The 115,343-nt window shown below is 70.7% G+C and carries 90 protein-coding genes and 1 pseudogene (1 of these 91 running past the window's edge); 34 read left to right on the top strand and 57 right to left on the bottom strand.

Annotated features, from left to right (window positions below):
• The 4 genes from D7X99_RS03885 to D7X99_RS03870 all read right to left on the bottom strand — a co-directional run.
• Positions 1–387, bottom strand: the 5' portion of a protein-coding gene (locus tag D7X99_RS03885; RefSeq protein ID WP_233613080.1) for a double-CXXCG motif protein. It extends 315 nt beyond the left edge of the window; the window shows 387 of its 702 coding nt (coding positions 1–387); its start codon is at positions 385–387; the stop codon falls past the left edge of the window.
• 18 nt (positions 388–405) lie between these two features.
• Positions 406–1,101, bottom strand: coding sequence for a TIGR02269 family lipoprotein (locus D7X99_RS03880; RefSeq protein WP_121776517.1), 696 nt, complete (start codon positions 1,099–1,101; stop codon positions 406–408).
• A gap of 130 nt (positions 1,102–1,231) precedes the next feature.
• Complete coding sequence (locus D7X99_RS03875) at positions 1,232–1,948, bottom strand: double-CXXCG motif protein (RefSeq protein ID WP_121776516.1); 717 nt, start codon at positions 1,946–1,948, stop codon at positions 1,232–1,234.
• Positions 1,949–1,951: 3 nt separating this feature from the next.
• Positions 1,952–2,653: a TIGR02269 family lipoprotein gene (locus D7X99_RS03870; RefSeq protein WP_121776515.1), complete on the bottom strand. Its 702-nt coding sequence runs from the start codon at positions 2,651–2,653 to the stop codon at positions 1,952–1,954.
• A gap of 123 nt (positions 2,654–2,776) precedes the next feature.
• On the opposite strand from D7X99_RS03870, the gene D7X99_RS03865 reads away from it, so the two are divergent.
• The gene (locus D7X99_RS03865; RefSeq protein ID WP_121776514.1) at positions 2,777–3,949 is read left to right on the top strand and encodes a metallophosphoesterase; all 1,173 of its coding nucleotides are present in this window, start codon (positions 2,777–2,779) and stop codon (positions 3,947–3,949) included.
• A 56-nt stretch (positions 3,950–4,005) separates the two neighbouring features.
• Here the strand turns inward: D7X99_RS03865 and D7X99_RS03860 are convergent, their stop codons facing one another.
• The 17 genes from D7X99_RS03860 to D7X99_RS03780 form a co-directional block, all read right to left on the bottom strand.
• Positions 4,006–4,572 (bottom strand): Fic family protein, encoded by a 567-nt coding sequence (locus D7X99_RS03860; RefSeq protein ID WP_199756317.1) that lies wholly within the window; start codon positions 4,570–4,572, stop codon positions 4,006–4,008.
• Positions 4,573–4,656: 84 nt separating this feature from the next.
• Positions 4,657–4,845: a hypothetical protein gene (locus D7X99_RS03855; protein WP_121776512.1), complete on the bottom strand. Its 189-nt coding sequence runs from the start codon at positions 4,843–4,845 to the stop codon at positions 4,657–4,659.
• A gap of 257 nt (positions 4,846–5,102) precedes the next feature.
• Positions 5,103–8,306 (bottom strand): tetratricopeptide repeat protein, encoded by a 3,204-nt coding sequence (locus D7X99_RS03850; RefSeq protein WP_121776511.1) that lies wholly within the window; start codon positions 8,304–8,306, stop codon positions 5,103–5,105.
• A 105-nt stretch (positions 8,307–8,411) separates the two neighbouring features.
• Positions 8,412–9,056 carry a class II aldolase/adducin family protein gene (locus tag D7X99_RS03845; RefSeq protein WP_121776510.1) on the bottom strand — a complete coding sequence of 215 codons (645 nt, stop codon included), beginning with the start codon at positions 9,054–9,056 and terminating at the stop codon, positions 8,412–8,414.
• On the bottom strand, positions 9,053–10,168 hold the full coding sequence (gene mtnA / locus D7X99_RS03840) for an S-methyl-5-thioribose-1-phosphate isomerase (RefSeq protein WP_121776509.1): 1,116 nt from the start codon (positions 10,166–10,168) through the stop codon (positions 9,053–9,055). Before mtnA ends, D7X99_RS03845 begins: the two co-directional genes overlap by 4 nt.
• A gap of 25 nt (positions 10,169–10,193) precedes the next feature.
• Positions 10,194–11,078, bottom strand: a complete 885-nt coding sequence (locus D7X99_RS03835) for an S-methyl-5'-thioadenosine phosphorylase (protein ID WP_120574544.1) — start codon at positions 11,076–11,078, stop codon at positions 10,194–10,196.
• 42 nt (positions 11,079–11,120) lie between these two features.
• On the bottom strand, positions 11,121–11,822 hold the full coding sequence (gene mtnC / locus D7X99_RS03830; protein ID WP_121776508.1) for an acireductone synthase: 702 nt from the start codon (positions 11,820–11,822) through the stop codon (positions 11,121–11,123).
• A complete protein-coding gene (locus D7X99_RS03825) occupies positions 11,819–12,364 on the bottom strand; it encodes an acireductone dioxygenase (RefSeq protein ID WP_120574542.1) in 546 nt (181 codons plus the stop codon). The genes mtnC and D7X99_RS03825 overlap by 4 nt, the downstream gene beginning before the upstream one ends.
• Positions 12,361–12,990 (bottom strand): methylthioribulose 1-phosphate dehydratase, encoded by a 630-nt coding sequence (locus tag D7X99_RS03820; protein WP_120561323.1) that lies wholly within the window; start codon positions 12,988–12,990, stop codon positions 12,361–12,363. Before D7X99_RS03820 ends, D7X99_RS03825 begins: the two co-directional genes overlap by 4 nt.
• Positions 12,991–13,114: 124 nt before the next feature.
• The gene (locus tag D7X99_RS03815) at positions 13,115–13,927 is read right to left on the bottom strand and encodes an alpha/beta hydrolase (protein WP_121776507.1); all 813 of its coding nucleotides are present in this window, start codon (positions 13,925–13,927) and stop codon (positions 13,115–13,117) included.
• 42 nt (positions 13,928–13,969) lie between these two features.
• Positions 13,970–15,208 (bottom strand): DUF1501 domain-containing protein, encoded by a 1,239-nt coding sequence (locus D7X99_RS03810; protein ID WP_121776506.1) that lies wholly within the window; start codon positions 15,206–15,208, stop codon positions 13,970–13,972.
• Positions 15,205–16,824 carry a DUF1800 domain-containing protein gene (locus D7X99_RS03805; protein ID WP_121776505.1) on the bottom strand — a complete coding sequence of 540 codons (1,620 nt, stop codon included), beginning with the start codon at positions 16,822–16,824 and terminating at the stop codon, positions 15,205–15,207. The genes D7X99_RS03810 and D7X99_RS03805 overlap by 4 nt, the downstream gene beginning before the upstream one ends.
• Positions 16,825–16,876: 52 nt before the next feature.
• Complete coding sequence (locus D7X99_RS03800) at positions 16,877–18,112, bottom strand: serine/threonine-protein kinase (RefSeq protein WP_121753426.1); 1,236 nt, start codon at positions 18,110–18,112, stop codon at positions 16,877–16,879.
• 98 nt (positions 18,113–18,210) lie between these two features.
• Positions 18,211–18,828: a D-alanyl-D-alanine dipeptidase gene (gene ddpX / locus D7X99_RS03795; protein WP_121776504.1), complete on the bottom strand. Its 618-nt coding sequence runs from the start codon at positions 18,826–18,828 to the stop codon at positions 18,211–18,213.
• Positions 18,828–19,523 carry a 7-cyano-7-deazaguanine synthase QueC gene (gene queC / locus D7X99_RS03790; RefSeq protein ID WP_120574538.1) on the bottom strand — a complete coding sequence of 232 codons (696 nt, stop codon included), beginning with the start codon at positions 19,521–19,523 and terminating at the stop codon, positions 18,828–18,830. Before queC ends, ddpX begins: the two co-directional genes overlap by 1 nt.
• A gap of 57 nt (positions 19,524–19,580) precedes the next feature.
• A complete protein-coding gene (locus tag D7X99_RS03785) occupies positions 19,581–20,189 on the bottom strand; it encodes a hypothetical protein (RefSeq protein WP_121776503.1) in 609 nt (202 codons plus the stop codon).
• Between the two features lie 13 nt (positions 20,190–20,202).
• Positions 20,203–29,742 carry a flagellar hook-length control protein FliK gene (locus D7X99_RS03780; RefSeq protein ID WP_121776502.1) on the bottom strand — a complete coding sequence of 3,180 codons (9,540 nt, stop codon included), beginning with the start codon at positions 29,740–29,742 and terminating at the stop codon, positions 20,203–20,205.
• Between the two features lie 168 nt (positions 29,743–29,910).
• On the opposite strand from D7X99_RS03780, the gene D7X99_RS03775 reads away from it, so the two are divergent.
• Positions 29,911–32,361: a protein kinase gene (locus tag D7X99_RS03775; RefSeq protein WP_171805185.1), complete on the top strand. Its 2,451-nt coding sequence runs from the start codon at positions 29,911–29,913 to the stop codon at positions 32,359–32,361.
• Positions 32,362–32,481: 120 nt separating this feature from the next.
• Positions 32,482–33,228, top strand: a complete 747-nt coding sequence (bla, locus tag D7X99_RS03770; protein ID WP_121776501.1) for a subclass B1 metallo-beta-lactamase — start codon at positions 32,482–32,484, stop codon at positions 33,226–33,228.
• Between the two features lie 14 nt (positions 33,229–33,242).
• Here the strand turns inward: bla and D7X99_RS03765 are convergent, their stop codons facing one another.
• From D7X99_RS03765 to D7X99_RS03755, 3 genes are all read right to left on the bottom strand, one after another.
• A complete protein-coding gene (locus D7X99_RS03765) occupies positions 33,243–33,647 on the bottom strand; it encodes a hypothetical protein (RefSeq protein WP_233613072.1) in 405 nt (134 codons plus the stop codon).
• A 72-nt stretch (positions 33,648–33,719) separates the two neighbouring features.
• Entirely contained in the window at positions 33,720–34,646 is a 927-nt protein-coding gene (locus tag D7X99_RS03760) for a CHAP domain-containing protein (protein ID WP_233613071.1), read from the bottom strand.
• Positions 34,647–34,679: 33 nt separating this feature from the next.
• Positions 34,680–40,361: a hypothetical protein gene (locus tag D7X99_RS03755; RefSeq protein ID WP_121776500.1), complete on the bottom strand. Its 5,682-nt coding sequence runs from the start codon at positions 40,359–40,361 to the stop codon at positions 34,680–34,682.
• 166 nt (positions 40,362–40,527) lie between these two features.
• Between D7X99_RS03755 and D7X99_RS03750 the strand changes: the two genes are divergently transcribed.
• A complete protein-coding gene (locus tag D7X99_RS03750) occupies positions 40,528–41,028 on the top strand; it encodes a GNAT family N-acetyltransferase (protein WP_121776499.1) in 501 nt (166 codons plus the stop codon).
• A 3-nt stretch (positions 41,029–41,031) separates the two neighbouring features.
• On the opposite strand, the gene D7X99_RS43435 is transcribed toward D7X99_RS03750, so the two are convergent.
• The gene (locus tag D7X99_RS43435; RefSeq protein ID WP_233613070.1) at positions 41,032–41,472 is read right to left on the bottom strand and encodes a hypothetical protein; all 441 of its coding nucleotides are present in this window, start codon (positions 41,470–41,472) and stop codon (positions 41,032–41,034) included.
• A gap of 94 nt (positions 41,473–41,566) precedes the next feature.
• Between D7X99_RS43435 and nth the strand changes: the two genes are divergently transcribed.
• Positions 41,567–42,331 carry an endonuclease III gene (gene nth / locus D7X99_RS03740; protein ID WP_233613069.1) on the top strand — a complete coding sequence of 255 codons (765 nt, stop codon included), beginning with the start codon at positions 41,567–41,569 and terminating at the stop codon, positions 42,329–42,331.
• A 3-nt stretch (positions 42,332–42,334) separates the two neighbouring features.
• Here nth and D7X99_RS03735 read toward each other — a convergent pair whose 3' ends face one another.
• The gene (locus tag D7X99_RS03735; RefSeq protein ID WP_121776498.1) at positions 42,335–43,603 is read right to left on the bottom strand and encodes a phosphatidylserine/phosphatidylglycerophosphate/cardiolipin synthase family protein; all 1,269 of its coding nucleotides are present in this window, start codon (positions 43,601–43,603) and stop codon (positions 42,335–42,337) included.
• 151 nt (positions 43,604–43,754) lie between these two features.
• On the opposite strand from D7X99_RS03735, the gene D7X99_RS03730 reads away from it, so the two are divergent.
• The 5 genes from D7X99_RS03730 (at position 43,755) to D7X99_RS03710 (ending at position 50,864) form a co-directional block, all read left to right on the top strand.
• The gene (locus D7X99_RS03730) at positions 43,755–46,169 is read left to right on the top strand and encodes an acyl-CoA dehydrogenase (RefSeq protein ID WP_121776497.1); all 2,415 of its coding nucleotides are present in this window, start codon (positions 43,755–43,757) and stop codon (positions 46,167–46,169) included.
• Entirely contained in the window at positions 46,166–46,681 is a 516-nt protein-coding gene (locus D7X99_RS03725) for an ester cyclase (RefSeq protein WP_121776496.1), read from the top strand. Before D7X99_RS03730 ends, D7X99_RS03725 begins: the two co-directional genes overlap by 4 nt.
• A gap of 135 nt (positions 46,682–46,816) precedes the next feature.
• Positions 46,817–48,367: an MBL fold metallo-hydrolase gene (locus D7X99_RS03720; RefSeq protein WP_301541090.1), complete on the top strand. Its 1,551-nt coding sequence runs from the start codon at positions 46,817–46,819 to the stop codon at positions 48,365–48,367.
• Positions 48,360–48,809, top strand: a complete 450-nt coding sequence (locus D7X99_RS03715) for a DUF3293 domain-containing protein (protein WP_121776495.1) — start codon at positions 48,360–48,362, stop codon at positions 48,807–48,809. The genes D7X99_RS03720 and D7X99_RS03715 overlap by 8 nt, the downstream gene beginning before the upstream one ends.
• 144 nt (positions 48,810–48,953) lie before the next feature.
• Positions 48,954–50,864, top strand: coding sequence for a bifunctional UDP-sugar hydrolase/5'-nucleotidase (locus D7X99_RS03710; protein ID WP_121776494.1), 1,911 nt, complete (start codon positions 48,954–48,956; stop codon positions 50,862–50,864).
• Positions 50,865–50,867: 3 nt separating this feature from the next.
• Here D7X99_RS03710 and D7X99_RS03705 read toward each other — a convergent pair whose 3' ends face one another.
• Both D7X99_RS03705 and clpP read right to left on the bottom strand, forming a co-directional pair.
• The gene (locus D7X99_RS03705; RefSeq protein WP_233596712.1) at positions 50,868–51,188 is read right to left on the bottom strand and encodes a hypothetical protein; all 321 of its coding nucleotides are present in this window, start codon (positions 51,186–51,188) and stop codon (positions 50,868–50,870) included.
• A 212-nt stretch (positions 51,189–51,400) separates the two neighbouring features.
• Positions 51,401–52,000 (bottom strand): ATP-dependent Clp endopeptidase proteolytic subunit ClpP, encoded by a 600-nt coding sequence (gene clpP, locus D7X99_RS03700; protein WP_014399808.1) that lies wholly within the window; start codon positions 51,998–52,000, stop codon positions 51,401–51,403.
• A gap of 212 nt (positions 52,001–52,212) precedes the next feature.
• On the opposite strand from clpP, the gene D7X99_RS42640 reads away from it, so the two are divergent.
• Positions 52,213–52,389 carry a hypothetical protein gene (locus D7X99_RS42640; protein WP_158626915.1) on the top strand — a complete coding sequence of 59 codons (177 nt, stop codon included), beginning with the start codon at positions 52,213–52,215 and terminating at the stop codon, positions 52,387–52,389.
• A gap of 10 nt (positions 52,390–52,399) precedes the next feature.
• On the opposite strand, the gene fumC is transcribed toward D7X99_RS42640, so the two are convergent.
• Complete coding sequence (gene fumC / locus D7X99_RS03695; protein WP_121776582.1) at positions 52,400–53,797, bottom strand: class II fumarate hydratase; 1,398 nt, start codon at positions 53,795–53,797, stop codon at positions 52,400–52,402.
• 99 nt (positions 53,798–53,896) lie between these two features.
• Here fumC and D7X99_RS03690 point away from each other — a divergent pair, with 99 nt between their 5' ends.
• Positions 53,897–54,376, top strand: coding sequence for an MOSC domain-containing protein (locus D7X99_RS03690; RefSeq protein WP_233613068.1), 480 nt, complete (start codon positions 53,897–53,899; stop codon positions 54,374–54,376).
• Between the two features lie 4 nt (positions 54,377–54,380).
• On the opposite strand, the gene D7X99_RS03685 is transcribed toward D7X99_RS03690, so the two are convergent.
• Positions 54,381–54,923, bottom strand: a complete 543-nt coding sequence (locus D7X99_RS03685; protein ID WP_233596714.1) for a Uma2 family endonuclease — start codon at positions 54,921–54,923, stop codon at positions 54,381–54,383.
• A 144-nt stretch (positions 54,924–55,067) separates the two neighbouring features.
• On the opposite strand from D7X99_RS03685, the gene D7X99_RS42635 reads away from it, so the two are divergent.
• Both D7X99_RS42635 and D7X99_RS42630 read left to right on the top strand, forming a co-directional pair.
• Positions 55,068–55,385, top strand: a complete 318-nt coding sequence (locus tag D7X99_RS42635; RefSeq protein WP_158626914.1) for a hypothetical protein — start codon at positions 55,068–55,070, stop codon at positions 55,383–55,385.
• Positions 55,382–55,618: a HAMP domain-containing protein gene (locus D7X99_RS42630; protein ID WP_158626913.1), complete on the top strand. Its 237-nt coding sequence runs from the start codon at positions 55,382–55,384 to the stop codon at positions 55,616–55,618. The genes D7X99_RS42635 and D7X99_RS42630 overlap by 4 nt, the downstream gene beginning before the upstream one ends.
• A gap of 31 nt (positions 55,619–55,649) precedes the next feature.
• On the opposite strand, the gene D7X99_RS03675 is transcribed toward D7X99_RS42630, so the two are convergent.
• A complete protein-coding gene (locus D7X99_RS03675; protein ID WP_121776492.1) occupies positions 55,650–56,009 on the bottom strand; it encodes a PspC domain-containing protein in 360 nt (119 codons plus the stop codon).
• 275 nt (positions 56,010–56,284) lie between these two features.
• Here D7X99_RS03675 and aceB point away from each other — a divergent pair, with 275 nt between their 5' ends.
• The 3 genes from aceB (at position 56,285) to D7X99_RS03660 (ending at position 59,877) form a co-directional block, all read left to right on the top strand.
• A complete protein-coding gene (gene aceB / locus D7X99_RS03670; RefSeq protein WP_121776491.1) occupies positions 56,285–57,907 on the top strand; it encodes a malate synthase A in 1,623 nt (540 codons plus the stop codon).
• A gap of 62 nt (positions 57,908–57,969) precedes the next feature.
• Positions 57,970–59,256 carry an isocitrate lyase gene (aceA, locus tag D7X99_RS03665; RefSeq protein ID WP_121776490.1) on the top strand — a complete coding sequence of 429 codons (1,287 nt, stop codon included), beginning with the start codon at positions 57,970–57,972 and terminating at the stop codon, positions 59,254–59,256.
• A gap of 213 nt (positions 59,257–59,469) precedes the next feature.
• Complete coding sequence (locus tag D7X99_RS03660; protein ID WP_121776489.1) at positions 59,470–59,877, top strand: hypothetical protein; 408 nt, start codon at positions 59,470–59,472, stop codon at positions 59,875–59,877.
• A 59-nt stretch (positions 59,878–59,936) separates the two neighbouring features.
• On the opposite strand, the gene D7X99_RS03655 is transcribed toward D7X99_RS03660, so the two are convergent.
• From D7X99_RS03655 to D7X99_RS03630, 6 genes are all read right to left on the bottom strand, one after another.
• A complete protein-coding gene (locus D7X99_RS03655) occupies positions 59,937–60,182 on the bottom strand; it encodes a hypothetical protein (RefSeq protein WP_120575298.1) in 246 nt (81 codons plus the stop codon).
• Between the two features lie 82 nt (positions 60,183–60,264).
• Positions 60,265–60,600, bottom strand: a complete 336-nt coding sequence (locus D7X99_RS03650) for a hypothetical protein (protein ID WP_121776488.1) — start codon at positions 60,598–60,600, stop codon at positions 60,265–60,267.
• 26 nt (positions 60,601–60,626) lie between these two features.
• Positions 60,627–61,913 (bottom strand): TIGR04013 family B12-binding domain/radical SAM domain-containing protein, encoded by a 1,287-nt coding sequence (locus D7X99_RS03645; RefSeq protein WP_121776487.1) that lies wholly within the window; start codon positions 61,911–61,913, stop codon positions 60,627–60,629.
• Between the two features lie 28 nt (positions 61,914–61,941).
• The gene (locus D7X99_RS03640) at positions 61,942–62,856 is read right to left on the bottom strand and encodes a type VI immunity family protein (protein ID WP_171805187.1); all 915 of its coding nucleotides are present in this window, start codon (positions 62,854–62,856) and stop codon (positions 61,942–61,944) included.
• Positions 62,853–63,665 carry a hypothetical protein gene (locus D7X99_RS03635; RefSeq protein ID WP_121776486.1) on the bottom strand — a complete coding sequence of 271 codons (813 nt, stop codon included), beginning with the start codon at positions 63,663–63,665 and terminating at the stop codon, positions 62,853–62,855. The genes D7X99_RS03640 and D7X99_RS03635 overlap by 4 nt, the downstream gene beginning before the upstream one ends.
• 88 nt (positions 63,666–63,753) lie before the next feature.
• The gene (locus tag D7X99_RS03630) at positions 63,754–64,800 is read right to left on the bottom strand and encodes a polysaccharide lyase (protein ID WP_121776485.1); all 1,047 of its coding nucleotides are present in this window, start codon (positions 64,798–64,800) and stop codon (positions 63,754–63,756) included.
• A 334-nt stretch (positions 64,801–65,134) separates the two neighbouring features.
• On the opposite strand from D7X99_RS03630, the gene D7X99_RS03625 reads away from it, so the two are divergent.
• The gene (locus D7X99_RS03625) at positions 65,135–66,160 is read left to right on the top strand and encodes an arginine N-succinyltransferase (RefSeq protein ID WP_120575303.1); all 1,026 of its coding nucleotides are present in this window, start codon (positions 65,135–65,137) and stop codon (positions 66,158–66,160) included.
• Here the strand turns inward: D7X99_RS03625 and D7X99_RS03620 are convergent.
• Entirely contained in the window at positions 66,144–67,229 is a 1,086-nt protein-coding gene (locus tag D7X99_RS03620; RefSeq protein WP_121776484.1) for a lasso peptide biosynthesis protein, read from the bottom strand. The two genes, D7X99_RS03625 and D7X99_RS03620, sit on opposite strands and share 17 nt — an antisense overlap.
• Positions 67,230–67,294: 65 nt before the next feature.
• Between D7X99_RS03620 and D7X99_RS03615 the strand changes: the two genes are divergently transcribed.
• Complete coding sequence (locus D7X99_RS03615; protein WP_121776483.1) at positions 67,295–70,444, top strand: ABC transporter substrate-binding protein; 3,150 nt, start codon at positions 67,295–67,297, stop codon at positions 70,442–70,444.
• On the opposite strand, the gene D7X99_RS03610 is transcribed toward D7X99_RS03615, so the two are convergent.
• The 6 genes from D7X99_RS03610 to D7X99_RS03585 all read right to left on the bottom strand — a co-directional run bounded on the left by D7X99_RS03610 (position 70,441) and on the right by D7X99_RS03585 (position 76,084).
• The gene (locus tag D7X99_RS03610) at positions 70,441–72,627 is read right to left on the bottom strand and encodes a hypothetical protein (protein WP_121776482.1); all 2,187 of its coding nucleotides are present in this window, start codon (positions 72,625–72,627) and stop codon (positions 70,441–70,443) included. The genes D7X99_RS03615 and D7X99_RS03610 overlap by 4 nt on opposite strands.
• Positions 72,628–72,720: 93 nt before the next feature.
• On the bottom strand, positions 72,721–73,344 hold the full coding sequence (locus D7X99_RS03605; RefSeq protein ID WP_121776481.1) for a DedA family protein: 624 nt from the start codon (positions 73,342–73,344) through the stop codon (positions 72,721–72,723).
• 118 nt (positions 73,345–73,462) lie between these two features.
• On the bottom strand, positions 73,463–74,533 hold the full coding sequence (locus tag D7X99_RS03600) for a radical SAM protein (protein ID WP_120575308.1): 1,071 nt from the start codon (positions 74,531–74,533) through the stop codon (positions 73,463–73,465).
• The gene (locus D7X99_RS03595) at positions 74,530–74,769 is read right to left on the bottom strand and encodes an anti-sigma factor (RefSeq protein ID WP_014399836.1); all 240 of its coding nucleotides are present in this window, start codon (positions 74,767–74,769) and stop codon (positions 74,530–74,532) included. Before D7X99_RS03595 ends, D7X99_RS03600 begins: the two co-directional genes overlap by 4 nt.
• A 65-nt stretch (positions 74,770–74,834) precedes the next feature.
• Entirely contained in the window at positions 74,835–75,464 is a 630-nt protein-coding gene (locus D7X99_RS03590; protein ID WP_120575309.1) for an RNA polymerase sigma factor, read from the bottom strand.
• A 35-nt stretch (positions 75,465–75,499) separates the two neighbouring features.
• On the bottom strand, positions 75,500–76,084 hold the full coding sequence (locus D7X99_RS03585; RefSeq protein ID WP_121776480.1) for a DNA-3-methyladenine glycosylase: 585 nt from the start codon (positions 76,082–76,084) through the stop codon (positions 75,500–75,502).
• A gap of 145 nt (positions 76,085–76,229) precedes the next feature.
• On the opposite strand from D7X99_RS03585, the gene D7X99_RS03580 reads away from it, so the two are divergent.
• Positions 76,230–77,783 (top strand): 4-alpha-glucanotransferase, encoded by a 1,554-nt coding sequence (locus D7X99_RS03580; protein ID WP_121776579.1) that lies wholly within the window; start codon positions 76,230–76,232, stop codon positions 77,781–77,783.
• Between the two features lie 58 nt (positions 77,784–77,841).
• On the opposite strand, the gene D7X99_RS03575 is transcribed toward D7X99_RS03580, so the two are convergent.
• Positions 77,842–78,153, bottom strand: coding sequence for a hypothetical protein (locus D7X99_RS03575; protein ID WP_121776479.1), 312 nt, complete (start codon positions 78,151–78,153; stop codon positions 77,842–77,844).
• Positions 78,154–78,319: 166 nt separating this feature from the next.
• Here D7X99_RS03575 and D7X99_RS03570 point away from each other — a divergent pair, with 166 nt between their 5' ends.
• From D7X99_RS03570 to D7X99_RS03560, 3 genes are all read left to right on the top strand, one after another.
• Complete coding sequence (locus tag D7X99_RS03570; protein ID WP_233613067.1) at positions 78,320–80,491, top strand: outer membrane protein assembly factor; 2,172 nt, start codon at positions 78,320–78,322, stop codon at positions 80,489–80,491.
• A complete protein-coding gene (locus D7X99_RS03565) occupies positions 80,488–85,227 on the top strand; it encodes a translocation/assembly module TamB (RefSeq protein ID WP_121776478.1) in 4,740 nt (1,579 codons plus the stop codon). Before D7X99_RS03570 ends, D7X99_RS03565 begins: the two co-directional genes overlap by 4 nt.
• Before the next feature lie 152 nt (positions 85,228–85,379).
• A complete protein-coding gene (locus tag D7X99_RS03560) occupies positions 85,380–86,234 on the top strand; it encodes a hypothetical protein (protein WP_121776477.1) in 855 nt (284 codons plus the stop codon).
• 20 nt (positions 86,235–86,254) lie between these two features.
• On the opposite strand, the gene D7X99_RS03555 is transcribed toward D7X99_RS03560, so the two are convergent.
• Positions 86,255–87,301, bottom strand: a complete 1,047-nt coding sequence (locus tag D7X99_RS03555) for a hypothetical protein (protein ID WP_121776476.1) — start codon at positions 87,299–87,301, stop codon at positions 86,255–86,257.
• A gap of 135 nt (positions 87,302–87,436) precedes the next feature.
• Here D7X99_RS03555 and D7X99_RS03550 point away from each other — a divergent pair, with 135 nt between their 5' ends.
• Positions 87,437–88,753, top strand: a complete 1,317-nt coding sequence (locus tag D7X99_RS03550) for a hypothetical protein (RefSeq protein ID WP_233613066.1) — start codon at positions 87,437–87,439, stop codon at positions 88,751–88,753.
• 52 nt (positions 88,754–88,805) lie between these two features.
• On the opposite strand, the gene D7X99_RS03545 is transcribed toward D7X99_RS03550, so the two are convergent.
• Positions 88,806–89,612 (bottom strand): DNA alkylation repair protein, encoded by an 807-nt coding sequence (locus tag D7X99_RS03545; RefSeq protein ID WP_121776474.1) that lies wholly within the window; start codon positions 89,610–89,612, stop codon positions 88,806–88,808.
• A gap of 112 nt (positions 89,613–89,724) precedes the next feature.
• Between D7X99_RS03545 and D7X99_RS03540 the strand changes: the two genes are divergently transcribed.
• From D7X99_RS03540 to D7X99_RS03515, 6 genes are read left to right on the top strand one after another with little or no spacing between them, the layout of a single operon-like run.
• A complete protein-coding gene (locus tag D7X99_RS03540; protein ID WP_121776473.1) occupies positions 89,725–90,924 on the top strand; it encodes a hypothetical protein in 1,200 nt (399 codons plus the stop codon).
• A 42-nt stretch (positions 90,925–90,966) separates the two neighbouring features.
• Positions 90,967–92,037 carry a hypothetical protein gene (locus tag D7X99_RS03535; RefSeq protein WP_121776472.1) on the top strand — a complete coding sequence of 357 codons (1,071 nt, stop codon included), beginning with the start codon at positions 90,967–90,969 and terminating at the stop codon, positions 92,035–92,037.
• A gap of 36 nt (positions 92,038–92,073) precedes the next feature.
• Positions 92,074–93,378, top strand: coding sequence for a hypothetical protein (locus D7X99_RS03530; RefSeq protein WP_121776471.1), 1,305 nt, complete (start codon positions 92,074–92,076; stop codon positions 93,376–93,378).
• 21 nt (positions 93,379–93,399) lie between these two features.
• The gene (locus D7X99_RS03525) at positions 93,400–95,391 is read left to right on the top strand and encodes a hypothetical protein (RefSeq protein ID WP_121776470.1); all 1,992 of its coding nucleotides are present in this window, start codon (positions 93,400–93,402) and stop codon (positions 95,389–95,391) included.
• Between the two features lie 59 nt (positions 95,392–95,450).
• Positions 95,451–96,548 (top strand): hypothetical protein, encoded by a 1,098-nt coding sequence (locus D7X99_RS03520; RefSeq protein WP_121755856.1) that lies wholly within the window; start codon positions 95,451–95,453, stop codon positions 96,546–96,548.
• 16 nt (positions 96,549–96,564) lie between these two features.
• Positions 96,565–97,545 carry a DUF4438 domain-containing protein gene (locus D7X99_RS03515; protein WP_121755857.1) on the top strand — a complete coding sequence of 327 codons (981 nt, stop codon included), beginning with the start codon at positions 96,565–96,567 and terminating at the stop codon, positions 97,543–97,545.
• On the opposite strand, the gene D7X99_RS03510 is transcribed toward D7X99_RS03515, so the two are convergent.
• The 10 genes from D7X99_RS03510 to D7X99_RS03465 all read right to left on the bottom strand — a co-directional run bounded on the left by D7X99_RS03510 (position 97,528) and on the right by D7X99_RS03465 (position 112,592).
• Positions 97,528–97,875, bottom strand: coding sequence for a response regulator transcription factor (locus D7X99_RS03510; RefSeq protein ID WP_233605268.1), 348 nt, complete (start codon positions 97,873–97,875; stop codon positions 97,528–97,530). The genes D7X99_RS03515 and D7X99_RS03510 overlap by 18 nt on opposite strands.
• A gap of 47 nt (positions 97,876–97,922) precedes the next feature.
• A complete protein-coding gene (locus D7X99_RS03505) occupies positions 97,923–98,615 on the bottom strand; it encodes a hypothetical protein (RefSeq protein ID WP_233605269.1) in 693 nt (230 codons plus the stop codon).
• Positions 98,616–100,400: 1,785 nt separating this feature from the next.
• The gene (locus D7X99_RS03500; RefSeq protein ID WP_121776469.1) at positions 100,401–103,142 is read right to left on the bottom strand and encodes a VWA domain-containing protein; all 2,742 of its coding nucleotides are present in this window, start codon (positions 103,140–103,142) and stop codon (positions 100,401–100,403) included.
• Complete coding sequence (locus D7X99_RS03495; RefSeq protein ID WP_121776468.1) at positions 103,139–104,872, bottom strand: BatA and WFA domain-containing protein; 1,734 nt, start codon at positions 104,870–104,872, stop codon at positions 103,139–103,141. The genes D7X99_RS03500 and D7X99_RS03495 overlap by 4 nt, the downstream gene beginning before the upstream one ends.
• Positions 104,869–105,720 carry a DUF58 domain-containing protein gene (locus D7X99_RS03490; RefSeq protein WP_199756316.1) on the bottom strand — a complete coding sequence of 284 codons (852 nt, stop codon included), beginning with the start codon at positions 105,718–105,720 and terminating at the stop codon, positions 104,869–104,871. Before D7X99_RS03490 ends, D7X99_RS03495 begins: the two co-directional genes overlap by 4 nt.
• Before the next feature lie 5 nt (positions 105,721–105,725).
• A complete protein-coding gene (locus tag D7X99_RS03485) occupies positions 105,726–107,252 on the bottom strand; it encodes an ABC transporter permease (RefSeq protein WP_171805511.1) in 1,527 nt (508 codons plus the stop codon).
• Positions 107,249–108,235 carry an ABC transporter ATP-binding protein gene (locus tag D7X99_RS03480; protein ID WP_121776465.1) on the bottom strand — a complete coding sequence of 329 codons (987 nt, stop codon included), beginning with the start codon at positions 108,233–108,235 and terminating at the stop codon, positions 107,249–107,251. The genes D7X99_RS03485 and D7X99_RS03480 overlap by 4 nt, the downstream gene beginning before the upstream one ends.
• Positions 108,232–110,022, bottom strand: coding sequence for a hypothetical protein (locus tag D7X99_RS03475; protein ID WP_121755847.1), 1,791 nt, complete (start codon positions 110,020–110,022; stop codon positions 108,232–108,234). Before D7X99_RS03475 ends, D7X99_RS03480 begins: the two co-directional genes overlap by 4 nt.
• Entirely contained in the window at positions 110,015–111,013 is a 999-nt protein-coding gene (locus D7X99_RS03470; protein ID WP_169832339.1) for a MoxR family ATPase, read from the bottom strand. Before D7X99_RS03470 ends, D7X99_RS03475 begins: the two co-directional genes overlap by 8 nt.
• Before the next feature lie 19 nt (positions 111,014–111,032).
• Complete coding sequence (locus D7X99_RS03465) at positions 111,033–112,592, bottom strand: hypothetical protein (RefSeq protein WP_121776463.1); 1,560 nt, start codon at positions 112,590–112,592, stop codon at positions 111,033–111,035.
• A gap of 158 nt (positions 112,593–112,750) precedes the next feature.
• On the opposite strand from D7X99_RS03465, the gene D7X99_RS03460 reads away from it, so the two are divergent.
• The 4 genes and pseudogenes from D7X99_RS03460 to D7X99_RS03445 all read left to right on the top strand — a co-directional run.
• A complete protein-coding gene (locus D7X99_RS03460; protein WP_121776462.1) occupies positions 112,751–113,743 on the top strand; it encodes an aldo/keto reductase family protein in 993 nt (330 codons plus the stop codon).
• A gap of 215 nt (positions 113,744–113,958) precedes the next feature.
• The gene (locus D7X99_RS03455) at positions 113,959–114,651 is read left to right on the top strand and encodes a MotA/TolQ/ExbB proton channel family protein (RefSeq protein WP_120581012.1); all 693 of its coding nucleotides are present in this window, start codon (positions 113,959–113,961) and stop codon (positions 114,649–114,651) included.
• 3 nt (positions 114,652–114,654) lie between these two features.
• Positions 114,655–115,092: a biopolymer transporter ExbD gene (locus tag D7X99_RS03450; RefSeq protein ID WP_121755850.1), complete on the top strand. Its 438-nt coding sequence runs from the start codon at positions 114,655–114,657 to the stop codon at positions 115,090–115,092.
• 15 nt (positions 115,093–115,107) lie between these two features.
• Positions 115,108–115,343 (top strand): annotated as a pseudogene (locus D7X99_RS03445) (energy transducer TonB); the annotation flags it as partial.

Below are 115,343 nucleotides of genomic sequence, written 5' to 3'. Positions count from 1 at the left end.
GACACCCTGGAGCCCTTCAGCTTTGAGCAATTCAACCGCGTCTTCGCGAAGGAGCATCCGCCACGAAGGGTAGCAAGTCACCGGGCCGAACCTTCCGCGCGCGGTCCCGCTCATGGGACCGAAAGAGGTCCCTCCCTCCAGAGGGATACCTGTCGGAAGAAGGGGCCGCACCAGGGCAACCAGTCGCATGTACTCCGCGAAGCTCGTGGGTCCTCGGACCTCGTCGAATGCGGGCTCAGCGAGGGCCGAAAGGTCCACGGAAGGATATGCCCCCATTCCCACCCAGGTTCCGCAGCGAGGACACTCGACGCCCGGCAGATGCCACCGGTGGCGCGCCCGATACTCTCCGCTCCATTGGCCCGGCTCGTCGAAGCGCAGGCTCTCCACCGAAAAGTAGCGCACGGATCAGTCCTCAACCGGCAGAGGAAGGAGGTCCACCTTCTGCCAGTAGGTCATCGTCAATCCGAAGAGCCCGTACTTCTGGATCATCCACCCAGCGTGCTCGAAGTACGTCGGGCTATCGGCCCGCCTGCCTCGTGTGCTGAGGAACTCGAACCAATCAGCGTTCCAGGGGCCTCCGCGTTCGCCTTTGTGGATCCGGGCATGCACTTCCGCGTCGATCGCTATCACGTATTGGTGGATGTCGATGTCCTTCCGCGCGAAGTCGTCCTTGAACGCCTGCGGGAAGATGTGGTGCCGCTCCTTCGGCCGCTTCGCCCACTCCTGTCGCGCCTTCTCGCGGCGAAGCTCGCTGGGGAGCTTCTCTCGGGGATGCCAGCGGAACACCATGACGGGCACCGCGTCTCGCGGTAGCCCCTGGGCACTTCCCCACGTTCGCTGCGGTCCGCTTCCCGGCGCCACGAAGATGGGCGCCACTGGCGTGGCCCCTCGCGTCCGCACGATGCGCTTTGGTGCCAGGTCCTCGCACCGGAACAGCGAGCAGACGTCGTCCTCGCAGACGTGCGTGAGGCACGGGTCCTCGTCGCTGGCTTCGCACTCCCGCGACTCCTCTGCTCTCGCCCATGCCTCTTGGGGCGAAGATACCGGTGCCGATGCACACCCCGCCAGCAAGACAACCCAAAGCCACAACCACGCGCGCATTCCGCCTCCGGTCCTCGCCCCTCTACTACTTTCGCTCTCACTCGACGCTCTTCAGCTGGAAGCCCAGGGGGCGAGACGGTGCACTCGCACCTGCGGCTCGCGAGCCCAGGGCGAGGGATGTGACGGCGGCTCAGCCGACGGGCAGTTCCTGGTAGTGCACGTCGCTGGGACCCAGGCGCTGCACGGTTTCGACGAAGCGTTCGCTGACGACGCGCAGGCGGGCCCCCGCGATACCGAAGACGTCGAGTCCTTCTGGAACGGCGGAGCGCAACAACCAGCGCTTTGGTGGCAGGGAGTACGACTCGGGCCGACCACATACCGAGCATGGGGGCGTCTTGAATTCGCCGATGCAGTCGGGATGCAGCTTCGCCAGGGGCCGTGCTTCCACTTCATAGAGCGCGGGCATGGTGCTCCGACGCGACCGGAGCTCCATCCGGACCGCGATGATGCCTTGCAGCCCTTTGGACTTGAGCAGTTCGACCACGTCCTCCCGGAGGACCAGCTCCCAAGGAGGGTAGCAAGTCACCGGGCCGAACCTGCCTTGCGCCGTCCCGCGCATGGGACCGAAAGACGTTCCTCCCTTCACTGGAACGTCTGCAGGCAGAAGCGGCCGCACCAGTGCCACCAGTCGCATGTACTCCTCGAAGTTCGTGGGGCCTCGGACTTCATCGAGTGCGGGCTCTGAGAGGCTTGAGAGGTCCACGGAAGGATATGCCCCACTCCCCGACCAGGTTCCGCAACGGGGGCACTCGACGCCCGGCAGATGCCACCGATGGCGTGCCCGATACTCCCCGCTCCACATGCCTGACTCGTCGAAGTTCAGGCTGTCCACCGAGAAGTAGCGCATGAATCAGTCCTCGACGGATACAGGGGCAAGATCCACTTGCTGCCAGTACGTCATCGTCAAGCCGAAGAGTCCGTACTTCTGGATCATCCAGGAGGCATGCTCAAAGTAGACGGACATGGGTGCAGTGTCCTCCTGCCGGTTGATGAAGATACGCCAGTCTGCATTCCATGGCGCCCCTCGCTCTCCCTTATGGATCCGGGCATGCAGCTCCGCGTCGATCGCTATCACGTACTGGTGAATGTCGATGCCCTTCCGCACGAACTCGTCCTTGAACGCCTGCGGGAAGATGTGGTGCCGCTCCTTCGGCCGCTTCGCCCACTCCTGTCGCGCCTTCTCGCGGCGAAGCTCGCTGGGGAGCTTCTCTCGGGGATGCCAGCGGAACACCATGACGGGCACCGCGTCTCGCGGTAGCCCCTGGGCACTTCCCCACGTTCGCTGCGGTCCGCTTCCCGGCGCCACGAAGATGGGCGCCACTGGCGTGGCCCCTCGCGTCCGCACGATGCGCTTTGGTGCCAGGTCCTCGCACCGGAACAGCGCGCAGACGTCGTCCTCGCAGACTTGCGTGAGGCACTGGTCCTCGTCGCTGGCTTCGCACTCCCGCGACGACTCCTCCGCTGGTGAGGGCCCGGGTGCGGATGCACACCCCAGCAGCATCACCAGCCACAGCCACCCGACGCGAACGCCGGCCCCGGAGATTCTTCTCATTTTCCTGTTATTCCACGTTCACTCCCGTGGAGCCCAGGAGGCGAGCAGCCCGGTCACGGGGCACAGCGCGCTGTCAGGCGAGCCGTTATCCTCGGGGTTCCTCACACCGAGAGCGCGCACACCATGGGAAGGCTGTTGGTCCTGCTGTTCGTCTACCTGGGCGCGTACCTCGTGCTGCGCAGGCTGTTGCCCGCCGTCACCCGAGGCTGGCGCCATGGCGTGCTGCTGGGCCTCTCTGTCTTCGCGTTCGCTGCGTGGACGGTGCCCGCTGTCACGGGCTACGGCCTGCACCACACGCCTCCGTTGCTCGTGCCGGTGAAGCTGTTCGCCGTCGTGTGGAGCATCGCGGCGCTGCTGGTGATGCTGATGGGCCCGCCGTTCCTCATCCTCAAGCTGCGCGCCGAACGGAAGCGGCAAGCCGCGCCTCCGGGCGTGGACCTGGAGCGCCGAAGCCTCCTCGTGAAGGCCGGTCAGGCCATGCCCGTCCTCGCCATCGGTGCCAGTGGCGTGGGCGTCGTGGGTGGCAGCCTGGGCTTCACCGTTCGCGAGGTGGAGGTGAAGCTGCGCGGCCTCCCTGCCGCGCTCGACGGCTTCCGCATCGGGCAGATCACCGACGTGCACGTGGGCCCCTTCATCTCCCCTGAGTACCTGCGCGGCGCCGTGGAGGTGATGAACACGGCGGGCGTGGACCTCCAGGTGATGACCGGTGACCTCATCGACGACGTGAACCAGGTCGACGAGACGATGGCCGCCCTCGCCTCCACGACGGCCCGCCACGGCATGCTCGCGGTGCTCGGCAACCATGAGCACTGGCGCGGGCTCGATGAAGTCCTGGGCGGCTATGAGCAGTTGGCCCAGCGTGGCGCGCCGGTCCGGCTGCTGGTGGATGAAGCCCACGTGCTGGAGCACGACGGCCAGCGCGTGCGCGTGGTGGGCGTGGACTTCCCCATGTCCGGCGCCAGCCGCACCGGGAAAGACCGCCGCTGGCAGCGCTCCGCGGAGACGGCCTTCAAGGACGGGAACCCGGACGACGTGGTGCTCTGCCTCTCCCACCACCCGGACTTCTTCCCCTACGCCGCCGAGCGCGGCGCCCGCCTCACGCTCGCGGGCCACACCCACGGCGGACAGGTGGCATTCTTGGGGATTCCCCTGTTCGGCTTCGCCTTCAAGCACATGCTGGGCCGCTACCGCTTCAAGGACAGCCACCTCTACGTCTCCGGCGGCACGGGGCACTGGCTCCCCTTCCGCATCGGCGTCCCTCCCGAGGTGACGCTGCTCACGCTGCGCAGCGCTTGAAATCTTCGTGGGTGGCGGAGGGCACGCATGCTCCTCCGTGTAACCGGAGACGAGGCCTAGCTTGAGACTCCCGCCGATCGAACTTGAGCAACAGCGAGGTCACCCAGATAGCGCGCCATGGGCCGGATGAAGGCATTGTCCGCGGGCAGTGTCAGGGTGCCACCATCGGCGATTCTCGTGACAGCGCGCACAGAAGCATCCACCGCTTGAAGTGCGTCGATGTAGCCCATCCGATTCTTGGCGATAAGACCCGGAATCGTCCGAGTCCCGGGCAGCATCTCTCCGAAATCCATGCAGAGAACCAGATAGGAGAGCGCGCGTGCCGTGCGGCCATTTCCACCAGCGAATGGGTGAATCCAGTTGAAGCGCCAGAGGACAAAAGCAGCACGCTCAAGGGCATCGTATTGCGGATTGTTGCACCACTCGAGCATCTGCTGGATCAACGGCTTCACGAGCGAAGCGTCGGGAGGAACATGCTCACTCTGCGAGATTTCGATCCCAAACTTCGCATCACGGTAGCGACCGCCGCAGGGATAGATACCTTCCACAGCGAGTGACTGAAGCTCGCGAACATGCGGCTCACGAATCTCTCGCGCCCCCAGTGTCACGACCAGGTACTGCAAGTACTCCAGCTGCTTTACGGCGTTGTCTGCCTCTCGTGGAGCTTTTTCCCCTTGAGAGCAGAGCAAAGCACCACCACTCATCGCCTAACCCTTCGAGGCCAGGCCGAGCCGAGCATCCACGGCCTTCTCGGCCATCTCACGAGTGACATCCTTGTTCTCGATGACGCAGGTGCCATAGGCCCAGTCAATGAGCTGCTCGCGCGACAACGCGGAGCCAGGCCCCTTCGCCCGAGCGACCTTCTGTATCTCCAGCTTGAGCGTGTCGTAATCCATGGTGGCTGTCGCTCCTAGGCACCGCCATCGGGTCCACGCCCGTGTAACTCAGCGGTCTCCCAGAATATGGACGATGATTGACCGCCGCGCCAGCTCTGAAGCCAGGTTGCCTGCTTGATGTACCGGTGGCGATCAATGCTCGGCCTCCGCTTCGAATCCGACGCTGAAGCCATCGCTTTAATCAGTGACCTTGGAAGCATCCAGGGCCTGACCCTACGCTTCGCCTACGGCCCGGAGTCCTGGATCGGCTACAGCAACTACTGCACTCGATGGTCGAGCAGCCGCAGCGGCGTATCCCGCCCCATGGCGATGAAGGGCGCCCAGTAGTGCGGATGGGGCTGCGCCCTGCGCAGCTCCCGCATCGCTTCACGCAGCGCCGTGGCCAGGCCCTCGCCGCCGAGCAGGTGGCGATAGTAGGTCTCCATCAACGTGCGCGTCGTCGCGTCGTCCACCTTCCAGAGGCTCATCACCACCGTCTCCGCGCCCGCCACCAGGAAGGCCCGGCGCAGGCCGTAGACGCCCTGGCCGCGCCGGACGGCACCACGGCCGGTGTCGCACGCGGACAGGACCACCAGCTGCGTGCCCCACAGGTCCAGGCCCGCCAGCTCCAGCGCCGTCACCAGCGCGCTGTCGGAAGCACTCTTCTCCGTCTCCCCCGCGAGCAACAGGCCGGAGCGCAGCAGCGGATCCGGCGGGCGCGCGGCCTGCGGATCCTCTCCCAGCGCTCCGAAGGTCGCGACGGCTCGCGCGTTCTCGGGCGCGGCGGCGTCCTCCAGGAAGAAGCCGTGGGTCGCCAGGTGGAGGATGCCCGGCGTGCTCAGGTGCAGCAGCCGCTCCTTGGTCGCCTTCGGTCCCAGGAACAGCTGCGCCTGCGGGAACAGGCGCTGGATGGCCTCCGCCTCCTCGCGCGAGCCCGGCAGCGGCACCGGTGCCCAGTCACGCGCCACCAGGTCCTCGCGCCGCAGCGAAGGCGAACGCTCCGCCACCACGGACGCGCCTCCCGCGGGGAGCGGGGACGCCTGGAGCCCCGTGTTGAACGTGGGATCCGCCAGCACCACCACCGAGGACGCCGGCCTCCGCTGCTGGGGCCGGGGCAGCAGATCCTTCCCGGAGGTGACGTAGGTGAAGTCGTAGCTGTCCACCAGGTACCGCCGCCCGTCGTGCAGCGCCGCGAAGGGCACCAGCGCCAGCTGACCATCCGGTGAGAGGAAGAGGCGGCGGGCCTTCCCCAAGAGCGGGAGCAGCGGCTGGAACGCGAGCCGGTAGAGCGCGTGCGCGGAGTCCTCGAAGGCGGCGTCCCGGCGGGCCAGCGCGTCACGCAGGCTGGAGGCCGCGGCTTCGATGGGCGCCGCGGGCCCCAGGTCCAACGCGCGGATGTTCCCGTCGGGCAGCAGCACCAATGCCAGACAGCGGAGCTGGGCCGTGCCCCTTCCCAACACGAGGGGACGGTCCTCGTAGGTGATGAACTCCACGAGGGCACCATCGTCCGGCAGGGCTCCCGCGACGCGGTCGACGATGTCATCCGGCGCGGGCAGCGCGGCCAACGCGCGCAGCGGCGCGGAACGGCTGGCGAGCGTCGCCTCCAACGCATCGCCCTGCTCGGTCAGCGCCGTGAGCTGTCGCTGATAGGAGGACGGCGTGAGCGCTCCGGGCCCGTGGAGCGAGAGACTGGCCAGCTGGGTTCGCAGCTTGCGCAGCTGCTCGAAGGTGCCTCGCTCCTCCGCGCCCAGGCTCCGGTAGACCGCTCGGGAGATGTCCGCCGTTTCCTCCACGGAGCGGCCCTTGAGCAGCAGCGCGGCGCTCAATGCCAGACGCCGGACGTTGGCGGAGTCCGGGTGCGCTCGCACGAGCGCGTAGAGCTGCTCCTCGTCCGCGCGCAGGTGCTGGAGGAAGCTGGCCAGCCGCGCCTCGGAGAACTCGAGCGCCTCGCGACGCAGGCGCTGCTCGGAGACACCGAAGGCGCGCGTGAACAAGGGCACCGCGTCGTCCAGGCGGTGCTGCGCCAGACGCAGGAGCGCCAGGTTGTTGAGCGACGCCGCGAGGTCCGGATGGTTCCGGCCCAGCACGGCTTCACGAATCGCCAGCGCGCGCTCGTAGAGCGGCTCCGCCTGGCTGTACTTCCCCTGGTCCCGGTAGAGCGTGGCCAGGTTGTTGAGCGAGCCGGCGACGTCCGGATGCTTCTTGCCGAGCACCTCCTCCCAGATGGCCAGCGCCCGCGCGTAGAGCGGCTCCGCCTGGATGTACTTCCCCTGCTTCCGGTACAGCGTGGCCAGGTTGTTGAGCGACGCCGCCACGTGCGGATGGTGCGTTCCGAACGCCTTCTCCCAGAGCCGGAGCGCCCGCGCGTAGAGCGGCTCCGCCTGGCTGTACTTCCCCTGCGCCTGGTAGAGCGTGGCCAGGTTGTTGAGCGCGGCGGCCAGGTCCGTAGGGCTGCCGTCCGTCGCCGCCTCACGGATGGCCAGCGCCCGCGCGTAGAGCGGCTCCGCCCGGTCGTACAGCCCCTGGTCCTGATAGAGATTGGCCAGGTTGTTGAGCGAGTCCGCGACCAACGGATGCTTCTTGCCCAGCGCCTCCTCCCGGATGGAGAGCGCGCGCAGGCCCAGCGGCTCCGCCCGGCCGTACTGCCCCTGGTCCTGGTAGAGCGTGGCCAGCGTGTCGAGCGAGTCCGCGACCAGCGGATCCTCCTTGCCCAGCGCCGACTCGCGCAGGGCGAGCGCCCGCACGTAGAGCGGCTCCGCCCGGCCATACAGCCCCTGCTCCCGGTAGAGCAGCGCCAGGTTGTTGAGCGAGTCCGCGACGGTGAGGTGGTGCTTGCCGAGCACCGTCTCCCGCAAATCCAACGCGCGCGAGTAGAGCGGCTCCGCGCGGCTGTAGAGCCCCTGCTGCTGGTAGAGGTTGGCCAGGTTGTTGAGGGACTCGGCGAAGGCGGACTGGTTCTCGCTGAGGGTCACCTCCTGGCTGGCGAACGCCCCCATGCGGCGACGCTTGTCCAGGCTGAACAGGTTGTTCGTCCGCCGGGACATCGCGTGCCCATGGTCGTAGAAGCCCCCGGCCTGCCGGTCCGTCTCCATGGTGGGCGAGGCGGCGAAGCCGAGCAGCCTGGCCACCGTGACGGCCTTCACCGCGTCGTCGTTCACCACCGCTTCCCGGATGGCCAGCGCGCGCTCGTGGACGACGCCCGCCCGGGCGAAGTCTCCCTGGAGGCGGTACACCTCCCCCAGCAGGCTCAGGCAGTAGGCCACGTCCGGATGCGCGCCCCCGAGCACGGCCTCCCGCAGCGCCAGGGCGTGCTCACCGGGCGCCACGGCCTCCGCGTACCGACCCTCCTCGTAGAGCGTCGCGGACTGCTCGTAGGCCTGGAGCGCGTCCTTCAGCCGCGGATCCGAGGGTTCCCGCCCCACCGGCATGAGCGAGGCACACCCCAGTGCCATCATCACCATGCACCCGAGAACCCACCGCATGCCGACTCCTCCTGGAGACCGAGGCTGACCCAGCCGCCTCCCCCCTGTCCGACTTAGAGGCAGGGACCCCAAGAATCATGCAGGAACATGTGCGCGGAGCGACGCCTACTGGCCATACCCCCGGAATTGCTGGAACACGCGCTCCATTTCCGCGTCGTCCAGCACCACGGGCTCGCCCAGTTGGAGCGCGCGCCAATACATGGCCGCCAGCGTCTCCACCTCCACCGCCAGCTTCCAGGCCGCGGCCAGGTCCATGCCCACGGCGACCATGCCGTGGTTGGCCAGCAGACACGCCTTGCGGCCCACCAGGGCCACCATCATGTGCCTCGCCAGCTCCGGCGTGCCGAAGGTGGCGTACTCGGCGCACCGGATGTCCGTGCCGCCCGCCGCGGACACCATGTAGTGGAAGGCGGGGATGCCCCGGCGCAGGCAGGCCAGCGTGGTGCTGAACATGCTGTGCGTGTGCAGCACCGCGCCCACCTCCGGCCGCGCCTGGAAGATGTCCCGGTGCAGCTGCCACTCGGTGGACGGCTTGCGGTGGCCCTCGTGCGAGCCGTCGAAGCGCATGAGGACCAGGTCCTCCGGCGTCATCGTCTCGTAGTTCATCCCGGACGGCGTGAGGAGGAAGCCGCCCTCCACCCGCTGGCTCAGGTTGCCGGACGTGCCCTGGTTCAGCCCGGAGGTGTTCATCCGCCGCGAGGTGGCCACCATCGCCTCGCGCAGTGCCTGGTGGCCCCCCGCCCCGCTCACTTCGCGGGGCTCCGCTGAGCGCGCCGCTCCGGGAAGAGGGACAGCATCCCCTCCTCCGTCGCGGGACACACGCCGCGCTCCGTGACGAGCGCCGTCACCAGCCGCGCGGGCGTCACGTCGAACGCGTAGTTCGCGGCGGGGCTCCCCGGAGGCGTAATCCTCACCGTGGCGATGTCTCCCGAAGGCAGCCGGCCCGTGACGTCACTGAGCTCCGTGCCGTCACGCTGCTCGATGGGGATCTCCTTCACGCCGTCCTGGATGGTCCAGTCGATGGTGGGCGACGGCAGCGCCACGTAGAACGGCACGCCGTTGTCCTTCGCGGCCAGCGCCTTCAGGTACGTGCCAATCTTGTTCGCCACGTCCCCGCGCGCGGTCGTGCGGTCCGTGCCGACGATGCACAGGTCCACTTCCCCGTGCTGCATCAGGTGCCCACCGACGTTGTCCGCGATGACCGTGTGCGGGACGCCGTGCTGTCCCAGCTCCCACGCCGTCAGCACCGCGCCCTGGTTGCGCGGGCGCGTCTCGTCCACCCAGACATGCAGGGGGATGCCCGCGTCGTGCGCCAGGTACATGGGCGCCAGCGCCGTGCCCCAGTCCACCGTGGCCAGCCAGCCGGCGTTGCAGTGCGTGAGCACGTTGAGCCGTCCCTTGCGGCCCTTCTTGTCCCACGCCTCCTGGAACAGCTTCAGCGCGTGCTCGCCGATGGCGCGGTTGATGGCCACGTCCTCGTCGCACAGCGCCGCCGCGTGCCGGTACGCGGCCTCCACGCGCTCGGACGGCTTCAGCGGTGCGAGCACCTGGCGCATCCCATCCAGCGCCCAGTGCAGGTTCACCGCCGTGGGCCGCGTGGCCCGGAGCATGGTCAGCGCCTTCTCCAGCGCGCCGTCGGACGCGTCCTGGCGCATGGCCAGACACACGCCATACGCCGCCGTGGCGCCGATGAGCGGCGCGCCGCGCACCAGCATGCTGCGGATGGCGTGGCCCGCTTCGTCCGCCGTGGACAGCTTCACCTTCACGAACGCGTGCGGCAGGCGCGTCTGGTCGATGACGCCGACGCTCCAGCCGTCGGACTCGACCCAGATGGAGCGCATCGGAACGCCTTGGACTTTCATCGCCGTGTCTTCCTTGTTCGGCCGTTCAGCGCTTGAGGACGCGGCCCGCCACCGCGGAGAGCTTCTCCACCATGGCCGGGTCGCGCGCGTCGGGCGACGTCATGATGGCGTGCTCCAGCGCCGTCTGGCAGCCGGCGTGGCACGGGGTGGAGTGCTGGCTCACGAGCGGCGCGATGTTCTTCACCACCCCGCGCGCCTTGCCCGCGTTGCCCAGCAGCACCGCGATCACCTGGTCCACCGTCACCGCGTCGTGGTCCGGATGCCAGCAGTCGAAATCCGTGACCATCGACACGCTCGCGTAGCAGATCTCCGCCTCACGGGCGAGCTTGGCCTCCGGCATGTTGGTCATGCCAATCACATCGCAGCCCCACTGCCGGTACATCTTGCTCTCCGCCAGCGTGGAGAACTGCGGGCCCTCCATCACCAGGTACGTGCCGCCGCGCACGACCTTGATGTCCAGGCCCTCGCACGCGGCCATCACCGCGTCACCCAGGCGCGAGCACGTGGGCTTCGCCATGGACACGTGCGCCACCAGCCCCTGCGAGAAGAAGCTCTTCACGCGCGCGAAGGTGCGGTCCACGAACTGGTCCACCACCACGAAGGTGCCCGGCGGCAAATCCTCCCGCAGGCTGCCCACCGCGGAGACGGAGAGGATGTCCGTCACGCCGCTGCGCTTGAGCGCGTCGATGTTCGCGCGGAAGTTCAGCTCCGACGGCGGAATCTTGTGCCCGCGACCGTGGCGCGGCAGGAACACCACCGGCTGGTCGCCGATGCGCCCGAAGCAGAACTCGTCCGACGTCTCACCGAACGGCGACGACACCCGGCGCCACGAGACATCCGTCAGGCCATCAATCTGATACAGGCCGCTGCCGCCGATGATGCCCAGCACGGGCTTGTTGGAACTCGACATGGGGGGGCTCCGCTCCGGGAAAGCTCGGGATGAGGAATCAATTCAAGACACGTGCGCGAACGGGTCGAGCGACGTGAAGTCGTGGAACACCGGGTGCCCGTGGCCCGGCGGCAGGGCCACCTCGCCCCGGTCCAGCGCCGCGGTGCGGAAGCCCGCCTGCTTCGCCGCGTCCAGCTCCGCCGTGTTGTCGGAGAGGAACAGGATGTCGCCGGGCGCAAGCCCCAGCGACTGGGCGATCTGTGTGTACGACGCCGCCTCCACCTTGGGCCCGGTGGTGGTGTCGAAGTAGCCGGAGAACACCGGCGTCAGGTCCCCCTCCACGCTGTAGCCGAAGATGAGCTTCTGCGCGGCGATGCTGCCGGAGGAATAGACATACAGGCGCATCCCCTTCGCGTGCCATTCGCGCAGGGCCCGGGCCGCGTCCGCGTGGACGTGGCCTTTAATCTCGCCGCGCGCGTAGCCATCCGCCCAGATGAGCCCCTGGAGCGTCTTGAGCGGCGTGGCCTTGCGGTCCTCGTCCAGCCAGCGCTGGAGCAGGGCGACGGTGCCCACCTCGTCCAGGCCGGGCTCGCCCGCGAGCGTGCGGGCGTCGGACAGGCACTGGCGCACGGCGGCCTGCTGCCCGTGCGTGGCGATGTACTCCGCCAGATGCTTCCGGGCGAAGGGGAAGAGGACGTCCTTCACGAAGGCGATGGAGCTGGTGGTGCCTTCGATGTCCGTGACGACCGCCTTGGGGGCACTCACGGCGCGTACTTCGGGAAGCGCTCGGCGATGGTCTCGCCGGTGAAGTGGCCTACCCAGCCGTCCGGGCGGATGAAGAAGCGGATGGCGGCGAACCGGGGCGCGGCGCCCATGTCGAACCAGTGCTTCATGCCTTCCGGCACGCTGATGAGGTCACCTCGCGTGCACTCCACCTGGAAGACCTTGTCGCCCGCGTGCAGGTAGAAGCAGCCGCTGCCCTCCACCATGATGCGCGACTCGTCCTCCGTGTGGGCGTGCTCGGAGAGGAACTTCGCGCGGGCGGCCTCCACGTTGGGGGCGTCCGGCTTGATGCGCGCCACGTCCACGGTGTTGTAGCCGTGGGCCTTCATCTCCGCGTCCACCACGTGCTTGTAGGCCGCGAGGACCTCTTCCTGGCCCGCGCCGTCCGGCAGGTCCACGGACGCGTCCACGCGCTCGAAGCGCACGCCCGCGGGCTTCAGCTCGCGACGGATGTCCTCGGGTTCGGTGAAGACGCCCAGCGGCGCCTCCGGCTGGTGGTCGTTGTAGACAATCAGCTTGCTCATCGCCGCACCTTCATCTTCTCGAGTTCGTACGTCAGCAGGTGTTCCAGCGCCACGACGTGGCGGCGGGCCTCGGCCATGCTCCGGCCCCAGGTGTAAAGCCCGTGGCCGGCGATGAGATACGCGACCAGGTCCGTGCGTTTCGCGAGCATCGCGGTCACCTTGTCCGCGAGCCGGGGGATGTCCTGGTCGTTGGGGAAGATGGGGATGGACACCGCCGCCTCGTGCGTGCGCGTGTCGCCCAGGGCCTTGAGCAGCTCGAAGTCCTGGAGCACCAGCTCGCCCTCCGGCAGTCGCAGGTTCGACAGGAGCGCGGCCACCACGGAGTGCGTGTGCAGCACGGCCTGCGCCTCCGGCCGGTCTCTGTACAGCTGCAGGTGAAGGGGCGTCTCCGCGGACGAGCCCTTGGGCGGCGGCGCGTGGATGTCCGCGACCAGGATGTCCGCCTCCACCAGCTCGCCCTTGTCCACGCCGGAGCGGGTGACGGCGGCGGTGCGGGCATCCAGCCTGCGGGAGAAGTTGCCGCTGGTGGCGGGCACGAAGTTGCGCACGCTGAGGAAGCGGCCCACTTCGACGATTTCACGGGCCGCTTCGGACAGGGTCGCGGCGGGGGCCGGGTCGATGCTCATCCATCCCTCGGGGGAGCTTGAGGACGCGATGAAACATCGCGTTGATGACACCGAGCATAATCCGGCGCTCACCGGTAGGCGCAAGGGAACGCAACGCAGGACGTCATGCGTCCTGCCGGGCCGCTCAGCTGCCGTCGAGCGCGAACCTGGCCAGCCGCGCGAGATCCTGCTGACCCTCCCGCTCCAGCACGTCGTTGTGGCCCGCGCCTGGCACGGTCACCACGAGGGCGTGCGGGAAGCGCTGGCCCAGCGTGCGGCCCATGTCCACGGGGACCACTTCGTCCTGCTCGCCATGGATGATGAGGACGGGGATGGGGATGTCCTTGGCCTTGTCGAGCGACTGGTAGCGGTCGCGCATCAGCAGCGACACGGGCAGGAAGGGGATGGTGCGCTGGCCCATGGCGACCATGGACGTGTACGGGGACACCAGCACCATGCGTGCACCGTATCCGCGCCGGGCCATCTCCACGGCGACGCCGGTGCCCAGGCTGCGTCCGCTGAGCACGATGTCCTCCGGCTTCACGCCCTGCTCACGAAGGAACTGGAGCGCGGCCTCCGCGGACGCGTACAGGCCCGCCTCGGACGGACTGCCCGGCGACGCGCCGTAGCCGGGGTACTCGACCGCGAGGAAGCCCAACCCCACGTCCCCAAGCGCCTGGCCCAGGCCCTGCTGCCACAGGAGCTGCTCGCCGTTGCCGTGGAAGTGCACCACGGTGCGGGCTCCCGGAGGCGCGGGCAGATAGAAGCGGTCCACGTTGAGGCCTGAGGCCAGCGGCACCACGCCGAAGCCCGGCTGGTCGCGCAGGTTCGCGGGCTCCGTGTGGGGCGCGGGGTAGATGAGGGAGCGCTGCGCGGCGAAGGCAAGGGCGCACAGCGCGAGGTACAGCATGCCAGTGACGAGGACGAAGGCCATGAGGAGGCGGCGGAAGCGTTGCACGCCGCCAGTCCATCACACCGTGCGCGTCCGGGGCGACACGGTTCAGGTGAACATCCCGAGGACCCGGTCCTCCCGGTAGCCGGGGAACACCTTCGCCAGGGCCACGCTGGGGCGGCAGGCGCGGAGGGCCTCGGACAGGGGGGCGCGGACGTCGGTCCAGGAGGGCACGTCCCGGCCGTCCTGGAGGCGATCCACCGTGAGGGATTCGAAGCGACCGTGCACGCCGCCTTTCACGCCGCCGCCGAGCGCGACCATCACGCCGCCCACGCCGTGGTCGGTGCCCTGATTGCCGTTCTCCTTCACGGTGCGGCCGAACTCCGTCATCACCAGCACCGTCACGGTGTCGAGCTTCGGGCCCAGGTCCGCCGCGAACGCGGCCAGCGCGTTGCCCAACTCCTCGCAGCGCCTCGCGAACGCGCCCTGGGTGACTCCCTGGGCGACGTGCGTGTCCCAACCGCCCATCTCCGTCGCGGCGACCTCCAGCCCTACGTCGCCCTTGATGAGACGCGCGATGTCCTGGAGACGGCGGGCCAGCGGCGTCCCCGGGTACGTCACGCCGGGAGTAACGGGCAGCTTCGCGAGGCGGGCTCCGTCCAGCTTCGACAGGGCCTCGAAGGCGTCCGCGCCCGCGCCCTTCAGCGCTTGATCCACCGCGCCGGAGTAGAGCGCGGAGAAGCCCTGGCGCGCGTCGCCATGCTGGCGTCCGGTGCGCAGCCGGAAGTCCTCCAACCGCCCCATCGCGAGGGCCCCCGCGTTGCCGTAGAGGGCTCGCGGCAACGTGGGTTGCAGGGCCACTGCGCGCAGGGGTGAGTCGTCCTTCGCGTCCAGGAGCGCGCGGTTGAGCCAGCCGTCCGCGGTGGACTTGCGTCCCGGCGTGCCGGACTCCAGGAAGTCCTGCGCGTCGAAGTGCGAACGTGGCGTGACGGGAAGCCCCACGCCGGGGAGCACCGCGAGCTTCCCTTCCGACCACAGGGGCATCAGGGCGCCGAGCGAGGGGTGCAGACCGAAGGGGCCCGTGAGCTTCAGTGCGGCGTGCTCGCCCTGGAACTTGAGCGCGAGCGTGGGCCGTGCGCGCTGATAGGCGTCGTCTTCAACGGGTGGAACCAGCGACAGGCCGTCCGCGCCACCTCGCAGGAACACCGTCACCAGTGCGCGACGGGTGGGCGCATCACCAGGACTCGCGGCCCAGGCGCGGGACAGGAAGGACGGCGCCAGCACGAGGCCCGCGCCCGTCATGCCCAGGGCTTGAAGGAGCTGCCTGCGGGAGAGTCGTGTCGTCATTGTTTCTGGAACTCCGGCGAGCCGAGCAGCAGCCCCGCGATGAGAGGCACGTCCACGGGTGGCGCTTCATCCACGGCGCTCGCGGCTTCTCGCTTCTCCGCCAGCGCCGCGAGGATGGTCGCCCTTGTCTCCTCCGATGGCTTCGCGCCCAGCAGCGTCTGTCCCAGGCCGTCCACCCACTCAACAGCGGAGGGCGCCTGCTTCGGCGCGAACGCGTCCAATGACACACGCGCTCCGGGCAGCCGGCCTCCCACCAGGTCCAGACCGAAGTTGAGCCTCGCCACCAGCGCTCCACTGTTCACCCAGGGCTCCGCCACCTCCGGGAACCCCGTGGGCGCGGGGGCCCGGTAGAGCGGCTCTCCCATCAGGGCCAGATGACGCAGCAGGCGGGGCGTCACCTCCACCTGTGCGTTCGTCGCTCGCAGCGCGGACACCACGTATTCGAACGGCGTCTTCACCTTCGCGGCCCGCGCCTGCGGCGACTGGAACTCCGGCGACTGGAACAGCGCTCGATACACCGCGCGCAGGTCTCCCTTCGTATCGAGGAACACCCTCGCCACGCGCTCCACCAACTCCGGTGAGGGCTCATCCGCGACGAAGCGTTGCGCGAGCTTCCGCGCCACGTGACGCGCTGTCGCGGGATGACTCGCCAGCAGGTCCAGCACCCGCTCCCCGTCCTTCTCCCCGCCTCCCGCTGGAATCACCTGGCCCAGCACCACCTTCGACTCCGCGTCGTGCGCCACCTTGCGGAAGATGAAGCCTGGGTCCTTCCTCGGTTGGCGGATGCTCCAGCCCGTGAAGCAGCGCGCGACCTCGCGCACGTCGTCCTGCGTGTAGCCTCCGTCCACGCCCAGCGTGTGCAACTCCAGCAGCTCGCGCGCGTAGTTCTCGTTGAGGCCCAGCTTCGGCTTCGCCTCTTCTTCGTCCTCCGCGTCCTCCATCATCGCGGCCTGACGGCGGAAGCGGCGCGGGTGGCGCAGCTCCTCCTGGCTCAGGCCCTCACGCGTGCTGCGCCAGTTGTCCAGGTAGAAGAGCATCGCCGGGTGGTGCGCCGTCGCGCCCAGCAGCTCCCGGAACGTGCCGAAGACGTGCGGCCGGATGGCGTCGCGCTCGTAGGACGTGGCCAGCCACTTCACCGCGCCTTTGTCCTCGGAGACGTTGAAGTGGTTGAACCAGAAGTCCACCAGCACCTCCTCCAACTGGCGCGGACTCTCCACGGCTCGCAGCACCCTCGCGGAGGAACGCTCGAAGACGACGCGCGCCGGGCCTCGCTCGCGCTTCTCCTCGCGTGGCATCTCCGGGGGCGGCCTCGGGTAGTCCTCCACGAGTTGCGCCATCGACAGGCCCAGCGTGGGGAACGCCTGGAGCTTCGCGCTCAACCCGGGTGGCAGCGCATCACCAGACGCGGGCTGGAGCTGGGCATCCACCCACCCTTCCACGCCCAGCCGCTTCATCTCCGACAGGTCGCTCGCCGAGGGGCCGTACGCCAGCCGTTGCAGCACGTGCACCGCGCGCGCCTCGTCGAAGGGCGCAGGCGCTTCAGGTGCCGTGACCTGCGACCGTGACGCACACGACAGGCACACGGCCACCAGGGGCCAGACAGGGAGGGCGCGCATGGTGATGCATTCAACCCCGGACGCGCCCGGAAGTTACGAGCCTGCCTTCAACTCAGTGCAGCATCGCGCCGAACAGCGACATGCCCAGGTTCACCGCCGACGCGATGACCAGGCCCGCGCCCACCAAGCCCGCGGCCGTGAGGGCCATGGGGTTGCGGTCCGCGGCGCGCAGGCCCTTGTGCAGGGTCTTCTTCAGCATCGTGCGCTGGCAGTGCACATGGATGCGGCCCTCCAGCGCGGCCTGCAGCTGCGCCACCATGTCGTCCACGGACTCGAAGCGCTCCTTGGGGTCCTTGCTCATCCCCTTCTTCACGAACCACATCAGCTCCGCGGGCACCGGGCCCTGCGCGCTGTTCTTGTGCATGGACCCCATGTCCAGCGTGCGCGTCTGCACCGCCGTCATGATGTCCGGCACCGACTGGATGCCGTCCAGGTAGTGCGACAGCGACAAGAGCTCGTGGAAGAGGACCGACAGGCTGTAGACGTCGCTGCGCGCGTCCATCGTGTCGTGCTCGCCGCGCGCCTGCTCCGGGGACATGTAGAGCGGCGTGCCCACCACGGAGCCCAGCTCCGTGTGCAGCGGCCGGGCCGAGTGCAGGTCCGTCGGCGTGCCAGCCGGCAGGGCCCTGTCGGAGGCCGCACCCACGCGGCGCGCGAGGCCCCAGTCCAGCACCGTCACCTCGCCGAAGGGGCCCACCATGATGTTCGCGGGCTTGATGTCGCGGTGGATGAAGCCCTTGCCGTGCGCGTACGACACCGCGTGCAGCACGCCCAGGAAGATCTGCACCCGCACCTGGAACGGATAGCGCACCAGCGCGTCCAGCTCCGAGTGGCGCAGCCGGGCGATGATGGACTCCAGCGTCTCGCCCTTCAGGTGCTTCATCAGGAAGTAGTACCGGCCCTGCTCATCCACGCCCACGTCGTGCACGGGCGCGATGTTCGGGTGGTCCAGCATGCCCACCGTGCGGATCTCCTCCACGAAGCGCAGCACGCGGTCCAGGTCCGCGCCCGGAGGGAGCCGCTTGAGCGCGACCTCCCGCTCGATGTCGTGGTCGCGGATGAGCACCACCTCGCCCATGCCGCCCTGCCCCAGGGGACGCACTTCCTCGAAGCGCTCGCGCTGCAGCGGCACCACGCTGGGCTGCTGGCCCTTCCACTCCACCCGGGGCAGCACCGTGTTGCGGCGCTGGGTCGTGGAACCCCCAGGCGCGAGCGTAGGCGCCAGCTGCGCCCCGGAGGACGGAGAAATGAGCGTGTTTTCCAGGCCGACCGAGAGCGTTTGACTCATGGGACGCCAGGAATAGCAGGCACTCCCCGCGCGCGCCCACATACGCGCAGTCCATGATGCAAACGCGCGAAACTACAAGGCCAGCAGGCGGCCAGGCGTCACCCCGCCGGGGTGAAGGGCACGTCCAGCACCGGCAATTTCGTAGCGCCGGGCAGGTCGTAGTGCCACCACTCCATCCGGTTGCGCTGGAAGCCGGCGCCCTCCATGGCCTTGCGCAGCACCTCGCGGTGTTCGCGTGAGGCGGGGGTGCCACCGGTGTAGCCGTGGTGCGCCGCGGGGGTGAAGTCGTCGAAGGGGGTGGGCATCTCCACCTCCGCCCCGTCCTTCGTCACCAGGGTCAGGTCCACCGCCCCGCCCCGGTTGTGGTTGGAGCCCTTGCGCGGGTCCGCCACGTAGCCGGGCTTCGGGAGGATCTTCCACATCTCGTACTGCACCGCGCGCGGCCGGTAGCAGTCGTACACCTTCAGCCGGTAGCCCTGGGGACGCAGCGCGTCCGCGGCCTGCGTCAGGCGCTTCACCGAGTCCGGCAACAACAGACACCGCGCACCGTCCGGGTACACCTGCCGCTTGAGGAAGTTGTCCTTCGTCGCGTAGCGCAGGTCCAGCACCAGGTCCGGGATGACGGTGGTCGCGTCCACCAGCTCCACCTTCGGCGCGGCCTTCGGTGCGCCTCCGAGCAGCGCCAGGGTCAGCGTGAGGCCCGCCGCGGCGCGCATCAGCGCACCCCGTCCGTGTACACGGTGGGGTCCGGCACGCCCGCTTCCTGGAAGCCCTTGGCGCGCAGGAGGCAGCTGTCGCAGCGGCCACACGCCCGGCCCTGGGCGTCCGGGTCGTAGCAGGAGTGCGTCATCCCGTAGTCCACGCCCAGCTTCACTCCGGCCTGGATGATCTGCGCCTTGGTGAGACCGGAGAGCGGCGCGTGCACCTTGAAGGTCGCACCCTCCACGCCCGCCTTGGTGGCCAGTTGGGCCATGGTCTCGAAGGAGCGGATGAACTCCGGGCGGCAGTCCGGATAGCCGCTGTAGTCCACCGCGTTGACGCCGATGTAGAGGTCCGTGGCGCCCACCACCTCCGCCAGGCCCAGCGCCATGGAGAGGAACAGCGCGTTGCGCGCGGGCACGTAGGTGACGGGCACGTCGTGGGACATGTCGTCCTCCGAGCGGTCCTTGGGCACGGGGATGTCATCCGTGAGGGCGGAGCCGCCCACCTGCCGCAGGTCCACCGTCACCACGCGCACGTCGCGCACGCCCATGATGGCCGCGACCTTCTTCGCCCGCTCCAGCTCCACCGAGTGGCGCTGTCCGTAGGCGATGGACAGGCACACCGGCTCGAAGCCGTCCGCCTTCGCCATCGCCAGGCACGTCGTTGAGTCCAGGCCTCCGGACAGGAGCACCACCGCACGCTTCGCCATTCCATCCTCCACTTCGGGGCGGCGCACGTTACACGACGGAGACAGGCCCCGGGTGCTTCAGTCGATGCGGTCGCCGCTCACCGTGTACACGGTGGTGCAGGTGACCGGGTTGCATTTGCAGCTCGCTCCCTTGCCGGGCAGGAAGATGTCCGTGAGCGAGCCGCACGCGAGCGACACGTCGTAGCCGTTCTCCGTGGGCGCGGGGAGGTCGCCCTCCGGCACGCCGCCGTCCAGGCGCTTGCAGTCGCGGGCCACGTTGCGCGCCTGGCTGTCGCTCAGGAGCATGACGTTCATGGCCTCCTCGATTTCGGAGTCCTCGCAGCCGGTGCCGCACGAGTCGCGGCGCGCGATGGCGCGGTGGGTGGAGGACACGCTCTGGCCGGTGTAGCCCGCGTCGCGCGAGAAGCCCTGCACGGTGAAGAAGCCCGTGCCCGCGTCGGTGTCGCGGGAGAAGGTGCCCTCGAAGTAGAAGCTGCCCGCGTCGTCCAGCTGCGCGAAGTCTCGCGCGCCCGCGTCACACGTGGTGCGCGCCGCGTCCAGCTTCGCCTGGAAGCGGAACGTCCCCATCACCTGGTTTCCCGGGTAGACGGGGTCGGAGAAACAGCCCACCGCCACGGCCAGGGCCGCCGCGGGGAAGAGCGCCACTGCCAGTCGCTTCAGGTGCATGAGGCGCTCCAGGTTAGGCGTCCAGCGACGCCAGGGCCAATTGGCGGAAGGCTTCGCTGCGGGACAGCACCGCACCCACATCCACGCTGGCCGGGTCACCGCCACGCACGTCCGAGTCCAGCCGCGCCAGCACGCGCCCCGCCGCCAGCGTCGCGGGCATCGCACGCCAGGCCGCCACCGCCGCGTCCTCCCACGTCAGCACCGCGCCGGGACGGGTGAGCTCCACGCCCTCCGAGCCCAGCGCCAGCGCCAGCGCGCACAGCCAGCCCAGCTCCACCGCGCCGAAGCAGCCGAGCGCGCCCGCGCCCAGCACCAGCGCGTCCGGCGACGTGAGGTACGCCTCCACGCCGCCGCGCGGGTCGACGGAGACGCGCACGGCTTCCGCGCCCAGCGACTCGAGCACCGGCTTCAGCGCGACGTGCAGCCGCGCGAGGCTCGACTCCGTCACCGGCACCAGGCCATCCGGCTCCGGGTGCTGGAAGTCCTGCGCGACACGCTCCAGCCGGGACACGGGCGCGCGCGGCGCCGGGGCGTCGCTGCTCACGAGCGCGGCGCCGATGCCGTCCGTGCGCTCCGCCTCCGGACGTCCCAGGGCGTGCAGCGCTTCCGCGTACAACGTCCAGCCGTCCACGTCCGGCCACTTCTCACGCAGGAGCGCGGGCCAGAAGCGCACCGCGAGCACCGCGCCGTCCGGGGACGGAGAGAAGCGCTCGGTCACCCAGCGCGTCAGCGCGGGCGTGAGCTGATTCGCGTCCGCGAGCCGCTCCGCCAGGCGCACCGCCGGGCCCACGAGCTGCGCGTCCAGGTAGCCACGGAGGATGACCTCCAGCTCCGCGGGGTCCTGAGTGAGGCGCTCGCGCAGCCGCAGCGCTTCGCCCACCAGGCCGCGCGCTTCCGCGAACTTCACGCGACGGGCCAGCCGCTCGTCCGTGTCCGGGAGCTGCTCCAGCTGCGAGGCCGCTTCGGCCCAGCGCTGCTGCGCTTCGTAGGCGTCCGCCAGGCGCTCGCGGTACGGCGTCCACGCGTCGGAGCCCGCGAGCTTCGCGAGGGTGTCCGCCAGCGTGAGGAACACCGTCGACTCGCGCGCCTCGTCCACCAGCGCGAGCAGCGACTGCACGGCGGCGAGGCTGTCCGCGTCGTCGGTGAGGGCGGCCTCGAAGGCCTCGCGCGCCTCGGCGGGCTGGGCCAGCGGGCCTTGCAGCAGCTCACCGCGCTCCAGGTGCAGCAGCGCGCGCGCCTTCGCGTCCTTCGTGTCCTGGGCGATGAGCGCCAGCGTGCGCTCCGCGGACTCCAGGCGGCCCAGCTCGCGCTCCAGGGTGTAGCGCTCGCGCAGCAGCTCCTCGCGGCGCGCGGGCCAGCCGTCCGCGGCGAAGGCCAGGGACTCCAGCCTCGCGGACTCCGGCAGCGCGCGCACGCGGGCGAGCACCGCTTCGGCCAGGGCTTCCGGCTCCAGGCCCAGCTCCGGCAGCAGGAGCATCAGGCGCGCGCCGAGTCCGGGCTCTCCGCCCAGTTCCTCCAGGGCGCGCAGGCGCGCGAACACCGGGGCCGGACGGGCGCGCAGTACTTCGTCCCGCAGCGCCACGGCGAAGGCGGCGTCACGTTCGTAGGACAGGGCCGCCAGCTCCAGCAGGCCTTCCCACTCCGCGTCCTCGCGCAGTCCGTCCGCCAGCGCGGAGGCGTGAGCGGGGTCCGCGTCCGGCGTCGCGACCAGGGCCCAGAGGGCCACGCGCGTGCGGGGCACGTCGCCCGCCTGCGCGGCCATGGCCAGCGCGTCGGTGTACTCGCCCGCGGCCATGGCGGGCGCGAAGCCCACGTCCAGGGCGCGCGCGAAGGCGCCCAGGCGTGCGAAGCGCTCGGCCAGCTCCGTCGCGGACAGCATGTCCGGCGCGTCGGTGGCGATGCGCTCGACGACCTCCAGCGCCTCGCCCATCTCGCCCGCCTTCTCCCAGAGGCCGGCGGCCTCCAGCAGCAGCGGGGGACGCTCCTCCGGGGCGGCGAGCCGGGCCGCCTGCAACAGCGCGCGGGCCGCCCGGGGCGCGTCTCCGGAGGCGCGGTGCAGGTGCGCGACGAGCAGCGCGGCGCGCAGGTCCGGCTCCGTGGCGACGGCGGCCTTCGCGGCCTTCAACGCGTCTTCCAGCAGCCCCGCCTTCTCGAAGGCGCGAGCGGCGGCCACCAGCAGCGACACGCGCTGCTCGCCCGACGAGAGCTCCGCGCGGGCCACGCGCACCTCGGCGCGGCGCGCGTGCGCGTCACCGAGCAGCGGCTCCAGGGCCTCCAGCGCGTCGGCGTAGCCGGCACCGGAAGCGCCCCGAGCCACCACGACCTCCAGCGCGTCGCGAGCGGCCTCCTCGCGGGTCGCGTCCTTCGCCAGCCCCGCGAACTCCAGCCGGAGCACCGCGGACTCGTCCGCGTCGTCCGTGAGCGGAATCAGCCGCTCCAGCGCGGCGAGCAGCTCCGCGGACTCCTTGCGCGCACGCAGGCCGTCCACCAGCGCGCGCAGGGCGGCCGGGTTCTCCGGATCCGCCTCCGCCGCGCGGCGCGTGAGGGCCCAGGCCGTGTCCGCGTCCGACAGCGACTCGTTCGCCACGGACGCGGCGGCGAGCAGCAGCTCCGCGGCGCGCGAGCCTCCCGCGGCCTCCGCGCCCGCTTCGTAGATGCCCAGCAGGTCGCCGTGGCGGCCCAGGGCGCGCAGGCCCTCCACCGCACGGTCGATGACGCCCGCGTCCGCCGGACGCAGCCGGGCCAGGGGCACCAGCGCGTCGATGGCCTCGCGCGGGTCATCGAAGAGGTCGGCCGCGCGGCGCAGCAGCACCTCTTCCGTCGCCGCGTCCTGGGCCCTGCGCGCCAGCTGCAACGACGCCCGGTACAGCCCGGGGCCGTTGCCCGTGCGCGAGTGCACCTCCGCGAGCAGCGACAGCGCCTCACCGCCGCGCGCGCCCTCCGGCTCCAGCGACACCACGGCTTCAAAGGCATCCGCCGCGTCGTGGAACGCGCCCGACGCGAGCGACGCATGGCCCAGGCGCAGCCACGTGCGCACGCGCACCGGCACCGGCAGCGAGTCCCCGCCCAGCGCCAGCACCCGTCGGTCATACGGCTGCGCGGCGGCGGGGCCTCCACCCTGGGCGGCCAGCTCGGCGCGCGCGCAGAGGGCGTCCACGTCACCGCCCGCGCGGCCCAGGTAATCGTCGAAGGCCTCCGCGGCCTTGAGCGCTTCGCCCGCGTCCAGCAGGCGCTGAGCCCGCTCACGCAACAGGGGCAGCGCGTCCTCGGGGGTCACGGCCTCCGCGCGCTGGCCCAGCAGGTCCGCCAGCCGGCGCACGTCTCCGGCGGCGCGCTCGCGCACGTGCTGGAAGGCCTCCGCGTTGGCGGGATCCAGCTCGAAGGCGCGGTCCTCGCAGAGGATGGCGCGCTCGCGGGCACCCTCTTCGCGGAAGGCGCTCGCGGCGGCGAGGTAGCTCGCGGCGGCCTCGGCGGGCGTCTGGCGCTCGGCGCGGCGGAGCATCAGCTCGGCCAGGGCCTGACGCTCTCCGCTCTCTTCCAGGAAGGCGCGGTGGCGCGTGAAGACGGGCTCGCGGAACGGATCCGCCTCCAACAGGATGGCGTCGAACTCGGCGGCGTCCGCGGGGCGGCGCACCTGGTGCAGCAGCTCCGCGGCCTGCGCGGTCAGGTTCAGGTCGTCCGGCTTCGCGGCGCGGGCGGCGATGAGCGCGGCGGCGGCGGACTCAGGCTTGTTCGCGCGGTCGCGGTAGAGGACCGCGGCCTGGTACAGCAGCGCCGCGTGACGGTCGGCGTCGAGCTCCGACTCCGCGCACTCCTCGTACCAGGCGGCCAGCTCCGCGATGCGGCCGTCACGCTCCAGCAGCTCCGCGAGCAGACCTTCCGCTTCCGTGAGCCAGCGGTCCTGGCGCAGGGCCTGGCGCAGGAAGCCCTCCGCCTTCGGCGTGTCCGAGAGCTCGCCCAGGTTCAGGCGGGCCAGGCGCAGCAGCACCGCCGCGCCCTCACGCGTGCCCGTCATCCGGGGCAGCCCGCGCTCCCACCAGCGGGCCTCGGCGGCAGCGTCGTCGCGGCGCTCGGCCAGGGCCGCGCCCATGCGCGCGGTGTCCAGCTCCGCGGCCAACCCGAAGGCACGCTCCAGCGAAGCCTCCGCGGCGTTCAGGTCCAGCTTCACGTCGCGCAACAACTCCGCGCGGCGGCGCTCGCACGCGGCGGCTTCGGCGTTGCGTTCACCGGCGGCGAGCAGGTCACGGGCGTTGGCGAGCGAGCGCAGCGCATCGTCCGCGCGGCCCATCGACTCCGCGAGCCGGGCCTCCTCGTCGTAGGCCGCGAGCGCGGCGTCCACGTCCCCCGCCTGGAGGCTGAGCGCTGCCACCGGCTGGAGTTCCGCGAGGAGCTCCGACGTGCGGCCCGTCTCGCGGTAGAGGGCGACGAGCCGACGGCGCAGCGGCAGGGGCGCCTTCGCCATCTGCGCCGCGTGGGACAGCAGCGATGCGGCGATGCCCGCGTCCGCCAGCGCCTCGCGCGCCCGCTCCGCCAGCGACACCAGCCGCGCGACGGTGTCCTCGGACGGCGCCAGCACGCGCGCGTGGGCGACGCGCACCTCGAAGGCACCGCGCGGGTCGTCGCGCTCCAGCAGCGCGGAGAGCCGCTCCACGGCGCGCTCGCACAGCGGGCGCTCCGTGAGCAGGTACCGGTACGCGGTCACCGCGCGCTTCACATCGCCGGACTGCTCGGCCAGGTCGCCCAGGCGCAGGCTCGTGGCCTCCGCCGCCTCCGGGGCCGCGCGGAAGTCCGCCGCCTGGACCAGGGCCTCCTGCAACGGCAGGGCTTCGCGCACCGCGCCGCGCAGGTAGAGCAGGTCCGCCAGCGTGGCCAGGTCCTCGCCCTTCGCGGGCACCCGCGCATGCGCGCGACGCGCCAGGGCCAGCGCCCGATCCAACTCCTGGGCCTGCCTCGCGTAGGTGACACCCTCGCGCAGCAGCGCCGCGGCCTCGGCGGCGTCGGCGTCCTCCGCCGCGGCCTCCAGCAGGCCCGCGGCCTCCAGCAACTCTCCGCGACCGGCCACCAGCGACACCAGCCGACGGCGCACCGCCGCGTCCGCCGGGGTCAGCCGCAGCGCCTGTCGCAGCGCGGCCTCGGCGGGCGCACCCTGCCCCAACCGATCGAGGTAGAGGCTCGCGAGCTCCGAGTACAACGACGCGGCGGCCGCGGGCGGAGCATGGGGCGCCTCGGCGGCGAGCAACTCCGCGAGCCGGGCCCAGTCCTCCAGGTCGCGCAGCACGCGCTGCAACGCGAGCGTGGCTTCCTCGTGGCGCGGTGCCAGGCCGAGCGCGGCTTCCAGGTCGCGCGCGGAGGCCTCGCGGTCTCCCTGGCCTTCAAGCAGCGCGGCGCGCATCAGGAGCGCTTCCACGCGGCGGGCGATGGGCCCCTGGCGTGCGGCCTCGGCCAGCGCGGCGGCTTCGTCCGAGGGCTTGCCGTCGCGGCGGGCCAGCTCGGCGAGCTGGAAGAAGGCATCGCACCGCGCGTCGGCGGGCGGCTCCAGCGCGATGGCGGCACGGAGCGCGTCTCCGGCGGAGGCGCGCTCGTCCTTCTCCAGCAGCACGGTGGCCAGGGCCAGCAGCCGCTCCCGGGCACGGGCGCCCAGGGTGGCATCGGCGGCCACGGCGCGGCGCCACGCATCCAGCTCGGCGGGCGCGTCAGACGCTTCGCGCGCCAGCTCCGCCAGCATCAGCAGCAGCGGCGCGGGCCGGCGCGACAGCTTCGCGGCCTGGGCGCAGTCGTCGCGCGCGGGACCCGTGCGGCCGGCGCTCCGGTGCAGCATGGCCCGGCGCGCGAGCAGCTCGGCGCGGGCTTCACCCGACGCGGCGGACACCAGCGTGCCCAGCAACTCCAGCCGCTCGGACTCTTCTTCCGGCGTGCCCGTGCCGGGCGGAGGCAGCAGCTCCAGCAGCGCCTGCGCCGCCCACGCGTCCTGCGGCTCCTCCACCAGCAGGCTGCGCAGCGAATCCGCCGAGGCGCTCGCGCGGCCCAGGGCGAGGCACAGCTCGGCCAGCTCCCGGCGGGCCTGACGGCGGGCGTCTCCGGAGAGGCGCGGCCACAGCTCCACCAGCAGGTCCGCCAGGGCCTCGCGGGCGCCGGCCTTGCGGTGCAGCGCGGCCAGCTCCAGCCGCGCGTCCAGGTCCTCCGGCGTGCGCGCGCAGAACTCCGCGAGCAGGCGCCTCGCCGCGTCCGTGCGGTTCGCGCGCACTGCGGCGGTGGCGGCCTTGCGCGTGAGGGCCACACGCTCCGCTTCGCGCGGGGCATCCACGTCCGCGGGAGGCAGCGCCAGCACCGCCTCGAAGTCCTCCAGCGCGGCGCGGGCATCCGTGGCCAGCCGCAGCTCGCCCCGGCGGACGCGTGCGGGCGCGAACGTCGCGTCGCGCTCCAGCGCCTCGGCGAGGAAGGCCTCTTCGCGGCTCGTGCCGGCGGCCAGCAGCGACGCACGGAAGAGCAGCTTCGAACCCGCCCGAGCATCCGGCACCAGCGTGGCCCGCCGCGCGTACAGCCGCGCAGCCTCCAGCTTCTCGCCGCGCTCCAGCTCCAGCTCGGCCAGGGCCTCCAGCACCTCCGCGGCGAGCGGCCCTTCGGGGCTCGCTTCCAACGCGGAGGCCAGGCGCATCAGCGCGGCGGCCTTCTCTCCGCGCTCCAGCAGGGCCCGAGCGCTCTGGAGGAACAGCGGCGCCGCCTCCTCCGAACGGTCCGCGCCGGACAGAGCCTGCGCGCGCGTGGCCCACAGCTCGGCCAGCGCCTGCGTCTCGCCGGCCTCCGTGTAGAGGGCCTCCAGCCGCGTGGCGAGCACGTCGTCCAGCCGCCGCAGCGGGAACGCCTGCGCGTACGCGGCGATGGCGCCCTCGCGGTCACCCAGCAGCTCGCACGCACGACCCAGCCGGGCGCGCACGTCCGCCAGCTTCTCCGGAGCCGCGGTGCGCGGCAGCGTGGCCAGCAGCGACTCCAGCGCGCGCCGGGCGTGCTCGGGCCGCTCGCAGCGCAGGCTCAGGTCCGCCAGGTCCAGCAGCACCGCCGCGTCCGGAGCCAGCCGCGCGGCCTTCTCCAGCGCCACCAGCGCGTCGCCCACGCGCCCCAGCCGCGCCTCCAGCACGCCGGCCAGCTCACGCAGCGCCGCCGCCGCCAGCCGCTTGTCGCCCTGCGCTTCCGCCACCCGCGCGCGGTCCTCCAGCGCGGTGGCGAGCCCCGCCAGGTCGGAGCGCTTGCGCTGCAACGCGCACAGCTCGCCCAGCGCCGGCAGGTCGTCCGGCTCCGCGCGCAGCACCTCCTGCAGCGCGTGCACGGCAAGGTCCAAATCGAAGGCCAGGTCGCGCGCGGCCACCGCGAGGCGGCGGTACTTCTGCGCCCGCTCCTTCGGCTCCGTCGTCAGCCGCGCCAGCGCCGCGAGGCAGCGAGTGAGCTGCGCGCCGTCACGACGGGCCTCGGCCAGCGCGAGCAGCGACTCCAGCGCGGGCCGGTGGTCGCCATCCGCCTCCAGCGCGAGCGTGAGCAGCTTGTCGGCCTTGTCCGCCTGCTGGAGCTTGCCCCGGTACAGCTCGCCCGCTTCGGCCCACAGCGCGGCGCGGGCCTTCGGCTCTTCCTTGAGAGCGGCGGCCTTCTCCAGCGCCTCGGCCAGTTCCTGCGAGCGGCCGGTGACGCGGAAGTACGGGATCAGTTCTTCCAGCGCCACCGCGTCGCGAGGATCCAACGCGAGCGCCGCTTCCAGGTGCTCACGCGCCCGCGCCGGGTCGCCCAGCTTCGTGCGCGACAGGCGCGCCAGCGCATGGTGACTCTCGTGCGCGGCGTGACGGACGCTCTCCGAACGCGGCGCAGGCCCCGCCAGCTCCAGCGCCTGCTGGTACCCGCTCAGGGCCTCCTGCAACCTGCCCAGTCCTTCGGCCACGCGCGCGGAGGCGAACAGCGGCTCCGGCTCACCGGGAAGCAGCGACACGGCCTCGCGGTAGCGCAGCAGCGCGTTCTCCGGCTGCTTCAGGCCCTCTTCCCACACCCGGCCCGCGAGCAGGTCCGCCTGTCCCACGCGGTCCAGCTCATGGCGCGCCATGGAGACTTCGCGCAGCCGGTCCAGGGCCTTCAGCGCGCGCAGGTGCTCACCACCGCGGTGGCACAGCTCACCCAACAGCAGCAGCGCGTCCGGCTGGTCCGGCGACAGACGCAGCGCGGCCTCGCAGTGCAGCCGGGCCCCCGCGATGTCGTCCTCCGTCTGAGCGCACAGCCGCGCCAGATGCACATGCGCGTCCGCGGCCTCCAACGGATCACGAGCCAGGGCCGCGAGCCGCCGATACGCCCTGACCGCGCCAGCCCGGTCGCGCGCCTGATCCGACGCGCGAGCCAGCGCCTTCAACGACGGCAGGTGGTCCGGCTTGAGGCCCAGCAGCTCGTGCAGCGCCTTCACCGCCACCTGCGGCGCGGTGTCGCGAGAGGAGCGCGCGGCGGCCTCGGCGGCGAAGAACGCGGCGGCCTCTTCCGAGGTCCGTCGAGCCAGCGCGCACAGCGCCAGGTAGCGCTCCGCCGCGCGGGCACCCTCGCCCCGGCGCTCGCGCACCACGGCCTCGCCCCACAGCGCAGCGGGGCTGCGGTCGCGTCGGCGAGACAGCGTGGCCGCCACGTCCAGGGCCAGGTCATGCGCCTGCGGATCCGCGACGAGCAGCGCCAGCAACCGCTCCGCCGCGAACGGGTGCGCGTCCTGCGCGTCCCCGGCCTGGAGGTACGCCTGCCGAGCCTCCGCGAGCCGCCCCTGCGCGACCAGACCCTCCGCGTCCGCGAAGGCCCGAGCGCCCTCCAGCGCCAGCATCAGCTCCTCGTCCGGAGCGGCGGGCGGCGGCAGCCCTCCGGCGGCGAAGCGCAGGCGCAGGCCGGTGCTGGAGACCTCCGCCGCGGACAGGCGCGCGGTGTCCAGCGTGGGCACCTTGTAGCCCCGGCTCAGCGAGGCCAGCTCGCACAGCGAGGGCAGCACGCGAGTGGAGAAGCCGGTGGCGCCGCGCACCTCCACGTCCGGCAGCAGGCCCAGCGCGCCCACGGCCTCGGACAACAGGCCCGGCAGCTGCACCGACGGCGTGGCGGAGAAGCCATACAGCCGCACGTCGTAGACGTAGACGGCCAGCCGGTCCCCGTCCGCGTCGAAGGCGATCTTGAACGTGAACGGCGTGCGCTCCGGCGCCGGCAGCCGGCCCTGGCCCTCCAGGTAGCCGGGGCGGAAGTGCAGCCGCAGCTCCTCGATGCCCACGAGCCGCCCGGCCAGCTCCGCCACCTTGCGCGTGACGAGGTCCGCGTCGACCGTCAGCTCCAGGAAGCCGAAGAGCAGCTTCTTGCGCTGGTAGCGCGTGGCGCCCGCGCTGACGTTGAACGGGAAGCTGACGTCCGGAATCTGGAGCGCGAAGTCGGCGATGCGCAGCCCGGGCTGGACCTCCAATGCCGGAAAGCCCACGAACGCACGCCGATCCAACAGGCGAAGCTCGGGGGCGGCGCCTGAAGCAGGCGCGACGGGCTTGGGGGACTCGCTATCGGTGGCCATCGGAGGAGGCTGGGGAGGCTACCATGACCCCTAAGCCCTGGAATTTTTAGGCAAACCCTCGGTAGGACGGCAGGCGGCGGGGCATGGCGTACCCAGGCGTTTCCCAGGTGATTCCGTCCAGGAGGAACGTCATGCGCCCAAAGCGGAAGCCGTGCAATATGCCGCGCCGTGCTGGCCCCCGACGCACTGGTCCTCGACGGTCGATTCCGGGTTCTCAAGCCCCTGGGCTCCGGGGGCATGGGTGAGGTGTACCTGGGTGAGCAGGTCTCCCTGGGCCGCAAGGTCGCCATCAAGGTCCTGCACCACGATCTGCACGCCCAGGCCGGCATGGCCGAGCGCTTCAAGCGCGAAGCGCGCCTGCTCTCCGCCGTGGAGCACCCGGCGGTGGTGCGCATCGTGGACTTCGGCCAGTCCGGCGACGCCGCGTGCCTCGTCATGGAGTTCGTGGAGGGGCAGAGCCTCTACGACGCGCTCCAGGGCGGCCCGCTGCTCGCCCCCCGCGCGCTGGCGCTGCTCCAGCAGCTGGCGGAAGGGCTGGCCGCCATCCACGACAAGGGCATCATCCACCGCGACCTGAAGCCGGAGAACGTCCTCATCTCCCCGTCCGCGCGCGGGGAACAGGCGCGGCTGTTGGACTTCGGCATCGCTCGGCTGGTGGAGCCGGAGGCGGGCAGCGCGCTCAGCCAGGTGGGCGTGGTGCTGGGCACGCCGGAGTACCTGTCTCCGGAGCAGGCCGTGGGCGCGAAGGTGGACACGCGCAGCGACCTGTACTCCTTCGGGGTGCTGGCCTACCGCGTGCTGTCCGGGCGGCTGCCGTTCGACGGACCTTCACCGCGCCACTTCCTGTCGCAGCACGCCTCGCACGCGCCGCTGCAGCTGGATCGCGCGGCGCCGCAGCTGTCGCGCTACGTGGGGCTGCTGGCGCTGGTGATGCGGCTGTTGGACAAGGACCCGGCGAAGCGCCCGCAGACGGCGAACGAGCTGGCGGAAGCGCTGGGCCTGGCGCACGCGGCGCTGATGGCGTTCACCCCCAGCCAGGGCACGCCCATCGTCCACGCGAACGCGACGCCCTCCGCCGGCACGTCCGCCTTCGGACTGAACCCGGCGGCGCCAGCCGTCCCGGCTTCGGGCACGGCGGCGTTCGGCGTGAATCCCGCGCCCGCGGGCCCGGGCTCCGGCACGTCGGCGTTCGGCGTGGCGCAGGCTGCGCCCTCGGTGACGGCGCCACCGGTGCAGACCGCGCCGCGCACGGGCACGGCGGCGTTCGGCATGACGGGCCGGCTGACGGGCCCGCTGGGAGCGGTGACGGGCGGCGCGGTGGTGACGAAGGCGCAGAACGTGACGGTGATGCTCACCGACATCCAGGGCTTCACCGACCGGATGAGCCGGCAGACGCACGAGGAGAACGCGCGGATGCTGGACACGCACGACCGGCTGCTGACGCCGCTGGTGCGCGAGCACGACGGAAAGCTGGTGCAGAAGCGCGGAGACGCACTGGTCGCGGTCTTCCGGGCCCCCAGCGCCTCCATCCGCTGCGGCATGGCGATGCAGCAGGCGCTGTGGCGCTACAACCAGACGGTGCCGCAAGAGCACCAGCTCCACGTCCGCGTGTGCCTGCACGCGGGCGAGGTGCTGGTGACGAACGACTCGGTGCTCGGCGAGCCGATGGAGGTCGTGAAGGCGGTGGAGCACGTGGCCGCCGCGGACGAGGTGACCTTCACCGAAGCCGTGAACATGGTGCGAAACCGCGCCGAGGCCGCCGCCGAGCCCTGCGGCACCATTCCCCTGCCCGGACGCGATGAGAAGGTGCAGCTGTACCGGGTGACGCGAGCGACGGAGGGCTCGCCGTTCGGCGCGGCGCTGGGCATCCCCGGCTCCGGTGCGAAGCCGTCACCGCTGGCGGGCCTGCGAACGAAGGCGGGCCAGGGCCTGGCCTTCCTGCGTCAACGTCCGCGCGTGGTGGCTGGTGGCGCGGGTGTATTGGCGTTGGTGGCAGCGGGTGCCGCTTGGATGGCGCACGCGAATGATCCGCTGGTGCAGGCGCGAGCCCTGATGAAGGACGGCAAGCCCAAGGAAGCGCTCCAACGGATGGATGCGCCGGACGTGCCGAAGAGCGCGGAGACGACGCTGCTACGCGCGGTGGTGAAGCACGCGGTGGGCGCGCACAACGAGGAGCACGCCCTCATCCTGGGCCTGGACAAGGCAGGCCGGGAGGCTCCAGAGATGCGACTCCTGGACGGACTGGCCGAGGACTTCGGGGACAACGAGAAGGACCTCTCCGCGCGCAGGGCCCTGGAGGCATTGCCCGCCACGACGGTGCGTTCCCATCTCGAGTCCCTGGCCAAAGGGACTCCCTCGACGAAGCAGTGGGGCGCGCTGCGCTATCTGGACGCGAAGGACAACGCGGGCCTGGACCTGGTGGGGCTCTACTCCACGTCGTTGGAGTCCGGCGACTGCGGCGTGCGCACGAAAGCAGCGTTGCGACTGGCGAGCCTGGGCAACGCGGCCGCCCTGCCCGCCCTCACGCGCGCGGCGGGAAGCCCTCCCGGCGGCAAGGCCTGCAACCCGCAGACGTTCAATCGGGCCATTGAAGACCTGAAGAAGAAGTCCGCGCCCTGAGCCCAGCGTGGCTCCGCGGACGCGCGTGTGGCACGCAGGCCACGCGATCCCCGCGAGTCCGCTGTGCATCCATCTTGCACTCGCGGCGGGACTCCCCTGCGTTCCCCTTTCTGGAGTCTCATGAATCCACTGCGCTGCGGCCCTCTCCTGCTCCTCCTCACGGCCTGTGCCTCCACGCCCTTCGTGCCTCCTCCCCATTCCCAGGAGGAGTTCGTCCTCGCGAAGGACGTGCGCGTGCGGCGCATGGCGCCTGGCGTGTGGATGCATGTCACGGAAGCGAGCGGGGACTGGGCGGGTGTGACCGCGAACGGGCTCCTCGTGGAGGACGGTGACGCGTCCATCCTCGTCGACACCGGCTGGACGCCAGAGCACTCCCAGGCGCTGCTCACCTGGGCCCGCGACACGCTCCACCATCCGGTGCGCGCCGCGGTGGTGACGCACTTCCACCTCGACCGGACTGGCGGCATCCCAACGCTCGACGCGCAGGGCATCCCCGTCCACGCTCGCGAGGACACCGCGCTCCGTGCGGGCAAGCAGGGCAACCCCGTTCCCTCGAAGCGGCTGACGGACGCGCAGGACTTCGGACCGCTGTCCGTGTTCTTCCCCGGCGCGGGCCACTCGCCCGACAACCTCGTCGTCATGCACCCGGTGTCGGGCATCCTCTATGGCGGCTGCTTCATCAAGGACGCCCGCGCCAAGAACCTGGGCAACCTGGAGGACGCGGACGTCGCCGCGTGGCCGTCGAGTCTCCAGCGCGAGCGTGAGCACTTCCCCAACGCCCGCATCATCATCCCCGGACATGAGCAGCCCGGCGGACCGGAGCTGCTCGACCACACCGAAGCCTTGCTGAAGAAGACCTCGCGCTGAAAACGCGCGGTGCTTCAGTCGTCCCGGTGCGCGTGGCCCTTCTTCTTGCCACGCCCCGGGCCGTCCCAGTCGTCGTCCCAGTCGCGGCCCTTGTCCTTCACCTTGTCGTTCACCTTGATGAGGTTGCGCGAGTACGCGTCGTAGTCCAGGTGCAGGTGGCCCTTCTCGCCCCGGCCATCCACGCGGAACTTCACCTTCCACACGTTGTTGCCGGTGAGCTTCGCCTCCTGCAGGTCGCAGCGGTAGCCGCGCGAACGGCACTGGTCGAACCCGCGCCGCACGGCTTCGTCGTAGTTCATCGCCACGGGGCGTGACGGCGGCGGCGGCCTCGGATGCGGACGCGAAGGACGCGTCTCCGCCACGAGGCAGCCGGACGACAGCAACAGGCTTCCGAGGAGCAGCGGCAGGGGCAGTCTCATGCGCGGGATGACGCCACACCCGCGCATGAATTCAAACGCGCTCGCCGTGCGTCCCCTGCGACTGCCGTGAGACTACAAACCTCCAGGCGAAGCGAACGCGACGAACAGCTCGCCCGCGAGGTACGCGCGCATCCCCTTGCTCGCCGGTCGGATGAAATCGTTGAGCAGCGCACCGGAGTTCAGCTTGTGCACCGTGGGGCGCGCCAGGTTCATGTGGCTGCGCGCCACGCCCTTGCCCCCGCGGTGGATGAACGTCACGGTGCCGTCCGGCGCCACGCTCTCCACGACCGCGATGTGCGTCATGCCGTCGTTGCGCTTGCCGTCGCGGTTGCGGTCGTACGTCTCCTTGAAGAACGCCAGGTCACCCGGACGCGGGTTCAGCCGGTGCACCGCGCCCGCCACCTGCGCGCGACGGAAGATGCCCGTCACCGCGTTCTCGCCCGCGAGGAAGCCGTGCGCCACCAGGTCGATGCCGGCCTGCAGGTACGCCAGCCGCACCAGCCCCGAACAGTCATTGGGCACCGAGCGGTCCAACCGCCGCGCGCCCACCAACTGCGCCGCGCGCGCCACGATGCCGCGCGCCAGCTTCGACGGCGGAGGCAGCAGCTCATCCCAGAAGCCGCCCGGCCCCTGCGTGGGACCGGTGAAGAGCGCCGCGGCCTCCAGCGCCGCCGCGATGACGCCCGCCTCCTCCGGCACCGGGTGCGGATCCGCCTCCAGCAGCGCCGCCAGCCCCTCACTGCCCTCCGGCGTCACGAAGGCCAGCGGCGGAGGCGCTTCGGCCTTCACGCCAAGTGCGCCCTCGGCGCCCACCGCCGTGCCCCTTGGCGCTTCAACGACAAGGGAGCGGGTGACGGCCGAAGCCGGAAGTTCCACCGCCATGCGAGGCGCGGTGTCCGGGACGTGCGCACAACCCACCAGGCAGCCCAGCGACATCAGGATGACGAGCGACGAACGGCGCAGCAGCAACAAGTCCTCCGGGGGTGAAAGCGGGCGCATTCAACCCCGGAATCGTTTTACGTCAAACAGCGATCATCCCTCCCAGGTCGCGAGCAGGTCGCGCACCCGCCCGTACTTCTGGAGCAGGGTGGCGCGGTGGGCGCTGAGCACCACCATGAAACCCACCACGAGCAGGCCCAGCATCGACAGGAACAGGGCGCCGATGCGGTGGTCGCGCATGCCGAAGCGCACCAGGTTGGCGGCCACCGCTGTCACCAGGAACGCCGAGCCCAGGTACACATAGGAGCGGATCCGCAGCGCGATGCCCGCCCCCACGCCCACCAGGCAGAGGAACACGCACAGGAGCATCGCCTCGCCGTCGTTGAAGAGCAGCGGCTTCCACGCGCCGGCCACGTAGATGCCCGTCACCGCCAGGGCGCGCAGCTGGGCGTAGGCGTCCTGCGACAGGCTCTTGCGGAAGACGCGCAGGAGCAGGAGCAGGGAGAGGCCCGCGGGGATGACGTAGTACTGCGGCTCGCCGGAGCCGGTGCCCAGCCACACGAGGTACAGCGCCGTGTTGAAGGCCGCGACGGACATCGTCGACGCGGCGCCCTTCTGGTTCGTGCACGCCGCGAGCGCCGCGAAGTGCGCCGCGTAGCCCACGAGCAGCGCCACCGCCACGAACGGCTGGCTCCACGGCACCGTCAACAGGCCCGCCAGCGGGAAGAGCCACGCGCCCGCCACGGCGGGACGGCGGAAGGCCTTGAGGCCCGCGCCCTCGCGCCGCACGAAGAGGTACAGGCCGATGAAGGCCGCACCGCCCATGATGGACACCAGGCTGTCCGCGGCGTCGGGGCGCGCGTTCAGGCCGATGAAGCGCACACAGAAGTAGCCCAACGCCACGGTCGCCTGCGCAAGCCACGCGGAGGCTTCGTCCTCCTCGCGCGCCGCGTGGCGCACCAGGGCGAACAGCAGGAACACCAGCCCGCCGCACGCCACCCACGCCTCGCGAGCCGCGCCACCCGGCAAGCGCACCGCCAGCACCGCGAACAGCACCTCCGTGAGGGCGATGATGGAGAACGCCCGTCCCATGCGCCCGCGCACCGCCTTGCCCGCCACGGACAGCACCAGCGTGGCGAGCAGCGCCGTCGCCGCGCCGAAGTACGGGAGGAGGAACTGCGCACCCCGTCCGGTGGAGTGCGTCGCGCCATAGTTCAGGAGGAAGGCGTGCACGGCGAAGAGGGACGCCAGCCACCCCACCCACTCGCGGTCGCGGCGGCGCAGCACCACCACCCACGCCGTGGCCCAAGCGAAGAACACGCACAGCGGCATGCCCGGGTGCGTGAGCGAGCGCAGGCCCGCGAGTGACAGCAGCGCCAGCACCGCTCCACCGTTGTGCAGCGCCGCGCCCACCGCCACGCCGCGCTTGTCCAGCGCGAAGCCGACGACGGCCAGCAGCAGGCCCGTGCCCGCCACCATCGAAGGCGCCCACAGCGGCGGCACGGTGGCGACCAGCACCAGACCCAGCAGCGCCGTGGCGGCGTTCATCATCAGGCGCTCGCGCGTCACCATCAGCGTCAGCGACGCGGCGCCCGCGACCAGCGCCACGGAAAGGGGCAGCTCGCCCGGCCCCGCGTCCAGCAGCCGCAGGCCCACGAGCAGCGCCACGGTGCCGGAGCCGCCGGCCCACAGCGGCTCGCTCCAGGTGCCCTCGATGCCGGGGGTCAGGCGCGCGGTGACGTTCGTCAGCGTGCGCTGCACGGCGCCGGACTGGCACAGCGCGGACAGCAGCGCGGAGGCCAGACCCACGGCCGCGACGAGCAGGCCGCCTTCCGGACGCCACTGGCCCAGCGAGAAGACGTCCGTCTGGCCCAGCGGCGCGAGCGCGAACACCGCCACCGCCGCCGTGAGCAACCAGCGCTGCGACAACAGGAACGCGGACAGCAGCACCACCGCCCCCAGCATCGTCAGCGCGCCAGGGGTCGGCGCCACCAGCGTGGACACCGCCGCGATCGCCAGGGCCGAGCCCGTGGCGGAGGCACGCAGCGCCGTGTCACGCGGGCCGCGGAAGAAGGAGACCAGGGCCTGGGGCGCGTGGTGGTCCGCCAGCGCCAGGGCCAGCAGCAGGCCCGTGGCCCAGGGCCGCGCCTCCGGGATGAACATCAGCAGCAGGGACGCGGCGATGACGCGGACGGAAGGCAGCGGGCCCGTCATGGGCACCAGCGCGATGGCGCAGAAGAGGGCCGTGCGCTGACTCAGCTCCTGTTCCGGAACCAGCAGCGCCAGTCCGCCCAGGCACGCGAGCGCCACCTGCATGCACATCGACAGCTCGTGGCGCGGGCCCTCCTCCCGCGAGCGCAGGAGCAGCGAGGCGGCGGCCGGCACGTGCTCCACGACGCGCACCACCAGCAGCGGGAACAGAGGCAGCAGCGCGACCCACGCGAAGGGCGGGTGCCAGGCCATCAGGGTCACCACGCCGTAGGGCACCATCAGCGCCGCGGCGAAGGGCCGGTGCAGCGAGCGCGTCCACAACAGCGGCAGCAGCGCCGGACCGATGAGCGCGAGCTGAGTGGCGCCGCGCATCTGCGACAGCGCGTGCCCGTCCCACGACAAAGAGGCGTCCGCCAGCACCACCATCGCGCCCAGCGTGGCGACGATGCGGAAGGACTCGCCACCCGCGGCGATGCGCCGCACCGCGGGCACGTCCTCCAGGAGGGCCAGGACGCTGAGGAACGTGGCGAGCCCCAGCAGGGCCAGCGGGCCGGACGAGTGCAGCGCGAAGATGGCCTCGATGGAGGCCAGCAGCAGTCCCAACGTCACGGGCAGCGTGCGGGCGGTGAAGAGCGCCGCCAGCGCCGCGCCCATCAGGAACAGGGACTGATCACTGGAGCGGCCCAGGGCCACCGGCAACAGCGGCAGGATGAGCGCGAGGATGCCCGCGGTGGTGGTGCTCGCGCTCTTGCCCTTGCGCGCGGCGACGATGGAGCCCGCGAGCGATGCGGCGATGAGCAGCACCAACGACAGCCCCGGCGACAGACCCCACGCGGTGTAGGCGTGCGGCACGTCCGGCAGGAGCGCCAAACCCACGAGCACGACCGCGAACGGCCGCACACCGGGGAAGGAGCGGGAGGCCACCGCCACCGTCGCGGCGGCGGTGAGGAGCACGGGGCCCATGAAGACCTGGTTGGTCAGGCCCCACACCACCGCGAGCCCCGCGTACAGGAGGCCCGGCACGCCGAACCGCTTGAGCAGGCCGCCGCGCTCGCCCAGGAGCGCCAGCGCCAGCGAGCCGCCCACCATCGCCGCGACCAGCGCCTGCGTGGAGTGGGCCGCGGCCAGCTTCGGCAGGATGGCGCCCGCGAGGAAGGCGCCATAGGCCAGGTAGTTCTCGTCGCGCAGCCGGTACGCGGCCAGCAGGACGCCCGCGGCCCCCAGCGTCATGCCCACGACGGGCGCGGCGACGGGAGTGATGCCCAGCGCGATGGCGAACCCGCACGTCGCGATGACACCGGCCACGGCGGAGATGAAGCGCCGCGTGCGCTCGTCCGTGAGCCGCCACGTGAGACCCGCGAGGCCCAGGGCGAGGACGCCGGACACGACGGCCGCGGGGGCCGCGCCGTAGACGCGGAAGGCGCTGAAGGGCAGCAGGCCGAAGAGCACCGCGCCCACGGCGGTCAGCGGGAAGCGCTTGAACAGCAGGCCCGCACCCAGGGACATCGCGGCCAGGGCGAGCGTGGCGAAGAAGGAGGGCCGCGAGTCGGGACCCAGGTGGGAGTAGATGACGAACGCGGGCGCGGCCCAGGTGGTGCAGCGCAGGAGCACGTCCGCGAGTCCCAGGGAACGAGCGTCACCGGTGCGCTCGCCGCGCCTCTGGGCGAAGAACGCGAGCACCAGGCCCGCGAGCACGAACGGGACGGCCGTCAGCGCGCCGTACTGCAAGGGCAGCGGCGCCGCGGGCGGGTAGCCCATGCGCGTCTTGATGGCATTGATGAGGAGCGTGAGCGCGTGCGGGATCAACTGCGCGCTGGACGCATAGCTGAAGTAGGCGCCCGCGTACGCCGGGTAGAGCCACGGCAGGCGGTTCAGGGGGCCGCGCGACAGTGACACGAGCGTGCCGGTGAAGATGGCCGCGGTGAAGAAGAAGGCGGGCTTGGTGCCGACGATGGCGCCCGCGAGGCAGGCCACCTGGAGCGCGATGGTGACGACCGCGAGCGGATCCGCGGCGCGCTTCTCATCGAGCGTGCGGAAGCGCAGGCAGGTGGCGAGCAGGAACGCCGCGAAGGGCGCGTAGGTGCCAGGAGGAACAGAGGTTCCGGCGACGCCCAGGGCCAGATGCAACCGGATGGCGAACATCGCGGTGAGGAACAGGGGCGCGGCGAGCGCGAAGGTGAGCGCACCACCCTTGCGAGGGGTCTCGGTGGCCTTGCTCGACAGCAGGAAGAAGAGGATGCACGGCAGGGTGTTGAGCCACACCGCCGGGACGCCCACGCGCGCGGCCACGGGGGCCAGGCCCATGATGAGCGTGGCGCCCACGAGGCCCAGCTGGATGAACGGGCGCGAGGGCGCGTCGAAGGACTCGATGGGCTTGCGGGCGAGCCACGCGGCGACGCCGGACCAGGCGAAGAGGAGCGGCACGAGCAGCAAGGGGCGCACGCCGTCGAGGTGGAGCGCTTCACCGAAGCCCAGGGGCCCCAGCGCGACGCCACCCAGAGGAGCCACGGCGGAGCCGATGAGGCCGAGGATGCGGCCCGGCTTGCGCAGGGACTCGCGGCGGGCGAGGTAGCCGCCCCACACGGAGAAGCCGACGGAGTAGCCCACGGTCATGAGGAAGACGGTGAGCGAGCGGGTGACGGACGTCATCCCGTCCCAGGACTCGAAGACGAAGTAGAGCGTGCCGGAGAGGATGAGGAACGCGCCGATGAACCACGCGATGCTCTCGTAGAGGAACGGCCGCCACACGCGGCTCCACGTCGAGGTCTCCTCGACGATGCGGGCGGTGCGGCTGTTCGGAGCGGGCGGATCCACGAAGGGTTCGCCCGGGTTCGGAGGCAACTGGCGAGCCGTCCGCTGTTCGTTGACGGCCCGCGCGCGGGACTCGGCGGAGGTACGGCCCGAGTTCAGCCGGCGAGCCGCGGAGGCATCCGACAGGGAGGCGATGCCCAGGCACGCGATGAGGTCGAGCGAGTTGAAGTGGAACGAAGCGCCCGTGGAACCCGGAGTCGCGGAGGCATCGGGGACAGCGTCAGAAGCAGTGGCGGTGTCAGAGACAGCGGCATCAGAAGCAGCAACGTGAGCGACGGAGGCATCGACGACAGCAGCGTGAACAACGGAAGCGGAGTCATCCGCGACGACATTCGCGGTGGCGGCCACCTGGGAGTCCGCGCTCGCGGCCTGCGCGACGGGGATCTCATCTGCGGCCGCCTCCACGGTAGGAAGCGTCACGGGACCGAGGGCGACAGCGCCCTCTCCCATCGTCGGAGGCGTCACGGCCTCGTTGCGAAGCTCGACGGGCGCGGACGTCAGCGCGTCGATAGGCGTCTCGGTGAGGACTGAGAGGAGGACGCGGGCCTGGCGCTCGTAGCGCTCGGTGAGGCGGCGGCCGACCATGGGCGGCACGTCGTGGACATCCCAGCGGCGCACCTCGTCCAGGAGGAAGTGGACATGCGCGAGCTCGGCCTCGATGGCGGAGCGAGCGCGGGCGGCGAGACGATTGCCACAGACGACGCACTGGGACGCGCTTCCCAGGCGTTCTTGCCGGCAGGCAGGACAGTACATGGAACTTCCCCCTCTACAACGACCGTGCCACGGAGAATGCCCTGGAAAGGCGCAGGATTGAAATCCACCGGGGTGCGTCGGGCGCGTGGCGGTTGTGCAGGGCGCTGCACAGGTGCACACCCGTCGCCGCTGGCCGGCGGTCGTGACTCATGGGACCGTGGAGGTCATGAGCACGGAACTGACGTTGAGGCCCATCGAGGCCCGGGACGACACGGCAGTGGCGGCGGTCATCCGAGCGGTGATGCCCGAGTTCGGAGCGGACGGCCCGGGGTTCGCGATCCACGACCCGGAAGTGGACGCGATGACCGCGGCCTACAGCCGTCCCCGGCACGTGTATTTCGTGGTGGAGCATGGGGGCCAGGTGGTGGGAGGCGCGGGCATCGCGCCGCTGGACGGAGGAGCGCCGGACGTCTGCGAGCTGCGCAAGATGTACTTCCTGCCCACGGCCCGAGGCCACGGCATGGGCGAGCGCCTGTTGAGACACTGTCTGGAGTTCGCACGAAGCGCCGGCTTCCGGCAGTGCTACCTGGAGACGCTGGCGGGCATGGATCAGGCCCAGAAGCTCTACCGCAAGGTCGGCTTCGAACCGCTCTGCGCCCCCATGGGCCGCACCGGCCACTTCGGCTGCGACCGCTGGTACGCGATGAACCTCACCCCGCCAGCCTGAGCACTACGGCATGACGGCGCGTCGCCCAAGGACCTTGCCCTCGGGCGACACCGCGTACAGTTCGAACCAGTCGAACTCCAGCTGACTGCCCACGGGCCATCCACACCGGTCGAGCCGCCGGTCGACCCGGACGAAGTAGACGCCGCCCTCCAGGCCCACCACCACATCCAACGAACGGGCGGACGACTCACAAGCCCCCGCGTCCTGCTTGGGAAAACTGGCAAGGACGCGCTGGAGCGCGGCATGGGCCGCCAGGACCGCGGGTCCATCCAACGTCGCGAGCGGGCGCAAATCCGTGGGCCACTGGATGCCTGCATCCGAAGCTCCTGCCACGACGCCCCCATCCGGCTTCGCAGGAACCCCGGCATCCGGGCGAGAGGGCGTGCTTCCACCATCCGCCACGAGCGACACCAGCAGGAGGGTCCAGAAGGGATGTGGCCTCATCACCCCGCCAGCCTGACCGCCCGCCCACCAGCCCGGCAAGTGCGCCCGGTCAGTCACGTCCTCCAGACCCAGCTTCCCAGGTCAGGAGGCCCGCATGGCGGTCAAGAAGCAGTCCCGGTCCACGACGACGTCAGGTCCACGGCGGGCACCGCGCCCCCTGAGCGCCCGCACCGTGCACACTGCGCCGCCAGACACGGACAAGCTCCCGTTCGACATCGAAGAGGTCCTCCGCCGCGTGCGCCACGAGGTCCACTCCTTCGCGGATGCCGCCATGTTCGAGCTCGCCGCGAAGGGCCACGGCTCCCTCTTCGAACAGCTCATCGCGTGCATCCTCTCCATCCGCACGCTCGATGAAGTCAGCCTCCCCGCGTCCCTCAGGCTCCTCAACCGAGCGCACACGCCCGAAGCCCTCTCACGCCTCAGCCCAGCGGAAATCGACGCCCTCATCCGCCCCGTCACCTTCCACGAGGGCAAGGCCCATCAGGTCCACGCCATCGCCGTGCGCACGCGTGACGAGTTCCATGGTCAGCTCCCCGCAGATCCGGATGTGCTCCAGTCCTTCAAGGGCGTGGGCCCCAAGTGCGCGCACCTGGCGCTCGGCATCGCCTGCGGCCATGAAGTCATCAGCGTGGACATCCATGTCCACCGCGTCACCAACCGCTGGGGCTACGTGAAGGCCTCCACTCCGGAACGCACCCTCGCCGCGCTCGAAGCCGTGCTCCCTCGCCCCTACTGGGTGGAGCTCAACCGGCTCCTCGTCCCCTTCGGTAAACACGTGTGCACCGGCTCCCGCCCGAAGTGCTCCACCTGCCCCGTGCTCCCCTACTGCCGGCAGGAGGGCGTCACCTCCCACCGCTGACGACTACCGGTCGTGCCCCGCCCACTGCGTGGCCCGCCGCGCGAACCTCCGCCACGGGTTCGTCCGGCCGCCGTTCTCCAGCGAAATCTCCTTCGAGTGCCGGACGTCCTTCTCCCAGCACGCCTCCAAACTCGAAGCAATCTCCCGGTCCTCGAACACCAGCGAGCCTTCGCTCAACTTGTTGAGCGACAGCGAATCCAGGTTCGTGGAGCCCACGACGCACAGCCAGTCATCCACCAGCATCGTCTTCGAATGCAGCATCGCCGGCTGGTACTCCCAGATGCGCACCCCCGCCGCCAGCAGCCGCTCGTATGTGGACCGCTGTGACGCTCTCACCACCGGCACATCGTGATTCGGTCCCGGGCCCATCACCCGCACGTCCACGCCCTGCCGGACCTTCACCTCCAACTGCTCCAGGATGTCGTTGGGCGGCGTGAAATACGCGTTGGCGATCCACAGCCGCTTCGTCGCCGCGGCCACCACCAACCGCACCATCCGCTCCGCCTCGGTGATGCCCAGCCGCCCGGCGCTGTCGATGAACGCCGCGCACCCGCCTCCGTCCGCCTCCAGCTCCGGGAAGCACTCGCGCGGCAGGAACCCTCCGCCCGACTCCAGCCAGTGCTTGGAGAACGTCACCTGGATGCGCCGCACCTCCGGCCCCTCCACGCGGATGTGCGTATCGCGCCAGTTGTCCGGCTTCAGCCCGTCCCCCTCCCACACCTTCCAGATGCCGAAGCCGCCCGTGTACGCGACGCGCCCGTCCACCACGACGATCTTCTGGTGCGACCGGCTCAACAGCCGCCCCAGCACCTTGCCCGCGAGCAGCCGGTAGTAGTGCACCTCCACGCCCGCGTCCGTCAGCCGCCCTTCAATCTGCTGGTCGAAGTCCTTGTCCCCGGTCGTCTCCTCGCTGCCCACCGGATCCACCACCACGCGGCACTGCACGCCCGCGCGCGAGCGTTCAATCAGCGCCTCCACGAACCGGTCCGACAGCTCGCACGGCCGCCAGATGTAGACGAGCATGTGCACGCTGTGCTTCGCCGCGCGGATGTCCTCCAACATCCGGTCGAAGACCTGGCTGTTCTCCAGCAGGTGCATCCGGTGCCCCGGTGACAGCCCCACGCCCGTGGCCTGGTAGAGCGCGAACGAGAAGCCCTCCGGTCCCGGTGGCAATTCGAACGGGCCCTGCATCTCGTGCTTGCGCGTCTCGTCGCCGCCGTCGAACCCATGCGCCCCCGGCTGGGGCAGCAACTCGTCCATCAGCTCGCTCATGGTCCCGGCAACGTAGGGACGCCTGCCCTCCCCCGGGAGTCACCGCCCACCTCCCGCTCCGGCCGGTGAACAGGACCCCATTCCGTCATTGCCGGAGCCTTCCACCGTGGCGACACTGCCCGGATTCCGTTCCCTCGCCTGGAGAGTCCGCATGCTCGACGCCCCATCCCGCCCCTCCGCCCGGGAGCTGCTGTCCCTGTCCAGCCTCGCCCCGCTGGTCCCCATGCTGTACGTCGCCTGGACGGACGGCGAGCTGACGGGCGACGAGCTCCGCGCCCTGGGCTCCGCCGCCCGCGCCCAGCCCTGGCTGGACCTCAAGTCCAGCTCCGTCCTGGCCCTCTGGGTGGATCCGCTGCGTCCGCCCCCGCCCCGCGAGCTGGCCCTCGTGCGTGAACACATCCGCGCCACCGCGGAGAAGCTGGCCACCAGCCAGCAGCAGAACCTGGCGGAGCTGGGCGTGCAGCTGGCCCAGGCGCTCGCGGGTGAAGCGCCCCTGAACATCGCGCCCGCGGAGCTGGCCAAGGCCCTGGCCTCCATCGAGGCCACCCTGGGCGTGGACGGCAAGGAGGCGGTGCGCTCGCTGGTGCCCAAGGCGTCGCGCGTCCCGCACGCGGAGCCCCGCTCGCACACCTCGTCCTTCGACCCGACCGCGATGACGGCCGTGCTGGACCGCACCTACGCGAACGTGCGCAAGCAGGTGCGCGGTTGGCTGGAGGACGCGGACTTCCGCTACAAGGAAGGGCTCGGCACCACCGCCTACCGCGACCAGGTCTTCGACTGGCTCAAGCACCTGGCCAATGACGGCCTGGGGCAGCTCGCCTTCCCCAAGGGCCGCGAGGGCGGCGGCGACCTGGGCGCGTTCATCGCCGCGTTCGAGACGATGGCCTTCTTCGACCTGAGCCTCGTCATCAAGGCGGGTGTGCACTTCGGCCTGTTCGGCTCCAGCATCCTGTTCCTGGGCACGAAGCGGCACCACCAGCAGTACCTGCCCAGGGTCGCCTCGCTGGAGCTGCCCGGCTGCTTCGCGATGAGCGAACTGGGCCACGGCTCCAACGTGCGCGACTGCGAGACGGTGGCCCGCTACGACGCGGCCACGGGCGAGTTCGTCATCCACACGCCGTCGGAGACCGCGCGCAAGGAGTGGATTGGCAACGCCGCCCGCCACGCGCGCATCGCCACCGTGTTCGCGCAGCTGGAGGTGGATGGCGAACGGCTGGGCGTGCACGCGCTGCTCGTCCCGCTGCGCGATGAGCACGGCAAGGTCCTGCCGAACATCCGCATCGAGGACTGCGGCGAGAAGATGGGCCTCAACGGCGTGGACAACGGCCGGCTGTGGTTCGACCACGTGCGCGTGCCGCGCGACAACCTGCTCGACCGCTACGGACAGGTGACGGAGGCCGGCGAGTACACCTCCTCCATCACCGGTGACTCCAAGCGCTTCTTCACCATGCTGGGCGCGCTGGTGGCGGGCCGCGTGAGCGTGGCGTGCGCGTCGTTGAGCGCGGCCAAGAGCGCGCTGACCATCGCCGTGCGCTACGGCGACCTGCGCCGCCAGTTCGGCCCCCAGGGCGCTCCTGAAGTCCGCCTGCTGGACCACCAGGTGCACCAGCTGCGGCTCTTGCCGCTCGTCGCCAAGGCGTACGCGGTGGACTTCGCGCTGGAGTACCTGGTGGACCGCTACGTCCACCGCACGGAGGACGACGCGCGCGAAATCGAGGCGCTCGCCGCGGGCCTCAAGGCCTACGCGTCGTGGAACGCCACCGCCACCATCCAGGAGTGCCGCGAGGCGTGCGGTGGCCAGGGCTATCTCACCGCGAACCGGTTCGCGTCACTCAAGGCGGACACGGACGTGTTCACGACGTTCGAGGGCGACAACACCGTGCTCATGCAGCTGGTCGCCAAGGGCCTGCTCACGGGCTACCGCCAGCGCTTCGAGGACGACCGCGTCTTCGCGGTGCTGCGCCTCATCGTGGACCAGGCCGCCACGGTGTTCACGGACCGCAACCCCATCGCCGGCCGGCGCACGGACACGGACCACCTGCGCGACAGCGACTTCCAGCTGCGCGCCCTGCGCTTCCGCGAGGAGGCCCTGCTCGCGTCGGTGTCCAAGCGCATCCGCAAGCGCCTCACCGCGGGCGTGGAGGCCTTCGAGGCCTTCAACCAGGTGCAGGCGCACCTGCTGGCCCTGGCGCACGCGAGCGTGGAGCGCATCGTGCTGGAGCAGTTCCTGCGCGGCGTGGCGGACGTGAAGGACGAAGCGCTCAAGCCGGTGCTGGGGCGCATGGCGGACCTCTTCGGCCTGTCCTGCCTGGAGTCCGCCAGCGGCTGGTTCCTGGAGCACGGCTGGCTCACGGCCCCCAAGGCCCAGGCCATCCGCAAGGAGCGCGTGAAGCTGTGCGAGGAGCTGCGGCCGGATGCCGTGGGGCTGGTGGACGCATTCGGGATTCCGGACACCTGCCTGGCGGCGCCCATCGGCCTGGGGCGGCTGGCGCCCGGCGGTGAACGGTTCGACGACACGGCGGCTGACAGCGCCCGTGCGGGCCCGGCAGATTCCCGCGCGTCATGAGGACCTGTGCGTCGTGGGTGGTGTTGGGGCTCGTGGGGCTCACCGGTTGCGCGACGGTGTCCCCGGCGGAACGGGCCCGTCAGATGGGCGAATCCAACAAGGACCGCGCCCGCCTGTTCACCGAGGAGATCTACAACCAGAAGCGCCTGGAGCGCCTCCCGGAGTACATCGCGGCCGACTACGTGGACCGCTCCGAGGGCGCCCCCCAGGACCTCCGCGGCCCGGAGGTGGTGCGCACCCAGGCGGAAGCCGGGTTCACCCTCTTCCCGGACCTGAAGTTCGAGCTGCTCCACGTGATGGCGGAGGACGACTGGGTGATGGTGCGCTGGCGCGCGACGGGCACGGACACCCAGGGCCCACCCACCGCGGACGGCAAGTCCCGCCCGCTCACGTTCCACGGGGACTCGCTGTACCGGCTGCGTGAGGGCCGGCTGGTGGAGTCGTGGGACCTCACGGACCGGTTGGATCCGCTGCTCCAGCGCGGGTTCAAGGTCGTGCCGCCCGAATCCTGAAGCGGCCTGACCCGGGACACGCCAAACGGCCACGGGTCGGGCTCGACGCCGCTGGAGTCAGGAAAAACCGGGGCGTAGCGGGATGTCTCCCCATTGACACCTACGCACCGGACCCATCAGGGTCCGGGGATGAGGATGAACGCGGGACCCATGCGGGCCGCGGACAAGGCCCGACAGAAGGCCTTCCGCACGGCCTTTCCCTCCCACGGCCAGCCGCCGTCCTGGGGCGGCAGGTTGTTGCGCCTGTTCGGATGGGGCCTGCTCCTGCTGGGTGCGTTCCTGCTGGTCGTCGTCATCGACGGCTGGCGTGCGTTCGGCGAGGTGCCGGACGGGGCGCGGCTGGAGCGGATGACGCGCTCGCCGCAGTGGCTGGACGGAAGCTTCGAGAACCCGCAGCCCATCCTGAACAACTGGGAGCGGACGCTGTCGGACCTGTTCCACTCGAGCCCGGACAACTCGCCCCGGATGCCGGTGGTGGTGGACCGCATCGACCCGAAGCGCTTCGCCACGCCGCCCGAGGACGGGCTGCGCGTCACCTGGCTGGGGCACTCGTCCACGCTGGTGGAGGTGGACGGGCACCGCGTGCTCACCGACCCCGTGTGGGGCGAGCGCACGTCGCCGCTGGGGTGGATTGGCCCGAAGCGCTGGTTCCCCGCGCCCATCGCGCTGAACGAACTGCCGCCCATCGACGCGGTGGTCATTTCCCACGACCACTATGACCACCTGGACTTCGCCACCATCGAGGCGATGAAGGACTGGGACACCACGTTCGTGGTGCCGCTGGGCGTGGGAGCGCACCTGGAATACTGGGGCGTGCCGGCCAACCGCATCGTGGAGCTGGACTGGTGGGAGCGCACGAAGGTGAAGGGGCTGGACATCGTGTGCACGCCCGCCCGGCATGCATCGGGCCGGTTCCTCCAGCAGAACAAGACGCTGTGGGCGGGCTGGGCGCTGGTGGGCTCCAAGCACCGCGTCTACTACTCCGGCGACACGGGCCTGTTCCCTGCCATGGAGGAGATTGGCGCGAAGCTGGGGCCGTTCGATTTGACGATGATTGAAACGGGCCAGTACGGCGCGGGCTGGCCGGACTGGCACCTGGGGCCGGAGCAGGCGGTGCTGGCCCACCGGCTGGTGCAGGGCCGGTTGATGCTGCCGGTGCACTGGGGACTGGTGACGCTGGCGTACCACGGCTGGACGGAGCCGGTGGAGCGCTCGCTCGCGGCCGCGAAGCACGACGGCGTGGGCATCACCACGCCCCGGCCCGGGCAGGACTTCCTCGCGCAGACGCCGCCGCCCGTGGAGCGCTGGTGGCCCGACCGTCCGTGGAAGACGGCGGAGGAGGCCCCCATCGTGGCCAGCCAGATTCCGCCCAAGCTGCGGGAAGGACACCCGGCGCTGCCGTTGCTCCCGGTGCCCGCGGCCGTGAGTCCGCAGGCCGCGAAGCAGGCGACCCCGAAGCCACAAGCAGCGCCGAGCGTGAATCCTCCCGCGACGAACGCACCGCCCACGGCTCCGCAGGGCGCGGGCCCGACGGCCGCGACTCCGCCAGCCGCTCCGCCGAGCGCGGATCCTCCGTCGCCGGCTCCGCAAGGCGCGGGGACGAAGCCTGCCGTCCCAGCGACGGTGGTCACTCCTGTCCCCAGTCCACAGGGCACGGGAGCCGCGGTCGCGACTCCGCATGAGTGACGCGCGGCGGGCCGCGCTGCACGGGGCCTTCAAGGCCACGGGCTACGTCGTGCGCCCGCATCCGCTCGTCGGAGACCGCAAGCACGTGCTGGGCGTGGATGGCTTGCATCCGGAGCTCGACGCCGCGCTCACCGCGCACCGCTTCACCACCTGGGCCTTTCTCACCGCGTGGAACCCGCACGCCCACGCGCGTCCGCTCCGCACCAACGCGCGCCTCCAGCAACGGCTGCTCGCGCTGCTCGAAGCCCGGGGCCACCCGAGCGTGTCCGCCGTGGGCGTGGCGGAGGACCGCCGCTGGTTCGAGGAGAGCCTCTTCGTCCCCGGCCTGTCCCGCGACGAAGCCCTGCGCTTCGGCCGCCTGTTCGACCAGGAGGCCGTGCTCTGGGGCGCGGTGGGCGGCGCCGCGGAGCTGGTGATGTGCCGGGAGCCCGCGCACTCCTGAGCCCGCACCCTGTGTCGGCCACGTCACATCCGACGGGACGACACGCATTCGGAACCCCGCCCCCACCTCCGCGCCACGAGACGATGCCAGGGTCCCCGCGCCTCTCCGGGCCCACCGCCTCCCTGTCCCAGGAGCCGTCTCGATATGCAGCCTTCCGTCCCCCGCACGCGAGATGTCGCGCGTCCCAGCGTCTTCCTCCTCGCCGGCGCCTTCGTCACCGGCCTGCTGCTCGCCTTCCACGGAGGCTGCGGCAACAACGAGTGCACCAACGCCTTCGACTGCCAGGAGCAGAACCCCGCGCCGGAAGGCCAGGGCTGGACCTGCGTGGACCACGTCTGCCAGGCCGTCACCTTCCCGCCCCCGGCCAACAACACCGACGCGGGCACCGGCGACACCGACGCGGGCACCGACGACGGCGGCACCACCGTCGCCGTGAAGATCATCGCCTTCAACGACTTCCACGGGCAGCTGGAGCCCGCGGCCGGCACCGGCGGACAGATTCACCAGGCCCTGCTGGCGGATGGCGGCGTGGACACCACCACCCGAGTGAACGCGGGCGGCGCCGTGTACCTCGGCCGCTACATCGCGGACCTGCGCGCGAAGAACCCGAACTCCATCGTGGTGTCCGCGGGTGACCTCATCGGCGCCACGCCGCTGCTCTCCGCGCTCTTCCACGACGAGCCCACCATCGAGGCCATGAACGACATCGGCCTGGACATCAGCGCCGTGGGCAACCACGAGTTCGACGAGGGCGGCACGGAGCTCTTGCGCATGCAGTCCGGCGGCTGCCACCCGGTGGACGGCTGCCAGGACGGCACCGGCTTCTCCGGCGCGAAGTTCAAGATCCTCGCGGCCAACGTCGCCACCGGCCCCACCAGCACCCTCCTCCCGCGCTACGACGTGCGCACCTTCGAGGGCGTGAAGGTGGCCTTCATCGGCATGACCCTGGAGGGCACGCCGAACATCGTCACCCCCACGGGCATCCGCGGTCTGGAGTTCAAGGACGAGGTAGAGACGGTCAACGCGCTCGTCCCGGAGCTCAAGTCGCAGGGCGTGAACGCCATGGTCGTCATCGTGCACGAGGGCGGCACGCCCGGCGTCGACTCGCTCTACAACGAGTGCAAGGGCATCACCGGCCCCATCGTGGAGATCGCGTCGAAGCTGGACCCGGCCGTGAGCGTCATCGTCAGCGGCCACACGCACCAGGCCTACAACTGCACGCTGAGCGGCAAGCTCGTCACCAGCGCCGCGTCGGTGGGCCGGCTCGTCACGGACATCGACGTGACGCTGGACGCGGCCACGGGCCAGGTCGTGAAGGCCCAGGCCCAGAACGTCATCGTCACCCGCACGGTGACGCCCGACCCGGAGGTCGCGGAGCTCATCACCCGCTACAAGGGCCTCACCACGCCGCTGGAGAATCGCGTCATCGGCTACATCGACCAGACGCTCATTCGCGGCAACATCCAGCTGGACCCCACCGGCCAGTCCACCATGGGCTTCGTCATCGCGGACGCGCAGCTGGAGGCCACCCAGGGCGCGACCGTGGGCGGCGCCCAGATTGCCTTCATGAACCCGGGTGGCGTGCGCGCGGACCTGCTGCGCGACCCGGCCGACCCCAACGACAAGGGCGCCGTCACCTACGGCGAGGCCTTCACCGTGCAGCCCTTCGGCAACAGTCTGGTCACCCTGACGCTGACCGGCGCGCAGATTGAGCGCTTGATGGAGCAGCAGTTCCAGCTCGCCAGCCCCCGCATCCTCCACCCCTCCGCGGGCTTCACGTATGCGTTCAGCGCGTCCGCGCCCGCGGGCGCCAAAATCGACCCCGCCAGCATCCAGCTCAACGGCGTGGCCATCGACCCGGCCGCCAGCTACCGCGTCACCGTGAACAGCTTCCTCGCCCCCGGCGGCGACGGCTTCACCGTCCTCGCGGAGGGCACGAACCCGCTGGGCGGCGCGGTGGACTCGGACGCGCTGGAGGCCTACCTCACCGCGAAGAGCTCGGAGGCCACGCCACTCCCGGCCCCGGCGCTCGACCGCGTCACGCGGCTGCCGTAGCCCTCACTGGGGGCCCGAGCCGCCCGTCGCGGGGCTCGATTCGCTGGGCAGGGAGGTCCTGGGGAGGGGCAGCAAGGAGGGGTTGATGTCGATGAGCCTCGACCCCGTCACGCGCTGCGCCAGCTCGTCGAAGTCCACCTCCAGGAACTTCCCGGAGCCCTCCTCCGGGAGCGCGAAGCGGACCCGCCAGTAGTTGGGGCGGATCCGCACCGCCTCGCCCGCTTCCGCCAGCACCATGCCGCTCTGCCGGGCGTACTCCGCGCCCGCGTCGACGACATTGCGCTCCCCCAACTCCTCCTGGACCGGCTGGGAGCTGGGGGGCACGGGAAGGCGGCCCGTGGGACCGGTGGCACAACCCACACCCGCCAGGAAGGCAGGCAGCAGAGCAGCGGCAAGGAGGCGGGGCAGCATGCCCAAACATTGGGCACCCCCCCGTCAAGCTGCACCGTGGGACGGCTTGCGAAGCCGTTACCCGTCGAATGCCTGCCCGGAGCAGCGGCACGGGGCCTGCTCCTCCGGTCCCGCTGGAATGGAAGCTACTTGGGCGCCGGCACGCCCGAGGCGCGCTCCACGACCTCGTCGATGAGGCCGTACTGCCGGGCCTCCTCGGCGCTCATGAAGTAGTCGCGCTCGGTGTCCTTCTCGATGCGCTCGATGGTGTGGCCCGTGTGCTTCACGAACAGGCCGTTGAGGTACGTGCGCAGACGGAGGATCTCCTTCGCCTGGATGTCGATGTCCGTCGCCTGACCCTGCGCGCCACCCAGCGGCTGGTGGATCATGATGCGGCTGTTGGGCAGGGCGTAGCGCTTGCCCTTGGAGCCCGCCAGCAGCAGCAGCGCGCCCGCGGAGGCCGCCTGGCCCACGCAGATGGTGGACACGGGGCACTTGACGTACTGCATCGTGTCATACATCGCGAGCGCCGCCGTGACGGAGCCACCGGGCGAGTTGATGTAGAGGTTGATGCCCTTGTCCGGGTCCTCGGACTCCAGGAACAGCAGCTGGGCGACGATGAGGTTGGCCACATCGTCGTTGATGGGCGTGCCCAGGAGGATGATGCGGTCCTTGAGCAGACGGCTGTAGAGGTCGTACGCCCGCTCGCCGCGGTGCGTGGTCTCAATGACGAAGGGGACGTTCATGGCCCCCGTACCCTAATCGTCCCCCCGCGCGCGCGCTCCCTCCTTCTTGCAGGAGCGTGCGCTGTCCCACGCTTGGCCCGGAATGCCACGGGGCTCCCTTGCCCTGGAGGGGGAGGGCCCCAACACATCCCTCGCCGACACGCACCCACCGTTGGGGTGGGCGGAAAGCTGCTCTTTTCCGCCTGGACGCCGGAGACGGGCGAGAGCCCCGGGTGGGCCTGCTCCGGTTCGGTGGCTCACCCGGGGGCACGGTGCGCGCCGTGGACATCGCGCCGGGGCCCCTGTCCTCCGCACCCGGTTGGCCCATGGTGCCCTCGGGCGACCGCGTCTTCTTCCCGGCCTGGACGCCCACCGAAGGCCGGGAGCTGTGGGCCCTGCCCATGCCGTGAAGCGGAAGGCCTAGAGGTTCCCGGTCATCTTCTCCGGGCGGACCCACTGGTCGAACTGCTCGGCGGTGACGAGCCCCAGCTCCACCGCCACCGCCTTCAGCGTCTTGCCCTGCTTGTGGGCCGTCTTGGCGATCTTCGCCGCGTTGTCGTAGCCGATGTGCGGGTTGAGCGCGGTGACGAGCATCAGGCTGCGCTGGAGGTTCTCCTGGAGGCGCGGGAGGTTGGGCTCGATGCCCACCGCGCAGTTCAGGCGGAAGCTGCGCATGCCATCCGCGAGCAGGCGGCAGCTCTGCAGGAAGTTCTGGATGATGAGCGGCTTGAAGACGTTGAGCTCGAAGTTGCCGGACGCGCCGCCCAGGGAGATGGCCACGTCGTTGCCCATCACCTGGGCGGACAGCATGGTGAGCGCCTCGCTCTGCGTGGGGTTCACCTTGCCCGGCATGATGGAGCTGCCCGGCTCGTTCTCCGGGATGTTGATTTCACCAATGCCCGAGCGTGGCCCCGAAGACAGCCAGCGGATGTCATTGGCCACCTTGAACAGCACCGCCGCCAGGCCCTTGAGCGCGCCGTGTCCCTGCACCAGCGCGTCGTTGGCGGCCAGCGCCTCGAACTTGTTGGGCGCGGTGACGAAGGCGTGGCCGGTGAGCTTCGCGATTTCCGCCGCCACCCGCTCGGCGTAGCCCGGGGGCGCGTTGAGGCCGGTGCCCACGGCGGTGCCACCCAGGGCCAGCTCCAGCATGTGCGGCAGGGCCGCCTCGATGTGGCCCTTCGCGCGATCCAGCTGCGCCACGTAGCCGCTGAACTCCTGGCCCAGGGTGAGCGGGGTCGCGTCCTGCAGGTGCGTGCGGCCAATCTTCACGATGGACTGGAAGGCCTGGGACTTCTGGGCGAGCACGTCGAGCAGGGCGACCAGCTCCGGCAGCACGTGCTTCACCACGGCCTCCACGGCGGCCACGTTCATCGCGGTGGGGAACACGTCGTTGGAGCTCTGGCCCTTGTTGACGTCGTCGTTGGCGTGGACCTTGCGGCCTTCGCCGCGCTCGCCGCCCAAGAGCTCCGAGGCGCGGTTGGCCAGCACCTCGTTGCAGTTCATGTTCGTCTGGGTGCCGCTGCCCGTCTGCCACACCAGCAGGGGGAACTCCTCGTCGTGCTGGCCGGCGAGCACTTCATCCGCGGCCTTCACGATGGACTGGGCCTTCTCCTTGGAGAGGGAGCCGTTCTCCTGGTTCACGAGCGCGGCGGCCTTCTTCACCAGCACCAGCGCGTGCACGAGCGCCGTCGGCATGCGCTCGGAAGAGATGGCGAAGTTCTGGCGGCTGCGCTGGGTCTGCGCGCCCCAGAGCCGGTCGGCAGGGACTTCGATGGGACCAAAGGTGTCCTTCTCGATGCGAACATTCTTCGTGCTCACGGTGCGGCCTCCGCGCAAAAGGAACGATGTCCCGCGCGATTAACACCGCCGGACCGTCACGGCAGGGCAGAGTGACGACCCTGGCATGAGTGTCACTTCGTGAGCACCGCAGGCACCATCCGCGCCCTCTTCCTGGCCCAGGAGCGAGGCACGGCCATGCGCCGCGTCCCGGAGGCGCGGGCCGTGGAGCAGCACGGCTTCGAGGGCGACCGCCACCAGCGCAGGGCGGTGGGCCACAAGCGCCAGCTCCTGCTCCTGGACGAAGCGCAGCGCGCGGCGCTGGACGTGCCCGAAGGCGCGCTCAAGGAGAACGTGCTGGTGGAAGGGCTGCCCCTGGACGCGCTGCCACCGGGACAGCGCCTGGCGCTGGGAGCAGAAGTCTTGGTGGAGCTGACCGAACCCTGCGTGCCCTGCTGGAAGCTGGACGCGCTGCGCCCCGGCCTGCTGAAGGACAGCTGGGGCCGCAGGGGTCAGCTCGCACGGGTGCTGAAGGCAGGCACCGTGCATGAAGGCGACGCCGTGCGCCTGCTGGACGTGAACCCGGACGCCCCGCGCATCATCCGTCCCAAGCTGCCCTGAGCCGTCACCGGCTCCAGAGCCGGCCCAGATTCAGGGGCACCGCATCGAAGGGAACGGCATTCACGGTTCCACTTCCCAGGTGCACCCCGTGCAGGCGCCACTGCCCGTCCTGGAGGCGGTGGATCTCCAACCCCATCGCCAGCGGGTCGATGAACCACAGCCACTCCACGCCCGCGCGTGCATAGACGCGCATCTTCGGACCCCGGTCCCACCGGTAGGTGGACGGTGACAACACCTCGCCAATCCAATCAGGAGCCAGGGAGAAGACAGGCGTGTTTGGAATGCGAGGCATCCGCTCGCGGCGCCAGCCCGCGAGGTCTGGCACCAGCGCATCCCCCGTTCCCGCGAAGCGCAGCTCCGGTTCATACAGGATGACCCATCCACCGGGCCCATTGCTGCCCTCGTCGAACGGCCCATCCAGCCACCCTCCGAGCTTCGTCGCCGCCCTCGCGTGGGGAGACGCCGGCCTGGGACTGACGACCAGCTCGCCTTCGATGATCTCCCCCACCTTCGTCGGCGGCACGTCCTCCAGGACGGCGTACGACACCGACTTCCCCTTCCCACTCCCGTTTCCATCGCCCATGCGCGCAAGGATGCCCCCTACCCCTGACATCCTCAAGCCGACGGCCGACCAAGTCCGGCGCACGGAGGCAGGAAGACAGGCCCGCGCAGCGCTGCCTGCCCTGAACCCGTGGAGGCGGACGGCCTGCAGGACCTCATCGGAGCCTCGCTGCACGAGCGCGAAGCGAACGCCCGCGCGTGGACCGAGGACGCCATCGTGCGCGGCGCGCTCCTCTTCGACACCTACGCCAAGAGCGACGCGGTGCTCGCCTCGCTGAACAACCGGCACACCCGCTTCGCCGCCGGCCAGGACTGGCGCTTCGTGGCGGCGATGGAGTCGGACGAGGCCTTCCTGCCCCTGCGCCGCTCCCTGCAACTCAGCCTGCTCGCGGGGAGCGCGCTCCTGGGGGTGGCCGTCCTGCCGCCTGGGCCCTGGCTCGCGGCGTGACGCGGCCCATCGCCACGCTGAGCGCGCTGGTGTCCCGCGTGGTGCGCGAGGGCGACCTCACCCAGAAGGTGGAAGCCCACGGCCACCAGGACGAAGTGGGCGAGCTGGCCTCCGCCTTCTCCCGGATGATGGACGACACCCTCCAGGCCATGCACGGCACCCAGCGCATGACGCAAGCCCTGCGCGGCGTGGCCGAGCGCACGGAGTCCGTGGCCGGCGTCTGGCGCGTCTAGCAGCGAAACGCGCCAGGGCACGGCAGCCACGTCAGACGCGCTTCTCCCAGCGGGGCGTGTCGTCGTCCACCGGCGTGTTCGCGACCTTGGACACCCAGTCCAGCGTCCCCTGCAGCGGGGCCCGGCCAAACGCCTTCGCCGGGATGAACGCCCAGAGCAGCAGGTAGAGGGCGGCGCTCATCCCCGCGGACGCGAACAGCATCAGCACGAACGCCACCCGCACCAGCGAAACGTCCACGCCCAGCTCGCGCGCCAGCGACGCGCAGACGCCCAGCAGCGCCCGCCCCTGCCCCCGGTGCATGGGCACCGTGCGCGCACGGCAGTGCGGGCAGCGCTGCGCCTCCCCGGACAGCGCCTTCGAACAGGCCCTGCAGCGTGTCGTGACGTCCATGAGGTGACCTCCCAGTCAGGCCCCCGCTTGGCACGATGGGGGTCCCATACCTACCTACGGAACCCACCGCCCGTGATTGCGACCGCCCCTCCGATGTCGTGATTCCGGGGGTTTCTGGCCGACTGCGTCAGTGGATTTACAGATTTAATCCAGGCGATGTTGACAGCCTTACAGGCAAGCAGCTTCTAATTCACCAAGGCTTCCCTTCCTCAGACGGCAGGGACATCTTTCAGCCCGTTGGACCGCTTTTACAACGCATCTCGTCAGGAGCCGACATGGACGCGCGCACCTCCCAGAATCCCCCGGCCTTCGGCCCCGGCGTGACCGTGGAGGGCGACTGGCACCCGGATTACGCGGAGGTGCTGACGCAGGAGGCCATGGCCTTCGTGGCGAAGCTGGTCCGCACTTTCGGTGAGCGGCGGGAAGCGCTGCTGGAGCGGCGCAAGAAGGTGGCGCAGGACTGGCGCAAGGGCGAGCGCCCGCACTTCCTCCCGGAGACGGCGGACATCCGCAAGGGCGACTGGACCGTGTCCCCGGTGCCCGCGGACCTGCAGGACCGGCGCGTGGAAATCACCGGTCCGGTGGACCGCAAGATGATCATCAACGCGCTCAACTCCGGCGCCAGCGTCTTCATGGCGGACTTCGAGGACGCCAACAGCCCCACCTGGGACAACGTGGTGCGCGGCCAGCTGAACCTGCGCGACGCCGTGCGCAAGTCCATCTCCTTCACGGCGGAGAACGGGAAGCAGTACGCGCTGAATGAGAAGCACGCCGTGCTGTTCGTGCGCCCGCGCGGCTGGCACCTGCCGGAGCGCCACGTGCGCATCGACGGCAAGCCCATCTCCGGCTCGCTCTTCGACTTCGGCCTGTTCTTCTTCCACAACGCGCGCGAGCAGCTGAAGCGCGGCACGGGCCCCTACTTCTACCTGCCCAAGATGCAGAGCCACCTGGAGGCCCGGCTGTGGAACGACGTGTTCCACCTGGCCCAGAGCGAGCTGGACATCCCGCGCGGCACCATCAAGGCCACGGTCCTCATCGAGACGCTGCCCGCCGCGTTCGAGATGGACGAAATCCTCTACGAGCTGCGCGAGCACTCGGCCGGCCTCAACTGCGGCCGCTGGGACTACATCTTCAGCTTCATCAAGACGCTCCAGTCGGACGCGTCCGTGGTGCTGCCCGACCGCGGGCAGGTGACCATGGACAAGGGCTTCCTCAACGCCTACTCGCAGCTGCTCATCCAGACCTGTCACCGCCGGGGCGCGCACGCCATGGGCGGCATGGCCGCCTTCATCCCCATCAAGGGGGACGCCGCCGCCAACGACGCGGTGATGGCCAAGGTCCGCGCGGACAAGCTGCGTGAGGCGAAGAACGGCCACGACGGCACCTGGGTCGCGCACCCCGGTCTGGTCCCGTTGGCGAAGGAGATCTTCGACGCGCAGATGCAGGGCCCCAACCAGGTGGCCAACAAGCGCGAGGACGTGCGCATCACCGAAGCGGACCTGCTCAAGCTGCCCTCCGGCACGCGCACCGAAGAGGGCCTGCGCCACAACATCCGCGTGGGCATCCAGTACACCGCCGCGTGGCTGGGCGGCCTGGGCTGCGTGCCGCTCTACAACCTGATGGAGGACGCGGCCACGGCGGAAATCTCCCGCGCCCAGGTGTGGCAGTGGATCCACCACGAGGCCACGCTGGAGGACGGCCGCCAGGTGACGCCGGAGCTGTTCCGCAAGCTGCTCGCGGAGGAGATGGCGCGCATGGACCGCGAGGGCGCCACCGAGCGCTACGGCCAGGCGCACATGGAGAAGTCCCGCGCCCTCTTCGAGCAGCTGTCCACCGCGCCCGCCTTCGAGGACTTCCTCACGCTGCCGGCCTACGAGGCCCTCGACCCGCGGTCCTGACGCTTTCCAGACGCAGCACCGAAGTCTTTTCAACCCTTCACCGCAGCCCGAGGAGTCCTGGCATGTACGACGCGACGCCGACCACTTCCGATGCCTCCCCTCACGCGAAGCTCCATGCGCAGCGCTTCGAGGGAATCAAGCGCACCTACACGGACAAGGACGTGGAGAAGCTGCGCGGCTCCATCCGCGTGAGCCACACGCTGGCGGAGCTGGGCGCCCGCCGCCTCTGGGAGCTGCTCCACACGGACGAGTACATCAACGCGCTGGGCGCCCTCACCGGCAACCAGGCCGTGCAGATGGTGCGCGCGGGCCTCAAGGCCATCTACCTGTCCGGCTGGCAGGTCGCCGCGGACGCGAACTCCGCGGGCCAGATGTACCCGGACCAGAGCCTCTACCCGGTGGACTCCGTCCCCTCCGTGGTGAAGAAGATCAACAACGCCCTGCGCCGCGCCGACCAGATCGACCACGCGGAAGGCCGCAAGGACCGCAACTGGTTCGCGCCCATCATCGCGGACGCGGAGGCCGGCTTCGGCGGTCCGCTCAACGCCTATGAGCTGATGAAGGGCATGATTGAAGCGGGCGCCGCGGGCGTGCACTTCGAGGACCAGCTGGCCAGCGAGAAGAAGTGCGGCCACATGGGCGGCAAGGTGCTGGTGCCCACCAGCCACTTCGTGCGCACGCTGACCGCGGCGCGCCTGGCGGCGGACGTGATGGGCGTGTCCACGCTGCTCGTGGCCCGCACGGACGCGGACAGCGCCAAGCTGCTGATGAGCGACGCGGACGAGTACGACCACGCCTTCATCGACAAGGCGGCGGGCCGCACGGCCGAGGGCTTCTACCGCATCAAGGGCGGCCTGGAGTGCGCCATCGCGCGCGGCCTGGCCTACGCGCCGTACGCGGACCTGGTGTGGTGCGAGACCAGCACCCCGGACCTGGCGCAGGCCAAGGCCTTCGCCGAGGGCATCCACAAGAAGTTCCCCAACAAGATGCTCGCGTACAACTGCTCGCCGTCCTTCAACTGGAAGAAGAACCTGGACGACAGCACCATCGCGAAGTTCCAGCGTGAGCTGGGCGCCATGGGCTACAAGTTCCAGTTCGTCACCCTGGCGGGCTTCCACGCGCTGAACTTCTCCATGTACGAGCTGGCCCGTCAGTACAAGGACCGCGGCATGGCGGCCTACAGCGAGATGCAGCAGTCGGAGTTCGGCGCGGAGAAGAACGGCTACACCGCCACGCGCCACCAGCGCGAGGTGGGCACCGGCTACTTCGACCAGGTCGCCGAGGTGATTTCCGGCGGCAGCGCCAGCACCCTGGCCCTGCACGAGTCCACCGAGGCCCACCAGTTCTAGGCCTGGCGGATCAGGCTCGGACGCCCTGAAAAGGCACTGAAGGCCGTGGCGTTCCAGGGAAAATTCCCTGGGATTCCGCGGCCTTCGGCGTTCGCGAGGCGAAAGAGGCAACTTCCCCGGGGCTGGGGCGATAATGCAGGGAACGAACTTGAAGCCCCAGAGGCGCGCCCAGGCGTGCCTCGAATTGACCGGGGCCTTTTGACGGGAGCCGCCATGAACCGCATCACGTCCCTCTCCGGTCCGCGGGTGCAGCCGGCCACGACGAACACCGCCTCCTCCGTGTCGGGCAGCCGCTTCGGCTCGCTGATGTCGGGCGCGGCCGCGCAGCCGAAGACGGGCGCGCAGGTGACGGGCGGGTCGGTGGTGTCGGCGGCGCTGGCGCAGATGGGGGCCACGCCGCACGGCGGGCTGGTGAACGCCTACACCGCGGGCGCCACCTCCACGCCGGTCAACGTCACGGGCCAGCAGCAGCAGGCCGCGGCCTCGCAGACGGGCACGGGCACGGGGGCCAAGAGCGAGGAGATGCAGGCGATTGAAGACCTGGCCACCATGTCCGCGGTGAGCATGTCCCAGTCCATCCTGCACATGGGCGGCATGAAGCTGACCCTGGACCGCGAGTAGTCCCCGCGCCCCAGGGCGTCCTTCACAGCATCGACTTCACGTGAGCCCTGGGGGAGACCTCAGGGCTTTTTCTTGTCGCTGTCGTCGCTGTACTGGTCGCGGATGCCGTCGTGCCGGTTCTTCGTGTCGTTCCAGGGCTGATCCACGTCGGAGCGCTGCCCGCCGTTCTGCCCGGTGACGTCGTTGAGCTCCTCGGCGCGGCCTTCGGCGGGCACCCGGTCGCCATGCTCCTCCGGGTCCTTCTGCTTGCTGGGGTCCAGCGGGATGCCGGCGCTCTTCTTGAGGTATTCGTCCTTGGGGTCCATGCCGTCATTCCTCCCTTGAGTCCTCAAGGTGGTGACGGAAGCGCCGTACCGGGAGCGGCCGGGCGGACAGGCCTCCCCTTCCTCAGTTGAGGTACTTCGGCTTCGCGGGCGCGGCGGGCGGCTGGGCCTTCATCATCTCCAGGCCCTGGCGGGTGAGGACGAAGCGGACGACGCCGGACCCGCGCTCGGTCTCGATTTCAGCCTCGAAGGCGGGCCCGGCGATGCCGCCCAGGGACACGTCCTTGCGCAGGTTGTTCACGCGGCCAGAGAGCAGATCGCCGGCCACCTCTCGCGAGCCCTCGCCGCGCGTGTACAGCTCGAAGGCGGCCTCATGCAGCGTCATGGCCAGCGCCGGGGTGAGGGGCTGGGAGCTGAAGAGCACGGAGATGAGGAGCCAATAGGGCGTCTGTTCAGCCATCGCGGAGGGCAGTGTAACGGCTGTGGCTAGCGGGCGCGCGGCTGTCTTCGAGCGGCGATGCCTTCCGCGAGCACGCCCTGCGCCCGCCAGTGGCCATACAGGCGGCCCTGGGACGCGAGGAAGTCCAGCCGCTGCCGGGTGCGCTCGTCCATGCGGCCGGGGGCCGCGTCGCGGTACGGCGTGCCGGGCAGCGGCATGAAGGTGTGGCCGTGCACACGGGCGCCCAGGTCGGACAGCCGCTGCATGAGGTCCAGCGTGGCGTCCACGTCCGCGGGCTCCTCGCCGGGCAGGCCCAGGATGAAGTCCACGTTGGGCACGAAGCCGCCCTCCACCGCGAGCCGCGCGGCGCGCACCACGGTCTCCACGTCGTGGCCACGCCGGGTGGCCTGGAGGATGCGCTCGGAGCCGGACTGACCGCCGATGATGAGGTTGTCGTTGGCCACGTAGCGCTTGAGCAGCGCCAGGGACTCCGGCGTGACGTGCTCCGGGCGCACCTCCGAGGGGAAGGTGCCGTAGTAGATGCGCCCGTCCGGGGCCATGGCCTCCGTCACGGCGGCGAGCAGCTCCTCCACGGCGGCCAGGTTCACGGTCTCGTTGGGGGTGCCGTAGGACAGGGACGTGGGGGTGATGAAGCGCAGGTCGCGCCGTCCCGCGCGGCGCAGCTCGCGGGCCCAGTGGGCGATGTTGGCCACGGTGCGGTGCCGGAAGCGCGCCTTGGACATGAAGGGCGTCTGGCAGAAGCGGCAGGCGTAGATGCAGCCGCGGGTGATCTCGATGGCGCCGAACTTCACGTTCTTCGCGGCGAACGGGGGGAAGTCGTCCAGGCGCACGCCCTCGCCGTGGCCGTGCTGCACGAGCTTGCCGTCCTTGAGGTGCGCGGTGCCGTGCGTGGTGCGCGGGTCCTCGCCCTTGAGGATGCGGGCCAGGAGGGCGCGCAGGGTGTGCTCGCCCTCGCCCACGGCGATGAGGTCGAAGCCGGCCTGGAGCGTCTGGAGCGTTTCGGCGGTGGCGTGCACGCCGCCCGCGATGCAGAGGACGTCGCGGCCCTCCAGCCGTTCACGCACCCACGTGAGTTCCTCCACGGAGGGGCCGAAGCTGGCGGAGTAGAAGGACCAGGCGGCGACGACGGTGTCACCCGCGTCCACGCGTTCGCGCACGGTGGTCAGCAGGTCCTCGCGGTTGCGAGGGAAGTGCATCGACACGGCCGCGAGCGCGGGGTCCGCCTCCACGGCGCCAGCGAGCACGGTGAAGGCGTACTTGCCGGGGTACTGGTAGCTCAGGACGAGCGAGACCTTGCGAGGCGTCTGAGACATGACTTCCGGGGATGATGCCACAGCGCGGTCAGAGGAAGCGGCGCTCCCACTGGCGGACCTCGGCTTCGGGGAAGAGGCCCCATTCGCCCTGGTGCACGTAGAGCCAGGGCTCCAGCACGCGTGCCAGCTCGCGGTACGCGGGCAGTGTGTCACCGGCCTCCAGGTCCCCGGCTTCGGGAACCGGGCCCAGGGACACCACGGCGCGGTCTGGAGACAGGGACTCGACCTTGGTTGAAGGTGAGTGCAACCGGGACCGAAGTGCTTCCGCTCCGCCCAGCTCGTTGAGCACGGGCGGGCCCAGGAAGTTGAGCCACGCGGGGGAGCGGAGCTTCGTGCCCAGGTACAGGGACAGGCTGCCCAACCGGTTCAGGTCGAAGCCGGGGTGACGCCGGGTCACTTCACGCAGGCGCGGCGTAAGGGTCCGGGGCCAGGCGCCCACTTCAAGCGAGAGCCCCGCGTGCCCTGAGCTCCATGGCAGCTCACTCCCCAGGTCGATGGCGAATGAGCGGATCCACTCCGGCCCGCGTTCGTCCAGGAACTCGATGGGCAGCCTGAACTCCAGAGCGCAGGTACTCTCCCGATCCTCATTCTCGAAGCCAGCCACCGCTTTGCTCCGCCCCTGGTATTTGAAAGCGACGCCGGTCACGGAGTCGGGGCGCTCGATCAGCTCGACCAGTGCGGAGGTTGCCAGCAGCCGCTGCCGGACGACAGCCTCGCCTGCGGCGTCCACCGGCTGCCAGTCCCCCGAGGAGTCCACGTACCAGCCAGGCTGGCGCGGGCTGATGGCCTGACGGTAACGCTCCAGTGCTCGCAACACGGCCGGGGCCATCAACTCGTGGGGCTGCCGCATGTAGAACGCGATGCTGAGCCCCTCCCGCACAAGGGCCACCCACTGGCCGTCGATGTCGATGTCTTCACGAATCCTTGGGACTCGCCCGCTCATGGCGTAACTCCAAAGTTGGGAGACACCAACTGGGGTGCCCCCTCACTCTTGAGTATCTGCTGATAGATCTCGCCCTGATCCTTTGAAGCGAAGGGGTGCCCGTCAGGATAGGGATCCCATCTAGGAAAGTTGCCTACCGGGCACGGGAACTTGAAGTCGTAGACGGCTTGGACATTCAGCGGGTTCCCCAAGGCGTGCAGCACCACATCCGGCGCGATGGTCCCCGTCAACAGGAAGAACTGTCCGGCGGCCAGCCAGCGCGCCACCTCCTCCGGATCCAACCACCGCGTCCGGCCCGTCTTCGCATCGCGCAGGTAGCGCGGCTCCAGGCTGAACCGCCCCGCGTCCGTGGCGCCCAACTCCCGCTGTACGCACTCCAGCGCCGCCGCGTGCTTTGCGTTTCCCAACTGCACGGCCCTCGTCATCTCCCGCCCGTTCGCGTCCACCACCTTCGACTCACAGAGCTCGCGAGAAGTCCGCCCTCCGGGCCCCAACAGCCGCTCGTTCACATCGAAGTTCGCCTGCTTCGCGCACTCCACCAGCACGTGCTCCACGCGGGCCACCTCCGCCGCCTCCCACAGGCGCATCACCGCCGCGACCTCCGCGGCGCGGACCGCCGCCCGGGCCAGCCACGGCAGGATGGCGTCCTGCCCCACCTGGGCGGCGCACGCCGGATTGCGCAGACACCCCGCCGTCGCGGAGTCCACCGCCATCGGGGAGTAGCTTCGGGGCCTGCGCATCTCCGGGCCCGCGCATGCGGTCCACAGCAAGAGGCAGCACAGCCACCACATCCAACGGGGAGGAGTCATGCCGAGCCTCCTCGCATGGAAGCGCGGGCTCCTTCAACCCACCTCCCGCCCCGGACCTGCCGGAGCGGGAGGGTCATTCATCCAAGCATCAGCTCCGGCGACGGCGAGCCCGCATCAGGCCCAGCAGGCCCAGCAGCGAGAACGCGGCCAGCGAACCACCGCTCGCGGAGCAGCCGCCGGTGAAGTTCGCATCGCCTTCGCCCTGGTCCAGCGGCGCAGGCTTCACGCCCGTGTTCGTGCCCGCGTCCACGGAAGTGCCCGCGTCCACCACGGGGTCCGGATCCACGGGCGAGCCCGCATCCACCACCGGATCCGGATCCACCGGGTTGCCCGCGTCGAACACCGGGTCGGGATCCTGCGGCGAACCCGCATCCACCGAGGTACCCGCGTCCACCGGCGTGCCCGCGTCCACCACGGGGTCCGGATCAGGCTGCACCACCGGGAACACGTCCGCGCGGGTCGTCGCCTGGATCATGCCGTCGTGGTAGACGACGCCCACCGGCTTGATGGTGTCGTCCCGGTACAGGCCCAGCTTCAGGTAGTTGTTCTGGCCAGAGAACATCGTCTTGGCCTGGGTCTTCTTCAGCACCTGGACGCCGTTGTGCCACAGCTCCACGTAGCCCACGGACGCGTCTGGGGACCACTTCACGTGGAAGATGAACTCCTGCCACGTGCCGCGCTTGAGCGCCGTGCTCCACACCGTGCCGCTGTCGTTCAGCGTCAGGCGGATGAGCTCGCCCTTCACGAAGAACTCCACCGGCGGCGACCCGCAGCACCCGTCGTGGTGCCACTGCGTGAAGAGCTGCCACGCGTCCACGCTGGGGAAGTCGTTCGCGAACATCACCTTCCAGCGGTACCAGTACTCCGAGCCCACCTTCTCGTTGCTCAGATAGACGAGCTCGTTGCGATTGCCGCTGGAGTTGATGGGATCATCGCCCTGCTTCACCGTGGCCTTGAGGGCGTACTTGCCTTCCGACACCGGGCTCGTCACCACCTGGAGCCGGTCCGAGCTCACCATCTGCTCCTTGCTGTATTGGGAACGGTTTCCCGTCTCGAAATCGCCCCGCCAGACGATCTCCGCCGCAGCGAGGCTCGGGAGCAGAACAACCACGAGCCAGAGGTGCAGTGCTTTCAATGCTGAATCCTTGGGGGAGGGGGAAGACTGGGTGCTTTGATGTCAAACTTCGACAAAGGTTGGCGGCAATCATTCCCTGTCTTCATTCCCTCGCCAAACCATTCCCAGACGCCTGACAACACAGCATGCAACCAGGCAGGCCCCCACCTGGATTGAGACATGTTTCACGTCGGGGCCGGGCCGCCCGTACCCACCGAGCGGACGGCGGAGCGATGTCCTGAACGCAACGCGTCATTGACAGGGGAGCATCCAGGGGGCTGACGGGACGGGGGCGTGGTGTAAGGTCACGGGCCCTTCCGGCGCTCCCTTCCCGGGGCGCTCATCCGTGTGCCCCATGCTCGTACTGCGAGACGTCCAGAAAACCGACTTGCCCGGCCTGAAGCGTCTTGCCGCGGTGCTGAACACGGTCAACCTGCCGAACAACGAAGAGACGCTCGAGGCCATCATCGACAAGTCGGTGAAGAGCTTCGCCGGCAAGGTGAAGGACCCGTTCGAGCGCGAGTACCTCTTCGTGCTGGAGGACGTGCGCAACAGCCTCATCATCGGCACGTCGATGATCATCGCCCAGCACGGCACGTACGACGCGCCGCACATCTACTATGAGGTGAGCGAGCGCGAGCACTACTCGGCCTCGCTGGAGCGGCACCTGCGGCACAAGGTGCTGTCCATCGCGTACAACTACGAGGGCCCCACGGAGATTGGCGGCCTGGTGGTGGACCCGCCCTACCGCGCGACGCCGGACAAGCCCGGCAAGCAGCTGTCCTTCGTGCGCTTCCTCTTCATCTCCATGCACCGGCGGCTGTTCCGGCCGCGCGTGCTGGCGGAGCTCCTGCCGCCGCTGCTCCCGGACGGGCGCAGCCTCCTGTGGGAGGCCTGCGGGAAGAAGTTCACCGGGCTCACCTACCTGGAGGCCGACCGGCTGAGCCGCCAGAACAAGGAGTTCATCAAGGAGCTGTTCCCCGCGTCGGACATCTACGCGTCGCTGTTCCCGGACCGCGTGCAGAAGGTGCTGGGCGAAGTGGGCCCGGCCACGCGCGGCGTGCAGCGGATGCTGGAGCGGGTGGGCTTCCGGTACGTGGAGCGCATCGACCCGTTCGACGGTGGACCGCACTTCGAAGCGAATACGGAGGACATCTCCCTGGTGCGCCGCTACCGCACGATGAAGCTGGCGGAAGAGGACTTCGAATTGGTGGGAGACGACGTGCTGGTCGCCGTCGAGCGCGAATCCGGCCGCAACCGCTTCCGCTCCGTGCGCTGCCAGGCCCGGCTGGACAACACCGTCATCCACCTGCCTGCTCGCGCCAAGGAGATCCTGGAAGTGAAGCCCGGCGCGAAGCTGTCCGTCATTCCGTTCGAGTAGCGCGCACCACGCGGAAGTCTCCGCGCAGAAGCGACAGCCAGCGCTCCCCGGCCTCCAGGGCGGGGCCCTCTGGCGGCACCAGCGCCAGCGCCAGGTGCGTGTCCGGGCGCACGGGGTCCAGGGACGTGGGGTCCAAATCCAGCGTCCCGCCGCCCCGCAGCGCCACCCGCACCCAGGCGTGCGGCCGGGCGGGGCCGCCGTCCACCACCAGCAGCCCGTGCACCAACCCCACCCGCTGGCCCTTCTCGCGCGCCAGGGACGCATAGCGCAGGGCGTGAGCCAGGCAGCCTCCGGCCTCGCCCTCGCCGCCCCGGTTCCAGTCCGCCTCCGAGGGCCCCTTGTCCGGGAAGGCGGCGTGCACCTTCGCGGACAGGGCCCGCGCCGCCGCGGACGTCCACTCCGTCATGCCCTCAAGGCGCCGGGGGACGGACGGCGCGCGTGGCCCGTCCCTCCGAGCCGCGACGAGCGCCAGGGGCCCCGGGGCGTCTCCCTCCACCGGCAGGCCGTCCGAGAAGAGCTCCGGTGGCGGCTTCAGCCGTTCCCCGGGGGTGGCCCGGGTGAAGCGCGAGTCCCCCAGCTCCAGCACCTGGAGCCATCCCTCCCGGTCATAGGTGGCCCGGAAGGCAACCCCCAGCATCGTGCCCTCGGCGCGCGTGGGGCCGCGGGACGTGACGCAGTGAGGACCGATGCGCGTGGGGGAGGACAGCTCCTCACGGGCCTCCACGCACCCTTCGGGCGGAGGGCCCCGCCATACCCAGAGCGCCTGGGGCATCACGCTGCGCTCCCGGTCGGTGTCCGTGATGTGCCCCCTGCCGTCCACGTGGATGACGGCCGAGCGCCCCAGCATGCCCGCATGGCCCGAGCGCAGGTGCAGGTGCTCGCTGTCGTACGTGAAGCTCCCCGGCTCCAGCGTCAGGGTGACCGTACCCACCGGCACGCCGCGCCACGCGAAGATGAACCGGGCCCGCGACACCTCCGTGCGGACCGGCGCCGGGTTTCCGGCCTCGGGGCCCGCGCTGGCGGGGTTTACGGGGAGCGCCAGCATGGCGATGGCGATGAGGGCCTTCATGTCTCATGAAGCATGCGTCGAAATTGGGACCGGCGCGAGAAGGCGGGTTAGCGTCCACCCCGTCCATGGGCGCCAAACGGTACCTCTTCTCGTTCGGGCTGGTGGCAGCCCTGGTCTCCGCCCTCATCCTGGGCTTCGTATTGTGGTGGGTAACGGGCAAGCCGGATGACACGGCTGGGTGGGCGGTGCTGCTGCTCGGCGTGCCGTTCCTCTGGCTCATCGGCAGCTACCTGTCGTGGTTCCGCTTCGCGGCCATGCGGCGGCGCGAGCGGCGCGACCTGATGTCCCGGCTGGCGGAGGGCGACCTCACCACGCCCATCCACACCGGCTTCGAGGGCCAGGAGGACCTGCGCCGCCTCATCCTGTCCCTGCGCCGGGCCATGTCCCAGGTGCAGCGCGTGACGAGCAACCTGCACCGCACCGGCACTGGCGTGAGCGAGCAGGCCCGCATGCTGCTGGAGGCCGCGCGCCGTCAGGGAGGCGCCGTGGAGCGCACGCTCACCGCCGTGGGCGGCAACGGCACCAGCCTCCAGGTGGCCATCAAGCGCGTGCAGCACATTGAAACCTTCGCGCACGAGACGACGGGCGCCCTGCTGGAGATGACCGAGCGGCTGCACCAGGTGGTGGACGGCCTGGAGACCGTCAACGACTTCAGCCAGCGCACCAGTGGTCTCACCCAGGCGATGACGGAGCGGCTGACCCACATCGCCGCGTCGGGCGACGAGCTGGGCCGCTTCGCCTCCGAGGCGGAGGACTTCGTCGCGCTGGTGGAGGGCGGCATCGACGCCGTGCGCCGCCGCGCCACGGAGACCAACAGCATGGCCATCGCCGTCACCGCCACCGCCCAGCGCGGCGAGGCGCTGGTGGGCGACAGCGTGCAGGGCATGTACCGGGTGGAGGAGACGGTGCGCAAGGCGGCCGAGCTGATGGAGATGCTCGGCACGCGGTCGCTGGAGATTGGCCGCATCGTGGACGTCATCCAGGAGATCGCCGACCAGACGAACCTCCTGGCCCTCAACGCCGCCATCATCGCCGCGCAGGCGGGCGAGCACGGCCGCCCCTTCGGCGTGGTGGCCAACGAAATCCGCAGCCTCGCCGAGCGCACCACTCGCTCCACGCGCGAGATTGGCACCATGGTCACCGGCATCCGCGACGCGGTGGAGACCGCCGTGGCGCTGGTGCAGGAGGGCCGCGAGCAGGCCACCGCGGGCGTGGCCCTGGGCGACCGCGCCTCCGAGGCATTGAGCGAGATCCGCTCCATCACCCAGCGCACCTTCGCCGCCGTGGAGGCCACGGTGATGGAGACGCAGCGGCTGGAGGCGCAGGGCGCCACCGTCGTGGAGGCCAGCAAGCGCGTGGCCCGGCGCGTGGAGGACATCACGCGCATGGCCATCGAGCAGTCCGGCAACGCGCGGGACCTGGTGCGCCAGATTCAGGAGATGTCGCGCGTGGGCCAGAGCGCCGGCCAGAAGGCCGAGGCCCAGGCTCGCACCGGCCGCGACCTGTCCGAAGCGGTGATGCGGCTGAGCGCGGCCATCGAGGAACTGCGCGCCGCGCACCAGGTGCTCACCCGGGGTGACGCGTCCATTCGTGAGGAAGTCGCGCAGGTGCGCGAGGACGCGCGCCGGGTCATCCGCATTGGCGACGGGTTGGACCGCACGGTGGACCAGCTGGGCCACGAGACGGCGAGCCTGGAGGCGGAGGTGTTCCGCTTCCAGTTGCCGCGGGCCCGCGTGGGCGGCACGCTGAGGGTGGGTCTGCATCAGTCGGGCTCGCTGCGCGCGCGGCAGACGGTGGATCCGCTGTTCGCCGTGGAGAACCAGATGGCGGAGCTGACGGCGTGCCTCTTCTCCTGCCTGGTGCGGCTGGAGGACGGCATGCTGGTGCCCGACCTGGCCGAGCGCTGGGACGCGGATCCGTCCGCGCGCCGCTACCGCTTCTACCTGCGCCGGGGCGTCACCTTCCACGACGGCGCCCTGCTCACCGCGCAGGACGTGAAGCGCCACCTGGAGCGGCTGATGGACCCGGCGCTGCGCTCGCCGGACCGCAGCCTGCTGGAGGACGTGGAGGGCGCGCGCGAGTACGCCAGCGGAATGGCTCGCGAGGTGACGGGCATCGAGGTCCTGGACGAGGGCACGCTGGAGATTCGCCTGCGCGAGCCCAAGGCGTTCTTCCTCCAGCTCATGGCGCTGACCGCCACGGCGGTGGCGAAGATGGACCCGGCGGGGAAGCTGGTGGGCACGGGCCCGTTCCGCGTCGTGGGCATGCAGGCGGACCGGATGGTGCTGGAGCGCAACGCCACCTACTGGCGCGGCGGGCTTCCACTGCTGGACCGGTTGGAGTTCGTCCTCACGGAGACGCGTCCGCAGGCGGTGCGGCAGTTGTTGGATGGGCAGGTGGACCTCGTGTCGTTCCTGCACGTGGAGCACACGGAGGCGCACGGGCTGGACGTGCATCAGGTGGTGACCAGCACCACGCCCTCCACGGCGTTCCTGGGCCTCAACCTGAACGAGGCGCCGTACAACGACGTGCGCGTGCGTCGGGCGCTGCGCGCGGGCATGGACATCCCGAGCGTGGTGGAGCAGTTCCACCCGGGCGCGCGCGCGGCCCGCACCTTCACGCCGCCGGAGCTGCTGGACGGGGCACAGGAGCTGGGGCCCACGCCGGTGCCGGACCTGACGCTGGCGGAGCGGCTCCTGCGCGAGGCGGGCGTGCGGCGGTTGCAGCTCACCCTGCACCACGCGGTGGGCCGCGACACGTCCGCCGAGGACGCGGTGCTCTTCCGTCCGTTGATCCAGGCAGGGCTCCTGGAGCTACGGCATGAGCAGATGCCTCCGGAGGAGTACCTGGCGCGCCTGCGCGAGGGGAAGGTCCCGGCGTTCCGCACGCTGTGGCTGGCGGACTTCCCGGACCCCGACGCGTTCCTGCACTTCCTGCTCAACTCCAGCGCGCAGACGGTGTACCCGCTGGGCTACCGCAACCCGGAGCTGGACCGGCTCACCGCCGAGGCGCGCGTGTCCATCGACCCGGAGCTGCGCTCGCAGCTCTACAAGCGCGCGGAGATGCTGGCGCGCGAGGACTGCCCGCTCATCCCGCTGTACCACGACCGCACGCACGCGGTGGCGGTGGCCTCCGTGCAGAACCTGCGGCTGCACCAGACGCCGCCGCAGGTGCGCTTCGAGGACCTCTGGGTGGACCCGGCCGCGGGCGGTTAGGGCGCGGCGCGGCGGGTGCCCGCGGGGCTGCCATTGCGCTGGGGCCAGCCTCGGGATTCGGTACGTCCTCCGACGGGATAGGACTCCAGCCACCAGACGCCGTCGCGGCGTAGGGCCACGTGCAGCAGGTCTCCGGCGAACACCGCGCCCGCCACCTCCACGCGGCCTGGCAGCGAGCACTGATTGAGCTTGTTGCCGAAGGCGATCCATTCGAGCCACGCCTGGCGCTGACCGTTCGGCAGCTCCGCGTCCGCGAGCACGCCCACGGTGTTCTGCTCCAGCAGCGCGGCTTCGTGGAATGCACCTGGCAGCACCGGCGAGGGCAACACGTCCACCTCCGAGAGGAACTGGCCGTCGTCCAAGCTGAAGGAGCGCAGCACCGTGCGCAGCTCCGCGCCGGCGCAGGGAGTGCCGTCCGTGTGGTCGCACGCGAACGCGAACGCATGGCCGGTCGCGCCTCCGGGGGACATGAGCACGGGCTCGGCCAGGGGCGACAGCGTGCGCGTGCCCGCGTCCCAATCCAGCGCGGTAAGCACACCTCCATCCGTGTCCACGAAGGCCTGCGTGCCTACGAGCAACCGGCCCGATGCGAGCGCCAGTGACAACGCTCCGCCTGGGACACCCGCATCGAGCGGTTCGAGGCTCAGTGATGCGAGGCCTCCGTCATCGAGCGCATCACCGAACGCCATGAGTGTCCCGCCATCCGTGACCGGATCAGCCGATGCCTGGTCCGTGAAGGCCAGCCGTCCATCCCACGGCGTGTAGAGGTACGCACCGCGCGCGTCGTCCACGGCGAGCCTCGCCGCTCCGCCGCCGTCCTCCTCCGGCCCCATCGCCAGCGGCACGCCCGCGTCCGCGCTCAGCAACACCAGCCGGGAGCGCAGCGGCTCCGTGCCCGCGTCGTCGCTCCACGTGACGTACGTCAGCACGTCCCCTTCCTTCGTGAGCGCCACCCTGCCCGCTCCCGTTGTGCCGGGCACGACCTCCGGTGTTCCTCCATCCAGCGCCGTATCGGCGAACGCCAGCGACGTGCGCCAGCGCAGCTCGCCCACGCCTCGCGGCGCGTATGCCTCCAGCGCTTCCGGCGCGAGCACCACCACGCCCGCGTCCGACGCCGCGAGCAGCGTCCTCGCGCCCCCGTCCTCATAGGGCGACTCGTAGCGCAGCAGTCCGCTCTCCGTGTACGCGGCGAGCCAGCAGCCCGCGTCCTCACCGCACACCGACGCGTAGACCGTCCCATCGTCCACCAGCAGCACCGGTCCGCCGTCCTCCGCGACAGGCATCCCGCCCAGCTCCGCGCTGAAGACGGACTCCAGGTCTCCAGCGTCCGGGCGCATACACTCGCCCGCGCTGCACTTGCCTTCATCCTGGCAAGGCGTGGCCGGCGCGCAGACGAAGCCGTCCGGCGGCGTCACCGACCGGCATGTGCCGCTGAAGCAGACCCGCGCCGCCTTGCAGCTCACCGCGCCGCAGGGGCTGAAGTCCGCCACGTCCACCTCCTGGCAGCCCGAGTTGCGGTCGCACACGCCCACCTTGCAGGGGTTGCTCGGCACCGGGCACGCGACGTTCGCCGTCACGCAGCCCTGTGTTGGCGAACAGCTGTCCACCGTGCACGGATTGTCGTCATTGCACGTGCGCGGCTGCCCCACGCAGATGCCCGCCTGGCAGCGGCCGTTCTCCTGGCAGCGGCTGCTGGGGATGCATGACGCTCCGTCCGCCTGCGGGGACTCGATGCACAGGCCGGAGTCCAGGTCGAAGCGCGAGTCATGGCACTCCCTCTGCGGGATGCACGCCAGCGGACGCACGCCCACGCCGGTGAGCTTCACCTTCGCCGTGGTGCGCCCCGCGGTGAGCACCAGCTCCCCCTCCACCTGCGTGCTGCCCGCGGAGAACAGGATGTCCACGGTGCCCGTGCCGCTGCCCCCCACGACAATCTGGGACACGACGACGAAGAAGGGCGCGTCCGTCACCGCGTCCACCGTGACGCCCGCGCGGCCGGTGGCCACCAGCGTCAGCGAGCGGCGCACCTGCGTGCCCTCCAGCACCCGGCCGAAGTCCACGACCTCGACCTGCGGCCGGAAGCTGGCGCTCGCACCGCCCACGTTGGGGTCGTCGCCACAGCGGCACCCTCCCACCAGGACGAGCAACAGGAGCAGCCACCAGCGAGCACGGATGCGGGACATGCCCCCGACTCAACCGCGCCACCCCGGGCCCGCGCAACGTGCGCCCCACCCTGGCGGGTCGTCCCCGCACATTTTCATGCCCACCTGGGCCCGCTACGGTTCCACGGCCGACTCACGCCGCCGCGTCAGCGCTCGCACACCGAACCCCAGCGCCGCCACCACGAACAGCCCGATGACCGCGTACTGGTAGCGCGACACCAGCACCGTCAGCCGCTCCAGGTTGCCGCCCACCGCCATGCCCAGCGCCAGGATGAGCCCGCTGTGCGCCAGCGCGGAGATGGCGCCCAGCACCAGCGCGTTGAAGCGCGGCATGCGCGCCGCCCCCGCCGCGATGAAGATGACGCCCCGGATGCCTGGCAGGAACCGGTTCACCAGCAGCAGCCACGGCCCCGCGTGCCGCATCCGCGCCTGCACCTGCTCCAACCGCGCGTGCGTGAGCCCGAAGAAGGAGCGCCCCGGCTGCGCCTCGAAGCGCTTCGCCAGCCACTGGCCCACCGCGTAGTTGATGAACGCGCCCACCACGCTGCCCGCCGTCACCACCGCGAGCACCAGCCACCAGGGCTTCACCCCGCGCGCGGCGTAGACGCCGCCCATGAGCACGATGGTGTCCCCGGGGAACGGCGGCACCACGTACTCCAGCATCGCCGCCACGCCGAGCACCAGGTACCCGAACGGCCCCAGCGCCCCAATCAGCTTGTCGACGTGCTCGATCCACATCCGTGCGGTGCCCTCCAGGCCCGGAAGCCCTCCGCGCGAGACTTAAGTCGTCTCCCCTCCCGGCGGAACCCGTGTCCTCCACCAGCCGCGCGGCGGTGAACACGCGCGGGCGTGGACCTCAGGCCTGCCGGGGCGAAGCAGCAGGCGTCGGAAGCACCGTGCCGCCGTACTGGCTCGCCGCCAGCGTGCCGCACGCGGCTCCAATCTCCTTGCCGCCCGAATAGCGCCGCGCGATGGGCGCCTTCAGGATCTGCAGGTGGTCCCGGAACGCGCTCAACTCCTCCGCCGTGGGCGGCAGGTACTTGCCCGTCGGATCCGTCACGTCGATGAGGTCCACCTTGATGGGGATGCCCTCGAACGCCGCCTTCAGCGCCTCCGCGTCCTCGCGCTCCAGGTTGAAGCCCTGGATGGCCACGTAGGCAATCATCGCCCGCTCGCGCCGCGCCTCGCTGTACTCACGGATGGCCTGGATCAGCTCCGGCAGCGGGTGCGTCTTCTCGATGGGGAGCACCTTCGCGCGCTTCTCCGGGATGGCGCTCGTCACGCTGAACGCCAGGCGGAACGGGTGCCCTTCCTTCGTATAGCGGCGAATCGCGGGCACGTGCCCCGCCGTGGAGAACGTGATGGCCGTGCCGGAGATGGAGAACCCCGCCGGGTGCGACAGGATCTGCGCCGCGCGGATGGTCTCCTTGTAGTTCAGCAGCGGCTCGCCCATCCCCATGAACACCACGCCGCCCACGCGCCGGTCCGCCTCCGCGCGCACCTGCATCACCTGATCCAGGATCTCCCAGGTCTGGAGATTCCGCTGGAAGCCCAGCTTGCCCGTCATGCAGAAGTCGCACGCCAGCGCACAACCCACCTGGCTGGACACGCAGACGACGTACTTCTCCTCGAAGATGGGGATGCGCACCGCTTCGATGCGACCGCCCAGCGGCGACTCGAAGAGGTACTTCACGAAGCCGTCTTCCGCCTGCCGCCGCTCGACAACCTTGAGGGACGGCATCTCCGCCTGGGCGCGGAGCAGGTCCGCGACCCGGCGAGGCACCTGGGGCGCCAGCGCGACGGCATCCACCGTGGGACGGGCGTGGGCGAAGACGCCCGCGAACACCTTGCGCACCGCGGTCGCGGACGGCTGGGCCGGCGCGAGCGCTGCTTCCAGCTCCGGCAGCGACAGTTGTTTCAGGTTCACGAGCAGGACTTGATCTTCGAGCGCAGGAACTCGGTCAGCTTCGCTGACACTTCCCGAGGCATCTTCAGCGCCATGGCGCGCTTGCACAGGCCGGGAGTCGCCCGATAGGTGCTGAGGAATTCCTCGCAGGGCTTACAGCCCGACAGGTGCTCCTGCAGGTGCCGCGCCTCCTCCTCGGGCATTTCGCCTTCAAGGAACTCAAGCAGGAGGTTGATGGAATCTTTGCAGGTATACATCCGAACCTCGGCTGGCTGCGGCTCCCCTCGTTCCTGTTCGAAGATGCCGAGGCGCCCTGGGGGTTTCACACCCCGCGATTGTCCCGGTTGTAGAACAGGTCGATGGCCTCTCGCAGCGCGAGCCGTGCCCGGTGCAGGCGGCTCTTGATGGCGGGGATGGAATCCCCCGTCACCTCTGCGATCTGTTCGTAGCTGAGGCCATCCACGTCTTTCAAGAGGAAGACTTCCCGGTAGCCCTCCGGCAACCGGTCGGCCGCCTGCTGGATGGCCTGCCCCAGCTCCGCGTCCAGCGCCTTCTCCTCGGCGTCCCGGCTCCAGTCCGAGACGGGGTAGTCCGCCAGGGTCCCCCGCTCCGTGAACTCAGGGGTCTGGAGCTCGGACTCGGCCGCCTGGGCCACCCGCCGGTGACGCAGGCGCATGAGGGCGTGGTTGGCCGCGATGCGGTGCACCCAGGACCCGAAGGCCGCCTCGCCCCGGAAGTCCTTCAGGTGTTGGTAGGCGGACAGGAAGGTGTCCTGGGTGATTTCCGCCGCGTCCGCTTCCGAGCGCGTCATCCGCAGCGCCAGGCCGTACACCCGGTCCTGGTGCAGGCCCACCAGGGCCTCGAAGGCGGACACGTCACCGTCCTGGGCCCGCATCAGGAGCCGCCGGTCTTCTTCCTGCCGGTCTTCTTCCTGGGGAGCCTCGTGGGACATGACGTTTCCCACCCAACCAGTCGAAAGGTTCCGCGTCAAGGCCGACGGCGAGGCCGCCGGGAGACGAAGCGGCTGACGTGTCCACTGTCGCGGTCCCACAGCCGGAAGGGTTCAGCGGCCCACGCCCCGGCGTACTCCACGCCAATGCGAGGCCCCCGCTCCACCCGAGCGTCCGGCACCGGCGTCCCCAGCGACAGGTACAGCCCCTCCGAGTCCAGCGTGAGGCCGTTATGGTTCAGGTTCAGCCCCATCACCCGGCACAGCTTTCCCGGCCCGTCCGTCCGCTCGCCGGGCGAGATGCCCTCCACTGGCTCCACGCCCCGCACCAGCACCGCCGCCGCCACCCCGGGCGCGTCCGTCACCACGTTGAAGCAGTGGTGCATTCCATAGATGAGGTAGACGTACGAGCGCCCCGCCGGCCCGAACATCACCTCCGTGCGCGGCGTGCGGCCCTTGGACGAATGACACGCCAGGTCATGCTCGCCCAGGTAGGCCTCCACCTCCACGATGCGGCCCACGCGCCGGCCCCGGACGCCGTCCACCACCAGCAGGGTCCCCAGCAGGTCGCGCGCTACTTCCAGGGTGGGCCGCGCGTAGAAGGACAGGGGGAGCCGTTTCATGGGGCGGTCCTTCCCGCCTCATGGGGGTGATCGTCAACCACTGAGCGTCCCGGGACCGACGGCGGGCCCGACAAGCAAGCGTGTGTGCACCGCGTCGCGACGGCAGTTCACACCGGCCCGGGGCTGGGGCAGATTGCGCCGCATCATGTCCACTCCTGGCCGGCTCTCCGGTCTCCTGCTGCCTCTCTTCTCCCTGCGCTCGCGAACGGACTTCGGCATCGGTGACTTCGGTGCCATGGACGGGCTCTTCTCCTGGATGAAGGCCGCGCGTCAGCGCATGCTGATGGTGCTGCCGCTCCTCCCTACCGCGCCCGGCGACCCCAGCCCGTACGCCACGCGGTCCGCGTTCGGTCTGAACCCGCTGTTCATCGACCTGAACCAGGTGCCGGAGTTCCAGGCCACCGGCGGAGAGGGCGCGCTCAGCGACGCACAGAAGCAGCAGCTGGCGGAGGCCCGCGCCGCGGCGCGCGTGCGCTACGACCTGGTGTTCCCGCTGAAGGACGCCGCGTTCGCGCGCGCCTTCGACCACTTCGAGAAGCACGAGTGGGCCCCGCGCACGCCGCGCGCCCAGGAGTTCCAGAAGTGGCGCGAGGCGCAGGGCGAGTGGCTGGAGAGCTACGCCCTCTTCACCGCCATCAGCGAGAAGGAAGACCGCCGTCCCTGGTGGCAGTGGCCCGAAGGCCTGCGCACGCGCCAGCCGGACGCGCTGCTCGCCATCCAGAAGGAAGGCATGGAGCGCCGCGTGCGCTACCACGCGTGGCTCCAGTGGCTGGCCGAAGCCCAGTGGAACCAGGTCCGCGCGCAGGCCAAGGCGAAGGACGTGCTGCTGTGCGGGGATGAGCCCTTCATCATCGGGCAGGACAGCTCCGACTGCTGGGCCCACCCGGACATCCTGCGCCGCGACGCGCGCCTGGGCGTGCCTCCGGACGACTTCTCCGCCACGGGCCAGGACTGGGGCCTGCCCTACTTCGACTTCGCCGCGATGGAGAAGGACGACTACGCGTGGCTGAAGAAGCGCGCGGCCAAGGCGGCCAGCTACTACGACCTGCGCCGCGTGGACCACGCGGTGGGCTACTTCCGCCAGTGGATCCGCGACGAGAAGAACCCCACCGGCTACTTCGTCCCCGGGGACGAGCCCACCTGGCGCCGCCAGGGTGAGAAGCACTTCCGGCTGCTGTCGGAAGGCGCGGGCATCGTCGCCGAGGACCTGGGCGTGATTCCCCCGTTCGTGCGTCAAATCCTCGCGGACCTGAAGCTGCCCGGCTACCGGGTGCTGCGCTGGGAGCGCGACGACAACACCTACCGCGACCCGCACGCCTTCCCCGCCGTGTCGCTGGTCACCACCGGCACGCACGACACGGAGCCGCAGGCGGAGTGGTGGGAGCAGGCGCAGGAGCACGAGCGCCAGAACGCCGCGCGCGCGTGGCCGGAGTTCCAGGGCGTGGCGGTGACGCGCGAGTTCACCCCGGACATCCACCGCGCCACGCTGGCCGCCGCGCTCAACGCGGGCTCGGACCTGTGCGTGCTGCCGTGGCAGGACGTGCTGGGCACGCGCGACCGCATCAACCTGCCCGGCACCATGGGCGACGCCAACTGGGCCTACCGCATCGCGCAGGACACGGACGCGCTGCTCACGGAAGCCCAGACGAAGGACGCCGCGGAGCGCCTGGCGTGGCTCACCGCCTCGTCGCGCCGGTAGCCTGACGCATCCGCCCCCGGGGACCGCTGCCCCGGGGTTCGTGGACGACGGCCGCCTACTACTGGCCGTTTTCCTCGATGCACTTCACCTGGCCGGGGAAGCCGTCGAACACGGCGCAGCGGCGGCCCGCCTTCGCGCACTCCAGCCGGTCGCAGATGTTGTCCACGACGCACAGGGGCGGCGAGCGGCCGAACTCCAGGAACAGCTCCGCGCAGAAGCGGAGCGGATCCGCGCATCCGACCGAGCCACAGTAGGGCGTGTCGGCGAGGTTCTCTCCCTCCTTGAGTTGGACCACTTCGTCTTCGCTCACGCCGCAGCCGGTGGCCAGCACCAGCGTGGCCGACAGCAAGAGTGCGATTCGCCGGACCATAGGGACCCGAATCTGACGCACCCCGGGCCCGGTTGCACGCGCCACGGCGGGGCCCGGGGTTTGGCGGACATTGACCCCGCCCCCGAGGTCGCGGAATGCGACATTCGCCGCACAAAGAAACATTGCGAAACGCGTCAGGGGCTGGCCATCCGGTAAGAAACGTGGCGTGGCCGACGTCCGACTCCTCCGATTCCGCTCCGCCGTGCCCCTCGCGCTGACCGTGCTGCTGACGGCGTGCGCCACCACCTCCAATCAGCCCACCGGCCCCAAGGTGAAGTCCCTGGACATCGAGGGGACGAAGAAGGTGGACGACGGGGACATCAAGGACCGCATCCTCACGTCCTCCACGCCCTGGTACGCGTTCTGGCCCTTCGGCAAGGCGCACTACTTCGACACCAACGCGTGGCAGGCGGACCTGCGCCGCATCGAGCGCTTCTACCAGGCGGAGGGCTTCTACCAGGCGCAGGTGGAGTCCAACGAGGTCATCCCGGACGGCGACAAGGCCGTGCGCCTCAAGGTGGTGGTCAACGAGGGCGCGCCCACCGTCATCGACCGCATCGAAACGCACGGCCTGGAGCCCCTGGGCCAGGGGAAGGACCAGCCCTCGCTGCGCGAGCGGGAGCGCATCCTGGAGGAGCTGCCGGTGAAGACCGGCGACGTGTTCCGCGAGGAGACGTGGGGCACCACCAAGGACCTGGTGCTCCAGCGGCTCAAGAACCTGGGGTACGCGGAAGCGGAGGTCGGCGGCGAGGTGCGCGTGGACGTGGCCACGCAGAAGGCCGTGGTGGACCTGCAGATTGCCCCGGGCCTGCGCTACCGCTTCGGCAACATCTTCATCGCCACGGACGCGAACCCGCAGGTGCCACCCCGCCGCATCATCGAGCAGGCGCAGGGCGCGGTCATCAAGGGCGCCTACTTCAGCGAAGCGGCGCTGGCGGAGGCGCAGGCGCGCGTCTTCCGCATGGGCGTGTTCGGCGCGGTGAAGGTGAACCGGGGCGCGCCGGACCGGCAGAACGCCACGGTGCCGGTGGTGGTGGACGTGCGCGAGTCGCCCTTCCACTCGATCAAGCTGGGCGGCGGTATCGGCGTGGACGCCGCGCGGCAGGAAGGCCGCATCCTGGGCGAGTGGTCCAACCGCAACTTCCGCGGAGGCCTGCGAAGGCTCACGCTGCGCGGACGCCTGGGCTACGCGTTCATCCCCAACGTGCTGGCCAGCCTGCGCAACGACGAGGGCTCCGACGAGGCCCCCGTCTTCACCTTCACCACGGAGTTCGAGCAGCCGCGTTTCCTCTTCCGCGACGTGGCCCTGCAGGCCTCCGTCACCGCGGAGAAGGGCCTTCAGCAGGCCTATTCGTTCTACGGCGGCTATCTGAAGACAGGCGTCATCTGGACGCCCCACCCGTCCTTCTCCGTCTTCCCTTCGTACAACCTGCAGCTCTACCGGCTGACGGGACAGGTGACCGCGGAGGAGGGCGTCCCGCCCATCACCCTCGGCTGCAAGACCACGGAGGAGGTCTGCGACCAGGCGCTGAGCTTCCTGGAGGTGGCGTTCGCCTGGGACCGCAGAGACGACCGCACCGAGCCGCGTGACGGCTACTACGTGGGCTTCTCCATCCAGAAGGGCGGCGGCCCCTTCTTCGGGCAGTACCAGTACGTCCGGCTGCTTCCGGACCTGCGCTACTACCACTCCCTGGGCGACAAGAAGGACCTGACGCTCGCGGTGAAGCTGCGCGCGGGCACGCTGGACCCGGCGGGCGGCGGCCAGAGCTCCATCGTCACCCGCTTCTTCTCCGGCGGCGCCACCGCGATGCGCGGCTTCAACGGCCAGCGGCTGTCCCCCATGACGCCGCTCGCGCCCACCTACAAGAAGGACGACGACGGCAACGTCCTGTTGGACGCGAACGGCGACCCCATCCTGGATTCCTGGGACACCGTCCCCGTGGGCGGCAACAGCCTCTTCGAGAGTTCCGTGGAGCTGCGCTACATGCTCACGGACAGCCTGATGGTCGCCATCTTCTATGACTCCGGCCTCGTGGGCACGGAGGCGCTGTTCGGCAAGAACGCCCCCAAGCTGTTCGGTCCCGAGCACTACCACGCGCTGGGCGCCGGCCTGCGCTACCTGACCGTGGTGGGCCCCATCCGACTGGACCTCGCCAGGCGCTTGAACATCGGGCGGGGATTGCCCGTCAGCGATCCCGGATACATCTATCCGTCCTCGGGTGGATGCCTGGGCTTCGGGCGCAAGTTCGACAAGACCTCGACCTCCGCCGATGCAGCCTATGCGGGTGCCCCGGAAGGGCTCTGCGCGGTCCATATCTCCATCGGAGAGGCGTTTTGAGCGAACCCACGACCCCCGCCCCCTCCGCCCCGCCCCACCGGCGCAAGCGCTGGGGACGGCGGCTGCTGTGGGGACTGCTCGGCTTGCTGGGACTCATCGTCCTGCTGGTGGCGGGCGTGCTCGTGTACGCCACCAGTCCCGGCGGTTCCGCCCGCATCGCCCGCTTCGGCGTGGACCTGGCGAACAAGCAGTTCGCCGGCCGGCTGGAGCTGGGCGGGCTCGACCTGGACCTCAACGGCGCGGTCGTCACCGGCATCAAGCTCTACACGCCGGAAGGTGATCTGGCGGCGGAGATCGCCCGCGTGGAGGCGCGGCTCAACCTGTCGCCGCTCCTGGGCCAGAAGGTGGACCTGACGAAGGTCCGCATCGAGACGCCCCGCCTGTACCTGGTGCAGGACGAGCGCGGCCTCAACCTGATGCGCGCGCTGGAGCCCCGGGAGCCCAAGCCCGAGGAGCCTCCCACTGAGAGCAAGAGCGCCCTGCGCATCCACCTCAAGGACTTCGAGCTGAGCCACGGCTACGTGGACTTCCGGCAGGAGCTGCCGGACGGCGGCGAGCGACAGGTGCGCCTGGAGGAGTTCGGCGCGAAGGGCGAGGGCCACTACGCGCTGGCGGACATGGACTTCGCCGCGGACCTGCAGGCCACGGGCGGCCTCACTCTTCCGCTCAAGGGCCCGGTGCGACTGGTGTTGAAGGGCCAGGGCAAGGACGTGGTGCGCCAGGTGGACGCGCAGCTGGGCCTCGCGGGCATCGAGGCGGACCTGGGCGCGAAGCAGAGTGGTGAGACAGCCGCGGCCGTGGAGCTGCGCCGGCTGGCCGTTCCGCCCGGGCCGGTGAAGGCCTTCGTGCCTGCGTATCCGCTGGTGGTGCCCATCGAGGCGAAGGGCACCGCGTCCATGGACGGAGACCTCGCGAAGGCGCGGCTGGGCGCGTCCGCGGGCAAGGCCACGCTGGACCTCACGGGCGACGTGAACCTCAAGACGTTCCGCACCTCGGAGACCACCGTGAAGGCGCGCGGGGTCAATCTGGCCGAGCTGATGGAGAACGGCATCCCCACCAACATCGCCGCGGACCTCATCGCGCACGGCGGTGGCGACAGCGTGGAGACGCTGGACGGCGACGTGGCCCTCACCGTGACCCCGTCCGAGTTCCGGGGCCAGTCGGTGGGCCCCATCGAGATGAAGGCCAGCGCCAAGGATGGTCACTACAACGTGGCCAACCTGCGCGTGATGATGCCGGGTGCGGCGTTCATCGCGTCCGGCGAAGGCACCTCGAAGGCGCTGGAGGCTCGCGGCAGCCTGTCCGCGGGCAACCTGAGGCTGCTGTCTCAGGCGCTCGACAAGCTGCTGCCCGGCGGCACCGTGCCGCCCATGTCCGGCAGCGGTTCGCTGGAGCTCCAGGTGAAGGGGCCGCCGCGCTCGCCAGGGGTGAAGGCGGACGGCAACTTCGTGGCGCTGAACTACGGCGACATCGCCATCCAGGACCTGTCGCTCAAGGCGAGCGTGCCGGACGTCACCCGTCCGCTCACCACCGACGCCACCGTGCTGGTGAGCGAGCTGAAGACCGCGGGCAAGACGTTCCGCGACCTGTCCCTGGCGCTCACCACCGGCGAGAACCGCGAGCTGAAAGCCAGCGTGCGCGTGGACGGCGACGCGAAGCTCGCGCTGGGCGTGGAGGGCACCGTGGACGAGGACAACGAGGGGCTGGCCATGCGCGCCTTCTCGCTGTCCTGGCCGGAGGCCACCTGGACGCTCCAGCAGCCCACGCACCTGGCCTTCGGGGGCGGGCGCATCGCGCTGGCGCCGCCGCTGGCGCTCGCGTCGGGACCGCAGACCTTGAAGATCGCCGCGGTGAAGGACGGCGAGCGCGTGGACGCGCGCATCGACCTGGGCGCCTTTGATTTGTCGAAGCTGCCTCGCATCGCGGTGCCGGAGGATCTGGGCCTGGGCGGCATGCTGTCCGGACATGTCGCGGCGAAGGGCCGGATGGCGCGGCCGGACGCGGACGTGGACCTCACGCTGACGGACGGCAAGGTGCGCGGCTACGAGGGCCTGGGGCTCCAGGTGAAGGCGCGATACGTGAAGGACCGCGCCACCGGCACGCTGGGCGCGGAGCTGAACGCGGCGCGCGTGTCCTCCAAGTTCGACGTGCCCGTGCAGGGTGTGCTGCGCCGGCGCAACGAGCCGCTGTCCCTGACGGTGAACCTGGAGAAGCTGGACGTCGCGGAGGTGCTGAAGCTGGCGAACCAGCCGCCCGGCCCTTCCGGTCAGGTCACCGGCACGCTGGTGGTGGACGGCTCCGCGAAGGACCCTCGCCTGGACCTGAAGGTGGTGGGCGCGGAACTGCGCTACCCCGGCCGGCCGGAGGCCCTCTTCGCGCAGGCGCTGGGCTTCGAGCTGCACGCGAACTCCGACCCGAACGACGCCACGCTCAGCGCGCGGATGGACGTGAAGGGTGTCGCGCCGCGGGCCTACGTCCTGGTGAAGACGCCCTTCACGCTGGGCGGCGTCATCGCGAACCCGCCCACGCCCGCGCAGGCGCTGGACGCGCCGCTGCACCTGGAGGCGCTGGTGGCGGAGCTGCCCCTGAAGCTGCTCCAGGGCGCGGAGGGCGTGGACAAGCCGGACGGCACGGTGACGCTGAAGGCGGACGTGAACGGCTCCGCGCTCGCGCCGCGGGGCCGCGTGGAGATGCAGGCCAAGGGCGTCACCGCCAACGGCCTGCCGCCCCTCAATGGCACCGCGCTGGCGCTGGCGGGCAATGAAGACGTGAAGCTGACGCTGGACGTGCAGCGCCCCAACGGGCCGCTGGCCACGCTGGAGGCGCGCCTGCTGGCGCCGCTGGCCGCGCTCCAGGACCGCGAGGTGGTCAGCCGCGTGCCCTTCCGGATGAAGGGGCGCGTGGGGCCCGTGCCCCTGAATGAGATTCCCGGCATGGCGGTGGAGCCGGCGCAGGGCAACCGCGGGCCGCAGGGCGTGCTGTCCATGGAGCTGGTGGCGCGGGGCACGCCGGAGGCCCCGGAGCTGGAGCTCAACGCGGGCATGCAGCACCTGGGCGTGGCGCAGACGGCGCTGGGCCAGGCGCGGCTGCACTACTCCTACTCCCAGGCGAAGTCCCTCTTCGACGCGATGCTCACCGCGCCCGGCGGCGGGTCGCTGCTCCTAGGCGGCACCCTGGACCTGGACCTGTCCCTGCCCGCGTTCCAGTCCGCGCAGGGCCCCGCGAAGAAGGCGGAGCGGGCGCCGGTGGAGGTGTCGCTGCGCGCGCGCCGCTTCGACCCGACGTTCCTCTCCGGCATCTCCCCGTACGTGCGCTCGCTGGGCGGCATCATGCAGGCGGACGCGAACCTGGGCGGCACCGTGGGCGCGCCGACCTTCAAGGGCGACCTGCAGTGGAAGGACGGCCGGCTGGGGCTGCAGGGCTTCGGCGAGTACCGCGACATCCAGCTCGCGCTGAACGCGTCGCAGGAGCGCATCGAACTCAAGAAGCTCACCGCGAAGTCCGGCAACGGCACGCTGGAGCTGACGGCCACCGCGAACCGCCAGGGCAAGAGCGGCGAGTTCGTGCTGGAGGGCAAGGGCAACACCAAGAACCTGCCCATCGTGGTGGAGGACCAGCTGATGGCGCTCTTGTCGCTGAACCTGTCCATGAAGGGCAGCCTCAGCGAGCGGCTGGTGAACATCAGCGACCTGTCCATCCCGGAGGCGCACGTCGAACTGCCGGAGGCCAAGCGCAAGGACCTGCAGCCGCTGGAGCGCCCCGTGGACGTGGTGATGGTCCGCAACGGCGTGCCGGTGGACAAGCGCAAGAAGAAGGAGAAGGCGCCCACGCAGGTGGCCACGTCGCAGAAGGCGGAAAATCCGCGCAACGCGCCGGACTCGCCCGGCATGCCCGGCAACCCGGAGTCGACGGTGGGCAGTGGCGGCGCGGGTGGCCCCACGTCACAGGCGGAAGCGGAGCCCCTGGCGGAGGAAGGCGAGGACGAGGGACCCCCGCAGCGTCAGTTCTGGGTGAACATCAACGCGCCCCGCAACCTGTGGGTGCGCGGCACGGACCTCAACGTCCAGTTGGGCCTGTCCGAGGGCTTCCGCGTCGAATACGCCAACGAGGCGCGCATGTTCGGCGAGGTGATGGTGCTGCTGGGCCGCGTGGACGTGCTGGGCCGCCGCTTCGACGTGCAGCGCGACAGCCAGGTGCGCTTCACCGGCCCCGTGATGATGCCGTACATCAACGTCACCGCCGAGCACCGCAACGAGAACGCGAACGTCACCGTCTTCGTCACCGTGCGCGGCCAGGGCAAGGAAGTGACGCTGAAGACGACGAGCGACCCGGCCCTGCCGGAGTCGGAAATCTACACGCTGCTCGCCACCGGCCGCCGCACGCTGGAGCGCGGCTCCGGCGCGTCCATGAACGCGAGCGCGCAGGCCGCTTCCGTGGTGGGTTCGTTCGTCGCCAACGAGGCGCGCAAGGCCATTGCCGCGAAGCTGCCCCTGGACGTGCTCTCCATCGAAGCGGGTGACAGCGGCATCGCCGGCACCAAGCTGGAGGTGGGCACGTACGTGACGGACAAAATCTACGTGGGCTACACCGGCCGCGTGGGCGCCAACCTCCAGAAGGGCGAGAACGCCAACGCCGTGCGCTTCCAGTACCTCTTCAGCCCGCGCTGGAGCCTGGAAGGCATGTACGGCGACGCGCGCTCCGGCGGCCTGGACCTCATCTGGACCAAGGAGTACTGACCCACCGGGTAGCCCCGGCCGGGCACCGGCCGGGTGCTTGGCTCGTTCCGCCGGCTTTCCTAGTCTTGCCCTGAACAGTCCGGACTGGGCCCCATCCCGACATCTCCATCTCCGCGCGCCCAAGCACGGCAACAGCGAGACATGGAGAGAGCATGGCCTGCAAGTACTGTGGGTTTGGGAAGAGCGACATCTGCTGGGCGTGCATGACCGAGATGGAGGAGAACCAGGACCTGGAGCGTGCCCATCGGCGGCTCGACTCCTACGCCCGGATCATCCTCTGGAAGTTCCCGAAGGCCCAGTGTGTCGCCGTGGCCCACGTCGGCGACACACTCTACGTCTGCGCCAATGACACCAAGTCCCTCAGCGCGGAGGGCGTCGCGAACCTGCTGCGGCAGGTGCATACGCAGAAGCCCCCGGCCTACGACAAGGAAAAGAAGCAGAAGGCCATCGAGGCCTGGGACCAGGACGACCCCCGGTGGAAGAAGCTCTTCGGCCCGGAGAGCGGTGGATATGAGTCGCTCCAGGAGTACAAGAAGGAGCGGATCAACATCGACATGAACAAGGTCCACGCGTGGTGGAACAAGGGCTACCAGTTCCGAACCATCACGGTGCTCCCCGCCCTCAAGAAGATGCACGCGGAGGTGCGGCTCCTGGCCTATCTGGTCGGGAACATCGACCTCCGCGGCGCCATGGACCTCTACCTGGGCGTCTCCTATCTCTGTTGCCGGTGGTGCTCCGCGTTGTTTGATTCATACAACTCGGCCGCAGCACGTCTGTCGGTCCTCATCATGACCCCCACGGTCGGGACGCGCGGGCGCCACCCGGGCATCCCCGAGAACGCATGGACCTCCGTGGTGCCTGATTCGAACTTCCAGATTCCCAAGAGCGCGCTCTTCTGGAAGCAGGTCCGCGCGGGATGGAAGCCGACCTCCAAGAAGGAGGAGCCCATCCTCTTCGGACACATCATGGAGGATGTGCCCTCGGACAGCGATGAGGACAGCGACTAGGCTCCCAGGTTGAGCTCACGCTACAGCGAGTACGCCGCGTAGCACGTGCCCACGGGCCCCACGCCCGTGGAGCCCGCGCCCGGCGCGTCCCGCCACGTCCCCTCCGCTCCGCACTGCTGCCAGAGGGTGCTGCTCACCTGCACGCAGGTGCGCAGGGGCACGCCGCGGCCCAGGCGCGTGGAGGCGCAGAACGGGAAGGACACGTTGCAGTTGGACGGCTTCGCGGTGGTGCCTCCAATGAAGACGCCCTGCGAGCACTGGCGCCACAGCGCGTCCGACGAGCTCTGCACGCATGAGCCTTCCGGCACCGTGGCGTCCACCGTGCCGGAGAAGCAGCCCTCCGTGGAGTTGAGCGTCCACGCGTACGCCGTCTTGTAGCGGTTGTAGATGGACGCCATCAGCGACGAGCCGCCCACCGTGGTGCGGCCGCACTGGATGGCGTACGCGCCCACCCAGGGCGTGTACGTGTAGAGCGCCGCGGTGGCGTGGTTCACCGGCTTCACCGAGCACGGGTCCGACGTGGACTTCGTCACGCCCGTCTTCCAGCCGGAGATGGTGGCTCGGCCCGCCTCCAGGTCGGTGAGGTAGCCGCGCATCTTCTTCGCACCGCACTCCACCTGCTTGCCGAAGCCCACGTATTGCGCGTCACAGCCGCTGCCGTCCGGACAGCCACAGCCCGTGGCCTTGCTGAGGTTGGTGGACGTGCCGCTCTGGATGAGGCTGGACTCGCCCTGGATGCGCGCCAGCATGTAGAGCGGGCTGATGTTGCTCGCGCGCGAGCGCTCCACGATGAGCGTCGCCGCCGTCTTGCCGTAGGCCGGGTCCGTGTAGCCCGCCAGGTACGAGCCCTGCTGCTGGAGGAACGCCTGCACCTGCGCCGGCGTGATGCCCGTCCCGCCCGTGACGTCCGAGTCCTCCAACAGGCGGTGCATGTCGTACTTCGTCGTCGCCTCCTGGAGCACCTGCCCGGTCAGCTCGTCGATGACGGGCTCGGGGGTTTCCTCCAGGGGACCGCAGCCGGCCGCCAGCAGCGCGGGTACCAGCAGCACGCACAAACGGAGCTTCATCACGCACACCTCGGGGGGTAGACCGGCCGTGGGCCGGTGGGGCGAGCGTGACTCAAGACTTCCCGGCAAGGTTAGGAAAAGCTCCCAGCGGCGAGGGGCATGGGAGGACGGGGGCGGAGTAGAGTTCTGGACATCATGCGGACCCCTGCCCTGTTTCGTCGGAAGTGTTGGCCGTTCCTCGCCGCGGGCCTGCTGGCCGTGGCGGGCTGTTCGGATTCGAGTGAGCCGGGTGGTGAGCCCGGGCCGGGCACGGATGGGCCCGGGGTGACGCCGGGCGAAGGCTCGGACTGCCTGGGCGCGAAGTTCCTCACCACGCTGGGCAAGAGCACGGTGCTGGTGGGCGCGCAGATGGAGGACGACACCGCGAAGGCCGCGCCCTTCGACGTGCGCTACCTCTACATCGCGGCGGGCCTGTTCGATTCGAAGGACGCGTGCAACTCGTGCGCGTCCGGGTGCACGTCCGACGGCGCGTCATGCTCCAACAGCGGTGGCGGCTGCGGGTGGTGGGGCTGCTGGCAGTACGACCAGGAGCCGCCCGGTGCCTACGTGCGCGACTTCATCAAGGCCGCGCAGACGAACGGGCAGATTCCCTTCATCACCTACTACGAAGCCTTCCAGGCCAGCGGCTACACGGAGGGCGAGCAGCAGCTGAAGGCGCTCAACGACTCGGCGTTCCTGGGGCGCTACCTCGCGGACTGGCGCTTCCTGCTGAAGCAGGTGGGCCAGGAGAAGGCGCTGCTGCAAATCGAGCCGGACATGTGGGCCTACCTCCAATTCTTTCCCAAGGACGGCAAGGCGCAGTCCACGCCGGCCGCGGTGAAGGCGGCGAACCCCACGGACTGCGGCAGCCAGGAGAACAATGGGGCGGGCCTGGGCAAGTGCATGATCGCCATGGTGCGCAAGTACGCGCCCAACGCGAAGGTGGGCCTGCACGCGAGCGCGTGGGCGACGAAGACGGACGTGTCCCAGAATACGGATGCGTCGTTCGACGTGGCGGGCGAGGCGAACAAGGTCGCGGACTTCCTCCTGTCCGTGGGCGCGGGCGACACGGACTTCGTCACGGTGGAGGCGTCCGACCGCGACGCGGGCTGGTACGAGAAGACGACGGGCAGCGCGGCCTGGTGGGATCCGGAGAACCGCAAGCTGCCGCACTTCCACCAGGCCTTCACCTGGGCGAAGGCCGTCTCCACGCGGCTGGGCAAGCCGCACATCTGGTGGCAGCTGCCGGTGGGCAACATGTCCCTGCCCAACAGCAACCAGAAGTGGCGCGACAACCGCGTGGACTACTTCCTCACGCACCCGGGCGAAGTGGCCGCCGCGGGCGGCGTGGGCATGCTCTTCGGCGCGGGCAACTACGAGCAGACCACGCCGGAGTCGGACGGCGGCAACCTGGTGAAGCGCGTGAAGACGTACAAGGACGCGGGTGGCCAGGCCGCGTGCGTGAAGAACTGAGCCGGTGAGTTGTACCGTGCGCCCGGCCTCCATGCCGGGCGCACGCGCCAGGTCAGGCCCGGGCCCGCGTGCGCGTGGAGGCCGCGGGCTTCTTGGCCGGGGCCTTCTTGGCGGGAGCCTTCTTGGCGGGAGCCTTCTTGGCCGGAGCCTTCTTGGCAGCGGGCTTCTTGGCCGGGGCCTTGGCCTTCGCGTCCTTCCGGGCCTGCATCTTCAGGATGTACTCGGTGGCATCCGGCGTCTCGCAGGCCGTGTCGCCCTGATCCACCTCCACCTTGCCCAGCCGCTTCGCCGTCGCGAGCGCCGCGGCCTGGACCGCGCCTCCGGAGGAGCCGCCCACCGCGATGAGCGCGCCGTTCATCGCCTCGCGGACGCGGTTCTTCGCGCCCGGCAGTTCCTGTTCAATCCGCTTCACCCACGACAGCAGGTCCTCCTGCGCGAGCAGCTCGGTCTTCGTGAGCAGCGCGGACAGGCTCTGCCACCCTGCCTGCCCCACCCATTCGGACTTCGACTGTGTCCACGTCAGTGCCTTCACCGCGTGCGGTGAACGCAGCACCACGTTCGACACGAAGACGGGCGTGAGCCCGTACCAGTCCAGCCCCTTCGCCCAGGCGTCCAGTTCCTTCCAGGGCATCTGGGGCGCGTCCACCACCATCGTCGCCAGGAACCGCGCCTCCGTGTGGCCGGACGCCCAGAGCGCCCGGGCGAGCACGCCGTCCGTGCCGATGCGCTTCTTCAACACCGCCAACGGACCGAAGTTCACACCGGACACAGGCTCTGGAGCCCCGTGCCGCAGGTAGGTCTTCCGCGTCTGCGCCGTGCCCAGCCGCTTCAGCTCCCGCATCGTCTCTTCGAAGGTCATGTCGCGCGGGATTCTGCCAGCACTAGTCCAAACGAGTGACTGTCACTCCCCGAGTGCCTTCTCCAACTTGCGGCCCGTGAAGGGTGGAGGTCGCACCTGCGAGGGGGAAGCGATGACCAGCGCTGAGTACCTGTCCGATGTGGAGTCCCTCGACACCATGGACGCCTGGGAGGGCCCGGATGCCCTTCAGGAGTTGGAGGACCTGGCGGACGAGTTCAGCGACCTGGAGGGCTTCGAGGCGGAAGGCTTCGAGACGGACCCCTTCGAGCCGTCGGGTTTCGAGCCCTCGGGCTTCGAGGATGACGGCTTCGAGGAGCTGTTCGCCGAGGCCGAGGCGGAGGACGCCTTCCTGGAGGACGACGGCTTCGACGGGTTCGAGGCGAGCCCGGCCAGCGGTCTGTTCATGCCGGCCACCAGCAACCGCCTCGTGTCGGGTCCCGCCGCGGTGACGCTCGCGCGGACGCTCAACCCCTTCGTGCTGGAGTCCATGGACGCGGATGACGCCGAGGCCTTCCTCGGCCGCATCACCCGGCGCATCCGCAGCGCCGCGCGCGGCATCGCCCGGGGAGTGCGGCGGGCGGGCCAGCTGGGGGCCGCGGCGCTGCGCCGCGCGGGTCCGCTGCTCGCCCGCGCGCTGCCGGTGGTCCAGCGCGTGGCGGGGCTCGCGGGGCCGTGGGGGCGCGTCGTCGCGGCGGGCGTTGGTGCCGCGCAGGGGCTGCTGCGGGGACAGGGATTGCGCGGTGCGCTCGCGGGGGCGGTGGGTGGCCTGATTCCAGGCGTGGGCGGGCGCATCGCGTCCTCTATCCTGCGCGGCGACGGCGCGGATGACGACGCGTCGTTGGATGCGCTCGCGGACATGGCGGATGCGCGGCAGGTGCCGCCCGCCGTGGCCCTGCCGCTGGGCGCGGGGCTCGCGGCGCGGGTGGTGACGCGGCAGGCGGTGCCCATGAGCACCACGCTCGGTGGCGCCGCGCAGGGCGTGCTTCGGGCTCGCACGCGCGGCGTGGAGCAGCTCCTGATTCGGCTCGCCCAGCAGGTGCCTGGCACCTCGGGCCGGCGGCTGCGGCTGATGCGCCTCATCGCCCGGCTGGCGGCGGGGAACCTGCGCCTGCGCGGCACGGGCGGCGCCATCACCGCCCTGCCGAGGGTGGTGCAGGGCGCGGGGCGCCGGGTGCTCACCCGCGCGGTCCAGATGCCCGCGATGGGCGTCGTCCCGCCGCGCCTGGCCGCGCGGCGGGTGCATGCCCGGCGGCAGGTGCTGCGCCGCATCCCCGTCGCCGCGGTCAGCGCCGCGAGCGTCCGCCGCGCCTAGGTCGATCCACTCACGAAGTCTTCAGGACAAGGAGGAGTACCCATGCAACCGCAGCCTTTCGAAGAGGAGTTTTCGAGCCAGGGCGATGAGATGTCCGACCTGCTGGCAGAGGGCGAGGAGGGCTTCGAGGACGAGGGCATGGACGATCCCTTCGAGGGTGAAGGCATGGAGGAGGGCTTCGAGGCCGAGGGCTTCGAGGACAACCCCACCACCCTGGAGGAGGGCTTCGAGGGCGAGGGCTTCGAGGACAACCCCACCACCCTGGAGGACTCCTTCGAGGCCGAAGGCTTCGAGGAGAACCCCACCCCCATGGAGGAGCCCTTCGAGGGCGACGGCTTCGAGACGGACAACCCCAACGCCCTGGAGGACACCTTCGCGGACGCGATGGACGCCCAGGACGAGGACGAGTTCCTCCGCCGCCTGGCGGCCGGCGCGCGCCGGCTGGCCACCGTGGCCGGGCCCACCTTCCAGCGCATCCGCCGCAGGGCCATGCCCATCGCCATGCGGCTCATCCGTCAGGCCGCGCCCCGGCTGGGCGGCATCGCGGGCCAGGAGATTGGCCGCACCCTGGGAGGGCTGCTCCGCGCGGATGCGATGGACGCCTTCGCGGACGCCGCCGGGGACTACGCCAGCGACGAGGACATGGACGCCTTCAACCGCGTGCTGGGCGGGCTGGCGGCGCGGCACGTGGTCCGCTCCACCATGTCTCCCGCGCGCCGCAGGCAGTCGCCCCAACAAGCCAAGGCGCTGGGACGCGCGGTGGGCCAGATGACGACGCAGCTCGCCTCGCGCATCAGCCAGCGCTACGGCGTGCGGGCCCTGCCGGCGGTGACGCGCGTGGTGCGTCAGGTGACGCGGCTGGTGCGCCAGCAGGGCGCGAGCCCCCAGGCGGTGCCGAGGATGCTCCGCCGCATCGGCGGGCGCGTCATCTCCAGCCCGCGCGTGGTGCGCCGCCTGGCCCGGACGAGCGCCGCCGTGCGCCAGCTCCGGGCGCGCGCGGGCCTGCGCCGGGTGGGGCCTCGCGGCCGGACGAATCCCATGATGGGAGGCCCCGGCCTTCGCCGGCTGCGGACCGTCACGCTGCGGGGGCCGGTGCGCGTCATCGTGCGGTGAACCCGGGGGCGTGAGCGGCAAGGGGGAGGCGGGCACATGGCGGACACGCTTCAGCGGTTCCTGCGGGCCAAGGTCCAGAGCATCACGTTCCGGGCGGGGCGGCTGTCGCGCCTCACGCCGCAGGACGTGGGCATCCGGCCCCGGGACGTCCCCTACGCCCCCTCCGCCGCGCACTTCGCCGCGGCCAACGCGCGCCTGGGCGAAATCGACCGCGACGTGCGCCGCGCCCTCTCGCGGCTGAACGGCCGGCTGGACGGCGTCCCTCCCGCGCCTGACGAGGTGCTGGAGCGCAACGCGCTCCTGGAGCGTGAAATCGACCGCGCCCGCCGCGCCTACGGCCTCTTCTTCGACGTCTTCAGTCAGCGGGGCACGCGGTTCGCGCCGGCGCTGGCGGCCTGCGACGCCATCGCGGTGGACTGCTTCCAGGCGGTGCGCCAGGCCTCGCCGGGTCTGATGGACGGCCCCATGCTCAAGCCGCTCACCTACCTGGAGCACGGCTTCTCCCCGGCCACCTTCCGGCGCGGCGTGTTGCTGAGCCGGCTGCTGGGGGAGCGCAACCCCTTCCCCCTCATCCGCGTGCCCTACGAGCGCGTGGAGGCGCCATGGGGGATGGGCGTCATCCTCCACGAAATCGGCCACAACCTGCAGGCGGACCTGGGCATCTGGCAGGAGACGCAGGTGGCACTCCAGCGGCGCGTGCTGCACGCCACCGGCAACCCGTGGCTCACGCGCCTGTGGGGCCGCTGGCACAAGGAGATCTTCGCGGACCTCATCGCGTGCCTGCTCGGGGGGCCCGCGTCGGTGCACTCGATGAAGGACTTCCTCGCGTACCCGGCGTCACGGGTGCTGACGTTCCATCCACTCAGCGCGCACCCCACGCCGTTCCTGCGGGTGTTCATCCAGGCGGAGATGCTCCGGCGCATGGGCTTCATCCGCCGGGCCTGCGACGTGCGCGACAACTGGGACCAGCTGTACCGCTCGCGGCTGCCCTCCGCGCGCATCCCCAAGCTGCTCCTGGTCACGGCGGCGCGGCTCATCCCCCATGTCGTGGATGAGATTGCCTTCCAGCCCCGCCGGGGACTGGCGCAGCGCGCGCTGGTGGACGTGGTGCCGTTCTGGCCGTCGGATCAGGAGCGCATCGACCGGGGCGCGGAGTCATTGGCGCGCGGGCACATCCCGCCGGGGCTGCCGCCGCGCCACGTGGTGAGCGCCAGCCGCGAGGCGCTCGAACGGAGGCTGGCCTCGCCCGAGCGCATCTCTCGGACGGTGCTCAATCATCTGGTGAAGCTCGGCACGCGCAACGCGCGGATGCCGGGCGTGGGCGTCACCCTGGCCGCATGACAGGACCTCAAGGGAGGGACGATGTACGAGAACGTGAAGGGGAGAAGCCCCGCCGCATCCATCGAGCTGGCCTCGAGCGCGAAGTCGAAGTTCGACGAGTTCCTGCGCCGTCAGCTCGGCGTGTCCGACGCGCGTGACCCCAAGGCGGTGGTGGGCGCGCTGCGCAAGCTCTACCCGACCACGGCCGCGCGCTTGGACGACGAGAGCAAGGGCCAGCCCATCCGCGTCTCGGCCATGCCCGAGCCGGCCATGGCCATGATGAATGGCACCCTGGACTCGCCGGGCCAGCGCAGGTTCCGCCAGGAGCGCAAGGCGCTGGTGGACGACCTGGAGATCGCGGTGAACCTGGCCTCCAACCGCGACTTCAAGGCGCCGATATGCGGCTGGCGCGACTCCATCCTCGCGGAGGTGGACGAGGGCGAGGCCGCGGCGAACATGGCGGTGGACCCCGTGTCGCGCGACCGGGCCTTCTATTCCATCCGCAAGCTGGGGGACACCGCGCGCGTGGCGCGCCTGGTGGGCATGGTCAACCCCACGGTGGTCCAGGAGTTCGGCCGGCTCGCGGCGACCATCGACGACAACGCCACGCTCTTGCGCATCCTGGCGGGCGAGGCGCTCTTCCGCGCGGGCTTCGACAAGGGCGGCACGGTGTTCCAGGTGGCGCTCCAGGACCTGCGCCAGCGCCGCGAGGCGCTCATCAACTCGCTGGAGCAGCTCACCGCCACCTCCATCCAGGAGGGCTACGACGACTGGGGTGACGGCCAGGCGTCCTACGGCAAGCTGCTGGATCAGCTGCGCGCCCGGGGGCAGTCGGACCTGCGCGCCATCGCCCGGCCGGATGCCATGTCGCGGCTGTTGGACGTGCTCCTGAACCACACGCCCCGGCAGAATTCAGAGGACATGCGCGGCATCGCGTCCGCGGTGCCCGTGGAGCTCATCCAGCTGCGGCGCCTGCGGGACGTGGCCGGCAGCCTGCTGGACACGTCCATCACCGCCTTCTCCAACTCCGGCGGCAGCAGCCGGGGCGTCGCGCTGAACGCGAAGGTCCAGGGAGCCTCCGCGCCCCTGGCCGCCTTCACGGAAGCGCTGACGCTGTTCATCGACGCGTTCGACCGGCCCAACGCCGGGGCGCGGCTGCTCAACCTGGTGCTCCCCGTCCCGCTGACCTTCAGAGACCTGACGGGCAAGGAGCAGGAGCTGAACGACAAGTTCCGGGACCGGAACGACACCCAGGAGCTCATCGAGGACCTGCTGATGGACCCCAGCACGTCGGTGGAGTTCTGGAAGGAGCTGGCCCGGTTGGACCGGAAGCTCTACCACATCGACCGGATCATCGACCTGTTCCTGCTGGACTACGACGAGGCCGTGGTGCCGGGCGGCAACCGCGTGGACCTCCACGAGGAGATGATTGAGCAGTTGGATGACAACGTGGACGTCTTCAACGTGAGCCCGGCGTTCCTCCGGGAGCAATGCGGCCTGGAGGAGGACTCGCTGGAGCTGGCGAACACGCTGACCCAGGAGGCGCCCGGCCAGGCGGAGGAAATCGAGGACGACCGGAACCACAAGTACGGCTTCCCCCAGGGCGGCCACTGCAACACCGGCGAGCCCTTCACGGTGCCTCCGCCGATCCGCGTCTCGCTGGACCGCATCGAGAAGGACCTGGAGCCGCGCATCAACCCCGGGGCCGTGGAGCACCCGATGGACGCGGAGCCGGGCGAGCGGGCGGCGCCCGCCACCGCCACGGCGGGCAACGGGGCCAGCCTGGACGACGTGGCCTCGCTCATCGAGAAGAGCCGGTCGCGCATCATGACGGACGTGAAGCAGCAGTTGGAGGCCCAGGGGCCGGAGCTGGCCCGTCAGCTGGAGACGGCGTTCTCGGATCAGCTCAAGGCCGTGGAGCGCATCATCGCAGGCAAGGGGCGGCACGGTTCGGACGGACAGCCCGCGCCGCCCAACGGGCACGCCAAGTCGGGCCACTCGCGCCGCCACGTCCGCCACGCGCGCAAGCCATGAGCGTGCTCGCACGGGCCTGAAACCCTTTCCTTCAACGTCATTGACCCAGGTGGCATGCCATGAGCATCGGTACGGCAGAAGCCCTTCAGCGGCTGTTCTCGCAGTGGAAGCGGGAAGTCCTCTCCAACGTCACGTCGGATGAGCAGCGCACGGAGTTGCAGAAGCAGCTCTCGCTCCGGGAGGAGGAGCTGCTCGCGAGCGCCTCCGACGGCTCGACGGCGTCGCTCTTCTCGGACCTGATGGGGTTGGGCAAGGACGGAGCGCCCTCCTTCGACTCCATCAGCCGGCCGCTGCTCGTCCAGGACTTCGATGAGTCCGTCATCGAGACGCAGCTCCACGCGACCGCGGAGCTCTATTACATCTACCAGCACGAACGGATGAAGGTGTTCCAGGTGGCGGGCGTGCTCCTGCGCCTCTTCCACGACGGGCGCATGCGCATCCAGCGGGGCCCCGGCGCGCGGGCGCTGTACCTGATGGAGAAGCACCAACCGCTGCGTTACAAGCCGCGCGACCGGCAGCTCGCGTACCGGCGCGCGTTCAACTACGGCAGCCTGGCGGCGCCGGCGGGCGCGGTGATGTTCCGCAACTTCCACCGCGAGTTCATCGCCTTCGTGTCCGCCATCGCGCAGTACTTCCGCGACCTGCTCATTGGTGAAGTCATCCGCGGCTCGCAGCAGCTGAACGAGCGGCCCTTCGCGAGCCAGGCCACCATCCAGCGGCTGGGCACGGACATCCGCTGGCAGATCGACCGCGCCACCTACGGCAACATCCTGGCGCTCACGGTGGAGGTGGGCGAGTACCTCAAGACCATCCTCGACGCGATGGAGACTCCAGACATCAAGAAGGCGTTCGACGCGAACACCAAGTGGGACGTGATTGAAGTGGTGTCGCAGCGCTACCTGGGCGGCGCGGGGGAGATTTCGCAGCGCTCGAAGATGGCGGACGCGGGGCGCCTGCTGCTCAACTTCGTGGCGGACAACCCGTTCAAGACGCGCGACTTCAGGGACTTCCAGACGGAGGTGATGCCGCTGGGCCCGGTGGCGGAAGAGTGGATCGCCGCGTACCGGATGACGCCGGACGGCCGCTCGTTCCGCGGCGTGTCCCCCACCCTGCGCCAGACGCTGGGCATCACCAGCCCCGCACCGGCGATTCGCTGAACGAGGGAGGCACGGCATGGACATCCCGCTGCATCCCCTGATGGAGGCGGGCATGGGGGCCGCCTCGGCGCCGCGCACCAACGTGTCGCGGATGGTGGCCTCGGCGGTGGCGGGCCAGGTGTCCCACCCTGTCGTGCGCGCGTCGCCCTACCGCATGGGCCGGGATGGGGTGCCCCGGCTGGTGCCGGGCAGCGGCGGCATCGTGCTCAACCGCCGCGTGGGAGACCGCGCGGTGGGGCTGGCGGCGGACCACATGGAAGCGGGTGTGTCGCTGCACAACACCGGGAAGGACGACGTCGGCCAGCGCGGCGGCTCCAACCGGGCGTTGATGTTCTATGCGTGCGTGGGAAACCGCGCGCGCGTGACGAGCGGTCCCGCGAGGGGCGCGGTGGGCACGGTGGTGGGAAAGCACGGCGGCATCAACCACGTCATCGTGGACTTCCCGCCCGCGGTGAAGCGCCGGCTGTGCATTGGCGACCGCGTGCAGCTGGATGCGTACGGCCAGGGGCTGGAGCTGCCGGACTTCCCGCAGGTGCGCGCGCTCAACCTGTCGCCCCGGCTGCTCCGGCGCTGGGGCGTGCGGACGGAGCGCGGGCGGCTGGTGGTCCCCGTGACGCACACGGTGCCCGCGGAGTTGATGGGTTCGGGGTTCGGACGTTCGGAGGGCGTGCTGGGGGATCTGGACATCCAGCTGTCGGACGCGCGGTTGGTGCGCAAGCACCGGCTGAACGCGCTCCGGCTGGGGGACCTGGTGGCGGTGTGTCCGTTGGACTATCGCTTCGGGCCCTCGCGACGGGCGGGGGTCATCACGGTGGGCGTGGTGGTGCATTCGGACAGCAAGGTCGCGGGGCACGGGCCCGGGGTGACACCGCTGCTCATCTGCCCGGGGGAGTGCGTCCGGCTGGTGTGCCGGCCCCAGGCCAACGTGGCGCTCGTGCTGGGGCTGCGCCAGAGCGTGGCGCCGCCTGCGCGCGGTCCGTCACGAGGTCGGAGGTAGGGACACCGCGCCCAGGCAGCGCGACACCATGGCGGCGCGGGTGTCCACGCCCAGCTTGACGAAGATGCGCCGCAGGTGGGCCGCCACGGTCCACGTGCTGATGTTGAGCTTCGTGGCGATCTGCTTGTTGCCCCAGCCCGCGCAGACGCACGAGACGACCTGCAGCTCGCGCGAGGTGAGCAGCCGCACGTCGGATGCGGGCGCCGTCGCGGGGCTCGCGGAGGGCTCCGCGGGCACCAGGTGGTAGCGCTGGCCGTTGAGGATGAGCTCGCCGGCCAGGGCGCGGTTCTGCTCCTGGAGAGCGACCGGGGCGCCAGGGTCGGGGACCACGAGGAGGACATGGCTCCCGGGAGGAAGAGGCGTCCGCATGGCGCGCGCTAGGAGGGGTCCGCCAGTTCGGGAGAGGTGAGGATGCGCCAGACCTCGGAGGCTTCGCGCGAGCGGCCGGTGGCGCGCAGGTCCTCCGCGAGGCGTTCACCCGCGTGCTCCCCCGCGACGGGTGGCTCCGGCCGTTCGCGTGCGAGCGTCACGAGCCGCGTGACGCCGCGGCGGCCGAAGCGAAGCTCGGAGTGGAAGAGCAGGGCCAGCGCGCGAGCCGAAGCGAAGAGTCCACCGGGCGCGTCCACGGCCGTCTCCGCCTGGGCGCAGGAGGCCAGCATGGGGCGCAGCACGTGCGTGACGAGCGTTTCAAGCTGCGCCCGTTGAGCGCCGCGCTCCCGGCCGGCCCGGGCAAGCGCCGCGAGCAGCCGGGGGTCTTCGGCGATCAGGGCCAGGGCATCGTGGCCTTCGGCGTTCCTGGAGCCCAGGAGGCGCAGCGAGGCGGCTTCGTCCGGCTGCGCTGGGGTGGCTTCGAGTCCCAGCCGGCCCAGGCGCGCGTCGAACGCCTCGGGTTCGTGCTGCTTCCAGTGGACGAGCGCGGTGATGAGCAGGGGCCCTGACAATGGCCAGGCGCCCCACCGGGGCTCGCCGCCGGGCTGGGGCTCGGAGGTGACGGAGTCGAACGGGTGCCCGAACCACGCGAGGACGAAGTCCAGGGCGCGGGACTGGGGTTCCGTGAGGCCTGGTCCCATGACCTCCTCACGAGAAGGTGCACACGGCCCGCGCACCGCGACGGTGCCGCGATGGATGGGCCTGCCGCCCTCGTTGCCCAGGACGATTCGAGCGCCATCCGGGAAGGTGACCACGGGCCCCTGGAGCCGGAGCTCCTCACGGGCCGCGCGGAAGGGCGAGTCCTGTGCTTCCGCTTCGCGGAACTGAGACTCGGTGAAGAAGTCGGTTCCGGAGCGGAGGTGGACGTTCTCCTCCCGGGACGTGCGGGCAGGTGTCGACTCGGGTTCCCTGAAGGGGTCTGCTCCGGAGCGCGAGTGATGGTTCGCCTCACGAACCGAACGAGCAGAGGCCGCCTCTGACGCTCTGAATCGATCCGCATCAGAGCGAGCGTGGCGGCTGACCTCATGGGCCGAACGAGCAGCAACCGCCTCTGACGCAGTGAACGGATCCGCGCCAGACCTCATGTGGCGATTTGCATCACGGGCCGAGCGTTCCGATGCCGCCGGCATGCGGGGCGCCTGTTCGCTGAACGGATCCGTCTCAAGGTGATGCTCTTCGCGCGCCGCGTGAACGGAATCGACACGGGATTCCTGTTCGCCGAACGAAGTCGCTTCGCGGCGGTGCTTCTCACGGGCCGCGCGGGAAGAAGCGGGGGCTCCGCCCTGCGGCATCCGGGCTCGGGGCGCCGACTCAGCGAGCGAACTGCGGCCGGAACGTGGAGGGCGCACTCCCTCACCCGAAGCGGAGGCTCCACCCTGCGGCATCCGGGGTCGGGACACGGACTCGGCGGGCGTGCCGGAACCAGGCCGTGGAGGGCGCATGCCTTCACGTGCGGCGCCAGGGCCCTCGGATTCAGAAGGAGTACGGGGCCTCGATTCGGAGAACGGCTCACTGTCAGGACGCGCAGGGCGCCCCTCCCCCCTGGTCGCGCGCGACGAGGCATGACGGTTGGGCCCCGGTTCGGCGAAACGTTCAGGATTCTGACGAGGAGGACGCAGCCGCGCACTCGCTGTCCCCGATGATCCGTCTTCCCTCGTGTAAGCAGGGGGCCTGGAGCCACGACGCGAAGGACGCATCTCCTCCCGGGTCGTGCGAGAGGAGGCAGAGGGCTCACCCTGCGTCGTCCGGCCATCTGGGCCGAGGTCATCGTGCGGATCATCACCAGAGCGAGCAGCGGCTCCGGAAGCGCGCTGACGTGGTTCCGGTGCATCCTCCCGCGAGAAGGGAGCATCCCGTTCGAGGTCGGAAACCCAGCGCTCCAGGAGCGACATCACGCCCTGGGAGGCAACGGGCGCACGGTTCCGCTTCCGCCCCGAATCATCACCGGCCACGGCAACCTCCCCTGAGAACAATCCTGCCCACGCACAGTAGGAATCCCCCTTGCGCAGGGAAGTTCGACCCGGAGCCGGGCTCGACGGTTGAGTTCAGGATGGAGGCGCCACGGCGGAACCCCCAGGACGACAGCGCGGTCATCCCGGAAGGCTGTCCCCACGCTGGCTCGCCTGCTCTCGACGTGCGCTCAGAACAGACGCGAGTACGTGGACGGTGCCCCCGGCCGAGGCGTCCAGCGCCGCGCGCGGCGAGGGGCGCGAGCACGCCCAGGACGACACCCAGTCCCCACCGCAAGGCCTGGACCGCCAGGCCCCCCGGCCCCTGCTACGCACCTCCCGCCCCCTGCGATTCCAAACCTGTCCGACAGTCGGACAAGTTTCCACCGCCCAGGTGGACCCGCAGCCCCCAGACAGCATGCCACTCAGCGGACCTCTGGCGCCGTTGCGCGTACTCGCGCACCTGAACAAGTCGGATCAGCGCCCCGTGCGGCGCCGTGCCCGCGCTCGCGCGGCCTCCAGTGCGGAGTCCACTCCAGCGGGCGGTTTCGGAGGCTCCGGCTTCTGCTCGGCGGGGTCCTCCTGAACAGGCTTGGGCGTCGTCGCGGAGGGCTTCACGTCCGTACGTGGGGCTGCCGTGGGCTCACGTGCGCTGGCTTCCTTCACGGGCCTTTCGCGTGCGGCACGCACTCGGGGCGCGGAGAGGAACCTGCGCACCGCGACCTCCGCCAGCATCGCCGCCAGCGCGAAAGCGACCAGCCAGGGCGCCAGCGCCACGCGGCCCTCCGACTCCGGCGCCTCCGCGAACAGGCCCGTCATCGACAGCCGCTCCTGGCCTCCGCCCACCGCCGCCAATGCTCGCAGGAGCTTGAGGCCCTCCTTCGCGCTGCCCGGCTCGAACTCCGGCGCGTACGGCAGCGCCACCGGTGGCGCCCTCAACACGCGCCCGCCCCACTTCACCACCGGGTGCCAGGTGCCGCTGCCCGTCAGCGGGTACTCGACCACCAGCCGGTCCTCGTCCTCCCAGTGCAGCGGCTTCTCCACGCCAGAGCGCCCGTCGCCCGCCAGCAACACCGCCGTGGGCAGCGCGCCCGGCATCGGCTCACCCGGAGGCAGGTCCAACGTCACGCGCAACAGGTTGCCCTGGCGCTCCGAGCGCACCACCGCCTCTTCCTTCGGCGTCGGCCGCCCCATCGACCAGCGCACCACCGCCTCCAGCGTCGCCCTCAGTGCGCCCCACTCGCGCAGCTCGCCCGTGTACTTGCCGTCCACCTCCGCCGTGAGCGCCACCGTGCGCCCCGCTCCGTGCGGCCATAGCGCCAGCACCGGCGCGGCGTTCGTGTCCAACGTGCGCAGCGCCACGTTCGCCCGAGGCTTCAGGTAGGTGAGGTTGTAGCCGCCCACCTGCGGCAGGCCCGCCGTCGGCAGCGGTCCCAACAGCGACAGGTCCGGCGCGGCCTCCAGCGACGCGGGCTCGTCCACGAACGTGGCCCTCGCCACCGCGAGCGTCTCCTGGCTGAAGATGCGCGGCAAGCTCATGGCGTCCTCCGCGAAGTAGATGCGCCCGGCCCCGCGCCGGGCCACCTCGCGCAGCAGGTCCGCGTCCGGATCCGTGGGCTTTCCCAAGCCGATGACCGACACCGTCACGTTGGCCGCTCGCAGCGCCGCCAGCGTCTCCTGGTAGTCGCCCGGCTCCTCGGAGTCCGCCGCGTCCGAGAACAGCACCACGTGCCGCGTGGGCTTGTCGCTGCGGAGGATCTCCTTGCTGCCCGCGCGCAGGGCCGTGCCCACGTAGATGCCACCACCGCCGCTGAAGCCTCGCGCCACCTGGTCGAACGGCAGGCCCTTGCTCACCGGACTCAAGGGGAAGATTTCATGCGGCTCCGTGTCCACCATGTGCACGGAGGCTTCGTCGTTCCCGTTGAGCAACGTGAGCGCCGCCGTGACGCCCTCCGCGGCCAGCTCCATCTTCGTGCGCCCATCCGGCACCTGCATGCCCATGGAGCAACTCGAATCCATGAGCACGCTCATCGCCACCGACGCGCGCCGCTGCTCCTCGCGCATCTCCAATGACACAGGCAGCAGTGGCTCCACGGGCGAGCGCCGGTAGCCGCCCTCGCCGAAGCTCGACCGCCCTCCCGTCATCACCAGCCCGCCACCCGCCTGGTCCACGTAGTCCGCCAGCGCGTTCAACCCCGTCTCGCCCAGCGCGTTGGCGTCCACGTTCTCCAGCACCACCACGCCCACCCCGTCGAGCGCCTCCAGCGACAGGTGGAACGGCGCCTTCACGTCCACGGTCATGCCCGTCGCCGTCAGCGCCTTCGCCAGCGTGCCCGAGGGCTGCGCGGTGAGCAGCAGCACGCGCGGCGGCCCCTCCACGCGCAGCACGCCCACGCCCACGTCGTTCTCCGGGACGCCGTCTCCGGGCACCTCCACCGTGATCCGGTAGTGCACGAGCCCCGGCTCCTCCAGCAGGTCGCGAAGGGGCAGCAGGTTGGGCCCGGGCTTGAAGTCGTACGGCCCCTTCACCAGCACCTTCCCGTCGCGCTCCAGGCGCACGGTGCCGGTGACGGCCGAGGTCGCCTGCACCACGGCGGAGAACTGGAAGGGCTCGCGCACGGAGACGGTGGCGGGCACGTCCAGCGACACCACGGCCACGTCCAGCGCGGGCTCCGGCCGGGACACCTGCCGGTAGTCCACCGCGATGCCTCGCGCCGCCAACCGCCGCGTCGCGCCCCGGGCATCCGCGCCCGTGGCCCGGCCGTCGGAGACCACCAGCACCCGACCCGTGCGCTCGGGGGGAATGAGCGCACCCGCCGCGTCCAGCGCGGCCGACAGGTCCGACGCCTCCGCGTCCACCGGCCGCGTGAAACCGCCGAACCGGCTCCTCTCCGACAGCGAGGACTCCACCCGCGCCTCGCGGCCGAAGGTGATGACCCCCACGCGGTCGCCCGGCCGGCGCTGGGACTCCACCAGCGAGACGAGCTCCTGCGCCACGCGGTCCACGTCCAGCGGCATGGAGCGTGAGCGGTCCACCACCACGGCCACGTCGCTGCCCGCGTTCGCCAGCCGCAGCTCCGGCCCGGACAGCGCGCCCACGCCGAGCACCAGGAGCGCCCACCGCAGCACCATGGGCGGACCGGGCCTCCGGCCGTAGCGCCACAGGAAGAGTCCCAGCGGCAACAGCAGCAGCCACGCCTGGGGAAGGGTGAAGGTCATGCCTTCCTCGTGACGTAGAAGTCCGCCAGCAGCGCGGCCAGCAGCACCACCAGGGGCCAGCGGGCGCGCTCATGGCCGCTGTTCCCTTCCGAGTCCTCGCCCGCTTCCTTCGCGGCCACGTCCGCGCTGCCCCGGCCACGCAGGTCCGACTCCCGAGCATCCAGCGCCAGCACCTCCAGCGAGTCCACTTCACGGCCCTCGCGCTCCAGCACATAGCGACCGGGGCTGGTGGGCGCGGGCAGGCTCAGCGCACCCGCGCCAAACACGGGCTTGCGGCCCGCGGGTCCATTCAGCGCGTAGCGTGCACCGGCCTCCGTCACCACGGAGAGCGACTCGCCCAGGTTGAGCTGACGCCGGGGGAAGCCCTCGCGAAGCCGCCGCGCATCACGCACCACGTTGCCCAGCAACACGGGCCAGGCGGTGGTCCGCTGGAGGTTGGAGCGCGCCAGGTCCACGTTGAGGTGCAGCCGCCCGCCCTCCTCTTCCGACACGAGCACGGCTTCGCCCGCGGTCATCAACGGACGGCCCGGAGGGTTCGCGCCCGCCGTCCACCGCACGCCCGAAAGCTGCACGTCGTCCATCAGCGTGCTGCCCTTCTCCGTGAAGAACGGCCCCACGAAGGTGCGCAGCGGTCCCTCCGCGCCCAGCGTCACACGGGCCTCCGCGCGCGCGGGGCCGACGGACAGCACCGGCGCGCCGGGAACAGGAGGGCCGTGCGCCACATCGGGAGACACGGCCAGGAAGCGCTCCAGCGCCTGCTTCGACGCGGGCGACAGGCCCTCCGTCAGCCCCACGGCCACCGGCATCACGGGGGACGGGGGCAGGCGCACGTGTCCGTCCTCGGGCAGCGCGTCGTCCGGCAGGGACACCTCCACGTCGCCGGCCTCGCGAAACGTGAGGCGCACGGTCGCGGCGCCCTCTTCCGGCAACGCGATGCGCTCCGTGCGTTCGGTGCCTTCCCGCGCGCCCGGTCCGGGTGCCGCGCGCACGCGTGCATCAATCTCCGAAGGCCCCGCCCCGAAGCGAGCGACCCGCAGCGTCACCGTGGCCCGGCCGCCTTCGTCGCGCCGCTGCGCGGAGACCAACGCCACGTTGCCCTGGGAGCGCCCCAGCGCAGTCCAACGCACGGAGGGCGGCACGGTCGTGTCCTCGGAGGGCGGCGCGTCGGTGAAGAAGTGCACGTGCTTGCCCGGGCCAGCCAGCTCCTGCGCCCACAGGAGCGAAGCCGTGACGTCATGGTCCGGACCGCGCGCCTGGAAGGACTCCAGCGCGCCCAGGGCACGCGACGCATCGGCCTCCGGTCCAGCGAGGACCCGGGGCGCCACGCCGCTCGCGAGCACCGTGACGTGCGTCGCGCGTTCCGACTCCACGCGCTTCGCGGCTTCCGTGCGCACGTGCTCCAGCACCGTCTTGCCATCCGGAGTCCGCGCGGACATGGACAGGCTGCCGTCCACGACGAGCACCAGGTGACGGCGTCGAGCGTTCTCCCCCAGCCGCACGTCCGCCAGGTACAGCGCGGCGGCCAGCACGGCGAGCGCCTCCAGCAGCAGCGATGCCTCACGCGTGAAGCGCTCCCACCGGGGTCCACCCTCCGCGCGAGGACGCGGCGTGCGCCACAGGAACAGCGCGCTCACCACCACCGGCTTCTGCCGGCGACGCAGGAAGTACGCCGCGACCAGCGGCACCAGCGCGCCCAACGCCAGCAGCCCCCAGGGAAGTCCGAAGCTCACGCCCCGCCTCCCGCGACGAACAACGCGCGCAGCGGCCCCGCCACCTGCGCGCGCAACCCTTCGGCCGCGTTCACGGTGAGCAGCGCTCCCCGCGCCCGCACCGCCGCGCTTCGCAGCGCACGCTGGTGCTCCGCGAAGCGGCGGGCGTAGGCGGCCAGCACGCCGTCCGTCAGCAACTCCTCCAGCGCCACACCACTCTCCGCGTCCACCAGCCGCGCGCCCTCACCACCCGAGGGCTCCAGGTCCTCCGCGTCCAGCACCTGCACCAGGAACAGCGCCGACGCTCCTCGCGACAGCCGGGCGCACAGCGCCTCCAGGTCCGTCTCGAAGAGGAAGTCGCTCACCACCACCCGCAGGCCACACGGCCGCAACGGCGGCAGCCGCCCCAGCGCCGACGCCAGGTCATCCCGCGCCTCGAACTCCGCCCCTCGCAGCGCCGCGCGGCACGCCGGCCCCTGTACCCGCTCCGACCGCGCCCCGCCCCACAGCAGCGTCGGCGTCAGCCCCTGCCGCCCACCCACCTCCACCGTCAGCAGCGCCACCTCCCGCGCCCCCGCCGCCTTGCGCGGCGACAGCCCCATGCTGCGTGAACCGTCCAGCAGCACCTCCACGCGCGGCGACACCTCGTCCTGGCGCACGCGCAGCACCAGCTCCCCCGTGCGCGCCACGGCGTTCCAGTCCAGCTGCCGCAGGTCATCCCCCGGCTGGTACGCGCGGAAGTCGTGCAGCTCCATCGCGCTGCCCGCGGACGTGGCACGCACCTCGCCCACCCGTCCCCGCTGCGGCAGGCGCGGCAGCGCCAGGCTCAACCCCGGCGCCAGGCGCGCCACCTCCGCCTCATCCAACATCGCGCTCACTGCTCGTGGGCCCGCCGCTCGCGCTCGGCGAGCACCCGGTCCGCGGCGAACGCCGCCAGGAACGCCACCAGCGCCACGCACAGGAGCAGCTCCGGCGGCATCTTGAGACCACTGGGGTCGCTGTAGTCGTACTTGCCGAAGTTCAGCGTCCCCAGGATCGGGTTGAGCAGGTTGAGCAGCTCATCACGCCCCTCCAGGTCCAGGAACACCGCCAGCAGTGGCGGCACGCCGGCCCCCAGGATTCCCACCAGGACGTAGAGCAACCGCACCGACACCTGCGACGCGAATCGCCCCGAGCGCGGCATCCGCCCCAACAGCAGCGCCACCGACAGGTACAGCACCCCGTAGAGCGCCAGCGCCCCCTGTGACATCGCCAACCGCATGCTCCCCTTCGAGCCATCCGACGCCAGCCACACCAGCACCGCGCACCCCACCGCCCACCCCACGAGCAGCAGCACCGACAGCCGGAAGCCGCGCAGCGCCCCAGGCCTGAACAGCGTCCACGCCCGGGTGCCCGCGCGCAGCGGCCGCGACTGCCCGTCCACATCCGTCGCCATGAAGAGGGTGGCGAAGATGAGGTGCAGACCTCCGAGGATGCCCATCACCCCGGGGATGTCCTCCTCCCGGTCCATGAGCCACCACACCGCCGTCATCCCCACGAACGTCAGGAACACCTGCACCACCAACGCCCGCCGGGGATGGCGCGTGTAGTTCTCCGTCACGAGCGACAGCCGCGCCACCGCCGTCTCGAACACCAGCCACCCGTCCGACACGAGGAGCCAGAACACCGCGCCCAGCCCCAGGAAGAAGTTCCGGTCGAACGAAAACCCGCTGCCCCGCTCATTCGTCACCACGAAGGCGAACGTCAGCGCCTGGAAGAACGTCACCACCAGCACGGCCACCAGCGCGAACCGCACCGCGGCCCGTCCCATCCGGCTGTCCGCCACCGTCGCCGCGCACACCGACACGAGCGTGAGGAACACCATCCACGCCCCGCCCAACATCAGCACCATCAGGATGGTGGGCAGGTCGATGCCGTTGAGGAAGTAGCTGAACAGCAGGAACGGCCCCACCGCTGACGCGTACAGCACCGCCTGCACCAGGAAGGACGCCACCTTGCCGCGCAGGATGCGCCGGGGTCCCAGCCCCGTGAGCAGCAGCAGCGACCACGTCTCGTCCTCGCGCTCGCGCGCCAGCGAACGGTACGCGTTGAAGGGGATGAGGCCGAAGTGCACCAGCGCCAGGCACACGAAGAAGGAGAAGAAGTACGACCGCCCCTCGCGCGTGTACGTGCTGTCGTGCGTGTTCGCGAACGCGATGAGCGACAGCACCAGGCACGCCGCGAGCAGCAGCCCGAAGCTCACCCAGAAGACGCGCGTGCGCAGCCCCTGCCGCACCTCCTTCACCACCAGCGGGTTGAGCCGGTCGCCCCAGTTCTCCCAACGGTCGGACACCGCGGAGGGAACCCCCGGCGAGGGGGCGGACTCGGCCGCGCCCGACGCGGGACTTGCTTGCGTGCTCACGCCACCCTCCCCTTCGTCACCGTCATGAACGCGTCCTCGAGGTTGCGCTCGCGCGGGCTGAACGCGCACACCGGCAGCCCTTGCGACACCAGCGCCGCGAGCAGCGCCGCCGCGGCCGCTTCCGTCTGCGCCGGCCCCGCGTCCGCCTCCAGCTCCAGCCGCACGCGCAGCGCGGCGCCCTCGCGAGCCACGTCCTTCACGCGCGGCTGCTCCAGCAGCGTGCGCTCCGTGCGAGACCACAGCGCCTCGGCCTCGTCGCCCTGCGCCGCCAGCCGCACCGTCAGCTCCAACACGCGGGACGGGCCCGCGCTCTGGCGCAGCAGGTCCTCCACCTTGCCCTGGGCCAGCAGGCGCCCCTGCTCGATGATGACGCAGCTGTCGCAGATCTCCGCCAGCTCCGTGAGGATGTGGCTGGAGATGATGACCGCCTTGCCCTGATCCGCCAGCGCGCGCAGCAGCTCCCGCAGCTCGATGCGCGCGCGTGGATCCAATCCGTCCGCCGGCTCGTCCAGCAGCAGCAGCCGAGGGTCGTGGAGCAGCGTGCGCCCCAGGGCCACGCGCTGGCGCATGCCCTTGGACAGCTCCGTGGTGAGCTTGTGCGAGAGCGGCCCCAGCCCCGTGAACTCCATCACCGAGTCCACCCGCTGCTTGCGCTGCGCGCCCTTCAGTCCGTATGCGCGCGCGAAGAAGTCCAGGAACTCCCTCACGGTGACGTCGTCGTAGGTGCCGTAGCGGTCCGGCATGTAGCCCAACAGCGGCCGGGCCCGGTCCGGCGCGTCCACCAGCGACGTGCCGTCCAGCAGCACCGTGCCCGCGGTGGGCACGTCCAGCGTGGCCAGGATGCGCAGCGTGGTGCTCTTGCCCGCGCCGTTGGGCCCGATGAAGCCCAGGATGCCGCCGGCCTCCAGCGTGAACGACACGTCGTCCACCGCGCGCAGCGCTCCGTAGTCGCGCCGCAGCCCCTTCACCTCCAGCAGGCTCATCGTCGTGCCTCCTCGACCTGGCCGCGCACCACGTGCAGCGCGGCCTCCAGCTCCACGTCCAGCGCCGCCGTGGGCGTGAAGCCACGCCCGCCCAGCCGCGCCACGAACGTTCCGTCCTCCAGTTCCTGAATCAGGGGCGCCACCGCGTCCTGGAAGCGCATGCGTGGCTCGTGCTCCAGGCCCAGCAGGTCCGCGTCCCCGGCCTCCGCCTCCTCCGGCGGGGCCAGCCCCTCCGCGCCGTCCGCCAGCTCCGGCAGGACATAGCGCTGGCCGTCCAGCTTCAACGTGCCGCCCTTCAGCGGAGCCCCCAGCGCGTTCTGCACCCGCACGCCACCGTCGGTCTTGTGCGCCGTCAGCCGCGCGCGCGAGGGGACCACGGCGACCTCGCCCCACTCGCGGTAGCTGCGCGAAGGCAGGAAGCTGTTCTTCACCACCAGCCCGTTCGTCCAGTCCAGGAGGCGCGGCGGATCCTCGGGGGACTCCGGGGCCAGCAGCACGCTGGAGGCGGGCATGCGCACGCTCTCTTCCGCCAGGTTCGCGTACCAGGCGTTGAGCCCCACCGTCACCGCGCGGGACCGCTCGCGGTCCAGCAGCGTGAGGCTGTAGCGCGCGGCGTGCAGGCTGAAGCCATCCACCAGCACGGACCACGCCACCAGCCCCAAGCTCGTGAGGACCGCCAACGTGGGCACGGCGATGAGCACCGCCAGCGGCCCCTTGCGCCGCGCGAGCATCCACCCGCCAGGCCCCACCGCGAGCACGAAGAGGAAGATGAGCAGCAGGAAGCGGCCCACGGGCGCGCGGGCACTCAACAGCAGCGGCAAGCGCCCATCGCTGAGCAGGTCGTGGCGCTCCCAGCGGGGCGGCGGGCCCGCGGGCACCACCACGGCCGACGACCGCTCCGTGTCCTCCCAGAGGCTGAAGCCGCAGCCCGGCACCCGCGTCCGGCAGGCGCGGAACTGGCGCACGGAGCCGAAGCCGTAGGGCGACAGCTCCGCCTTCTCATCCTGGAGCAGCGGGAAGCGCAGGCGCGGATTCGCGGGGGGCTGATCCAGCACCAGCCTGCCGCCGGTCACGGCGAACGTCTCCAGCACTGCCCAGACGTCGTCGGGCACCTGGTCCGCCGGCACCGCCACCAGCACCGCGTCGTAGCCCGCGTAGGCCGCCAGCTCGCGCGGCGCGGTGCGCGGCTCCACGAAGCGCGCGGCGACGAGCGGCTCCATGTTCTCCTGCGAGCGGCTCAAGCCGGTGGCCTGTTCGAAGGCCTTCACGTCGCCCAGCACCATCACGCGCGAGCCCCGGTAGCCATCCAGGTAGAAGCCCTTGGAGCTGGGATACAGCCCGGGAGATTCCATGGACAGCTGTCCCGTCTGCAGGTCAGCGGGCATCAGGAGCCAGGTGACAATCCGCTCGCGAGGGCCCAGTTCCAACGAGCGCTCCGTGACGCGGCCTTGCGGCGAGCGGATGACCAGGCGCACCGGACGCGGCTGTGCCCCTGTGTTCTGCACCGTCACCTGGATGGGGGTGTAACCCCGGCTTGGCACCAGCGTGGCGGTGCGCACGGTGGCCTTGAGGTCCCCCTCGCCGAGCTCCCCCGCTTGGGGGAAGGACTCCGCCGTCTCCACCACCTCGCGGTAGCCGCTGCCCTGGGGCCCCTTCTCATCCACTGCCTCCGCCACCGCCACCGGTGGGGTCGCGAACGCCACCGCCCCACCGGGGACACCCGGCAGGCCCGTCCAGAGCAGGACCCCCAGGCACAGGGCGAAGGCCCAGGACGCGCGGCTAGCCACGCGGCACCTCGGGGGTGGCCTTGAGCAGCTCGCGCACCACGTCCGGCGCGGTCACCTTCTCCAGCGACGCCTCGTAGGCCAGCACCAGGCGGTGGTTGAGGGCGGCGGGCGCGGCGGCCACCACGTCGTCGAAGCCCACGTTGGGCCGGCCATCGAGCAGCGCGCGCGCACGGCCCGCGGCGGCCAGGGCCAGCGCCGCGCGGGGACTCGCGCCGAAGCGCACGAAGCGGCGCACGGGTTCCGGAGCGGAGGGCTGGCGCGGGTCGGACGCCTCCACCAGCCGGCCGATGAAGTCCGCCACCGGGCCGGGCAGGTGCACGCGGTCCACGGCGGCGAACAGGCGCGACAGGCCTTCCGCGTCCAGCACCGGCTCCTGCGAGGGAGGCGCGCCGCGCACGCGCGTGGTGAGCAGGGTGCGCAGCGTCTTGGCGCCCACGGGCGGCACGAGGATGCGGAAGAGGAAGCGGTCCAGCTGCGCTTCGGGCAGCGGGTACGTGCCTTCGAGCTCGATGGGGTTCTGCGTGGCGAGCACGAAGAAGGGGTCGGGCAAGGGCCGCGTCTGGCCCAGCACCGTCACGGACCGCTCCTGCATGGCCTCCAGCAGCGCGGACTGCGTCTTGGGGCTGGAGCGGTTGATTTCATCCGCGAGGACGAGACTCGCGAAGAGCGGGCCCTCGCGGAAGACGAAGTCGCGGCGCGATTCGCCCTCCAGCACGTAGGTGCCGGTGATGTCGCCGGGCAGCAGGTCGGGGGTGAACTGGATGCGGCGGAAGGGCAGCGCCAGCAGCCGCGCCAGGGCCTTGCACAGCTCCGTCTTGCCCAGGCCGGGCAGGCCCTCCAGGAGCACGTGGCCCCGGGCGAGCACCGCTGTCACGACCTGCTCGACGACCGTCTCCTGGTCGAGCATCACCTGGTTGAGCCCGGACTTGAGCCGGGACGCCACGTCCGCCGCGCCCTGCGCTTCGGCGGGACTCAGAAGCTCCGCTGCCACGTCGTTTCCCCCTTCTGGACTACGGACCACCGAAGTACCGCTTCACCAGGTCGCGGTTGCGAGGCAGCAGCGGACCGGAGGTCGGTCCCGCCGTCGCATCGCCCTTCGCGCCCGTGCCCTTCGCGCTGGACGGCCCCGCCTGCCCCGTGCGGGCCTGCGGATCCGCTGCGCGAAGGCCCCACAACTCTTCCGCATCGCCGCCATTGCCATCCGGCAGCGGCTGGAACGCGAGCCGGTTCGGATCCATCTCCGCCTCGCCGCCGAAGACGACCGGCTGGCTCTCCCCGCCCCGGCTCACGCCCGCGCCCTCGCCCTTGCCCTGCCGCGTGTTCCGGCTCGCGTGCTGATTGCCCTGCTGGCCCTCGCCGTCGCCCTCTTCACCGTCACCTTCGCCCTGCCCCTCCTGACCCTGGCCTTGCCCCTTCTGGCCCTGGCCCTTCTGTCCCTGTCCGGACTGCTGACGCCGGGTGGGACGCCGGGCCTGGGCGCCGCGGTTCCCTTGTGAGGCGTTTTCCTCTCCAAAGCGCTGGGCCAGCGACTGCTGCCGCCGCTCCAGTGTGCGGCGCAGGTCAGCGATCTGATCCGGAGAGCCAGAGGCCTGGGCGCGAGCGGAAGCACGGGCCTGGGCCTCGCGGGCCGACGGGTCGCCGGAGCCCTGCTTGTCGCCGCCCTGCTGATCACCCCTGTTCTGTCCATCCGCGCCCTGCCCCTGCGAGTTCTGCTCGGACGCGGGAGCCTCCTGATCACCGGCGGCGGAGTCCTCGGGGTTCCCGCTGGCGCGCGCATCGAGCGCCATTAGGGCCTGCTCCAGTGACTCACGCTCACGGGTGGCGGTCTCGGCACTCCCAGCGGCGGCGAGCGCGTCCTCCAGTTCAGCGGCGGCCTCGGAGGCGCGGTTGAGCTCGGCGGCGGCCTCGGAGGCGCGTTCAGCGAGCCGCTGCTCCAGGGCATCCGCGGCTTCCCAATCCGCGGAGTCGAAGCGGCCCTGCGCGACTTCTTCCGACAACCGGCGCAGTTCCTCCTCGACATCGGGGCCCAGGGGCTCCTCACGGGCCAAAGCCTCGGCCTGCGCCTGCACGGCGGCGACCTGGGTCGCGGCGGCGGCGTTGATGTTCGACGTGCGCAACGCCGGAAGCGGAACGAGGAACCCCACGGCGAGGAACACGAGCGCACCCAGGAGCGCGCCCACGGGCCGGCGCCAGGGAACCTCCGGAGGCTTCACCTGCTGGGCGAACTGGTTGAGGCTCAGCTCCCACTCGCCAACGGGACGCTCCAGCCGCGTGAGCAGCAAGCCCCCGGCATTGGCGGAGCGGTCCGCGAGCACCGCCGCGTACTCCAACGACACGCCGCGCGAACGGGCACGAACAAGCCACCACGCCAGCCCCGCGATGACGAGCGGAGGCACGGCCCAGACAGCCAGGTCGCGCAGCAGCAACCGTGACAGCACGCAAGCGGTGGCCATGGCCCAGAGAGGAGCTATGCCCGCACCACTCCAGGCGACCACGTTGAGCCGCCGCTGCACGCGCCGGATGGGCGCGAGCACGAGAGACTGGAAGCGGCGTTCGTCACTGGCGGCCATGCGTGGAAGCCAGTGTCGGACACCCAGCCCACCGTTCACAAGCGACGCCCGGGAACGGTCGAATCCCGCCGTGGACGGTCGCCCGTCCGACTCCAGCTGTCGAGAAACCGCGAAACCCGAGCGGACCTCCAAAGGCGGCGGTTAGTGTGCCGCCCCCTATGAACTTCCGATTCCTTGGTCGCAGCGGTCTGAAGGTCAGCGAAATCTCCTTCGGCAACTGGCTCACCCACGGCTCCCAGGTGGAGGAGGACGCCGCCATCGCGTGCGTGAAGGCGGCGCTCGACACGGGCATCACCACCTTCGACACCGCCGACGTCTACGCCGGCACCAAGGCCGAGGCCGTGCTCGGCCGCGCCCTCAAGGGCCAGCGCCGTGAAGGCTATGAGCTGTTCACCAAGGTCTACTGGCCCACCGGCCCCGGCCAGAACGACCGCGGCCTGTCGCGCAAGCACATCATCGAGTCCATCCACGGCTCCCTGCGCCGCCTCCAGACGGATTACGTGGACCTCTACCAGGCCCACCGCTTCGACGCGGAGACGCCCCTGGAAGAGACCATGCTCGCGTTCGCGGACATCGTCCGCCAGGGCAAGGCCCTCTACATCGGCGTCTCCGAATGGACCGCCGAGCAGATCGCCGCTGGCGCCAAGCTCGCCCGCGAGCTGCGCGTGCCCTTCATCTCCAACCAGCCGCAGTACTCCATGCTCTGGCGGGTCATCGAGTCCAAGGTCATCCCCACCTCCGACGCCGAAGGCCTGGGCCAGATTGTCTGGTCCCCCATGGCCAAGGGCGTGCTCAGCGGCAAGTACCTCCCCGGCAAGCCCCCGCCCGCGGACACCCGCGCCGCCACCCCGGGCTCGCAGTTCATGACCAGCTTCATGACCGACGACGTGCTCACCCGCGTCCAGCAGCTCAAGCCGCTGGCCCAGGAAGCAGGCCTGTCGATGGCGCAGCTCTCCATCGCCTGGGTGCTCCAGAACAAGAGCGTCTCCTCCGCCATCATCGGCGCGTCCAAGCCGGAGCAGGTGCTCGACAACGTGAAGGCCACTGGCGTGAAGCTCGACGCGGAGCTCATGCGCCGCATCGACACCCTCCTCGGCCCCGTCGTGGAGCGCGACCCCGCGCAGACCACCAGCCCCAACCGCCGACCCTGAAAACGCGCTCATCCACCCGGCGGGCAGGCACTCCGACGCCCGTCCCGCTCGGTGCCTGGGATATGACATCCGCGCCCTGGTTTCGCCGCGCCCGTCCAGTGGCGCGCGACAGCGGGGTGAACTCCACCCCGTTCCATTTGACTTTTAAGTTGGGGGGAACAAGAGACTGCGCCGCGCGTTAACGCGGTCCCACTCTTGAACCGGGCTTTCCCCACATGACGTCCTTCTTCCTCCTGGCCCAGGCGGCCCAACCCGAACTCGGATGGTTGAGCAGCAAGCTGCTCGGGGTGACGTTGGGCAGCGCCGAGTGGGTGCTCTGGCTGCTCGTGTCGCTGTCCATCATCTCCATCGCGGTGATGCTGGAGCGCGCCGTGTACTTCTCGCGCCACCGGCTGGCCAACTCGGAGGCCCTGGCGGTGCGCCTGGCGCGCGGCGAGTTCGACGCCGTGGCCGGTGAAGTGAAGAACCAGAAGGGCATGGAGGCCTCCGTCATCCGCGAGGCCCTGGCCTCCGCGCAGCAGGGCCCCGACACCGTGGAGCAGGTCATCGCGTCCACCGTCGCCCGCGAGCGCCCCCAGTACGAGCGCGGCCTGTCCATCCTGGGCACGCTGGGCAACAACGCCCCGTTCATCGGCCTGTTCGGCACGGTGCTCGGCATCATCAAGGCCTTCAACGACCTGGGCGCCATGAATGCCAAGGGCGGCGCCATGCAGCAGACGGTGATGGCCGGCATCTCGGAGGCGCTCGTCGCCACCGCCGTGGGCCTCGCCGTCGCCATCCCCGCCGTGGTCGCCTTCAACATCTTCAACCGCCAGCTGAAGACGCTCACCAGCCGCACCACCGCCCTGGGCCACGCGCTCGTGGGCGCCATGAAGGCGCGCAAGCCGGGCGCCGCGGGGGGCAACTAGCCCATGGCCGGCGGCGCGAACGACAGCGACGAGGAAATCTCAGGCATCAACGTCACCCCGCTGGTGGACGTGGTGCTGGTGCTGCTCATCATCTTCATGGTCACCGCCAACTTCATCGTCCGCGAGACGGTGGAGGTGGACCTGCCCCGCGCCGCCAATGGCGGTGAGACGGTGCAGGGCCTGGTGAACGTCGTCCTCGACAAGGAGGGCAAGCTCTACTTCGACGGCGCGGAGGTGACGGAAGCCGACCTGTCCCGCCGCGTGACGGAGGCCGTGGCCAAGGACAAGGACACGCGCGCCATCATCAGCGCGGACCAGACGCTCGCCTACGGCCGCGTGATGCGCCTCATCGACGTGGTGAAGGGCCAGGGCATCGCGAAGTTCGCCCTCAACATCGAGAAGGACGCGGGCCCTGCCCGGACCGCGCCCGCCACGCCCTGACGAGGCTTCGCAACGATGAGCCAGGCGGTCCTCGAATCCTCTTCCCTGCCCCAGCGCGACCGCTCCACGCGGTTCCTGCTCGTGTTCGTCCTCGTGTCGCTCGCGCTGCACGGGGTGGCCTTCGTGTTCCTCTCCACCCTGGAGGGCCGCAAGCTCGCGTCCATCCAGAAGCCGGTGGAGCTGGTCATGGTGGAGGTGCAGAAGCCCCCGCCCCCGCCGCCTCCCGAGGAGAAGCCGGAGGAGCCCAAGCC

This window comes from Corallococcus sp. AB032C (assembly GCF_003668935.1).
GTDB classification, from domain to species: Bacteria; Myxococcota; Myxococcia; order Myxococcales; family Myxococcaceae; genus Corallococcus; species Corallococcus exiguus.
This window is presented reverse-complemented; position numbering and strand designations above follow the sequence as displayed.

Bases quoted from the DNA above. Each gene is read 5' to 3' on its own strand.
- D7X99_RS03525 (WP_121776470.1), top strand. From the start codon at position 93,400: ATGTACGAGAACGTGAAGGGGAGAAGCCCCGCCGCATCCATCGAGCTG.
- D7X99_RS03615 (WP_121776483.1), top strand. From the start codon at position 67,295: ATGGGCGCCAAACGGTACCTCTTCTCGTTCGGGCTGGTGGCAGCCCTG.
- D7X99_RS03640 (WP_171805187.1), bottom strand. From the start codon at position 62,856: ATGAGCGGGCGAGTCCCAAGGATTCGTGAAGACATCGACATCGACGGC.
- D7X99_RS03715 (WP_121776495.1), top strand. From the start codon at position 48,360: ATGAGTGACGCGCGGCGGGCCGCGCTGCACGGGGCCTTCAAGGCCACG.
- D7X99_RS03540 (WP_121776473.1), top strand. From the start codon at position 89,725: ATGACCAGCGCTGAGTACCTGTCCGATGTGGAGTCCCTCGACACCATG.
- D7X99_RS03760 (WP_233613071.1), bottom strand. From the start codon at position 34,646: ATGCGCCCGCTTTCACCCCCGGAGGACTTGTTGCTGCTGCGCCGTTCG.
- aceA (WP_121776490.1), top strand. From the start codon at position 57,970: ATGTACGACGCGACGCCGACCACTTCCGATGCCTCCCCTCACGCGAAG.
- D7X99_RS03595 (WP_014399836.1), bottom strand. From the start codon at position 74,769: ATGTATACCTGCAAAGATTCCATCAACCTCCTGCTTGAGTTCCTTGAA.
- D7X99_RS03450 (WP_121755850.1), top strand. From the start codon at position 114,655: ATGGCCGGCGGCGCGAACGACAGCGACGAGGAAATCTCAGGCATCAAC.
- clpP (WP_014399808.1), bottom strand. From the start codon at position 52,000: ATGAACGTCCCCTTCGTCATTGAGACCACGCACCGCGGCGAGCGGGCG.
- D7X99_RS03455 (WP_120581012.1), top strand. From the start codon at position 113,959: ATGACGTCCTTCTTCCTCCTGGCCCAGGCGGCCCAACCCGAACTCGGA.
- D7X99_RS03500 (WP_121776469.1), bottom strand. From the start codon at position 103,142: ATGACCTTCACCCTTCCCCAGGCGTGGCTGCTGCTGTTGCCGCTGGGA.
- D7X99_RS03505 (WP_233605269.1), bottom strand. From the start codon at position 98,615: ATGGGACCAGGCCTCACGGAACCCCAGTCCCGCGCCCTGGACTTCGTC.
- D7X99_RS03650 (WP_121776488.1), bottom strand. From the start codon at position 60,600: ATGGCTGAACAGACGCCCTATTGGCTCCTCATCTCCGTGCTCTTCAGC.
- D7X99_RS03805 (WP_121776505.1), bottom strand. From the start codon at position 16,824: ATGCGCGCCCTCCCTGTCTGGCCCCTGGTGGCCGTGTGCCTGTCGTGT.
- D7X99_RS03675 (WP_121776492.1), bottom strand. From the start codon at position 56,009: ATGGACGTCACGACACGCTGCAGGGCCTGTTCGAAGGCGCTGTCCGGG.
- ddpX (WP_121776504.1), bottom strand. From the start codon at position 18,828: ATGCGCGCCGCGGCGGGCCTCACGCTGACCCTGGCGCTGCTCGGAGGC.
- D7X99_RS03620 (WP_121776484.1), bottom strand. From the start codon at position 67,229: ATGAAGGCCCTCATCGCCATCGCCATGCTGGCGCTCCCCGTAAACCCC.
- D7X99_RS03660 (WP_121776489.1), top strand. From the start codon at position 59,470: ATGAACCGCATCACGTCCCTCTCCGGTCCGCGGGTGCAGCCGGCCACG.
- D7X99_RS03855 (WP_121776512.1), bottom strand. From the start codon at position 4,845: ATGGATTACGACACGCTCAAGCTGGAGATACAGAAGGTCGCTCGGGCG.
- D7X99_RS03655 (WP_120575298.1), bottom strand. From the start codon at position 60,182: ATGGACCCCAAGGACGAATACCTCAAGAAGAGCGCCGGCATCCCGCTG.
- aceB (WP_121776491.1), top strand. From the start codon at position 56,285: ATGGACGCGCGCACCTCCCAGAATCCCCCGGCCTTCGGCCCCGGCGTG.
- D7X99_RS03810 (WP_121776506.1), bottom strand. From the start codon at position 15,208: ATGACGACACGACTCTCCCGCAGGCAGCTCCTTCAAGCCCTGGGCATG.
- D7X99_RS03515 (WP_121755857.1), top strand. From the start codon at position 96,565: ATGGACATCCCGCTGCATCCCCTGATGGAGGCGGGCATGGGGGCCGCC.
- D7X99_RS03625 (WP_120575303.1), top strand. From the start codon at position 65,135: ATGCTCGTACTGCGAGACGTCCAGAAAACCGACTTGCCCGGCCTGAAG.
- D7X99_RS03580 (WP_121776579.1), top strand. From the start codon at position 76,230: ATGTCCACTCCTGGCCGGCTCTCCGGTCTCCTGCTGCCTCTCTTCTCC.
- D7X99_RS03550 (WP_233613066.1), top strand. From the start codon at position 87,437: ATGCGGACCCCTGCCCTGTTTCGTCGGAAGTGTTGGCCGTTCCTCGCC.
- D7X99_RS03820 (WP_120561323.1), bottom strand. From the start codon at position 12,990: ATGAGCATCGACCCGGCCCCCGCCGCGACCCTGTCCGAAGCGGCCCGT.
- D7X99_RS03880 (WP_121776517.1), bottom strand. From the start codon at position 1,101: ATGCGCGCGTGGTTGTGGCTTTGGGTTGTCTTGCTGGCGGGGTGTGCA.
- D7X99_RS03585 (WP_121776480.1), bottom strand. From the start codon at position 76,084: ATGAAACGGCTCCCCCTGTCCTTCTACGCGCGGCCCACCCTGGAAGTA.
- D7X99_RS03530 (WP_121776471.1), top strand. From the start codon at position 92,074: ATGGCGGACACGCTTCAGCGGTTCCTGCGGGCCAAGGTCCAGAGCATC.
- D7X99_RS03575 (WP_121776479.1), bottom strand. From the start codon at position 78,153: ATGGTCCGGCGAATCGCACTCTTGCTGTCGGCCACGCTGGTGCTGGCC.
- D7X99_RS03730 (WP_121776497.1), top strand. From the start codon at position 43,755: ATGCTCGACGCCCCATCCCGCCCCTCCGCCCGGGAGCTGCTGTCCCTG.
- D7X99_RS03560 (WP_121776477.1), top strand. From the start codon at position 85,380: ATGGCCTGCAAGTACTGTGGGTTTGGGAAGAGCGACATCTGCTGGGCG.
- D7X99_RS03710 (WP_121776494.1), top strand. From the start codon at position 48,954: ATGCAGCCTTCCGTCCCCCGCACGCGAGATGTCGCGCGTCCCAGCGTC.
- D7X99_RS03480 (WP_121776465.1), bottom strand. From the start codon at position 108,235: ATGAGCCTGCTGGAGGTGAAGGGGCTGCGGCGCGACTACGGAGCGCTG.
- D7X99_RS03835 (WP_120574544.1), bottom strand. From the start codon at position 11,078: ATGTCGAGTTCCAACAAGCCCGTGCTGGGCATCATCGGCGGCAGCGGC.
- D7X99_RS03755 (WP_121776500.1), bottom strand. From the start codon at position 40,361: ATGTACTGTCCTGCCTGCCGGCAAGAACGCCTGGGAAGCGCGTCCCAG.
- D7X99_RS03865 (WP_121776514.1), top strand. From the start codon at position 2,777: ATGGGAAGGCTGTTGGTCCTGCTGTTCGTCTACCTGGGCGCGTACCTC.
- D7X99_RS03535 (WP_121776472.1), top strand. From the start codon at position 90,967: ATGCAACCGCAGCCTTTCGAAGAGGAGTTTTCGAGCCAGGGCGATGAG.
- D7X99_RS03870 (WP_121776515.1), bottom strand. From the start codon at position 2,653: ATGAGAAGAATCTCCGGGGCCGGCGTTCGCGTCGGGTGGCTGTGGCTG.
- D7X99_RS03645 (WP_121776487.1), bottom strand. From the start codon at position 61,913: ATGTCTCAGACGCCTCGCAAGGTCTCGCTCGTCCTGAGCTACCAGTAC.
- D7X99_RS03605 (WP_121776481.1), bottom strand. From the start codon at position 73,344: ATGTGGATCGAGCACGTCGACAAGCTGATTGGGGCGCTGGGGCCGTTC.
- D7X99_RS03465 (WP_121776463.1), bottom strand. From the start codon at position 112,592: ATGGCCGCCAGTGACGAACGCCGCTTCCAGTCTCTCGTGCTCGCGCCC.
- D7X99_RS03460 (WP_121776462.1), top strand. From the start codon at position 112,751: ATGAACTTCCGATTCCTTGGTCGCAGCGGTCTGAAGGTCAGCGAAATC.
- D7X99_RS03555 (WP_121776476.1), bottom strand. From the start codon at position 87,301: ATGAAGCTCCGTTTGTGCGTGCTGCTGGTACCCGCGCTGCTGGCGGCC.
- D7X99_RS03875 (WP_121776516.1), bottom strand. From the start codon at position 1,948: ATGCGCTACTTCTCGGTGGACAGCCTGAACTTCGACGAGTCAGGCATG.
- D7X99_RS03850 (WP_121776511.1), bottom strand. From the start codon at position 8,306: ATGCGGTGGGTTCTCGGGTGCATGGTGATGATGGCACTGGGGTGTGCC.
- D7X99_RS03590 (WP_120575309.1), bottom strand. From the start codon at position 75,464: ATGTCCCACGAGGCTCCCCAGGAAGAAGACCGGCAGGAAGAAGACCGG.
- mtnA (WP_121776509.1), bottom strand. From the start codon at position 10,168: ATGAAAGTCCAAGGCGTTCCGATGCGCTCCATCTGGGTCGAGTCCGAC.
- D7X99_RS03490 (WP_199756316.1), bottom strand. From the start codon at position 105,720: ATGTTGGATGAGGCGGAGGTGGCGCGCCTGGCGCCGGGGTTGAGCCTG.
- D7X99_RS03720 (WP_301541090.1), top strand. From the start codon at position 46,817: ATGAACGCGGGACCCATGCGGGCCGCGGACAAGGCCCGACAGAAGGCC.
- D7X99_RS03800 (WP_121753426.1), bottom strand. From the start codon at position 18,112: ATGAGTCAAACGCTCTCGGTCGGCCTGGAAAACACGCTCATTTCTCCG.
- queC (WP_120574538.1), bottom strand. From the start codon at position 19,523: ATGGCGAAGCGTGCGGTGGTGCTCCTGTCCGGAGGCCTGGACTCAACG.
- bla (WP_121776501.1), top strand. From the start codon at position 32,482: ATGAATCCACTGCGCTGCGGCCCTCTCCTGCTCCTCCTCACGGCCTGT.
- D7X99_RS03520 (WP_121755856.1), top strand. From the start codon at position 95,451: ATGAGCATCGGTACGGCAGAAGCCCTTCAGCGGCTGTTCTCGCAGTGG.
- D7X99_RS03635 (WP_121776486.1), bottom strand. From the start codon at position 63,665: ATGACTCCTCCCCGTTGGATGTGGTGGCTGTGCTGCCTCTTGCTGTGG.
- D7X99_RS03785 (WP_121776503.1), bottom strand. From the start codon at position 20,189: ATGCACCTGAAGCGACTGGCAGTGGCGCTCTTCCCCGCGGCGGCCCTG.
- D7X99_RS03610 (WP_121776482.1), bottom strand. From the start codon at position 72,627: ATGTCCCGCATCCGTGCTCGCTGGTGGCTGCTCCTGTTGCTCGTCCTG.
- D7X99_RS03825 (WP_120574542.1), bottom strand. From the start codon at position 12,364: ATGAGCAAGCTGATTGTCTACAACGACCACCAGCCGGAGGCGCCGCTG.
- D7X99_RS03780 (WP_121776502.1), bottom strand. From the start codon at position 29,742: ATGGCCACCGATAGCGAGTCCCCCAAGCCCGTCGCGCCTGCTTCAGGC.
- D7X99_RS03750 (WP_121776499.1), top strand. From the start codon at position 40,528: ATGAGCACGGAACTGACGTTGAGGCCCATCGAGGCCCGGGACGACACG.
- nth (WP_233613069.1), top strand. From the start codon at position 41,567: ATGGCGGTCAAGAAGCAGTCCCGGTCCACGACGACGTCAGGTCCACGG.
- D7X99_RS03765 (WP_233613072.1), bottom strand. From the start codon at position 33,647: ATGAGACTGCCCCTGCCGCTGCTCCTCGGAAGCCTGTTGCTGTCGTCC.
- D7X99_RS03725 (WP_121776496.1), top strand. From the start codon at position 46,166: ATGAGGACCTGTGCGTCGTGGGTGGTGTTGGGGCTCGTGGGGCTCACC.
- D7X99_RS03545 (WP_121776474.1), bottom strand. From the start codon at position 89,612: ATGACCTTCGAAGAGACGATGCGGGAGCTGAAGCGGCTGGGCACGGCG.
- D7X99_RS03735 (WP_121776498.1), bottom strand. From the start codon at position 43,603: ATGAGCGAGCTGATGGACGAGTTGCTGCCCCAGCCGGGGGCGCATGGG.
- D7X99_RS43435 (WP_233613070.1), bottom strand. From the start codon at position 41,472: ATGAGGCCACATCCCTTCTGGACCCTCCTGCTGGTGTCGCTCGTGGCG.